Origin of the sequence: Acinetobacter sp. YH01025, from assembly GCF_013420185.1 — a bacterium.
In the GTDB taxonomy this organism is placed as follows: domain Bacteria; phylum Pseudomonadota; class Gammaproteobacteria; order Pseudomonadales; family Moraxellaceae; genus Acinetobacter; species Acinetobacter indicus.
The window spans coordinates 57,672-173,014 of record NZ_VOYR01000005.1; the positions used below are offsets into that span (position 1 = coordinate 57,672).

Annotated in this window: 104 protein-coding genes, 5 tRNA genes, 1 pseudogene and 1 riboswitch (2 of these 111 cut by a window edge); of the genes and pseudogenes, 39 read left to right on the top strand and 71 right to left on the bottom strand. The window is 47.6% G+C overall.

Translation table 11 applies throughout. The features are described 5' to 3' along the window. A protein-coding gene (gene coaE / locus FTT89_RS07015) for a dephospho-CoA kinase (RefSeq protein ID WP_005181773.1) crosses the window boundary here: on the top strand, nt 1–537 show its 3' portion. 72 nt of this gene lie to the left of the window's left edge; the window shows 537 of its 609 coding nt (coding positions 73–609); its start codon lies off the left edge, out of view; it ends in the stop codon at nt 535–537. Here the strand turns inward: coaE and FTT89_RS07020 are convergent. The 3 genes from FTT89_RS07020 to FTT89_RS07030 all read right to left on the bottom strand — a co-directional run bounded on the left by FTT89_RS07020 (nt 534) and on the right by FTT89_RS07030 (nt 2,653). Further along, nucleotides 534–1,454, bottom strand: coding sequence for a DMT family transporter (locus FTT89_RS07020; protein WP_180172772.1), 921 nt, complete (start codon nt 1,452–1,454; stop codon nt 534–536). The two genes, coaE and FTT89_RS07020, sit on opposite strands and share 4 nt — an antisense overlap. A gap of 17 nt (nt 1,455–1,471) precedes the next feature. Beyond that, a complete protein-coding gene (gene rlmB / locus FTT89_RS07025; RefSeq protein ID WP_005181769.1) occupies nt 1,472–2,224 on the bottom strand; it encodes a 23S rRNA (guanosine(2251)-2'-O)-methyltransferase RlmB in 753 nt (250 codons plus the stop codon). Nucleotides 2,225–2,329: 105 nt separating this feature from the next. Continuing rightward, entirely contained in the window at nt 2,330–2,653 is a 324-nt protein-coding gene (locus FTT89_RS07030; protein WP_005181767.1) for a pyrimidine/purine nucleoside phosphorylase, read from the bottom strand. Nucleotides 2,654–3,364: 711 nt separating this feature from the next. Here FTT89_RS07030 and recN point away from each other — a divergent pair. From recN to FTT89_RS07050, 4 genes are all read left to right on the top strand, one after another. Then, nucleotides 3,365–5,029: a DNA repair protein RecN gene (gene recN, locus FTT89_RS07035; RefSeq protein ID WP_168370329.1), complete on the top strand. Its 1,665-nt coding sequence runs from the start codon at nt 3,365–3,367 to the stop codon at nt 5,027–5,029. Between the two features lie 109 nt (nt 5,030–5,138). Then, nucleotides 5,139–5,693 carry a YqgE/AlgH family protein gene (locus FTT89_RS07040; protein ID WP_005181761.1) on the top strand — a complete coding sequence of 185 codons (555 nt, stop codon included), beginning with the start codon at nt 5,139–5,141 and terminating at the stop codon, nt 5,691–5,693. After that, complete coding sequence (gene ruvX, locus FTT89_RS07045) at nt 5,686–6,126, top strand: Holliday junction resolvase RuvX (RefSeq protein WP_016659659.1); 441 nt, start codon at nt 5,686–5,688, stop codon at nt 6,124–6,126. Before FTT89_RS07040 ends, ruvX begins: the two co-directional genes overlap by 8 nt. Before the next feature lie 119 nt (nt 6,127–6,245). Further along, nucleotides 6,246–7,013 carry an IclR family transcriptional regulator gene (locus FTT89_RS07050; protein ID WP_005181757.1) on the top strand — a complete coding sequence of 256 codons (768 nt, stop codon included), beginning with the start codon at nt 6,246–6,248 and terminating at the stop codon, nt 7,011–7,013. A gap of 85 nt (nt 7,014–7,098) precedes the next feature. Here the strand turns inward: FTT89_RS07050 and FTT89_RS07055 are convergent, their stop codons facing one another. Further along, entirely contained in the window at nt 7,099–7,722 is a 624-nt protein-coding gene (locus FTT89_RS07055; protein ID WP_104511472.1) for an alpha-ketoglutarate-dependent dioxygenase AlkB, read from the bottom strand. Nucleotides 7,723–7,859: 137 nt separating this feature from the next. On the opposite strand from FTT89_RS07055, the gene FTT89_RS07060 reads away from it, so the two are divergent. Then, nucleotides 7,860–9,662: an ABC transporter ATP-binding protein gene (locus tag FTT89_RS07060; protein WP_005181751.1), complete on the top strand. Its 1,803-nt coding sequence runs from the start codon at nt 7,860–7,862 to the stop codon at nt 9,660–9,662. A gap of 82 nt (nt 9,663–9,744) precedes the next feature. Here FTT89_RS07060 and pgsA read toward each other — a convergent pair whose 3' ends face one another. From pgsA to uvrC, 3 genes are all read right to left on the bottom strand, one after another. After that, a complete protein-coding gene (gene pgsA, locus FTT89_RS07065) occupies nt 9,745–10,332 on the bottom strand; it encodes a CDP-diacylglycerol--glycerol-3-phosphate 3-phosphatidyltransferase (RefSeq protein WP_034598126.1) in 588 nt (195 codons plus the stop codon). 108 nt (nt 10,333–10,440) lie between these two features. Then, on the bottom strand, nt 10,441–11,235 hold the full coding sequence (locus FTT89_RS07070; RefSeq protein ID WP_104487681.1) for a thioesterase family protein: 795 nt from the start codon (nt 11,233–11,235) through the stop codon (nt 10,441–10,443). A 114-nt stretch (nt 11,236–11,349) separates the two neighbouring features. Next, nucleotides 11,350–13,149, bottom strand: a complete 1,800-nt coding sequence (uvrC, locus tag FTT89_RS07075) for an excinuclease ABC subunit UvrC (protein ID WP_168370328.1) — start codon at nt 13,147–13,149, stop codon at nt 11,350–11,352. 173 nt (nt 13,150–13,322) lie between these two features. Between uvrC and FTT89_RS07080 the strand changes: the two genes are divergently transcribed. Continuing rightward, nucleotides 13,323–14,399, top strand: a complete 1,077-nt coding sequence (locus tag FTT89_RS07080) for an AAA family ATPase (protein ID WP_168370327.1) — start codon at nt 13,323–13,325, stop codon at nt 14,397–14,399. On the opposite strand, the gene FTT89_RS07085 is transcribed toward FTT89_RS07080, so the two are convergent. After that, nucleotides 14,388–14,804 (bottom strand): PH domain-containing protein, encoded by a 417-nt coding sequence (locus FTT89_RS07085; protein ID WP_163143064.1) that lies wholly within the window; start codon nt 14,802–14,804, stop codon nt 14,388–14,390. The genes FTT89_RS07080 and FTT89_RS07085 overlap by 12 nt on opposite strands. A 121-nt stretch (nt 14,805–14,925) precedes the next feature. Continuing rightward, a complete protein-coding gene (lpxO, locus tag FTT89_RS07090) occupies nt 14,926–15,840 on the bottom strand; it encodes a lipid A hydroxylase LpxO (RefSeq protein ID WP_075167599.1) in 915 nt (304 codons plus the stop codon). Between the two features lie 489 nt (nt 15,841–16,329). On the opposite strand from lpxO, the gene fadB reads away from it, so the two are divergent. Then, nucleotides 16,330–18,483: a fatty acid oxidation complex subunit alpha FadB gene (fadB, locus tag FTT89_RS07095; RefSeq protein WP_168370326.1), complete on the top strand. Its 2,154-nt coding sequence runs from the start codon at nt 16,330–16,332 to the stop codon at nt 18,481–18,483. A 12-nt stretch (nt 18,484–18,495) separates the two neighbouring features. Further along, a complete protein-coding gene (gene fadA, locus FTT89_RS07100; RefSeq protein WP_004975824.1) occupies nt 18,496–19,668 on the top strand; it encodes an acetyl-CoA C-acyltransferase FadA in 1,173 nt (390 codons plus the stop codon). Between the two features lie 150 nt (nt 19,669–19,818). Here fadA and FTT89_RS07105 read toward each other — a convergent pair whose 3' ends face one another. After that, nucleotides 19,819–21,180: a nucleobase:cation symporter-2 family protein gene (locus tag FTT89_RS07105; RefSeq protein WP_168370325.1), complete on the bottom strand. Its 1,362-nt coding sequence runs from the start codon at nt 21,178–21,180 to the stop codon at nt 19,819–19,821. Nucleotides 21,181–21,724: 544 nt separating this feature from the next. After that, nucleotides 21,725–22,474 carry a hypothetical protein gene (locus FTT89_RS07110; RefSeq protein WP_168370324.1) on the bottom strand — a complete coding sequence of 250 codons (750 nt, stop codon included), beginning with the start codon at nt 22,472–22,474 and terminating at the stop codon, nt 21,725–21,727. Nucleotides 22,475–22,757: 283 nt separating this feature from the next. On the opposite strand from FTT89_RS07110, the gene FTT89_RS07115 reads away from it, so the two are divergent. Then, nucleotides 22,758–23,441 (top strand): DsbA family oxidoreductase, encoded by a 684-nt coding sequence (locus FTT89_RS07115; protein ID WP_160241685.1) that lies wholly within the window; start codon nt 22,758–22,760, stop codon nt 23,439–23,441. Between the two features lie 65 nt (nt 23,442–23,506). On the opposite strand, the gene FTT89_RS07120 is transcribed toward FTT89_RS07115, so the two are convergent. After that, the gene (locus FTT89_RS07120; RefSeq protein WP_005181715.1) at nt 23,507–23,707 is read right to left on the bottom strand and encodes a dodecin family protein; all 201 of its coding nucleotides are present in this window, start codon (nt 23,705–23,707) and stop codon (nt 23,507–23,509) included. A 405-nt stretch (nt 23,708–24,112) separates the two neighbouring features. Here FTT89_RS07120 and FTT89_RS07125 point away from each other — a divergent pair, with 405 nt between their 5' ends. The 4 genes and pseudogenes from FTT89_RS07125 to FTT89_RS07140 form a co-directional block, all read left to right on the top strand. Next, the gene (locus FTT89_RS07125) at nt 24,113–24,274 is read left to right on the top strand and encodes a hypothetical protein (RefSeq protein WP_168369786.1); all 162 of its coding nucleotides are present in this window, start codon (nt 24,113–24,115) and stop codon (nt 24,272–24,274) included. Between the two features lie 322 nt (nt 24,275–24,596). Further along, a complete protein-coding gene (locus FTT89_RS07130; protein ID WP_005181710.1) occupies nt 24,597–24,776 on the top strand; it encodes a hypothetical protein in 180 nt (59 codons plus the stop codon). Between the two features lie 9 nt (nt 24,777–24,785). Continuing rightward, on the top strand, nt 24,786–26,105 hold the full coding sequence (locus FTT89_RS07135) for a hypothetical protein (RefSeq protein ID WP_168370323.1): 1,320 nt from the start codon (nt 24,786–24,788) through the stop codon (nt 26,103–26,105). 262 nt (nt 26,106–26,367) lie between these two features. Further along, a pseudogene (locus tag FTT89_RS07140) lies at nt 26,368–27,330 on the top strand (hypothetical protein); the annotation flags it as partial. Between the two features lie 60 nt (nt 27,331–27,390). Here FTT89_RS07140 and htpG read toward each other — a convergent pair. From htpG to FTT89_RS07165, 5 genes are all read right to left on the bottom strand, one after another. Continuing rightward, nucleotides 27,391–29,310: a molecular chaperone HtpG gene (gene htpG, locus FTT89_RS07145; RefSeq protein ID WP_005181707.1), complete on the bottom strand. Its 1,920-nt coding sequence runs from the start codon at nt 29,308–29,310 to the stop codon at nt 27,391–27,393. Nucleotides 29,311–29,402: 92 nt separating this feature from the next. Next, nucleotides 29,403–29,747, bottom strand: coding sequence for a lysozyme inhibitor LprI family protein (locus FTT89_RS07150; protein ID WP_016659674.1), 345 nt, complete (start codon nt 29,745–29,747; stop codon nt 29,403–29,405). Between the two features lie 171 nt (nt 29,748–29,918). Continuing rightward, complete coding sequence (locus tag FTT89_RS07155; RefSeq protein WP_163146198.1) at nt 29,919–30,518, bottom strand: OmpW family protein; 600 nt, start codon at nt 30,516–30,518, stop codon at nt 29,919–29,921. A gap of 357 nt (nt 30,519–30,875) precedes the next feature. Beyond that, nucleotides 30,876–32,243: a Na+/H+ antiporter family protein gene (locus FTT89_RS07160; protein WP_005181697.1), complete on the bottom strand. Its 1,368-nt coding sequence runs from the start codon at nt 32,241–32,243 to the stop codon at nt 30,876–30,878. 110 nt (nt 32,244–32,353) lie between these two features. Next, on the bottom strand, nt 32,354–33,229 hold the full coding sequence (locus FTT89_RS07165; protein ID WP_163143093.1) for an alpha/beta fold hydrolase: 876 nt from the start codon (nt 33,227–33,229) through the stop codon (nt 32,354–32,356). Nucleotides 33,230–33,363: 134 nt separating this feature from the next. On the opposite strand from FTT89_RS07165, the gene FTT89_RS07170 reads away from it, so the two are divergent. Further along, nucleotides 33,364–33,846, top strand: a complete 483-nt coding sequence (locus FTT89_RS07170; RefSeq protein WP_168370321.1) for a DUF4442 domain-containing protein — start codon at nt 33,364–33,366, stop codon at nt 33,844–33,846. Between the two features lie 55 nt (nt 33,847–33,901). On the opposite strand, the gene FTT89_RS07175 is transcribed toward FTT89_RS07170, so the two are convergent. The 29 genes from FTT89_RS07175 to FTT89_RS07315 all read right to left on the bottom strand — a co-directional run bounded on the left by FTT89_RS07175 (nt 33,902) and on the right by FTT89_RS07315 (nt 62,613). Then, nucleotides 33,902–34,258: a hypothetical protein gene (locus FTT89_RS07175; protein WP_005181692.1), complete on the bottom strand. Its 357-nt coding sequence runs from the start codon at nt 34,256–34,258 to the stop codon at nt 33,902–33,904. 224 nt (nt 34,259–34,482) lie between these two features. Beyond that, nucleotides 34,483–38,673, bottom strand: coding sequence for a DNA-directed RNA polymerase subunit beta' (rpoC, locus tag FTT89_RS07180; protein WP_005181690.1), 4,191 nt, complete (start codon nt 38,671–38,673; stop codon nt 34,483–34,485). A gap of 152 nt (nt 38,674–38,825) precedes the next feature. Beyond that, nucleotides 38,826–42,914, bottom strand: a complete 4,089-nt coding sequence (gene rpoB, locus FTT89_RS07185; protein WP_160243601.1) for a DNA-directed RNA polymerase subunit beta — start codon at nt 42,912–42,914, stop codon at nt 38,826–38,828. 309 nt (nt 42,915–43,223) lie between these two features. Next, nucleotides 43,224–43,595, bottom strand: a complete 372-nt coding sequence (gene rplL / locus FTT89_RS07190; protein ID WP_004774018.1) for a 50S ribosomal protein L7/L12 — start codon at nt 43,593–43,595, stop codon at nt 43,224–43,226. Between the two features lie 48 nt (nt 43,596–43,643). After that, on the bottom strand, nt 43,644–44,150 hold the full coding sequence (rplJ, locus tag FTT89_RS07195) for a 50S ribosomal protein L10 (RefSeq protein WP_005181686.1): 507 nt from the start codon (nt 44,148–44,150) through the stop codon (nt 43,644–43,646). Between the two features lie 320 nt (nt 44,151–44,470). Further along, entirely contained in the window at nt 44,471–45,166 is a 696-nt protein-coding gene (gene rplA, locus FTT89_RS07200) for a 50S ribosomal protein L1 (protein WP_005181684.1), read from the bottom strand. 3 nt (nt 45,167–45,169) lie between these two features. Further along, nucleotides 45,170–45,598 carry a 50S ribosomal protein L11 gene (gene rplK / locus FTT89_RS07205; protein ID WP_004868049.1) on the bottom strand — a complete coding sequence of 143 codons (429 nt, stop codon included), beginning with the start codon at nt 45,596–45,598 and terminating at the stop codon, nt 45,170–45,172. Nucleotides 45,599–45,716: 118 nt separating this feature from the next. After that, on the bottom strand, nt 45,717–46,250 hold the full coding sequence (gene nusG / locus FTT89_RS07210; RefSeq protein WP_005181681.1) for a transcription termination/antitermination protein NusG: 534 nt from the start codon (nt 46,248–46,250) through the stop codon (nt 45,717–45,719). Nucleotides 46,251–46,257: 7 nt separating this feature from the next. Next, nucleotides 46,258–46,698: a preprotein translocase subunit SecE gene (gene secE / locus FTT89_RS07215; RefSeq protein ID WP_005181678.1), complete on the bottom strand. Its 441-nt coding sequence runs from the start codon at nt 46,696–46,698 to the stop codon at nt 46,258–46,260. Nucleotides 46,699–46,770: 72 nt separating this feature from the next. Continuing rightward, a tRNA-Trp gene (locus FTT89_RS07220) sits at nt 46,771–46,846 on the bottom strand. A 51-nt stretch (nt 46,847–46,897) separates the two neighbouring features. Further along, entirely contained in the window at nt 46,898–48,088 is a 1,191-nt protein-coding gene (gene tuf / locus FTT89_RS07225) for an elongation factor Tu (protein WP_104513317.1), read from the bottom strand. 148 nt (nt 48,089–48,236) lie between these two features. Beyond that, nucleotides 48,237–48,311 (bottom strand) — tRNA-Thr (locus FTT89_RS07230). Nucleotides 48,312–48,326: 15 nt separating this feature from the next. Beyond that, nucleotides 48,327–48,402 (bottom strand) — tRNA-Gly (locus tag FTT89_RS07235). A gap of 36 nt (nt 48,403–48,438) precedes the next feature. Further along, nucleotides 48,439–48,522: transfer RNA gene (locus FTT89_RS07240), tRNA-Tyr, on the bottom strand. A 56-nt stretch (nt 48,523–48,578) separates the two neighbouring features. Then, nucleotides 48,579–48,654: transfer RNA gene (locus FTT89_RS07245), tRNA-Thr, on the bottom strand. A 98-nt stretch (nt 48,655–48,752) separates the two neighbouring features. After that, nucleotides 48,753–50,246: an anthranilate synthase component I gene (trpE, locus tag FTT89_RS07250; RefSeq protein WP_005181673.1), complete on the bottom strand. Its 1,494-nt coding sequence runs from the start codon at nt 50,244–50,246 to the stop codon at nt 48,753–48,755. A 120-nt stretch (nt 50,247–50,366) separates the two neighbouring features. Beyond that, nucleotides 50,367–51,038, bottom strand: coding sequence for a phosphoglycolate phosphatase (gene gph, locus FTT89_RS07255; RefSeq protein WP_005181670.1), 672 nt, complete (start codon nt 51,036–51,038; stop codon nt 50,367–50,369). Between the two features lie 64 nt (nt 51,039–51,102). Then, on the bottom strand, nt 51,103–51,810 hold the full coding sequence (locus FTT89_RS07260) for an FHA domain-containing protein (protein WP_168370320.1): 708 nt from the start codon (nt 51,808–51,810) through the stop codon (nt 51,103–51,105). 66 nt (nt 51,811–51,876) lie between these two features. Next, nucleotides 51,877–54,126 (bottom strand): type II secretion system secretin GspD, encoded by a 2,250-nt coding sequence (gene gspD, locus FTT89_RS07265; RefSeq protein ID WP_016659681.1) that lies wholly within the window; start codon nt 54,124–54,126, stop codon nt 51,877–51,879. Nucleotides 54,127–54,166: 40 nt separating this feature from the next. Continuing rightward, nucleotides 54,167–55,003: a type II secretion system protein N gene (locus FTT89_RS07270; RefSeq protein ID WP_168370319.1), complete on the bottom strand. Its 837-nt coding sequence runs from the start codon at nt 55,001–55,003 to the stop codon at nt 54,167–54,169. Beyond that, nucleotides 55,003–55,743 (bottom strand): type II secretion system protein N, encoded by a 741-nt coding sequence (gene gspN / locus FTT89_RS07275; protein ID WP_104473370.1) that lies wholly within the window; start codon nt 55,741–55,743, stop codon nt 55,003–55,005. Before gspN ends, FTT89_RS07270 begins: the two co-directional genes overlap by 1 nt. A gap of 163 nt (nt 55,744–55,906) precedes the next feature. After that, nucleotides 55,907–56,233 carry an H-NS family nucleoid-associated regulatory protein gene (locus FTT89_RS07280; protein WP_005181647.1) on the bottom strand — a complete coding sequence of 109 codons (327 nt, stop codon included), beginning with the start codon at nt 56,231–56,233 and terminating at the stop codon, nt 55,907–55,909. Between the two features lie 145 nt (nt 56,234–56,378). Next, entirely contained in the window at nt 56,379–56,807 is a 429-nt protein-coding gene (locus FTT89_RS07285; protein WP_005181644.1) for a thioesterase family protein, read from the bottom strand. A 10-nt stretch (nt 56,808–56,817) separates the two neighbouring features. Beyond that, nucleotides 56,818–58,011 carry a heme biosynthesis protein HemY gene (locus FTT89_RS07290; protein WP_168370318.1) on the bottom strand — a complete coding sequence of 398 codons (1,194 nt, stop codon included), beginning with the start codon at nt 58,009–58,011 and terminating at the stop codon, nt 56,818–56,820. Nucleotides 58,012–58,013: 2 nt separating this feature from the next. Then, a complete protein-coding gene (locus FTT89_RS07295; RefSeq protein ID WP_168370317.1) occupies nt 58,014–58,859 on the bottom strand; it encodes a hypothetical protein in 846 nt (281 codons plus the stop codon). Continuing rightward, nucleotides 58,856–59,635, bottom strand: a complete 780-nt coding sequence (locus FTT89_RS07300) for a uroporphyrinogen-III synthase (protein WP_075167812.1) — start codon at nt 59,633–59,635, stop codon at nt 58,856–58,858. The genes FTT89_RS07295 and FTT89_RS07300 overlap by 4 nt, the downstream gene beginning before the upstream one ends. A gap of 1 nt (nt 59,636) precedes the next feature. Then, nucleotides 59,637–60,554: a hydroxymethylbilane synthase gene (gene hemC / locus FTT89_RS07305; protein WP_034598116.1), complete on the bottom strand. Its 918-nt coding sequence runs from the start codon at nt 60,552–60,554 to the stop codon at nt 59,637–59,639. A 108-nt stretch (nt 60,555–60,662) separates the two neighbouring features. Further along, nucleotides 60,663–61,403, bottom strand: coding sequence for a LytTR family DNA-binding domain-containing protein (locus FTT89_RS07310; protein WP_005181633.1), 741 nt, complete (start codon nt 61,401–61,403; stop codon nt 60,663–60,665). A gap of 55 nt (nt 61,404–61,458) precedes the next feature. Beyond that, a complete protein-coding gene (locus FTT89_RS07315) occupies nt 61,459–62,613 on the bottom strand; it encodes a sensor histidine kinase (protein WP_104989206.1) in 1,155 nt (384 codons plus the stop codon). Between FTT89_RS07315 and argH the strand changes: the two genes are divergently transcribed. After that, nucleotides 62,604–64,034, top strand: a complete 1,431-nt coding sequence (gene argH, locus FTT89_RS07320) for an argininosuccinate lyase (protein WP_171065096.1) — start codon at nt 62,604–62,606, stop codon at nt 64,032–64,034. The genes FTT89_RS07315 and argH overlap by 10 nt on opposite strands. Nucleotides 64,035–64,055: 21 nt before the next feature. Then, nucleotides 64,056–64,325, top strand: a complete 270-nt coding sequence (locus FTT89_RS07325) for an oxidative damage protection protein (RefSeq protein ID WP_005181625.1) — start codon at nt 64,056–64,058, stop codon at nt 64,323–64,325. Nucleotides 64,326–65,288: 963 nt separating this feature from the next. Here the strand turns inward: FTT89_RS07325 and phoU are convergent. Beyond that, nucleotides 65,289–66,011 carry a phosphate signaling complex protein PhoU gene (phoU, locus tag FTT89_RS07330; RefSeq protein ID WP_005181619.1) on the bottom strand — a complete coding sequence of 241 codons (723 nt, stop codon included), beginning with the start codon at nt 66,009–66,011 and terminating at the stop codon, nt 65,289–65,291. Between the two features lie 124 nt (nt 66,012–66,135). Then, a complete protein-coding gene (locus tag FTT89_RS07335; protein WP_075174910.1) occupies nt 66,136–67,476 on the bottom strand; it encodes a TolC family outer membrane protein in 1,341 nt (446 codons plus the stop codon). 348 nt (nt 67,477–67,824) lie between these two features. Here FTT89_RS07335 and FTT89_RS07340 point away from each other — a divergent pair, with 348 nt between their 5' ends. From FTT89_RS07340 to FTT89_RS07370, 7 genes are all read left to right on the top strand, one after another. Then, nucleotides 67,825–68,847, top strand: a complete 1,023-nt coding sequence (locus FTT89_RS07340) for a hypothetical protein (protein WP_042119428.1) — start codon at nt 67,825–67,827, stop codon at nt 68,845–68,847. A gap of 60 nt (nt 68,848–68,907) precedes the next feature. Further along, nucleotides 68,908–69,038: riboswitch (TPP riboswitch) on the top strand. An 84-nt stretch (nt 69,039–69,122) separates the two neighbouring features. Continuing rightward, nucleotides 69,123–71,018: a phosphomethylpyrimidine synthase ThiC gene (thiC, locus tag FTT89_RS07345; protein ID WP_005181616.1), complete on the top strand. Its 1,896-nt coding sequence runs from the start codon at nt 69,123–69,125 to the stop codon at nt 71,016–71,018. A 77-nt stretch (nt 71,019–71,095) separates the two neighbouring features. Beyond that, entirely contained in the window at nt 71,096–71,704 is a 609-nt protein-coding gene (locus tag FTT89_RS07350; protein WP_005181612.1) for an NUDIX domain-containing protein, read from the top strand. 21 nt (nt 71,705–71,725) lie between these two features. After that, nucleotides 71,726–72,529, top strand: coding sequence for a metallophosphoesterase (locus FTT89_RS07355; RefSeq protein ID WP_168370316.1), 804 nt, complete (start codon nt 71,726–71,728; stop codon nt 72,527–72,529). A 214-nt stretch (nt 72,530–72,743) separates the two neighbouring features. After that, on the top strand, nt 72,744–73,271 hold the full coding sequence (gene dksA, locus FTT89_RS07360) for an RNA polymerase-binding protein DksA (protein WP_016659695.1): 528 nt from the start codon (nt 72,744–72,746) through the stop codon (nt 73,269–73,271). Between the two features lie 2 nt (nt 73,272–73,273). Beyond that, nucleotides 73,274–74,194 carry a tRNA glutamyl-Q(34) synthetase GluQRS gene (gluQRS, locus tag FTT89_RS07365; RefSeq protein WP_168370315.1) on the top strand — a complete coding sequence of 307 codons (921 nt, stop codon included), beginning with the start codon at nt 73,274–73,276 and terminating at the stop codon, nt 74,192–74,194. Between the two features lie 51 nt (nt 74,195–74,245). Beyond that, nucleotides 74,246–74,506 (top strand): zinc-ribbon domain-containing protein, encoded by a 261-nt coding sequence (locus FTT89_RS07370; RefSeq protein WP_075167819.1) that lies wholly within the window; start codon nt 74,246–74,248, stop codon nt 74,504–74,506. On the opposite strand, the gene ftsW is transcribed toward FTT89_RS07370, so the two are convergent. From ftsW to FTT89_RS07395, 5 genes are all read right to left on the bottom strand, one after another. Further along, nucleotides 74,495–75,691 (bottom strand): putative lipid II flippase FtsW, encoded by a 1,197-nt coding sequence (gene ftsW, locus FTT89_RS07375; protein WP_160241699.1) that lies wholly within the window; start codon nt 75,689–75,691, stop codon nt 74,495–74,497. The genes FTT89_RS07370 and ftsW overlap by 12 nt on opposite strands. Nucleotides 75,692–75,705: 14 nt before the next feature. Further along, nucleotides 75,706–77,058, bottom strand: a complete 1,353-nt coding sequence (gene murD / locus FTT89_RS07380) for a UDP-N-acetylmuramoyl-L-alanine--D-glutamate ligase (RefSeq protein ID WP_160241700.1) — start codon at nt 77,056–77,058, stop codon at nt 75,706–75,708. A 154-nt stretch (nt 77,059–77,212) separates the two neighbouring features. Next, entirely contained in the window at nt 77,213–77,461 is a 249-nt protein-coding gene (locus tag FTT89_RS07385) for a DUF6587 family protein (protein WP_016659699.1), read from the bottom strand. 25 nt (nt 77,462–77,486) lie between these two features. After that, complete coding sequence (locus FTT89_RS07390; RefSeq protein WP_180172773.1) at nt 77,487–79,340, bottom strand: ferrous iron transporter B; 1,854 nt, start codon at nt 79,338–79,340, stop codon at nt 77,487–77,489. Next, nucleotides 79,337–79,597 (bottom strand): FeoA family protein, encoded by a 261-nt coding sequence (locus tag FTT89_RS07395; RefSeq protein ID WP_005181588.1) that lies wholly within the window; start codon nt 79,595–79,597, stop codon nt 79,337–79,339. The genes FTT89_RS07390 and FTT89_RS07395 overlap by 4 nt, the downstream gene beginning before the upstream one ends. A 168-nt stretch (nt 79,598–79,765) precedes the next feature. Between FTT89_RS07395 and xerD the strand changes: the two genes are divergently transcribed. The 4 genes from xerD (at nt 79,766) to thrC (ending at nt 84,223) form a co-directional block, all read left to right on the top strand. After that, nucleotides 79,766–80,683 (top strand): site-specific tyrosine recombinase XerD, encoded by a 918-nt coding sequence (gene xerD, locus FTT89_RS07400; RefSeq protein WP_005181586.1) that lies wholly within the window; start codon nt 79,766–79,768, stop codon nt 80,681–80,683. A gap of 97 nt (nt 80,684–80,780) precedes the next feature. Then, entirely contained in the window at nt 80,781–81,593 is an 813-nt protein-coding gene (locus tag FTT89_RS07405; RefSeq protein WP_104473377.1) for a DsbC family protein, read from the top strand. Nucleotides 81,594–81,715: 122 nt separating this feature from the next. Continuing rightward, nucleotides 81,716–83,020, top strand: coding sequence for a homoserine dehydrogenase (locus FTT89_RS07410; RefSeq protein ID WP_016659702.1), 1,305 nt, complete (start codon nt 81,716–81,718; stop codon nt 83,018–83,020). A 57-nt stretch (nt 83,021–83,077) separates the two neighbouring features. After that, on the top strand, nt 83,078–84,223 hold the full coding sequence (gene thrC, locus FTT89_RS07415; protein ID WP_005181581.1) for a threonine synthase: 1,146 nt from the start codon (nt 83,078–83,080) through the stop codon (nt 84,221–84,223). A 92-nt stretch (nt 84,224–84,315) separates the two neighbouring features. Here the strand turns inward: thrC and FTT89_RS07420 are convergent, their stop codons facing one another. Continuing rightward, complete coding sequence (locus FTT89_RS07420; RefSeq protein ID WP_127799456.1) at nt 84,316–85,398, bottom strand: serine hydrolase; 1,083 nt, start codon at nt 85,396–85,398, stop codon at nt 84,316–84,318. Between the two features lie 217 nt (nt 85,399–85,615). Between FTT89_RS07420 and FTT89_RS07425 the strand changes: the two genes are divergently transcribed. The 3 genes from FTT89_RS07425 (at nt 85,616) to FTT89_RS07435 (ending at nt 89,261) form a co-directional block, all read left to right on the top strand. Then, nucleotides 85,616–86,251 carry a response regulator gene (locus FTT89_RS07425; protein ID WP_005181577.1) on the top strand — a complete coding sequence of 212 codons (636 nt, stop codon included), beginning with the start codon at nt 85,616–85,618 and terminating at the stop codon, nt 86,249–86,251. Between the two features lie 14 nt (nt 86,252–86,265). Then, entirely contained in the window at nt 86,266–87,834 is a 1,569-nt protein-coding gene (locus FTT89_RS07430) for a PAS domain-containing sensor histidine kinase (RefSeq protein WP_180006911.1), read from the top strand. Nucleotides 87,835–87,905: 71 nt separating this feature from the next. Then, a complete protein-coding gene (locus tag FTT89_RS07435; protein WP_171526345.1) occupies nt 87,906–89,261 on the top strand; it encodes a sigma-54 dependent transcriptional regulator in 1,356 nt (451 codons plus the stop codon). 16 nt (nt 89,262–89,277) lie between these two features. On the opposite strand, the gene FTT89_RS07440 is transcribed toward FTT89_RS07435, so the two are convergent. The 4 genes from FTT89_RS07440 to lptF all read right to left on the bottom strand — a co-directional run bounded on the left by FTT89_RS07440 (nt 89,278) and on the right by lptF (nt 94,309). Next, nucleotides 89,278–90,447, bottom strand: a complete 1,170-nt coding sequence (locus FTT89_RS07440; protein ID WP_005181572.1) for a S41 family peptidase — start codon at nt 90,445–90,447, stop codon at nt 89,278–89,280. 23 nt (nt 90,448–90,470) lie between these two features. Further along, entirely contained in the window at nt 90,471–92,018 is a 1,548-nt protein-coding gene (gpmI, locus tag FTT89_RS07445; RefSeq protein WP_005181570.1) for a 2,3-bisphosphoglycerate-independent phosphoglycerate mutase, read from the bottom strand. A gap of 118 nt (nt 92,019–92,136) precedes the next feature. Then, nucleotides 92,137–93,207 (bottom strand): LPS export ABC transporter permease LptG, encoded by a 1,071-nt coding sequence (gene lptG, locus FTT89_RS07450; RefSeq protein WP_127801557.1) that lies wholly within the window; start codon nt 93,205–93,207, stop codon nt 92,137–92,139. 1 nt (nt 93,208) lies between these two features. Next, the gene (gene lptF / locus FTT89_RS07455) at nt 93,209–94,309 is read right to left on the bottom strand and encodes an LPS export ABC transporter permease LptF (RefSeq protein WP_005181567.1); all 1,101 of its coding nucleotides are present in this window, start codon (nt 94,307–94,309) and stop codon (nt 93,209–93,211) included. 158 nt (nt 94,310–94,467) lie between these two features. On the opposite strand from lptF, the gene FTT89_RS07460 reads away from it, so the two are divergent. The 4 genes from FTT89_RS07460 (at nt 94,468) to FTT89_RS07475 (ending at nt 97,387) form a co-directional block, all read left to right on the top strand. Then, nucleotides 94,468–95,916, top strand: a complete 1,449-nt coding sequence (locus tag FTT89_RS07460) for a leucyl aminopeptidase (protein ID WP_168396712.1) — start codon at nt 94,468–94,470, stop codon at nt 95,914–95,916. Then, nucleotides 95,909–96,316 (top strand): DNA polymerase III subunit chi, encoded by a 408-nt coding sequence (locus FTT89_RS07465; protein WP_180108485.1) that lies wholly within the window; start codon nt 95,909–95,911, stop codon nt 96,314–96,316. The genes FTT89_RS07460 and FTT89_RS07465 overlap by 8 nt, the downstream gene beginning before the upstream one ends. A gap of 23 nt (nt 96,317–96,339) precedes the next feature. Further along, on the top strand, nt 96,340–96,960 hold the full coding sequence (locus FTT89_RS07470) for a hypothetical protein (RefSeq protein ID WP_016659708.1): 621 nt from the start codon (nt 96,340–96,342) through the stop codon (nt 96,958–96,960). 208 nt (nt 96,961–97,168) lie between these two features. Beyond that, nucleotides 97,169–97,387, top strand: coding sequence for a hypothetical protein (locus FTT89_RS07475; RefSeq protein ID WP_005181560.1), 219 nt, complete (start codon nt 97,169–97,171; stop codon nt 97,385–97,387). An 82-nt stretch (nt 97,388–97,469) separates the two neighbouring features. Here the strand turns inward: FTT89_RS07475 and FTT89_RS07480 are convergent, their stop codons facing one another. The 7 genes from FTT89_RS07480 to glnK form a co-directional block, all read right to left on the bottom strand. Further along, nucleotides 97,470–98,015 carry a VTT domain-containing protein gene (locus tag FTT89_RS07480; protein WP_180108484.1) on the bottom strand — a complete coding sequence of 182 codons (546 nt, stop codon included), beginning with the start codon at nt 98,013–98,015 and terminating at the stop codon, nt 97,470–97,472. Nucleotides 98,016–98,127: 112 nt separating this feature from the next. After that, nucleotides 98,128–98,787 carry a riboflavin synthase gene (locus FTT89_RS07485; protein WP_005181557.1) on the bottom strand — a complete coding sequence of 220 codons (660 nt, stop codon included), beginning with the start codon at nt 98,785–98,787 and terminating at the stop codon, nt 98,128–98,130. A gap of 27 nt (nt 98,788–98,814) precedes the next feature. Next, nucleotides 98,815–100,104, bottom strand: coding sequence for a DNA adenine methylase (locus FTT89_RS07490; RefSeq protein ID WP_005181555.1), 1,290 nt, complete (start codon nt 100,102–100,104; stop codon nt 98,815–98,817). After that, nucleotides 100,101–101,189, bottom strand: a complete 1,089-nt coding sequence (gene ribD, locus FTT89_RS07495; protein ID WP_168370312.1) for a bifunctional diaminohydroxyphosphoribosylaminopyrimidine deaminase/5-amino-6-(5-phosphoribosylamino)uracil reductase RibD — start codon at nt 101,187–101,189, stop codon at nt 100,101–100,103. The genes FTT89_RS07490 and ribD overlap by 4 nt, the downstream gene beginning before the upstream one ends. A 23-nt stretch (nt 101,190–101,212) precedes the next feature. After that, on the bottom strand, nt 101,213–101,671 hold the full coding sequence (nrdR, locus tag FTT89_RS07500; RefSeq protein WP_005181550.1) for a transcriptional regulator NrdR: 459 nt from the start codon (nt 101,669–101,671) through the stop codon (nt 101,213–101,215). Nucleotides 101,672–101,810: 139 nt separating this feature from the next. Next, a complete protein-coding gene (locus FTT89_RS07505; protein WP_075174920.1) occupies nt 101,811–103,214 on the bottom strand; it encodes an ammonium transporter in 1,404 nt (467 codons plus the stop codon). 62 nt (nt 103,215–103,276) lie between these two features. Beyond that, complete coding sequence (gene glnK / locus FTT89_RS07510; protein ID WP_004650081.1) at nt 103,277–103,615, bottom strand: P-II family nitrogen regulator; 339 nt, start codon at nt 103,613–103,615, stop codon at nt 103,277–103,279. Nucleotides 103,616–103,891: 276 nt separating this feature from the next. On the opposite strand from glnK, the gene FTT89_RS07515 reads away from it, so the two are divergent. Both FTT89_RS07515 and FTT89_RS07520 read left to right on the top strand, forming a co-directional pair. Continuing rightward, nucleotides 103,892–104,119, top strand: coding sequence for an accessory factor UbiK family protein (locus FTT89_RS07515; protein WP_005181545.1), 228 nt, complete (start codon nt 103,892–103,894; stop codon nt 104,117–104,119). A 69-nt stretch (nt 104,120–104,188) separates the two neighbouring features. Next, nucleotides 104,189–105,679 (top strand): YifB family Mg chelatase-like AAA ATPase, encoded by a 1,491-nt coding sequence (locus FTT89_RS07520; protein WP_075167834.1) that lies wholly within the window; start codon nt 104,189–104,191, stop codon nt 105,677–105,679. Nucleotides 105,680–105,752: 73 nt separating this feature from the next. Here the strand turns inward: FTT89_RS07520 and FTT89_RS07525 are convergent, their stop codons facing one another. Further along, nucleotides 105,753–106,517: a TorF family putative porin gene (locus tag FTT89_RS07525; protein ID WP_171526192.1), complete on the bottom strand. Its 765-nt coding sequence runs from the start codon at nt 106,515–106,517 to the stop codon at nt 105,753–105,755. 756 nt (nt 106,518–107,273) lie between these two features. On the opposite strand from FTT89_RS07525, the gene FTT89_RS07530 reads away from it, so the two are divergent. Next, nucleotides 107,274–108,590: an OprD family outer membrane porin gene (locus tag FTT89_RS07530; RefSeq protein ID WP_168398232.1), complete on the top strand. Its 1,317-nt coding sequence runs from the start codon at nt 107,274–107,276 to the stop codon at nt 108,588–108,590. A 101-nt stretch (nt 108,591–108,691) separates the two neighbouring features. Here the strand turns inward: FTT89_RS07530 and ppa are convergent, their stop codons facing one another. Further along, entirely contained in the window at nt 108,692–109,216 is a 525-nt protein-coding gene (gene ppa, locus FTT89_RS07535; protein ID WP_016659718.1) for an inorganic diphosphatase, read from the bottom strand. Between the two features lie 117 nt (nt 109,217–109,333). Continuing rightward, entirely contained in the window at nt 109,334–109,735 is a 402-nt protein-coding gene (locus FTT89_RS07540) for an MAPEG family protein (RefSeq protein WP_005181530.1), read from the bottom strand. A 103-nt stretch (nt 109,736–109,838) separates the two neighbouring features. Between FTT89_RS07540 and FTT89_RS07545 the strand changes: the two genes are divergently transcribed. Beyond that, nucleotides 109,839–110,225, top strand: a complete 387-nt coding sequence (locus FTT89_RS07545; RefSeq protein ID WP_016659719.1) for a hypothetical protein — start codon at nt 109,839–109,841, stop codon at nt 110,223–110,225. A 36-nt stretch (nt 110,226–110,261) separates the two neighbouring features. Here the strand turns inward: FTT89_RS07545 and FTT89_RS07550 are convergent, their stop codons facing one another. The 3 genes from FTT89_RS07550 to FTT89_RS07560 all read right to left on the bottom strand — a co-directional run. Beyond that, complete coding sequence (locus FTT89_RS07550; protein ID WP_168370310.1) at nt 110,262–111,938, bottom strand: AMP-binding protein; 1,677 nt, start codon at nt 111,936–111,938, stop codon at nt 110,262–110,264. A gap of 149 nt (nt 111,939–112,087) precedes the next feature. Then, on the bottom strand, nt 112,088–114,307 hold the full coding sequence (gene parC, locus FTT89_RS07555) for a DNA topoisomerase IV subunit A (RefSeq protein WP_016659721.1): 2,220 nt from the start codon (nt 114,305–114,307) through the stop codon (nt 112,088–112,090). A 257-nt stretch (nt 114,308–114,564) separates the two neighbouring features. Further along, nucleotides 114,565–115,343, bottom strand: partial view of an MFS transporter gene (locus tag FTT89_RS07560; RefSeq protein WP_005181520.1) — the 3' portion only. The gene runs 541 nt beyond the window's last position; only the last 779 of its 1,320 coding nucleotides appear in the window; the start codon falls outside the window, past its right edge; it ends in the stop codon at nt 114,565–114,567.

Genomic DNA, 115,343 nt, shown 5'->3' on the forward strand with positions numbered 1-115,343 from the left:
CAAGGCATTGTGGTGGTCGATGCAGATGTGGTGGCACGTGAAGTGGTTGAGCCAGGCCAGCCGGCCCTGACCCAGATTCATCAGGCCTTTGGCGACTGGGTCCTGCTCAATGGCGAGCTCAACCGCCGTGCCTTACGCGAGCATATTTTTAAAGAACCGGCAGCACGCAAAACCCTGGAAGCAATTACCCATCCGGCCATTCGCCAGTCGATCATCCAGCAGTTACAGGCAGCCCGCAGTGCCTATGTGGTGCTGGTGTCTCCACTGTTATTTGAAAGCAACCAGCATGAACTGACCCAGCGCAACCTGTTAATTGATGCCTCTGAAGAACTGCAGATTCAACGCGCCTCACAACGCGATGGACAAAGTATCGAACAAATTCGCAAGATTATTCAGGTACAGATGTCACGCGCAGACAAACGCCAACGGGCAGATGATATTGTGCTGAATGATGGTCATCTGGAGCATCTCTATGCCCAGCTTCAACCCTTACATCAACACTATCTGACTTTGGCGCAACAGCAGCAGTCGGTTTAAGACGGCTTGTTTTGTCGTTCGATTTGCTGGCTTAAGCTGTCTTTCCGGCCCCACCAGCGCCAAGGCTGTAACGCCCCAATGCCCATACCAAGCAGACCACAGACAATCGCCAGGCTCAATGGCTCATTCAGTAACGGTACCGCCAGAATAGCGGCAATAAACGGTGCCAAGGTCACAATACTGCCAGCCTTAAAAGCACCTAAACGCTTAATCGCTTCGACATAGCTGAGCGTGGCAATAATCACCACAAAAATTCCATGAAACAGGGTCTGGCCGATTAAATGCAGTGGTTCGGGACCACTCAGGTTTTTTGGAAAAAATAGCCAATAAATAGGCACATACACCAAAGCTGACCAGATGGCTACACTGGCCATAGAATGCCAGGCCGACAGCTTCCATTGCCGCAACAGCACCGTAAAGACGCCCCACCATAAGGCACTCAGGAAAAACAGCAGATCGCCAAAACCGAAAGCGACACCGGTTTCCTGATACATCAGCAGACTCATGGCAGCAATCGCCAGCAGCATGATCAATACGCTAATCCAGGTATGCCGGTCAAAGGACTGTCGAAACAGCAACCAGGCCGCCAGTGCAGTACATAAGGGAATACAGCCATTCAAGAAAATCGCCGCATGCGCCGCTGGCACAAAATGAAATGCACTATAAGCCGTCAGGCAGTAACCGACACCGCCAATCATCGCCAGGATAAAGGACTGTCGGGTCCATAAAAATGCCGTATCTTTACGATATAGCAAAACCGGCATCAGCAGGCAAAAGGCCAGCATAAAACGCAAGGCCACCAGATCCCAAGCACTAATGCCCCACAGGGCACTTAAACGGGTACTCAGGGTAAAGCCCCCCCAAATACACATGGTGATGGCCAGTAACAGATAGCCTTGCTGACGCGCGTTGATCATTAAGATGGAAAGAGCGCTTAAGCCGGTTGACGCTGACGGCAGGCTTCATACAGCGCCATGCCGGTGGCCACACTAACATTCAGACTTTGCAGATTGCCCATCATCGGGATATACACGGTTTGATCACACTGCGACTGGGTGATTGGGCGCAAACCGGTATCTTCGGCTCCCATCACCACACACACCGCCGTACCGGTGAAGTCAAACTTCTGGATCGGCAAGGCTTTTTCATCCAGCATGGTGCCGACCACGCGCACATTAAACTGCTCTTTGATTTGCCCCAAAGTACGGGCCAGATTGGTAACCTGAATAAATTTAACTTTCTCGGCGCCACCAGCAGCCACTTTACGCGCCGTTGGGGTCAGGCTGGCTGAACGGTCACGCGGTACAATCACCGCTTCTACACCCATGGCTGCTGCCGTACGGATACAGGCGCCCAGATTATGCGGATCGGTGACCTGATCCAGAGCCAGTAACAGTGGCTGATTGGACTGCTGCAACAGCTGTTCCAAATCTTTTTCATTTAAGGTTGGATGCGGACGCACCGCAGCCACCACGCCCTGATGAAATGGCAAACCGGCCAGTTTTTCCAGGCTGTCACGACTGGCTTTTTGTACGCTAATACCAAACGGCTCTGCCAGTTCCAGAATACGCTGTAAACGCTGGTCATCACGACCTTTGAGGGTAAACAGGGTTAATACACGCTCCGGTTCAAGTTCTAACAATGACTCTACCGAATGAACGCCATAATAATATTCTGGTTTTGCCATGAATGACCTCAACGCTGTGCTGTAAATCCAAAAGAAAAATCCTGCAAAGGAAACTTTACAGGATTTCTGTGTCGGCCTAGTTTAACCGATTTGGGCTAAAAATGCTTAGCCTTCTAAATGACAAACGTAGTCCAGTACATCATCAGTTTCAATCTTAAAACGGCTGTTGCCCGGTACATAAAAAGACTGACCAGCGCGGAAAAGCTCACTTTCTTCGCTATCAGCGATTTGCACACGACATTCACCTGAAATAATTTCCATCCGTTCAGGAACATGCGTTTCGAAAGTTAAGGCTTGTTCAGTCGGTAAAATCACACCCAGCGTCTTTTTGGTGCCATCTTCAAATTGCACCGTATGACTAATGCAGAGCCCGCCAAAATAAACATTGGATTTTTTTACCACTGATACATGATCAAACTGAGCTGACATGCGTATTCTCCAGCTAACGCGTTTTTATATTTTATGATTGAGGTAGTGTAATGCTGCCTACTGAACTAATCAATCAATCTTCATCTAAGGTAAATCACTCTATTTCCTGTCGTTTCAGGCAAGTCATTTTGCCTGGCACGCGAATAAATTCACCTCATTTTTGCGAGAGTCTAAATCAACTTTCAGGCAAGTACAAATACCTTTTAATCGCAGATGAACTAAAGTTCAACGCCCCCATTGCACTCTCCGACCATCTGTATTTTCAGCCTGACAAATCCTGCGCCGAACTGGTTCAATTCGGGTTATGCATCTGACTGATTTTCATCTGAATCTCTAAATATAGTGAGCACTTTTCTGCTCGTTTTCAGCTTGTCTGATAATCATAAAAAATTTGATGATTGGCAGATAAAGTTATGCAACATTCTGCCGACGCTGTATTGCAAGCACATGAAACTGGACACAGTTTTCTGTTTCAGATGAAGATAAGAGTAGATATTCCGATTGCGGCACTAGCGACTTGATCTACATGGTGGATGTAGAACCTCTGCTCACAGCACACCGCTGAATATTCTGTACCGAGAAGTTTTATTTTTCTGCAAAAATTAAGCTAGAATGATCGTGTTTTTTCAGTTGCTTAAAATAAAGGGCGATGCTTTGCACTGCCCAACCTGACACTCTTCAACTCAAACTTTTCGCAGCCTGGATGCGTTTATGCTGACACATTTAACCCTGATCAATTTTGCCTTAGCCGACCGTTTAGCCATTGATATTGAATCTGGTTTTAACGTCCTGACCGGGGAAACAGGTGCCGGAAAATCATTATTGCTGGATGCACTTTCGGCCTGTCTAGGCGAACGCACCGACACCAATTATGTTCGTTATGGCGCAGACAAGGCCGATGTCACTGCCACCTTCAGCTATCATGACGGTAGTCCAGAAGCCGAGTGGCTAAAACAGCAGGAACTGGATGATGAATCGGGCGAAATTCATTTACGCCGGGTAATTTTCGCCACCGGACGCAGCAAGGCCTGGATTAACGGCCGTCCGAGCAGTCTGTCTGAGCTCAAAGAAATTGGCCGTTTGCTGGTGCAGCTGTATAGCCAGCACAGCCAGCAGCAGCTGTTAGAACCGCCTTATCCAAAACACTGGCTGGATCGTTATAGCAATTTTTATGCGCCAGCCCAGGCCGTACGCGATGCCTATAGCCAGTGGCAAAAAGATATTCGCCAGCATCAGGCGGCTTTGGATGCCCAGGCGACGCGTAAACAGCGCATCGACACACTGGAATTGCAGCTGGAAGAATTAGAAGAAGTGGTCCAGGTCGATTATGCCGATATTGAACAGGAATTTGATCGCTTAAGCCATCATGAAGCGATTATGCAGGATTGTGCCTATAGTCTGAACGGGCTGGATGAAGCAGAGCCAAACCTGAGCCAGGAACTGTCCTCGATTTTACGGCGTCTGGAAAGCCATGCCGGCCGCAGTGAACAGCTGTCAGAAATTTATACTTCCCTGCTGAATGCGCAAAGTGAAATTGAAGATGCCACCGCCAGTTTGCGTCATTTTATTGACCGGCAGAGTTTCGATCCGGAGCGGATGGAAGAACTGAATTCCAAACTGGAAATTTTCCATCGTCTGGCCCGTAAATATCGCACCCAGCCAGAATTATTGAAAACCGAATATGACAACTGGCAGGCCGAGCTGGAACAGCTGCATCAGCTGGAAGATCCGGAAACCTTGGCCGAACAGGTCGAAGTGTCCTATCAGGACTTTTTGGCCAAGGCCGAACATTTAGACCAGATTCGACGTGAAGCTGCCGGACCTTTGGCCAAACAGCTGACCGAACAGGTGAAACAGCTGGCCTTACCAGAAGCACATTTTGAATTTAAATTTGAGCCTTTAGAGCAGCCATCGAGTGAAGGCTTAAGCTTTATCCAGCTGCTGTTTACGGCCAATAAAGGCATTCCAGCACAACCACTGGCGCGTGTCGCTTCGGGCGGTGAACTGTCGCGTATTGCGCTGGTGATGCAGGTCATGAATGCTGAAAAAACCGAAGCAGAAGTGCTGGTGTTTGACGAAATTGATGTCGGGATTAGTGGTGGTACTGCAGAAATTGTGGGGCGTTTACTGGCCGGTCTGGGGCAGCACGTACAAATTCTGTGTATTACCCATCAGGCGCAGGTTGCGGCTCAGTCTGACCAGCACCTGCTGGTGAAGAAACAGCAGACTGATCCGGCCAGTAGTACTATTTTAATGCTGCAAGAAGAAGAGCGGATTCTGGAACTGGCACGGATGACTGGTGGCGTCGAAATTAACGAAACCACCTTGCAGCATGCCAAGCAGTTACGTCAGCTCAAGTTTCAATCTGGCGTATAAAATCACTGAAAAACCACAAAAAATGTTTGGTGAAATAGCAATCCTCTTGTAACGTGATGATTAAGACCTATATCTATATCAGAACATACATTTTAGGAGAAAGGCTTAGGTGACCAAACAATATCTGACACATCGCTGTCTTATTGCGCCACCCGAGATAAATGATGACTTTTTTGCGAATACTGTCATTTATTTGGCGCGTCATGATGAAGACGGGGCGCAAGGCATTATTCTCAATCGTCCGGCAGGGATTCAAATTAAAGAGTTACTGAATGATCTGGATATTGAAGCCGATCATGTCCATCCACATGAAGTATTGCAAGGCGGGCCGCTGCGTCCGGAAGCTGGATTTGTGCTGCATACTGGCCAGCCAACCTGGCATTCATCCATTGCAGTTGGTGAAAATGTCTGTATTACCACTTCCAAAGATATTCTGGATGCCATTGCGCATAACGAAGGCGTAGGCCGTTACCAGATTGCCCTCGGCTATGCCAGCTGGAGCAAAAACCAGCTGGAAGAAGAAATTTCGCGTGGTGACTGGCTGATCTGTGATTCAGATATGGACCTGATTTTTAATCTACCCTATAGCGACCGTTGGGATGCTGCCTACCGGAAAATTGGAATTGACCGCACCTGGCTTGCATCAGAGATTGGCCATGCCTGAGTCTACTGCACACCTGATTATGGCCTTCGATTTTGGCACCCAGAAAATGGGCATGGCGGTGGGTCAATCCCTGATTGAAAGCGCCACGCCGCTGGCCCTGTTTCCCATGAAAGATGGTATTCCAAACTGGGACGAACTGCTGAAACTGGTGAAACAGTATCAGCCAAATTTATTTCTGGTTGGCTTGCCACTGAACATGGATGATAGCGAGTCAGAGCTGTCGACCCGGGCGCGCAAGTTTGCCCGACGTTTACGTCATCAGACCAATATCGAAACCCTGATGGTGGACGAGCGTTTGACCACGCGTGAAGCCCGTGATGAACTGGATCATTATCAGGCTCAGGGACGCGGTAAAAAAATTGCCGCCGACAGTATTGCGGCTGCCCTGTTCATTGAAAGCTGGTATCGTTATCCGCAAGGCGTCCAGCCTTAAAATCTCGCTGTTGACGTCCAAATCCCCTTTCTCTTGGTTTTCAGCTCAATCCGGTCTGTTATGATAGTCAGTACCGGATTTTTTCATTGATCTTTTTTCACGTTGTAGAGTAATCACTGATGGCAATATCGAGTTTTGGCAAAATTTTGATGGTTCTGAATTTATTTTCAGTGTCACGTCCGGTGATTAATGTCGATATGATCAGTGAAGAACTGGGCCTGTCCAAACCGACCAGCTACCGCTATTTAAAAGAACTGGTTTCGGCCGAATTATTGCAGCGTTTAAGTGGGACTTCGGGCGATTACACCCTCGGCTCGAAAATTGCAGTGCTGGATTATATTTCCCGCACCACCGATCCACTGGTGCAAATCAGCATTCCGTTTATGCAGGATATTGTGCAGCGTACCGAATTTTGCTGCGTACTGACCTATCTGAATCAGGATGCCTGTATCGACCTGCATGATGAAGTATTCCAGCATATGAATCTGCTGTCCTATGGCCGCGGCTGCCCACGTCCGGTGTATATGGGTTCGTCACCGAAAATCATGCTGGCGCATTTACCAAAACAGAAAATGCTGAATTATTATCAGCGTTTTGCCGTGCAGTTCCGTCAGTCCGGTTTTGCCCAGGATGAAGCCGAGTTCATCAGCAAAATGAAAAAGATCAAAAAACAGGGCTATTACTATTCTAGTGGTGAACTGGAACCGCAACTGGCCGGCTTGTCGGTGCCGATCAGACTCTCCAATAAAACAGCGCCGTTCACCTTGACCTTGCTGGCCTCCAAAAATCGCTTTGAATTTGTCAATGTCGAAAAGCTGATTGCCATTTTGCAGGAAAATGCCGCGCTGATTGAACAGAAAGTTGAAAGTCTGAATCCACACGCTTAACTTGATCTTTATCAAAATACAGCTGTTAAGATCAGCGTGGTGAGATAAATCTCTGCCCTGCCCGGCCTTTGGATCACAACCAGCATTAGAGTGGATAAAAATAGCGAAAGGTTAAATTGATTCGCGGCGTCACCACACGGCTGGATTTGGGCAGGCTGTGCTTCCAGTAGCGCTGGGTCTGCCCACGCATCACAATTAATTGACCACTCTGTAGCAGCAGCTCGACTTTTGCTGCGCTGTGTTTGTGCTTAAAGCTAAATTTACGGGTTGCCCCCAGACTTAAAGAAGCAATCACCGTTTCTGCACCCGGAGATGCGACCAGACTCGGTTCATCATCACTGTGCCAGCCCAGTCCCTGACTGCCATCTGCATATAAATTGGCTAAACAGGAATTAAATGGATGTCCCACGATCTGTTCAATCTGCTGTTTTAACTGCCACAAAGCCGGATGCCAACGCTGCGCCTGCTTCAAACTGCCCGAATAACGATACTGATAATGCTCATCGCCATACCAGGCAATTTTCCGCGCGGTGACATAATGTTTGCCAAATAAGGTGACTTCATCGGCTTGCCAAGCCAGCTGCTGTAAACATTGCTGCAAGTAAGCGTGACTGTCCTCAGCAGAAAGGATCAGCCCATAATCCTGCACGATTCCCTCATAAGGCAACAGATTCTGCCGTGGCTCGGGCGGAAACAGTTCCAGATTCATTGTGGCGTTTTCCTGCGAAACGGAACTTCAGTTTAACCTCAAAACCACTTCACAAATCAAAACATTCTCTGTGCTTGTGAGCCACGCCAAATCGACATAGACTGAAAAACAGGTTTTAGAATAAAAAATAATTGCTTATGAACTTATGGCAGCTCTTTCAGAAGCTCAAGCCCTTTGTGCGGCCGTATCGGCTGCTGGTGATTGCCACGCTGATTCTGACTTTAATTGGTTCTCTGACCGCACAGGTCAATGCCCTGACCCTGCAATATGCCGTCGACAGCATTAACCGGCTGGTAGAAGCCGGTCAGGGGCTGGCTGAAGGCTGGCAGATTCTGATAACCATTAGCGCCATTTTACTGGGCAAGGAAATCATTAATGCCTTTGTCCAATTCGGGCAGAAATTTTATGGTGAAAAACTGCGGATTTTTGTGTCGCAGGATTTGGCTCAAGGCATTATTGAGAAGTTCCTGACTTACCGGCTGGCGTTTTTTAATCAGGATAACAATCAGGCCGGCAAGCTGCAAACCCGGATTGACCGCGGCATTGGCTCCCTCACCCGGCTGGTACAAATCTTTTTTATTGATATTTTACCGTTATTTACCAGCGCGATTATTGCCTTAGGGCTGATGTACTGGGCCAATTTCTATGTCGGACTGGTGGCCTCGGCCATTGTGCCCATTTACTTCTGGCTGACCTATAAACAGGCCCAGAAACTTGGCAGCTGGCGCCGCAATTTACGTGATGGCCGCGAACGGAAAAGCCAGGGTATTCTGAGTATTATCAACTCGATTACCGTGATCAAATCCTTTAACCGGGAACATATCGAATCGGACAAACAGCTAAAACTGCAAAAGGAACTGACCGATAACCAGATGCATACCCGGCAGACCAGCTTCCTGTTTGATGGCCTGAAAACCTTTATTGAACAGATCGGAATTGTGCTGATTATTATCCTGACTGCCTATTTTGTGCTGGATGGCCAGATGAGTATCGGCATGATCATGTATCACGTGTTGCTGTTTAATAACGTGTCGGCACCAATCCGTTCACTGCACCGGATTTATGATGAAGTGAATGATGCCATGATCTACTCGGAAAGCTTTTTCCAGATTCTGGAGGCCGATGATGAAATTGAAGCCAGCGGCGCACAAAAACCGGTAATTCGCGGGCAATTCAATTTAAGCGGGGTCGAGTTTTATTATCCGAACGGGCATCATGCCTTAAAAAATATCGAGATGTGCATTCAGCCCAACAAGATTACCGCACTGGTCGGCCTGTCCGGTGCAGGGAAATCGACCCTGATCAGCCTGCTGGATAAATTCTATGAACCGCAGCAGGGCAGCATTCAGTTAGATGGAGTGGATTTAAAAGACATCGACACCCAATACCTGCGTGATCATATCGGGCTGGTGCTGCAAAAAAACCATATTTTTCAGGGCAGTATTTTTGACAATATCCGCTATGGCAAAACCGATGCTTCTCAGGAAGAAGTGATACAGGCCGCCCAGAAAGCCTCGATTCATGAGCAGATTTTGCAGCTCCCGCAAGGCTATGACAGTGATGCACTGATGCTCTCGGGCGGTCAGCAGCAGCGGATTGCACTGGCGCGGATGTTCCTGAAAAATCCACCGATTATTTTTCTGGATGAACCAACCGCCAGTCTGGATGCCATTGCCACCGAGCAGATCAAGCAGAGTCTGGATGAAATTAAACAGGGCCGTACCGTGGTGATTATCTCACACAGTCTGTCGCAGATTATTGATGCCGATTACACCTATGTCATGAAAGAAGGCGCGATTGCCGAACACGGCGAACATGACACGCTGTACCATCAGGACGGTGTCTATAAAGAAATTTTTGATGCGATGGCCAAAAGCCTGAATATTGAAAAGATTGCCCGAACCTTTGAAGATGACGCAGAAGAAGAAACCCATAGTTAAACCGCAATCCGGTTAAAGATGAAGGAATGATTCTGTATTTTTTAATCCATAAAAAAAGCTCCTGTACAGGAGCTTTTTTGCCTTAAGGCTGTTTTAAATACGGCCAGGCGGCTTTTAAATAAATAAACATCGACCACAAAGTCAGCACCACCGCAGTATAGAGTAAGGCATAACCAAGCAATTCCAGTGGCTCCCAGTTCAGCAAGAACACGGAAATCGCAATCATCTGAAATGCAGTTTTATATTTCCCGACGGTAGAGACCGCCACGCTGGTACGCGCGCCAAGTTCTGCCATCCATTCACGCAAGGCCGACACGGTAATTTCACGTGAAATAATTACAATCGCGGCAAAGGCCATGGAAATGGTCGGCTGCCATTGCACCAAGACAATCAGGGCGGCTGCCACCATCAGTTTATCCGCCACCGGATCCAGGAAACGGCCAAAGGCTGAGGTCTGGTTTAAGGTTCGTGCCAGATAGCCATCAAACCAGTCAGTGACGGCAGCAATCACAAAAATAGCGGTCAGAATCAGATGCCGGGTCATTCCTGCATCATGATCATGGATTCCCATGGCAGGCGGCCAGTAGGCCACCAATAAAAATACGGGAATTAAGGCTATACGCGCTAAAGTTAAAATATTTGGAATGTTCAGGATTCGACCTGTTGTCATAGACACCGCCAATGCTTCCCCGTTATGCACGAGCTAAATGCACATATTTTTTGAGGGTTTATCCATCGTTAATAGGCTTCACTTTATACGAAATGGCAGAAAGTGTCACTAGGCAAAGACCGTTACGGTTTGCCGCGAAATGGCAATCAGCCGGTTTTCAGCATCCCAAAGATGCGCCGTTTCAGTAGAATAGCCATCTGCCGCATGCTCGGTAATCACTTTATATTTAAACCAATCATGCACTTGGTGGCGGATCGGATGCACATAAGTAATATGCCAGGTCAGCGAACTGGCCGGTGACAAGGTTTTAAATAAAGGCAGTACACCCGGTGGCCAAATGTCCATCAGTGTGACCAGATCGGCCACAGTAAAGTCGCGGTTGGCATGTTTTTCTGGCGTATAGCGGCACCAGCCACCAAAATCGGACTGCTGGCTGCCGGTACACGGATAATCGCCTTCGGCCCAGCACACCTCAAACTGCTGATAACATTCCGGCATCAGCTGATGCACCGGTAAATAGTTAAGCTGCGCTGGTGCAGGATAATCCGGCGCCACCGGTTCCTGCTGTACCTGAATAGTGGACTCACGCGCCGCGCCAAAGCTGGCCAGCAAGATGCTTTGTACCGCATCATCCTGCCATAAGCGCACTTCCAGCGTGGTCACCGACTTGCCCTGTCGCAAAATTTCTGCACTGATTCTGGCCCGGTCTTCCCGCACCGGCCCGACAAAGGTCACCGATGCACTGAGCAGACGTTTATCCGGGTCGGCAATCACCGAAAGGGCTTTCTGCATCATCAGTCCGGCCACCAGTCCGCCATAGATGGTTCGGCCCTGTAACCAGCCTGTTGGAATCTGAATCCATTCATCCTGCTCGATTGCGGCAAATACAGAACGCAGCGACATATATTTTCCTTTTTATTGAGTGCGCTTCATCTTGCAGCTTTTCAGTGTGGATGTGAATGGTCAATCGTATACTGGCCAGTGACTATTTTTGCCAATAGGTCAAATATGCCGGACTTATTCGTGCAGAATTTTATAGATGGTCCGCGCCATGACCTGCCCCAGTCCCGGTACCAGCATCAGGTCTTTTTCCGAGGCTTTTAGCACGCCCTGAATCCCGCCAAAATGGGTCAGCAAATCACGGCGGCGTTTTGGTCCCAGGCCGGGAATCACTTCCAGCACCGAACTGCCACGTTTTTTATCACGTTTGGCCCGATGCCGGGTAATGGCAAAACGGTGCGCTTCATCCCGTACCTGCTGAATCAGATGCAGAGCTTTATGATCTTCCGGCAGCTGGATTTTGCTGCCATCGGTAAAATGCAAGGTTTCCAGTCCGGGTTTACGCCCCTCGCCTTTGGACACGCCGACCATAAAGGCTTCCAGTCCCAGTTCCTGCATCACTTCCATCGCCATATGCAGCTGGCCTTTACCGCCATCAATCAGCAGCAAATCCGGCAGCATGGCTTTTTTATAACGTCGGGTCAGGGCCTGACGCATTGCGGCATAGTCATCGCCTTCGGTAATGTCATTGATGGAAAACTGGCGATAATCGCGTTTGCGCGCACCGCCCGAATCAAACACCACACAAGACGCCACGGTCGCTTCGCCCATGGTGTGGGAAATATCAAAACATTCAATCCGGTCAATAGGACGCCCCACCACCTGCTCCAGCTGATGAAAACGCTCATTCAACTCGAAGTGATTGGCCAGCTTGCCTTTAATCGCGTGTTGCACGTTCATTTGTGCCAGTTCTTGCCATTCGGCCCGGGTTTCGCGGACTTTGTGCTTGATCTGGACTTTCTGCTGAAACTGCTGCTGTAGCGCCTGCTCCAGCTCTTTGGCATCTGGCAGTTCTATATTGACAATCAGCTCGGCCGGTACTTCATCGGCGACCTGAAAATAGAAGTTGGCGATAAAATCGGACAGCATCTGGCCCTGATCATCTCCGAGCATATCCGGAAAATAGCTTTTCCCGCCCAGCATCTTGCCATTGCGCACATGCATAATCTGCACACAGGTCACCCCGGCCTGATAGGCAATTGCCAGAATATCGGCTTCGCCTTTGACCTTATAAATCGCCTGCTGTGCCTGTACATCGCGCAGCAAGGCCATCCGGTCCCGATAAAACACTGCTTTTTCAAATTCCAGTGCTTCGGCCGCGGCTTCCATTTTGGCAATCAGTTCCTGATTCAGTTCACGGGTATCGCCCTGTAAAAAGCGGATCGAGTTCTGCACATCTTCCTGGTAGGCTTCCGGTGAAATCAGCCCGACACAGGGCGCCGAACAGCGTTTGATCTGGTATTGCAAGCAGGGACGTTTGCGCTGGGAAAAATAGCTGTTTTCGCACTGGCGCACATTAAACAACTTTTGCAGCACGATTAAAGTATCACGGGCGTTGTAGGCACTTGGATAAGGCCCGAAAAATTTACCGACCTGATGCTTGCCTTTGCCACGGCCACTGGCAATCCGCGGATAAGGCTTGTCACTGGAGACAAAAATATAGACATAAGATTTGTCATCGCGCAGCATGATGTTATACGGCGGCCGATGCAGCTTGATCAGGTTCTGTTCCAGCAGCAAGGCTTCGGTTTCAGAGCGTACCACCAGCGTTTCAATATCATAAATCCGCGCCACCAGCGCCTGGGTTTTCGGATGTTCGATGGTTTTTACGAAATAGCTGGACACGCGATTTTTAAGATTCTTGGCCTTGCCCACATATAACAGTTCCCCATCTTTACCCAGCATGCGGTAAATACCGGGTAAGGTGGTCATATTGGCCAGAATTTTGACAATATGTTCGCGTGCGTTTTCGTTCACATTCAGCCTATTTATCGATCTCGTCTGCTCTAGCATGATGTGATGGTGATTCTGCTATTTTCAAGCATTGCCGCGCAAGCATGCCGGCAGAAATGACATGATTGCTACAAAGTCTTAGTGCCACAGACAAATTTTGCTATGCTGAACTGCTTGTCCCGCTCAGGATTCAGTTTATGCACACCGTCCACTCTGCCATGCATATTATTCAGCCGACCACCTCAACACATGCGACATCGGAAAAAGACCGCCTGATTGGCAAACCGCGCTTTCATTTTGAACCGCGTGAAGTGATGCAGCTGCTCAGAACCCGGATTATTGGACAGGACACAGCCTTAAATGAAATTGAAAAAATGCTGCATGTGGTCAAGGCAGATTTTTCCAGCCCGGAACGTCCGCTGTCGGTGACGCTAATGCTGGGGCCAACTGGCGTCGGTAAAACTGAAACTGTCCGGCTGATCAGTGAAGCGATTTATGGCCGCCCGGATGCTTTTTGCCGGATTGATATGAACACGCTGGCACAGGAACATTATGCAGCAGCACTCACCGGTGCACCGCCGGGCTATGTTGGCTCCAAAGAAGGCCATAGCCTGTTTGATGAAACTGCGATTGCAGGCAGTCACACCCGCCCCGGCATTGTGCTGTTTGATGAACTGGAAAAAGCCTCGACTGAAGTACTGCGCGGGCTAATGAATGTGCTGGACACCGGCAAACTGACCCTGACTTCTGGCACCAAAACCATCGACTTTCGCAATTGCATGATTTTCATGACCAGTAATGTCGGTGCCCAAGCTGCGCAGCAATATCTGGACAAGCTGAATCTGTTCCCGAAAAAAATGCAGGACCTCTGTCTAAAACGTCTGCCGGCCAGACAGATTATTGAAAAGGTGATGCAGCGCCGTTTTGATCCGGAATTTCTCAACCGGATTGACCGGACCCTGCATTATGCGCCGGTCCAGGAAAATGCCCTGCCGCAACTGGTCGAGATTGAACTGGAAAAACTGAACAAACGCCTGCAGCATCAGAAACGTCAGGTGCAGCTGACCGATGCCGCCAAGGCTTATTTTTATCAAGGACATGATATTCGCTATGGCGCCCGGCATTTGGGCCGCCGCATGCGCACCGAACTGGAACCGATTCTGGCGCTGTATTTCCTCAGTCATCCTGAGCAGCTTAGTCTGTGTCTGGACTGTCAGGATCAGCAGCTGTTGATTCAGCCGGACCCAGCGACCAGCACTGAATCAGGACGATAAAGGCTGTTTAATCGCGGCGCAGAATTGCTCCGGATGCCGCGGCGACACCAGCACAAACTTGTTCACGCCATCTTGCTGATAGTCAATCTTTAAGCGTTTTAAGGACATGGCCGGAGATGCCACCGAGTTATTGGTCGATGATACTTTTTGAATCTGCGCCAATGGGATGCGCCAGCTTAAAAACAGGCAGCGGATGGTCAGGCAGTCTTCGCTCACACGATAGCGGGTATTCCACACCGGCCACCAGATCACCACAATGGTCAGCAGATACACCGCAGTATGCACCGGATACGCTTGCATGGTACCTTTGGCCTGCATGGTCAGCAACAATTGCACCAGCAGCCCAGTCATACAGATCAGAAAAGCCAGCACCCACCAGTCAATTTTGGAACGAAATTTCTGCATTATTTTCCCCTTTACTGTCTGTATCTTACACAAAATTTATGGGGGCTGCTGTATTCCGCCGTGCAGAAAAAAACGCCCATGTGGGCGTTTGGGTTGGAGTGCAAAAGATCAGCATGTCATCTTAAAACAGATAAGGCCGGATAAAAATCAGGAAGAATAGCCCCAACATCAGCACCCATTTTAAAATGTAATATAGGGTCCGGTTTCTGGCTTTCAGGGCCTTGGCTTGAATCCGGATCTGATAAACATAGGCAAAGACTTTATTCAGGCCGCCAGTGCGGTCCCCGACTTCATTGGGCGAGCTGGCCGCCGTCATCACCTTTTTACCAAACCAGTGATTAAACTTTTGCATCCAACGGGTAGTTAACGGCCGCTCGACATCGGCAAAGAAAATAATCCGGTTTTGCGTAGTGCCATTTTCAGCATAGTGAATATAGGTTTCATCAAATACCACACTTTCACCATCACGCCATGAATAGCGCTGGCCATCGACATCAATAAAACAGCGCTCATCATTCGGGGTCATTAGGCCCAAATGATAACGCAGCGAACCGGCATAAGGATCGCGATGCCGGACCAGGCGGCTGTCCGGTGCCAGTTCGGTAAACATTGCCGCTTTGATACTTGGCAAGGTTTTTAATAAAGCCGTGGTTTTCGGGCACAGCTCGGCCGCAGAAGGATGCGCGGTGTCATACCATTTCAGGTAAAAGCGTTTCCAGCCGGTTTTAAAGAAAGAGTTAAACCCCAGATCATCATATTTGCTGGAGGCCTTGATGCCGCCTTGTTCATACAGCGCTTTGGCCTCATCGCGAATCATCTCCCAATGTTCATCCAGCACTTTTAAATCCTGAAAATGCTGGGTGTCGATATAGGGCTGATTCGGTACGCGTGAAAAACGGTACATCAGAAAATTAATCGGGGCGAACAGGGTCGAATGGTCAAAGAACTGACGATAAAACGAATGCCGAACTTTGCCGCGTTGCTGGATATAAAACGCTGAAATGACAAAGATGGCCAGAATAATCCACTTAAGCATAGCAACATCCGGGAAATTGCCGCCCTGTACAGGGACGACAGACAAGCCAAAATATCGGCGAGCATAACAAATTTAGCCAGGCCAATCAGCCGGTCGTTTAAGACACAGCGTTGCAAAACTGGCGCTGTTCAGGTACCTGTACTGCCCTGCCCATTCACACGAATTGACTTTTTTGACCAAAACACCACAACTCCGGCATAGGCAGCGCCAGCTTTTTCCGTTATAAACAGAGGGCAACTGCGCCAAAAAAGTAAAACTGAAACAAGTACTTCATTGGCTTTTAAGCGAAATAAGCAGGAGAAGAAAGGGAACAAGACCTTGATTGGGCATAGAAAAATTGATGACCCTAGCGTCACGGCTTGATACAACTTGTTATGTTCTTTTTCGATATAGTTATCGTAAGATTAGCGAGGCATAGAAGTGTGCGGGAAATGCACACTCGCTTCACAACATCAACTTAGAAATCCTCCAAAATAAAGGAGATCAGGCATGATCCACGCTGGCAATGCCATTACCGTCCAAATGCTTTCGGACGGAATTGCAGAATTCCGCTTTGACTTACAAGATGAGTCGGTCAACAAATTTAACCGTGCAACGATTGAAGATTTTAAAGCTGCAATTGACGCTGTCAAAGCCAATAGTGAAATTAAAGGCTTGGTGGTCACTTCAGGTAAATCGACCTTCATCGTGGGTGCAGATATCACTGAGTTTGGTGAAAACTTCGCACAAGGCGAACAAGCAATTGTGGAATGGGCGTTGCCTGTTCACGACATCTTCAATGCTTTTGAAGATCTAGATATTCCTAAAGTCGCTGCCATTAATGGTATGGCGCTGGGTGGAGGTTTTGAAATGTGTCTGGTCTGTGACTACCGTGTCATGTCCGAACAGGCGCAAGTCGGCCTGCCAGAAATCAAGCTGGGAATCTTCCCAGGCTTTGGTGGTACAGTACGTTTAAGTCGTTTAATCGGGATCGACAATGCGGTGGAATGGATGGCAATGGCCAATCCGAAAAAACCAGCCGCAGCATTAAAAGATGGTGCAGTAGATGCCGTTGTTGCCGCAGACAAACTGACTGAAGCCGCAGTTGATCTGGCTAAACAGGCAGCAGCTGGCCGTCTGGACTGGAAAGCCAAGCGTCAGGAAAAACTCGATCCGGTGAAATTGAACCCGCTGGAACAGATGATGGCGTTCAACACGGCGAAAGGTGCGGTATTAGCCAAAGCGAATCCTGCACAATACCCAGCACCAAAACTCATGCTGGATTCTTTACAAGCTGGTGCAAGCTTGCCACGTAATGACGCACTCAAAGCAGAAGCTGAAGGCTTTGCTAAAGCTGCTGTAACGCCTCAAGCAGGTGCGTTGATTGGTTTGTTTATCAACGACCAAGTGGTGAAAAAGACCTCGAAAAAATATGAAAAAGGTGCACATCCTGTGAACCAAGCGGCTGTACTCGGCGCGGGTATCATGGGCGGTGGTATTGCTTACCAAGCGGCAAGCAAAGGCACCCCAATTATCATGAAAGACATCGGCAACCCACAATTAGCATTAGGGATGTCTGAAGCAAACAAATTGCTGACCAAGCAAGTTGAACGTAAAAAAATGACACCTGCCAAAATGGGTGAAACTTTGGCACGTATCCGCCCAACTTTAAGCTATGACGAGTTTAAAGAAGTGGATATCGTGATTGAAGCCGTGACTGAAAATCCGAAAGTCAAAGGCATCGTACTGAAAGAAACTGAAGCCAAAGTTCGTGAAAACACGATCATTGCCTCGAATACGTCTACAATTTCGATCACGCGTCTGGCTGAAAATCTGGAACGTCCAGAAAACTTCGTGGGGATGCACTTCTTTAACCCGGTACATATGATGCCACTGGTAGAAGTGATCCGTGGTGAGAAAACTTCTGCTGAAGCCATTGCGACGACGGTTGTTCTTGCACAGAAAATGGGTAAAACCCCAATCGTGGTCAATGACTGCCCAGGCTTCCTGGTGAACCGCGTCTTGTTCCCTTACTTCGGTGCATTTGATCTGTTACTGAAAGATGGTGCGGACTTCCAGCAAATCGACAAAGTCATGGAAAAATTCGGCTGGCCAATGGGTCCTGCTTACCTGATGGACGTGGTTGGTATCGACACTGGCGTTCACGGTGCAGAAGTTATGGCAGAAGGTTTCCCTGACCGCATGAAGCCAGACTATAAAGGCTCAATCCAAGTCATGTACGAAAACAAACGTCTTGGTCAAAAAAATGACGTAGGTTTCTACAAATATGAATTGGATCGCAAAGGCAAAAAAGCCAAAGTGGTTGATCCAACTGCATACGAGCTTGTGGCATCTGTGGCAACATCTGAAAAACGCGAATTTGATGCACAAGAAATCATTGACCGTATGATGTTGGCGTTCTGTAACGAAACTGTTCGTTGCTTAGAAGACAATATCGTGGCAACACCATCTGAAGCAGACATGGCGATGATTATGGGTGTAGGTTTCCCTCCATTCCGTGGTGGCCCATGCCGTTACATCGACCAAACAGGTGTTGCTGAATACGTTGCGCTTTGCGACAAGTATGCACACTTAGGAAAAGCTTATGAAGCGCCACAAATGTTGCGTGACATGGCTGCTAACAACAAAAAATTCTACGGTTAAGGAGCAACGTGAATGGCTACTTTAAATCCACGTGACGTTGTCATCGTTGATGGCGTACGTTCTGCAATGGGTAAAACCAAAAACGGTATGTTCCGCAATGTACGTGCTGACAGTCTATCGGCTGAATTGGTTCGTGCTTTAGTTGCTCGTAACCAGTTTGATGTCAACGAAGTTGAAGATGTAATCTGGGGCTGTGTGAACCAAACCCTAGAACAAGGCATGAACATTGGTCGTAATATTGCATTACTGGCTGATCTTCCAAAAACAGTAGCGGGTCAAACCGTAAACCGTCTGTGTGGTTCTTCAATGCAAGCAATCCACACGGCTGCAGCACAAATTGCAACCAATCAGGGTGATATTTTCATCATTGGTGGTGTAGAGCACATGGGCCATGTGGGCATGATGCATGGTATCGACATCAACCCTGCTGCATCGAAGCACTATGCTAAAGCATCAAACATGATGGGCTTAACTGCTGAAATGTTGGGTCGCATGAACGGTATTTCGCGTGAAGAGCAAGATGCTTTTGGTGTGGAATCACACCGTCGTGCATGGGCTGCAACACAAGAAGGTCGTTTTAAAAACGAAATCATTGGCATTGAAGGTCATGACGCAAATGGCTTTAAACAGCTATGCGACATCGACGAAGTGATCCGTCCAGATGCCAACCTTGAGGCGTTCCAAGCTTTACGTCCTGTATTTGACCCGAAAGGCGGTACGGTCACTGCGGCAACATCTTCAGCATTGTCTGATGGTGCATCTGCGATGTTGCTTATGTCTGCTGAACGTGCACAAGCTTTAGGTTTAAAACCACGTGCGGTGATTCGCTCTATGGCAGTTGCAGGCTGCGATGCAGCAATCATGGGTTATGGCCCTGTACCTGCAACTCAAAAAGCGCTTAAACGTGCTGGCTTGTCAATTGCAGACATTCAAACCTTTGAATTGAACGAAGCGTTTGCTGCACAAGGTTTGTCTGTTCTTAAAGGCTTAGGCATCTATGATCAGCAAGATCGTGTGAACTTGAACGGTGGTGCAATTGCACTTGGTCACCCATTGGGTTGTTCAGGTGCGCGTATCACCACCACATTGCTGAACGTGATGGAACAACAAGACACGCAAATCGGTCTAGCAACCATGTGTATCGGTCTTGGTCAAGGTATCGCGACAATTATCGAACGCGTTTAATCTTTAAATACTTAGATAAAAAAATCCCCGTTTGATACGGGGATTTTTTATATTCGCGAAAATTATTCAAAACAAAACGCCCCATGTGCTACATCGGGCATTTTTAAATTGCATCTCAATCACGACTGAAGCAAGCTTCAGCTCATCGCCTTAATGTTCGGGCTTGGCCACTGTGGTTAACACTGGCTCAACCGTTGTCCTTTTACCAAAATGAAGATGGTTAAACAGGATATTCAGGAAAATCGCCATCACACAGGTCGAGCTAATGCCCGAATGGAACAGGGTTTTAAACCAGGTTGGAAACTGGGCATAGAAGGAATGATCAATAATTGGAATCATCCCGGCGGCTAAAGACGTTGCCACAATAATCAGGTTTTTCTGATCGCTATAGTCCAGTTTAGATAAAGTACGAATTCCGCTGGCCGCCACTGTACCAAATAGGACCAGACCAGCGCCGCCTAATACCGGCGTAGGAATGGAAGCAATAATACGGCCCATAATCGGTAGCAGGCCCAAGATCACCAGAATCAGGCCACCGGCAGCTACCACAAAGCGGCTTTTCACACCGGTAATCGCCACCAACCCCACATTCTGAGCAAAGGCACTTTGCATAAAGGTGCCAAAGAAGGGCGCTACTGCTGAGGAAATCATATCGGCGCGCAAGCCATTGGCAATACGCTTGTCATCGACTTTGGCACCGACAATATCTCCCACTGCAATAATATCGGCCGTGGTTTCAGTTAACACCACCACCATCACAATGGTCATGGCCAGAATTGCAGACAGATGAAAAGTCGGTGCGCCAAAAGCCAAAAAGTCAGGAAAGGCAAACCAGGCACCCTCACCCACTTTGGAAAAATCGCCAAAACCCAAGACATAGGCCAGAATCGAACCGATCAGAATCGCCAGTAAAATTCCGGTACGGCGAATGGTTTCAGAACCAAAACGGCTTAAAAGCAGCAAAATCCCCAGGGTCATGGCGGCCAGACCAATATTTTGCATAGAACCCCAGTCGGGTGCATTGCTATTGCCGCCCATAATCCAGCGCACAGCCACCGGCAATAAAGACAGGCCGATGATGGTAATCACACAGCCGGTCACCACCGGTGGAAAGAAACGGATAATCTTGGCAAAAAATGGCGCCAGCAATAACCCGATTAAGGAGGAGGCAATCACCGCGCCCAGAATGGCATTAAAACCGCCACCCGTGGTGGCAATACCCACCATGGTGGCTACGCCGGCAAAGGACACGCCTTGTACCAGTGGCAAGCGTGCCCCGAAATATTTCACCCCCAAGGTTTGTAACAGGGTCGCCAGTCCGCCCATAAATAATGAGGCAGTAATCAAAATCCCGATTTGCGCAGCAGTTAAACCGGCCGCTGTGCCGACAATTAATGGCGGTGCCACAATACCGCCATACATGGTTAATACATGCTGTAAGCCATAAGTCAGGCTTTTTCCTGTCCCTAAAAATTCATCTTCGGGCGAAATATTCTGTTTGCTCGTTGTCATATGTAGCCCCACGCCGCAGCTTAGTGATGCTTTTCTCTGAAGCCATCCTTAAAAATATACTGGCCCTTGCCTGCATGTTGCAGACAAGCGCGATTCCTGCGGGATTGGAGCAATTACTATGCCATTTTAAAAAATCTGCCGGATTTTGCTGGTAAATCGGCACCAACATGAGGAGGAGATGAACTAGTTAAAAACAAGAAAGAATAGAAAGATAATTTCTTAAATTTTAGAATTTTATCAATTACTTATACCAATATTTTTTCATTCATAATTTTATTCTTTTCCTCTTTTTAAATGGATCACGCACGATGCTGTCCATGTATATAACTCGTAGCCATCCACACCCTTAAAAAGCGCTAGAGGCTGTACACTCACAGTGCATTTTCACAGCCATCGCGGCCAGCAGCAGCACTAAAATATGTCCTGAGCCTGTGGCCAGGTGATCATTAAGAATGCACCTTGCATCTGCCGATACTGCCCCATGACGGTGTTGGGGCAGTATTAAGCTTTGGCTTAAAACAGGTGCAAGAAGTTGAGCTGTTACTTACAGTTTTTCAGCCAATGCCTGCTGATGCGCCTGGATAATCTCCTGCATTTGCTGATTCAGCTTGAGCATGTCCTGATAGGCCTGATTAAACTGTTTCAGGCCTGCATCTTCATAGAACATAAACAGGTTGTTTTTCATTTCCCAGCGATTATTTTTTAGAATCCCAAGCAGCACATAGGCCTGACTCAGGCTCTGTTTTTCCAGCTCAAACAGCACTGTGCCTTCATCATTCTGGCGGCTTTCCAGCAGAGATTCACTTAACTGACGGCGTAGATGCGATTTAATCGGTAATTCTTCAATTTGGGCCAGCGCCTGAGCTTCATGTTCAGTCAGATGCTCCTGATACAGCTCCATCATGGCTTTGACCTGTGACAGCATCGCTTCAGTTTCAGCATAGTCCTGTTTTTTATCTTCATTCAGGCGTTTAATATCCAGAAACTGATCCCATTGCAGCGCTTTCAGCTCACGTAAATAGCTGTTACGCGCTTCGGCACTTTGCACCAGATGGCTAATCACAAATTCAGCCATCAGGGCATAATCACCGCTTAAACGCGGATCGGACGGATCAACCTGAATCGGGGTCGACCAATCCTGCGCCTGTACATAAATCTGCTCGGCCTTGTCATACAGTACGTTCTGATATTCGTGTAATTGGGTCAGTTCTTTTTGTTGTGCCTGATATTGATAAAACATCAATCCAAACACGGCACAGGTCACGAGGACGATGATCCACACTATACGTCGCATATCCTGTCCTCTTGTTGTATTTCTCGTTATCATAACGCTTTGTTGTTGTATCGCCTGTTTTTTAGACAAAATTATTCAACAAAGCACACAAAAGATCAAACAATAAAAATGACTTAAGTGATTTATTTTATTCAGCTAATTTTTTATTGTTTAGCTTATTTTCAAAAAATATAAAGTGATGAGGATGAAAAATACGGTTTGCTGGCGGCAAAGTACCCATCTCGGCTTTAATTCAGGCAAATCATCCCCATCAATAGTTGAAAACAAGGCAAAGAGAATATTCATGCGTGTAGATATCTGGTCCGATGTGGTCTGCCCTTTCTGTTATATCGGCAAAAAACGTCTTGAAGCCGCGGCAGCACAGGTCGGCGTAGAACTTGAGGTGCACTGGCACAGCTTCCAGCTTGACCCGGAGGCACCGGAACGTCAGGAAATTTCCAACTCTGAACGTCTGGCACAAAAATATGGCCGTACCTTGGCAGAAGTAGAAGACATGCAGCGCAATATTGCCAGCATGGCTGCTGAAGAAGGCATCCAGTTTAACTGGGAACAGGCCAATTCCGGCAATACCTTGAATGCCCACCGTCTGATTCATCTGGCGCAAAGCAAAGGCTTGGGCAATGAAGCCAAAGAGGCTTTTTTCTACAGCTATATGACCCAAGGTCTGGCTATTGGCGAACGCGAAACGCTGGAAGATGTCGCTGCACGTATCGGTTTAAACCCGGTGGAAGTCGATGATGTGCTCGATTCCGATGCCTATGCCGATTTTGTGAAATTTGATCAGGATGTAGCACGTGATCAGCTTAAAGTGACGGGCGTACCCTTTTTTGTATTTGACCAGCGCGTTGCTTTAGCCGGTGCCCAGCCACGGGAAGTGTTTGAACAGGTGCTGAAAAAAGCTTTGGAAACACCTACAGACAACGGCGCGCAATGTCAGGATGACCAGTGCGATGTACCGGAACAATAAGCAGTTACATCCTTAAGCATCGCTGCCATAAAAAATCCCCTTACGGGGATTTTTTTCTATGTACTTTATTCCACCAGGAAACTGATTTTTAAATTAACCCGATACTCGGTAATCTTATTGTCCTTAATCACCACTTTCTGTTCATTAATCCAGGCACCCTGCAGGTTTTTGACTGTTTCACCGACTTTGGCAATGCCGCTTTGAATGGCATCTTCAAAACTTTTATTACTGCTGGCATTCACTTCTACTACTTTTGCAATCGCCATGATTGATCCCTCAGTGTTGGTATAAACGTTCATCTTAGAATAAAAAATAGACAATAAAAGAGCGCTTAACCATACCGCGTCAAAAACTTACATCTCTATACAGATCAAGGGATTTGTACAGAGATGACGCATGGATGGGGCAAAAAATCTGGAGATTTTTTCATCTTAAAACAGGATGATCTCGTTCTTGTAAAAATCATCATTAATTTAAATCTTGTAGCTAAATGATTAGAGCAATTATTCTAATTTATTGTTTTTAAATGTTATTTTTTAACAAAAAGTCTTAAACTTGCCGATATGATCATTTTCTCTCAATCACAACGCGCTATCATAGCTGTTGTTTGAATACACTCTCCCACGATGACTTTTCTCCCAAGTCATCCTTTTTTTGTGAAGGTAAGATTGATGAACGTTTTAAAAGCGCTTGGCCTGTTTATGGTCACCCTGTATGCAGCCAATGTATCAGCAGAAATGGTTTATGTACCAAGCTTCCCGACTGAAAAAGCCCACACTGAAACCGTGAGCAACGATCAGCCTGCAAGCGCTGAACAGAACAAAGAAGCTTAAGCACTTCTTTAAATACAAGCAGACCTCAGGTCTGCTTTTTTTATTGCGGTTTAGAACAATTCTGCGGCTGACACCTGATCCGACCGGACAATTTGAGACTGACATTTTTTGTCAATTCGGCAGCATGATCTGTTTATTCTCTGATTTAACTGAAATTTATCTAAAAAATTTTTTAATATTTCTTATATTGAAATCCCAATTTCTGTCATAAATGCCTAAAAATCCACAAAAGCTGACATTTTTTTTCATGTAATTTTTAGTGAAATACCTATAATCAAAGTGATCCAAAACAATTATTTAAGTACAGGTTGATGAGAGAGCAATGCACGAACTTCAAGCCCTGATTCAGAGAAAAATTTCTCCACAAGAGATTAATGTAGAAAATCTGGTGGCGCTGGCGGAACATTATTCACAGCCGCATTCTGCCGAATACAAATTGGTTGAACTGGCCCTGAATATTGTCCTGGCCAGTTATCTGGAAAAAGCACAACAACTGGTTTAAGTTTCCACCATGAATACTTTAGAAAAATCCCGGCTGATTAAAGAACTGCACGACCTAACGGGCGCGCTGGAGCGCCGTTCCTTGAGTCTGTATGAAACCGCCAAGGCCAAAAGCCGGATTAAAAGTATTTTTGTTGAATGCGACCAGCCTCTGTTTAAAAAGCAGATTCTGGCCTATAAGACACAGGTGCAGCCGGAACGTTCTGCCGAAGAATTTGCGCGTGACACCATTTATGCACGTTCTTTTCGGGGCGTGTTTCAGCAGGTCGAGGCGCTAGAACAAGCTTTATATACCCAGCCCGATTCAGGTTGGGCTATCTTGTATCAGCCCGCCTCCGGCTGGCAAATCTGGCTGATTCCGGCACCCGCACGTACTGCCCTGCTCAGTGACTGGGGCAATCTGGAACAGGTCTATCGCTGGATGTTGCAACAGCAGCATCAGTATCGCAGTCTGCACACCGATCTGGAATTACTTAACCAGCAAAACTATGCCGCAACGCAGGCCTTTCAGCATACCGTCGCAGTACGTACAGCTGTAGCGATAGAACCTGAAGCAGCAGCTCAGCAACTCAAGCCTACCAAAGCCGCACCTGTTCAGCCTGAACAGCAAGCAGAGTCTAGCGCCCGTCATCTGCTGCTCAATCAGCTCAGCTGCCCGATTTCCGAATTACCCCTGGACCATCTGCCGGCGGAAAAACTGTGCCGGGTATTTTTACCAGCCCGGCCTGAAGTGATGCAGTATGCCGATGTGCTGGTTCATGATGCAGAGCAAGCGGCTCTGCTCAAACGCCCCGGTTATGTGGCCGAGCAGATCAATGCCCAAGGTCGTTTTATTAAATATCTGGTCTTGTTTGGCGCCTTGGATGCTATGCAGGCCACCCGTTTTGCCCATGCCTTTAGCCAGCAGCATGAACATGAAATTGCCGCAATCCGTGAAATAGACAGCGCTGTACTGGAAAGCCAGCTGTTTGCGCTGGACAGCCTGTTTCAGTGCTATCAACATGCCGAGCAGATGATCTGGCACAAAGAAGATTATTATCCGTTTATTCCGCTACAACTGATTCATACCCAGAAATTTATCCAGTTTGAGGAAACAGCAGCCACGCTGGCCACCCCGCTGATTTTATTAAAAGAGCGACAAAAAATTCGCCTGATTCATGGCCAGCAGCGTTTACAACTGGCTCGTACCGAACCGGCCTATCCCTATATTCTGCTCGATCGTCAGCAGGGCGTGAGCTGGCAAATTATTCAAAAAGTCTTGAATCACCTGCCTGCGCCGGTCGACCCTTTACGTCTGGTTCAGGCCATTCAACGGCTCACCGCCAGTTAATGTTTATGTTTTTGTAGCTGCATCTTGCTTTTCGCCTGAAGATTTTCAACACTAGCAAAAAGAGCTTAAAGATCAGTAAATAATGCCAAGAAAAGTACATTTTATAGCGCCATCATTATTATTATTTTGCCTGTTAGGCAGTGGATATACGGTTGCAGACAACAATACCAACCTGGAGACAGAACCGCAGACCGCACCACCAGGTTATGAGGTGCCACTGGTGCCCGAAAGTGAGGCGGGTAATGGTTTTTTCTATACCCTGCCGCGGCTGATTGATGCCACCCCGACCATTTTGCCGGAACAGTCGAATGAACCGATTGTGCCGCCCACGCATGAAACCGAAGAACAAAGCTGGGTAGACCGGCGCCAGAAGCAGATTCGCCATTGGGCAGACAATACCGCACATAAAATTGATAACTGGTTTGGAGAAACCAGCCCGGAGGAACCGGCCTCTGCGACCTTGCGTATTCTGGTCGACAGTCGCTGGAACAAATATGATGACTACGATATTAAACCGCGGGTACGTGGCCGGATTAAACTGCCGACGCTGGAACGCAAATTAAGTCTGGTCTTTGGTGATGACTCACTGGATAACGAACTGCAAAACAGTGTTGCCATTACCAATGAAAACCCCAGCAACAGCCCGGACAAAACCCTGGATGGTCGACGGGCACGTGAAGACAACAGCTCGCTGGCCTTACGCTGGTCTGACTTCACTGAACGCTTACCCTTTGAAACTGATGCCGACCTCGGGGTGCGTTCCGGTGATGATATTTATGCCCGTTTAAAAATTGCCAAGGACTGGGAACTGGTCAATGACTTTTCCTTTCATGCCGAGCAGATTTACCGTTACGGCCTCGACAGTGAAAACTATTTAAGAACCAACCTGGAACTCATTCATGCCCGGCCCGATCATCCGTTTTTAAGCAACCAGTTTAGCCTGACCTATGCCGATGAACAGGATGATGACCTCAGATGGGACAACTACAGCTTTAGACAGCACCAGTTCTTCCACGGCAACCGTTTTAACTACGGGCTCTACACCGGCGGTTATTATCATAATGATGATTTACGCCTGAACAGCTGGGGGCCATTTGTGTCCTGGCGTCAGCCGTTCTTGCGCGAATGGTTTTTTGTGCAGGGCGACCTGAATTACTATAATGATGACCGTGAAGACCGCAGCCATTACCCGAGTGTCTTGCTGCGTTTAGAAGCCCTGTTCTAAAGCCGTCAACAATATAATCGTGCATTAAAAAACCTCCCGCAGGAGGTTTTTTTAATAGGCTTATTTTAAGAGCAGACTGTTGATGCGTTTCAGGTACTCTGCCGGATTTTCTGGCAGTCCCCCTTCTGCAATCAGGGCCTGATCAAAAATCACATTGGCCAGATCATCAAACTGAGCCGAACCTTGCAGTTTTTGCACCAGTGGATGCTGCGGGTTAATTTCCAGAATCGGCTTCATTTCTGGCACCGGCTGACCAGCATCTTTCAGCATCCGGATCAGCTGTGGCGACAATTCCCCATCAGCCGTAACCAGACAGGCCGGAGAATCAACCAATCGTGTGGTCACGCGCACTTCTTTGGTTTTATCTTTCAGCGATTCAGACAGCTGCTCCACCACTGGCTTAAACTGCTCTGCCGCCTGTTCCAGTGCCTTCTTCTCTTCAGCATCTTGCAGATCGCCCAAATCGACCGCACCTTTAGACACGTTTTGCAGCGGTGTACCATCAAACTCATGTACGAAGTTCATGGCCCATTCATCAACACGTTCAGTCATCAGCAGGACTTCAATGCCTTTTTTCTTGAACAGCTCCAGCTGCGGCGAGTTCTTGGCCGCGGTCAGGCTATCTGCGGTTACATAGTAAATGGCTTTCTGGCCGTCCTGCATCCGCGCTTTGTAATCTGCCAGTGAGGTACTGACCTCATCCTGGGTGGAGGTCGCATAGCGTAATAATTTCAGGATACGCTCACGGTTACCAAAGTCTTCGCCCAGGCCTTCTTTTAAGACCGAACCAAATTCACGATAGAAAGTCTTGAAGTTGTTCTGGTCTTTTTCATCTTCAGATTTGGCCAGACCATCCAGCATGGTCAGCACACGGCGTGCGTTACCTTCACGTATGGTTTTCACATCGCGGCTTTCCTGTAGCAGTTCACGGCTGACGTTCAGCGGTAAATCGGCGCTATCCACCACACCCTGTACAAAGCGCAAATAGTTTGGAATCAGGTTGTCAGCATCATCCATAATAAACACGCGTTTGACATACAGCTTGATGCCAGCTTTGGCTTCGCGGGTAAAAATATCATGTGGTGCTTTTGGTGGAATATACAGCAACTGGGTATATTCGGTGCTGCCTTCGACACGGTTATGCGACCAGGCCAGCGGCGCTTCAAAATCATGGCTCAGGTTTTTATAAAACTCGATATACTGTTCTTCGCTAATCTCGTTTTTACTGCGGGTCCATAAAGCACTGGCCGAGTTAATCGCTTCCCATTCATCAGTTTTCACATACTGGCCGCCTTTTGGCTGTTCACCTTCCGCTACTTCCTCTTCCTGCCAGACTTCTTTTTGCATTTGAATGGGCAGGCTGATGTGATCAGAATATTTATTGATAATCTGCTTCACTTTATAGCTTTGCAGATAGTCCAACGCATCTTCACGTAAATGCAGGATGATGTCGGTGCCACGACCTTCCTTGTTGATTTGCTCGACTTCAAATTCACCGGTGCCACCGCTGATCCAGCGTACACCTTCCGATGCGTCCAGACCGGCACGGCGTGATTCTACGGTAATTTTATCGGCCACAATAAAGCCAGAGTAGAAACCCACCCCAAACTGGCCAATCAGCTGGGCATCGGCTTTTTGATCACCGGTCAGCTTGGACATAAAGTCTTTGGTGCCGGATTTGGCAATGGTCCCCAGATTATCAATCGCTTCCTGCTGGCTTAAACCAATACCGTTATCGGAAATGGTCAGGGTATTGTTCTCTGCATCCAGACGCACACGCACGCGCAGGTCCGGATCATTTTCATAATATTCAGGATGGTTGATGCCTTCAAAACGCAATTTATCGCAGGCATCAGAGGCGTTAGAAATCAGTTCACGCAGAAAAATTTCAGGGTTGGAATAAAGAGAATGCGTCACCAAATGTAAAAGCTGAGCCACTTCAGCCTGGAAACTGTGTTTTTGTGCGCTTTGTTCGCTCATTCATCACTCCTTAAATTGACAGCATTGTTGTATTGGAATGCCTTATGAATTGGAGTGAGGCGACGATTTTTCAATAGGAAAACAAAAAAATATTAAAATGGGCCCTGCTGATAGACCCGCTGCATATACTGCTCCAGCTTTTGCTGACGCATCTGGTAAACCTGGGTCAGACATTCAACCGACTGGCCACAGCGGTCACGCAGGGCCAGCCAGCGCACCTGTTCATCCCGTATAGCCGAACGTGTCCCCATCGGTACCAGACGGTTAATAATTTTATAGGTGGTGGCCATCTTCACATCGGCATCATTAACATTACGATGTTCACAAATGGCATGTTCGGTTGGGGTTTGAGCACGTTCACAATTAAAGCTGGCTGCAGCGGCAGGCAGGCTGATCAAACTGGCGAAGACCAAGGCAAAGGTTGTATTTCTATTCATATTTGATCTTCTCACTTTTTCATTTCTTTCATTTCATTCACTACAAATTAAATGAAAACGAATACTTAACTCAATATTCTGATTTTGTTCTATTGTTATCATTTTGCAATAAAAAGGCCCCATCACCAGGATGGGGCTACGCTGAATTTTATTATTGGTACTTTTTTATAATTAGAATTTGTAGCTATAACCGATGGTGTACACCATTGGATCGATATCTAAATCGAATTGGGCTGCCACATCACCACTTAAAGTAACTTCAGGGCTAAGTTGCGCATAACGTGCATCAAAGAATACGCCCCAGTTTTTGGCATCTGCTGGCTGGAAGTTAAAACCAATCTGGCCGGCAAAACCAAAATCTTCTTTTACTTTCACATCGGTATCACCCAGACCTTTGGTACGCTCATCCCAAGCCACAAATGCGGTACCACCGACACCAATGTACGGTGTAAAACCGGTATTGTTTTTAAAATGGTATTTTGCCGTCAGCGTTGGTGGTAAATGTTTAATACGTACCACATCTGTACCCGCTAACTGAACATCATGGTTAATTGGTGCAGCTAAAAGCAGTTCTGTCGAAATATTGTCATTAAAGAAATATTCAACTGACGGGGTAAATGCATATTCATGATCTGCCTCAACTGTTGCGCCGCCGAGATTATAATCGCCTGTAGGTGCTACAACCGAACCGCCCAGCTTGACTTGCCATTGGCCTGCCATCGCAGAAGCAGAAAGACCCATTAATGCAACGAGTGTAATTTGCTTTAACATTTTAATACCCCACTGGAAGATTATTTATTCAAAAATTAAACATTAATTAATAATAAACACGTTAGAAATTAATATGCAATACTTATCCGATATAATAATTTTATATTATTTTCAAACTATTGATTATTAAATTAATTTATTTTAACCAACCACACAACTTGGTTTTAAATACCAACCTGATTTATCAAGATTAAATAATAATATTCAGATTAAAATACTCAGGTTTATTTTAAACGCTCTATAATATATATTTTAAATACATCTATTATTAGATTATCAGAATGATTATAAGATTTATTATAAATACATCTATGATTCAAAAAAAATCCCGGGATTTTATTCCCGGGATATTTCAGGTTAAAGCACCATGGCGGCAATCCAGCCAAAAATCATCAGCGGGATATTAAAGTGAATAAAGGTCGGCACTACACTGTCTTTCATATGGTCATGCTGACCATCCATATTCAGGCCTGAGGTTGGCCCCAAGGTCGAATCCGAAGCAGGTGAACCGGCATCGCCCAGTGCAGCCGCAGTCCCAATGATCGCAATAGTTGCTGCAGGACTAAAACCAAATTGAATACAGAGCGGTACATAAATAATCGCCAGAATCGGAATGGTAGAGAATGATGAACCGATACCCAGAGTAATCAGCAAACCAATCAACAACATTAAAAAGGCTGCAAGTGCCTGGCTATTACCAATCCAGTCAACCGACGCTTCAACCAGCGCAGAAACCTGTCCTGTTGCCTCAATCACGGCAGCAAAACCTTGCGCAGCAATCATAATAAAGCCAACCAGTGCCATCATCCGCATACCGGTAATAATAACATCGTCCGCTTCTTTCCACTTAAAGATCCCGGCACAGCTCAGAATCGCTACACCAACCAGACCGGCCAGAATCATCGAATCTGAATACAGCTGCACGCCAAGGGTTACCAGAATCGCAATGACTGCCATCCAGATGGTGAACGTCGCCACTTCAGGTTGACCTGATTTTTGTGCCACACCCATTTCAGCCGAAATGCTTTGCTGCTCTTCAATATGCACGTCTTTATATTCACGTGGCTTACGGTATGAGAAAAACACCGCGATCAGCAAACCGACAAACATCCCGAATACCGGAATGGCCATCGCTGTTGGAATCTGGTCATAGCTGATCTCAAATCCATACGGCTTGCCAAAGGTATTAATATTATGGCCCAGAATATCATTCAGGAAGATAGCGCCAAATCCGACCGGCACCAGCATATAGGTGGCCACCAGACCAAAGGTCAATAAACAGGCCACCAGACGACGGTCCAGTTTCAGGTGGTTAAATACCATCAACAATGGCGGAATCAGCACCGGAATAAAGGCAATATGTACCGGAATCACGTTCTGGGAGAATACCGCGGCAATGGCCACCACCAGGAAAATAAAGTATTTGACCCGGTTTTGCGCTTTCAGATCGGCCTCACCCTTTAAGGTGTGAATCATTTTATAGGCCAATAAATCAGGTAAACCTGAACGCGCCAGAGCCAGTGCAAAAGCACCTAAAATACCGTAGGCCAAAGCAATTTTAGCACCACCACCCAGGCCATTATTAAACGCCTCTAAAGTACCTTGCAGGCCCAAACCAGCCAGCAAACCACCCGTAACGGCACCAATGACCAGTGCAAAAACAACAGGAACACGTGCCAACGACAGCCCGAACATGACTGCGATGGCGGCAAGAATTGCAAACATAAGAAAAGACGGATCGAGAAAAAACGCTATTTTATCAGAGATTGATCGCTATTTAGCTGCTGTTGTTGCGCTGTCCGATATTTGTCTTGACCTTGCCAGTAACAGTCAAATTAACTGCCTGATTTTGAAAATGCAAAATCCCGAAGATGTTGAGCAATCCGCTCCGGCTGGCTTAAAATTGCCCAGTGATTGGCCGCAATCTCCACTCGCTGGAAGTCTGCTGCCCAGTTCGGCACTTCATCAATCAGCTCCGGACTGACAAAGCGGTCTTCGGTCAGTACCACGGCCTGTACCGGACAAATCGCCACACGCTGACGTGGTTTGAGCAAACGTGGGATAAAATTGGCCCGATACAGATTGACGCCATATTGACCGTCTTGCTGGATATTCGGGTTTAAGGCCAGACCCGGGCTTTGCTCCAGCTGCTGTAGCATTTTGCCCCAGCGCTCTGCACTCATGTATTGCCACACCGTCGGTGCCAGTAAGGGCAATTGAAACACAGCGATATACCAGGACTTGCCCAGCTGTTTTAAGAATTTGGCCTTACCCTGCTGTAACTGCGCACGCATCCAGAATGCAGCATGATCCAGACAAGGCCCGGAAATGCTGCTGTAAGAGAGAATCCGCTGGCGAAACCGGGCATCGGTCACCGACTCCCAGGACTGAATTGAACCCCAATCATGCGCGGCCAAATGAAATGGCCGGTTGGGTAGCACCGCATCCACCACGGTCAGTAAATCTTCAGACAGGCGTGCCAGCCGATAATCATGAATATGCTTCGGAATGGAAGACTGACCGGCCCCACGCACATCATAGGTCACAATATAAAAATCCTGAATCAGCTGGGCAATAACAGCTTCCCAGACTTCCTGATTGTCGGGATAACCATGAACCAGTACCAGCGCCGGATTGTCCGGCTTGCCCCAGCTTTTGACATACAGGCGCTGCTGGTCTGAGGTATGAATCCACTGCGTATGAGCGTGCATGATGACATCCTGTTCTGTTTATGGGTGATTTCTTGTATTGGCTGTTTATTGGCAAGCGCAGTCAATCAAATCAATGCCACCTGCCGGTTTCTGTTCTAGTATGCAGATCAGTGCAATAAAAATAATTGACCCTTATGAGCCTTTTAAAAAAACTACAGACAATTCCGACCCTGTCCAAATTCCTGATCAATCGCTATGCCCCCTATCGCGGCGCCGGTATTGCGGTCGAGAAAATGGATCTGGCCAATTACCACATTCGTGTCAAAATGCCACTGACACGTAAAAACCAGAATATTGTCGGGGTACATTTTGGCGGTAGCCTGTATGCCATGGTCGATCCGTTTTATATGCTGCTGTTGATGCATCATCTTGGCTCAAAATATATTGTCTGGGATAAAGCCGCGACCATCCGCTTTTTAGCGCCCGGTCGCAGTATGGTCTATGCCGATATCCGTCTCAATGCCATGGAGGTCGCTACCATTCGGGAACTGGCCGAGAATTATGCACCGGTATATCGCAACTATCACCTGAATATTTTTGATGAAGCCGGCGTACGTATTGCCGAAGTGGAAAAGACGGTCTACATCCGCCGCAAAAAGCCGCATGCGGCCAGCTAAATAAAAAAGCGCTTATCTTTAAGCGCTTTTTTATGTGAGATCGTCTGCACCCGACTTAGCGGTTCTGCTCAATCGCGGCACCTGCACCGCCACCAATCGCACCACCAATCGCTGCACCAGTACTACCACCGAAGATGCTTTTACCTACCGCAGAACCAATTGCACCGCCGACGCCACTATAGGTCGCGTTACGGTTTGAACCATCCTGGGTTTTACTACCCACTGCTGCACCGGCACCACCACCAATGGCTGCACCTGCAGTACCGCCGACATTACCACCGACACCACCACCAATTGCACCACCTAAAGCAGCTGCACCAATACGCTGTTCATTTGGAGACATACTTTCACAGCCGGCCAGCATAAAGGTAGATAAGGTGGCGGCTGCCATAACACCGATAACTTTTTTCATGATCGCTCTTCCCCTGTTTTGGTCATAGCTTTAGCTTATTCGATATTGATGGGTCGAATCTGAGCAATATGTTACCAACTTGGTAACCAATAGAGGATTTATGTAAAAACACCCGCTTTGCAGCAGCAACCCGGCCCATCTAACGCCAAAGTACAGCGCGATACCCTTTTTTCAGGCATAAAAAAAGACGCCCGAAGGCGTCTCTTGGTTGTCATTTCACCAGCTTAGAATTCCTGGTTAAATGCCTGACTTAATGCTTGGTCTACATCAGAGAAGTCATTTTGCAGTTCAAATTCTGCAGCTTCTGCTTCCTGACGACGACGCTCTAAGTGGTAAGCCAAACCTGTACCCGCTGGGATCAGACGACCAACAACGACGTTTTCTTTCAGACCACGTAGATCATCTTCTTTACCGGTTACAGCCGCTTCAGTTAACACACGTGTGGTTTCCTGGAACGATGCAGCAGAGATGAACGAATCCGTCGACAGCGATGCTTTGGTAATACCCATCAACTGGCGATCAAACTTCGCTGGGAACTTGTTCTGTGCAAGTACAGCCTGGTTTTCTTGAACCACGCGGATGTAATCCACCTGTTCGCCTTTGATGAAGCTGGTATCACCACCGTCAGTGATTTCAACTTTACGCAGCATTTGACGTACGATGACTTCAATATGCTTGTCGTTGATTTTTACACCTTGCAGACGGTAAACGTCCTGAACTTCGTTCACGATGTAGTTGGTCAACGCCACTTCACCTTTCAGACGTAAGATGTCATGCGGGTTTTGTGGACCATCAGAAATGGTTTCACCACGGTTCACATGCTCACCTTCGAACACGTTAATAGTACGCCATTTCGGAATCAGCTCTTCGTAGATCTCTGAACCATCATCCGGGGTAATCACCAGACGGTTCTTACCTTTGGTCTCTTTACCGAAGCTCACGATACCTGACACTTCTGCCAAAATCGCATGCTCTTTTGGTTTACGTGCTTCGAACAAGTCAGCAACACGCGGCAGACCACCGGTAATATCACGGGTACGTGAAGATTCTTGTGGTACACGACCAATAACGTCACCGACACCAATGGTTTCGCCATCGCGAACCGAAAGAATAGTGTTTTGTGGCAGGAAGTAGAACTGTTCACCACCGTCCACGGTGTCTAACACAACAGCAGGACGTAAATCTTTACCTGACGCAGGACGTGAAGTCACTGGCAAGATTTCGATTGTGGTCATACCGGTTGCATCATCTGTTTTCGAGGTTACAGTGACACCATCAGCAATCTGGCTGAAACGTACTTTACCTGCAACTTCAGTTACCAGTGGATGGGTATGCGGATCCCAAGTCGCCACGATACCACCTGCTTCTACCGCTTCGCCATCTTTCAGCAAGATTGACGCACCGTAAGGCAGTTTATAGCGCTCGCGCTCACGACCTAAGTCATCTGCAATACCAATTTCACCTGAACGAGAGGTCGATACCAGGTGACCTTTGGCATGTTGTACAGTTTTCACGTTGTGGAAACGTACGGTACCTTTGTTACGCACTTGAACGCTGTTGGCAGCAGAAGTTCGGCTTGCCGCACCACCCACGTGGAAGGTACGCATGGTTAACTGTGTACCTGGCTCACCAATTGATTGAGCAGCCATTACACCCACAGATTCACCCGGGTTCACCAAGTGACCGCGTGCAAGGTCACGACCATAACATTTCGCACACACACCGAAGGTCGATTCACATGATACTACCGAACGTACTTTCACTTCGTCGACACCTTGCTCTTCCAGGAAGTTGGCAAGTTTTTCGTCAATTAAGGTGTTACGTGGCAGGATCACTTCATCTGAACCGGCTTTCTTCACGTCTTCAGCAACCACACGACCCAGTACTCGCGTACCCAGGTTCTCGATCACGTCACCGCCCTGAATGAATGGTGTCATCACCAGACCAGCCATGGTGCCACAATCTGGCTCAGTGATCACCAAGTCTTGCGCAACGTCAACCAGACGACGCGTCAGGTAACCCGAGTTCGCAGTTTTCAGTGCAGTATCGGCCAAACCTTTACGCGCACCGTGCGTTGAAATGAAGTACTGAAGTACCGTCAAACCTTCACGGAAGTTCGCCTTAATTGGTGTTTCAATGATCGAGCCATCCGGCTTCGCCATCAGACCACGCATACCTGCAAGCTGACGAATCTGAGCTGCCGAACCACGGGCACCAGAATCCGACATCATGTAGATCGAGTTGAATGATTTCTGCTTCTCGTCTTCACCCTGTTTGTTTTTCACAGTGGTGAAAGACAAGTTGTCCATCATCGCTTTCGCTACCTGGTCATTGGTACGTGCCCAGATATCGACGACTTTGTTATAACGTTCACCGGCCGTTACGAAACCTTGTTCGAACTGTTGTTCGATTTCACGAACTTCAGCTTCTGCCTTGTCAATGATCGCCTGTTTGCTTGGTGGAATAACCATATCTTCCATACCAACCGATACACCTGAACGCGTCGCTTGACGGAAGCCCAAGTACATTAATTGGTCAGCAAAGATGACCGTGTCTTTCAGACCCAGTTTACGGTAGCAAGAGTTGATTAACTTAGAGATGTTTTTCTTGGTCATCTCAACGTTAATTTGCTCGAAGCTCAAACCTTCTGGCACAACTTCCCACAGCAGGCAGCGACCTGGTGTGGTGTCTACAACAATAGTTTGTTGCTCACGCTCACCGTTGTCATTGATGACAGTTTGGTATACACGCGCTTTTACGCGAGCATGCAAATCAACCTGACCGGTTGCAAGGGCACGGTTAACTTCATGCGTATCTGCGAACACCATGCCTTCACCTTTGGCATTTACCGCATCACGGGTGATGTAGTAAAGACCCAAGACCACGTCCTGAGACGGTACGATGATTGGCTCACCGTTGGCTGGAGACAGAATGTTGTTGGTCGACATCATTAACGCACGCGCTTCTAATTGCGCTTCAAGTGTTAATGGTACGTGTACCGCCATCTGGTCACCGTCGAAGTCGGCGTTGAACGCAGCACAAACGAGCGGGTGCAGACGGATCGCTTTACCTTCAATCAGGATCGGTTCAAACGCTTGCAGACCCAAACGGTGAAGGGTTGGCGCACGGTTCAACATCACTGGATGCTGACGAATCACAGATGCAAGAACGTCCCAAACTTCTGGCGTCTCGCGCTCAACCATTTTCTTCGCAGCTTTAATGGTAGTGGCTTGACCAGACGCTTGCAGTTTCGCAAAGATGAACGGCTTGAACAGTTCCAGCGCCATTTTCTTCGGAAGACCACATTGGTGCAAACGTAAAGTAGGACCTACGGTAATCACCGAACGGCCTGAATAGTCAACACGTTTACCCAACAAGTTCTGACGGAAACGACCTTGCTTACCTTTGATCATATCGGCCAAAGATTTCAGCGGACGTTTGTTCGAACCGGTAATTGCACGACCACGACGACCGTTATCAAGCAATGCATCTACAGACTCTTGTAACATACGTTTTTCGTTACGTACGATGATGTCTGGCGCTGCAAGGTCAAGAAGACGCTTCAAACGGTTGTTACGGTTAATCACACGACGGTAAAGGTCGTTCAGGTCAGACGTTGCGAAACGGCCACCTTCAAGCGGAACCAGCGGACGAAGGTCTGGTGGAAGTACTGGCAGTACATTCATTACCATCCATTCTGGCTTGTTGTTCGACTCTTTGAACGCTTCCATCAATTTCAAACGCTTAGACGCTTTTTTCAGTTTCGTCTCAGAGGTTGTTTGTGGAATTTCTTCACGCAGGCGTGAGATTTCATTTTCAAGATCGATGTCTTTTAACAGGTCCTGAACTGCTTCTGCACCCATTTTCGCTGTGAATTCATCACCGTGCTCTTCCAACGCATTGAAGTATTCTTCATCGTTCAGAAGCTGGTATTTCTCAAATGGAGTCATACCTGGGTCAGTCACTACATAAGATTCGAAATACAGAACACGTTCGATATCACGTAAGGTCATGTCTAATAACAGACCGATACGGCTCGGCAGTGATTTTAAGAACCAGATGTGTGCTACTGGAGAAGCAAGCTCAATGTGACCCATACGTTCACGACGAACTTTTGCAGTTGTTACTTCAACGCCACATTTTTCACAGATGACGCCTTTGTATTTCATACGCTTGTATTTACCACACAAGCATTCGTAATCTTTGACTGGACCAAAGATTTTGGCACAGAACAAACCGTCACGTTCTGGTTTGAAGGTACGGTAGTTAATGGTTTCAGGCTTTTTAACTTCACCATGAGACCACGACTTAATCATTTCTGGTGACGCAAGACCAATACGGATGCGGTCAAACTCTACAGGAGCATGACCGTCTGAGTCCGTCTTTTTGCGCATGATATCGAGCAAGTCTTTCAATTTTTTTCTCCGTGTGCCGGTAAGATTTTCACTTTCCGACTGGGTCACAAATATTGTTTTTTAACTGAATTTTAATCTCCCTCAGTCCCCCTTTGTTAAGGGGGAAGCCCCTCTTTTATAAAGAGGGGTTTGGGGAGATTTAATGGAGATTCTTAGTCACCATTTTTCAGTTCAATGTTGATACCTAAAGAACGGATCTCTTTGGTCAATACGTTGAACGATTCAGGCATGCCCGGATCCATATAATGGTTGCCATCTACAATATTCTTATAGATGCGGGTACGGCCTTCAACGTCATCCGACTTCACAGTGAGCATTTCTTGAAGCGTATAAGCTGCACCGTATGCTTCCAGTGCCCAGACTTCCATCTCACCGAAACGCTGACCACCGAATTGTGCCTTACCACCCAGCGGCTGCTGTGTTACTAATGAGTAAGAACCAGTTGAACGCGCATGCATCTTGTCATCAACCAAGTGGTTCAGTTTCAGCATGTACATGTAACCAACAGTGACAGGACGGTCGAAACGCTCACCCGTACGGCCATCATACAATACGGTTTGACCGGTACGTGACAGACCCGCAAGTTCAAGCAAGTCTTTGATCTGACCTTCTTCAGCACCGTCAAATACAGGTGTTGCCAATGGAACACCAGCACGCAGGTTGCCAGAAAGCGCCAAGATTTCATCATCCGTCAGGCTGTCAAGATCTTCTTGCTCGCCGCCCACCTTGTTGTAAATCTTGTCCAAGAATTCACGCAGTTCAAGAATGGTGCGCTGTTCTTTCAGCATCTTGTCGATCTGATCACCCAGACCTTTGGCTGCCATACCTAAGTGCGTTTCTAGAATCTGACCCACGTTCATACGCGATGGTACACCAAGCGGGTTCAGTACCACGTCTACCGGCACACCGTTGGCATCGTGTGGCATGTCTTCAACCGGCAGAATGTTGGATACAACACCCTTGTTACCGTGACGACCCGCCATCTTATCACCTGGCTGGATACGACGTTTCACCGCAAGGTAAACCTTAACCACTTTCAGTACGCCAGTGGTCAGTTCATCACCTGTAGACAGTTTGCGTTTCTTCTCGGCGAATTTCTCGTCAATTTCAAAGCTCTTCTCTTTCAAGAAGGTTTGAATTTGCGTTAAACGTTCCGCAATCGCTTCGTCACTTGGCTGGATTTCAAGCAGATCAACCAGTTCAAGACCAGACAGCATATCTTCAGACAGTTTGTCGCCACGTTTGGTGCCGCCACCGCCATTTGATTCCTGACCTTTTAACAGACGGACAATACGTTCACGTGCTGCTTCTTCGAAGATTTTGTATTCTTCTTTCAAGTCTTTACGGTATGCATCAAGCTGCGCTTTCTCAATCGCCAGTGCACGTTCGTCTTTTTCCAGACCATCACGGGTAAAGACTTGAACGTCGATGACTGTACCTTTTGTGCCCGATGGAACACGTAAAGAGGAGTCTTTCACATCCGCTGCTTTTTCACCGAAGATGGCACGAAGCAGTTTTTCTTCAGGCGTCAACTGAGTTTCACCTTTTGGTGTTACTTTACCCACCAGGATGTCACCGGCAGTCACTTCTGCACCGATGTAAACGATACCTGATTCGTCCAGTTTAGACAGCGCAGCTTCACCGACGTTTGGAATATCAGCCGTGATTTCTTCAGCACCCAGTTTGGTATCACGTGCAACACATGACAGTTCCTGAATGTGAATCGACGTTAAACGGTCTTCTTGAAGCACACGCTCAGAAAGCAAGATCGAGTCTTCGTAGTTGTAACCATTCCAGGTCATGAACGCCACGCGCATGTTTTGACCCAGGGCCAGTTCACCGCCATCTGTCGATGGACCATCCGCCAGGATGTCACCACGTGCAACTTTATCGCCTAAACGTACCACAACGTTCTGGTTGATACAGGTGTTCTGGTTTGAACGCGTGTATTTGATTAGGTTGTAGATATCTACACCTGCTTCACCCGCGATCATTTCATCTTCATTCACGCGAATTACGATACGTGATGCATCAACAAACTCGATCACACCACCACGGCCTGCAACCACACACACACCTGAGTCACGTGCCACGTTGGCTTCCATACCGGTACCAACCAGCGGTTTGTCCGCGATTAGTGTAGGTACGGCCTGACGTTGCATGTTGGAACCCATCAATGCACGGTTGGCGTCATCGTGTTCAAGGAATGGAATCAGTGATGCTGCAACAGAAACCACCTGCTGAGCAGATACGTCCATATGGGTCACTTTTTCAGGTGACATACGTACGAATTCACCGTGGTGACGTACAGAAACGAATTCTTCAGTCAGGTTACCGTCCTGATCTACAACCGAGTCGGCCTGTGCAATCACGGTACCCACTTCTTCAATCGCAGACAGATATTCAACTTCGTCTGTTACACGACCATCAACCACTTTACGGTATGGCGTTTCCAGGAAACCGAAGCTGTTGGCTTTCGCGTAAACAGATAGCGAGTTGATCAAACCAATGTTTGGACCTTCAGGCGTTTCAATTGGACATACACGACCATAGTGAGTCTGGTGTACGTCACGCACTTCGAAGCCTGCACGTTCACGGGTCAAACCACCAGGACCAAGCGCCGATACACGACGTTTGTGGGTGATTTCAGACAATGGGTTGTTCTGGTCCATAAACTGAGACAACTGGCTCGAACCAAAGAATTCTTTGATTGCAGCCGCCACTGGCTTCGCATTGATCAGATCTTGCGGAGACAGGTTGTCAGTTTCAGCTTGTGATAGACGCTCTTTTACAGCACGCTCAACACGTACCAGACCCACACGGAACTGGTTCTCGGTCATCTCGCCCACTGAACGAACACGACGGTTACCCAAGTGGTCGATATCGTCGACTTCACCTTTACCGTTACGGATTTCAACCAATGTTTTCAGTACATCCGTGATGTCTTCGTTCGACAGGATGCCTTCAACTTCGCGCGACTTCTGGTCAGTACCCACTTCATAAGGACGACCCAGACGACGGTTGAACTTCATACGGCCGACTGGTGACAGGTCATAACGCTCAGAAGAGAAGAACAGGTTGTTAAACAGGTTCTCAGCTGCTTCTTTAGTTGGTGGCTCGCCTGGACGCATGACTTTGTAGATTTCAACCAGTGCTTCTTCACGACCTGTAGTCGTATCGGCACGTAGCGTATCTGCAATGAATGAACCGCGGTCGATGTCGTTGGTGAACAGGGTATTGAACTGCTTCACGCCGCCTTCAGCCAGCTTCACCATCACTTCATGGCTTAACAGTGTGTTGGCCGGAATCACATCGCCATCTTTCAGCACGATGTCTTCGGCAGTAATGCGCTCATACAGGTATTCATCCGGCACTGACAGTTTGGTCAGACCAGAGGCTTCCATTTGACGAACATGACGTGCGTTGATACGCTTACCTTGTTCAACAATGACTTTACCATCGGCATCAGTGATATCGAATTGTGCCATTTCGCCACGCAGACGTTCTGGAATCAAGTCGATCTGATAGCTACCCATATCCAGGTAAACAGGAACTTTTTCGTAGAACAGGTCAAGAATCTGTTCGTTGTTATAGTTCAGGGCACGCAGAACCACAGTCGCCAGTAATTTACGACGACGGTCGATACGTACATAGACTAAATCTTTGGCATCAAATTCAAAGTCTAACCATGAACCACGGTAAGGAATAATACGCGCTGAATACAGCACTTTACCGCTTGAGTGAGTCTTACCTTTGTCATGGTCAAAGAATACGCCTGGTGAACGGTGTAATTGCGATACGATTACACGCTCGGTACCGTTGATCACAAAAGTACCGTTATCCGTCATCAATGGCATTTCGCCCATATAGACTTCTTGTTCACGTACGTCTTTGATTGATTTCGTTTCACGATCTTTCAAGATCAAACGAATTTTAACGCGCATTGGTGCCGCATAAGTTGAGCCGCGAAGAATACATTCGCGCACATCAAACTCTGGTTTACCAAGACTATACTCAACAAATTCTAAAGCAGCATTGCCAGAATAACTTTCTATAGGAAAAACTGAACGAAATGCGGCTTGGAGACCGATATCTTCGCGGTTTTTTGGAGATTTGCCATCTTGCAAGAAAGTACGGTACGAGTCGACTTGAATCGCCAACAGGTACGGTGCTTCCATGACTTGGGGCAATTTACCAAAATTCTTACGGATCCGTTTCTTTTCGGTATATGAGTATGCCATCTGGAGTCCTCGGAAAGTAAACCAAGCCCGCCTGCAGAACGGGCTCAGAAGGAATTACGCAGGCCGATATGGCCACCACTCTTTACAAATGCTGCAATTTTTAGTGGTATTAAAACGCTTAACAATATTTTTTAACATTGAAAAATATTGGTAAGCGTTTGATTGTTATCTTTATTTTTAATTTGTATGAAATTTATATCATGCAAACAAAAATCGAGCCGATTATTGTAACGCAAAAAGGCTGATGACCCAAGAGCCATCAGCCATTTTTTGGAGTCGATTATAAAAAAATCGACTCCGCTTAAGCTATTACTTAAGTGTAACTGTAGCACCAGCTTCTTCAAGTTTCTTCTTAAGCTCTTCGCCTTCTTCTTTAGAAACGCCTTCTTTAAGTACTGCTGGAGCACCTTCAACCATGTCTTTCGCTTCTTTAAGACCAAGGCCAGTCGCTTCACGAACTGCTTTAATTACTGCAACTTTGTTTGCACCGAAAGAAGTCAACTCAACGTTGAATTCAGTTTGCTCTTCAGCAGCAGCAGCGCCAGCGCCTGGAGCAGCAGCAACTGCAACAGCAGCAGCAGATACGTTGAATTTCTCTTCGAAAGCAGAGATCAGTTCAACAAGTTCAAGAACAGTTTTTTCAGCAACTGCGTTTAAAATTTCTTCGTTAGTTAAAGCCATGAGAATAACTCCAAATGGAAATTGAATGGTGTGTAAATTGATTTAAGCTTAAGCTGCTTCTGACTCGTTTTTCTCTTTGAGTGCTGTAATAAGGCGACCCAATTTCGAAATAGGAGCTTGAAGAACGTTTGCAAGCATAGTAAGCGCTTTTTCTTGGTTCGGAAGATTTGCAATCACGCTAACTTCAGCACCTTCATAAACCTTGCCGTCAAATGCAGCAGCTTTAAGTTCAAATGCTTTGTTTGTTTTAGCGAAATCTTCGAACAAGCGTGCAGCTGCACCCATGTCGTCTTCAGAAGTCGAGAAAGCTAAGATTGTTGGACCAACAAGAGTTGCATTCAAGATATCGAATTGAGTACCTTCGAATGCACGCTTAGCCAAAGTATTACGCACGATACGAGTCGTAACACCAAGCTTACGCGCTTCAACACGTAAAGCAGTTAATTGCTCAACGGTTAAACCTTGATAGTCAGCAACAACAGCAGAGAACGCGCGAGAAGCAACTTCGTTTACTTCTGCTACGATCTGTTTTTTGTCTTCGATAAGAAGAGCCATTGTAAAACCTCCTAACGGTGATTTATGTACCCACAAGGGATACACTCCCAATTCGTGAATTCATCACTGAACTCACACGCGGAGGAGGAATAAATCACACCACCGCGTCTACGCAGGCTGGGATTTTAAGAGAAGAGCATAAAACTCCCCTCGCCTGAGGTCTTTGACGCTGATAAATTCTCATTTACCAATTCAAAGTCCGCCTGAATGTCCCCTCTCCTTTCAGGAGAGGGCTAGGGAGAGGTTTAACCCTCATCCCAACCTTCTCCCAGAGGGAGAAGGAGACCTTTCAGGACTTTAAAATTCTGTCTAAGTTAAACTTAGTTAGAAACGTTGTTTACATCAACAGTCAGACCAGGACCCATAGTTGAGCTTAGAGTGATCTTTTTGATGTATACACCTTTAGAAGTCGCAGGTTTTGCTTTCTTCAGGTCAGCTACAAGAGCTTCAACGTTTTGACGAACAGCTTCAGCAGTGAAACCTACTTGACCGATCGCAGCGTGGATGATACCCGCTTTGTCTACACGGTAACGTGCTTGACCAGCTTTTGCATTTTTAACTGCAGTTGCTACGTCAGGAGTAACCGTACCCACTTTAGGGTTTGGCATTAAGCCACGTGGACCAAGGATTGTACCTAATTTACCTACAACGCGCATTGCATCTGGAGCAGCAATTACTACGTCAAAGTCAAGGTTACCCGCTTGGATGCTTTCAGCCAGGTCATCAAAACCAACTACGTCCGCGCCTTCAGCTTTAGCAGCTTCAGCAGCAGCGCCTTGAGCAAACACAGCTACACGTACAGTTTTACCTGTACCTGCAGGAAGTGTAGTCGCGCCACGAACAACCTGGTCAGATTTACGAGGGTCAACACCTAGGTTTACAGATACATCCAAAGATTCTTTGAATTTAGCTGCAGGAAGGCTGTTAAGAACTTGTACTGCTTCTTCCAAAGTATAAACTTTGTTTGCTTCTACAGCAGCAGCAATGGCTTTTTGACGTTTAGTTAACTTTGCCATGTCTTATAGCTCCACTTCCAAGCCCATAGAACGTGCAGAACCAGCGATGGTACGTACACGCGCGTCTAAGTCAGCACCAGTTAAGTCTGGTTCTTTCGTAGTCGCGATCTCTTCTAACTGAGCACGAGTCAACTTACCAACTTTAGTTTTGTTTGGTACAGCTGAACCCTTCTGGATACCAGCAGCTTTCTTAAGCAGAATAGCAGCAGGTGGAGTTTTCATGATGAATGTGAACGACTTGTCGTTGTACACAGTGATCACTACTGGAATTGGAAGACCAGCTTCAACTTTTTGTGTCGCAGCATTGAATTCTTTACAGAATGCCATGATGTTAACACCACGTTGACCCAGTGCAGGACCAATTGGTGGAGATGGATTTGCTTTACCAGCTGGAACTTGCAGCTTGATATAGCCGTCAATCTTCTTAGCCATTTTCAATTACCTCTGGGTACAAACGCCGCTAGGCTCCCCAATGATTTCTAAGTAACGATACCGTTACAACAACAATGCCCGATCCATAACAAATCGGGCGTTTTCAACCAGCAGTGAATTAAACTGATTTTTCGACTTGGCGAAATTCCAGCTCAACCTGTGTTGGTCGATTGAATACATTAATCGTCAACGTTAAACGCGACTTGTCGTAAAGGACTTCTTCCACCACGCCTTTAAAGTCGGTGAATGGACCGTCAATTACCAGTAATTCTTCGCCTGGTTCAAACATCGTCTTCGGACGAGGTGCTTCACCAGTATTGCGTACACGTGCAAGAATCGCATCAGCTTCACGCTGCGTAATTGGCGCAGGTTTTTCCGGTGTACCACCAATAAAACCTAATACTTTTGGACATTCTTTTACAATGTGCCAAGTATCATCATTCATTTCCATTTCGACTAGCACATAGCCCGGAAAGAATTTACGCTCAGATTTACGTTTCTTGCCATCCTTCATTTCTACCACTTCTTCGGTAGGAACCAGGACTTCACCAAAGCTATCGGCAACAGCGCTACGCTGGATTCGATCATTAAGCGAACGCATCACTTGTTTTTCATAACCAGAATAGGCATGAATAATGTACCAACGTTTCATAGCTCTCTTACCCGATAATAAATTTAATTGCCCAACCTAAAACGTAGTCAAAACACCACAATAAAATGGATGCTACAACTACAACTGCAAGTACGTGCCAAGATGTGGTCACTGTCTCTTGCTTGGTTGGCCAAGTCACTCGACGCAGCTCGATTCGTGAATCTTTCAATAAACGAACAAAGCCTTTGCCTTGATGGGTGGCGTATAATAAACCTAAAGCCACTACGATACAAGCCAAAATTACCCCAACGCGCACCCAAATATCATTTGCCGGTGCCCAGTACGCTGGTAGATGCTGATTCACCATGGTTGCCGCAATGAATAAAATCAAGGCGATAATCCACAACACGTAGTCTAATGGAGAACCCGAATTTACAACTTCAGCAGGATTATTTCTTTGAGGAATTGGCGCTTCGCTTAATGCGTCACGCGATTTATCATTCGACATTTTTGTACTCGTCGTAGGATTCGCGACTTATTATATGACCAGTTTTGCCAGCATCAAGCTTTTTTTGAAAAATGGCAGGCCAGGAGGGACTCGAACCCCCAACATTCGGTTTTGGAGACCGACGCTCTACCAATTGAACTACTGGCCTGTAGAACAAGCCGAAATCCGCAAACTTCGGCTTGTGAAACTTATTTTATAATTATGCAGTTACTTTAGCAACTACACCCGCACCTACAGTACGGCCACCTTCACGGATCGCGAAGCGTAAACCAGCGTCCATTGCGATTGGGTGGATTAATTCTACTGACATTTCAACGTTGTCGCCTGGCATAACCATTTCAACGCCTTCTTTCAGCTGGATCGCACCAGTTACGTCCGTAGTACGGAAGTAGAACTGTGGACGGTAACCATTTAAGAATGGAGTGTGACGGCCACCTTCGTCTTTAGAAAGTACGTATACTTCTGCGTCGAATTTAGTGTGCGGCTTGATTGAACCTGGTTTAGCAAGTACTTGACCACGTTGAACTTCTTCACGCTTAGTACCACGTAGAAGAACACCACAGTTCTCGCCAGCACGACCTTCGTCAAGAAGCTTACGGAACATTTCAACGCCAGTAACAGTTGTTTTCGCTGTATCTTTGATACCAACGATTTCAACTTCTTCACCAACTTTAACGATACCAGTTTCTACACGGCCAGTTACAACTGTACCACGACCAGAAATAGAGAATACGTCTTCGATTGGCATCAAGAATGCTTGATCGATTGCACGTACTGGCTCTGGAATGTAAGAGTCAAGTGCTTCAACAAGAGCAACAACAGCGTCTTCGCCATATTGACCTGATTCACCGTTAAGTGCTGCAAGCGCTGAACCACGGATTACTGGAGTGTCATCGCCTGGGAAGTCGTAAGTAGAAAGAAGTTCACGAACTTCCATTTCAACTAATTCGATTAACTCTTCGTCGTCTACGATATCGCATTTGTTTAAGAATACGATGATGTAAGGTACACCTACCTGACGAGAAAGAAGGATGTGTTCACGAGTTTGTGGCATTGGACCATCAGTCGCTGAACAAACAAGGATCGCACCGTCCATCTGAGCAGCACCAGTGATCATGTTTTTAACATAGTCGGCGTGACCTGGGCAGTCAACGTGAGCGTAGTGACGAGTTGGAGAATCGTATTCTACGTGAGAAGTATTAATTGTAATACCACGTGCTTTTTCTTCTGGAGCAGAGTCGATTGCAGCGTAATCTTTCGCTTCACCACCGAATTTCTTCGCACATACAGTTGCAATTGCAGCTGTTAAAGTTGTTTTACCATGGTCAACGTGACCGATTGTGCCCACGTTAACGTGTGGCTTATTACGTTCAAACTTAGCCTTAGCCATGTTTATTTTCCTCGTTTACGTCGAACACAATCTGAGTAATACCCAGCCTCGACATATCGCCTAAAAAACTAGACACCTAATACTTAAAAAGCAGACTAAATAGCCTGCTTTCTTTAAATCTCATGCAACCAAGTTGCTAAACTGTATCTGGAGCTCTTATCGAGATTTGAACTCGAGACCTCTCCCTTACCAAGGGAGTGCTCTACCACTGAGCTATAAGAGCGATCATCTTCGATGATGGAGCGGGAGACGAGGATCGAACTCGCGACATGCAGCTTGGAAGGCTGCCGCTCTACCAACTGAGCTACTCCCGCACATTGTTGGTAATGTACCACTTCATTCGAAGTTAATGGTGGTGGGAGAAGGATTCGAACCTTCGAAGCTTACGCGGCAGAGTTACAGTCTGCTCCCTTTGACCGCTCGGGAATCCCACCAATATCACACTTATTGCAGTGCTCGTTCTTTACTTCACATCTCGAATTCTCTAAGATGGTGCCGGCACACGGATTCGAACTGTGGACCTACTGATTACAAGTCAGTTGCTCTACCAACTGAGCTATGCCGGCGTTTCTTAGTGTTTCGTACGTTTCGTATCGGAACGGTGTGCAGTTTAGCAAAACTTGAAATCCGTGCAAGTGTTTTTTTAAAAAAAACCGTCAAAAACTCACAAAATCAATCCGTTTGACGATAATTCAACCGCTTTGATCACTGCGCGAGCTTTTATTTGGGTTTCATTCCACTCAGATTCAGGATTTGAGTCGGCAACCAGCCCTGCGCCAGCCTGCACATAGACCTTATTTTCACGAATAACACAGGTCCGAATCGCAATCGACATGTCCATTTCGCCATGCCAGCCTAAATAACCAACAGCACCACCAAAAATTCCACGTTTTACTGGCTCAACTTCGTCAATAATTTCCATGGCACGGATTTTTGGTGCCCCAGAAAGTGTGCCTGCCGGGAAAGTTGCCTTAAAAACATCCAATGCATCAACATCATCGCGCACTTCACCTTGCACATTGGACACAATATGCATGACATGCGAATAACGTTCGATCACCATTTGATCAGTCACCTGCACTTTACCAATTTTTGAGACGCGACCAACATCATTACGACCCAAGTCAATCAGCATTAAATGCTCGGCAATCTCTTTTTCATCAGAAAGTAAATCTTTTTCCAGGGCCAGATCTTCTTCTTTGGTTTTACCACGTGGACGTGTGCCAGCGAGTGGACGCACGGTGGCAATACCATTTTCCAGACGCGACAGGATTTCCGGCGATGAACCGACAATATGAAACGGGGTGTTATTGTCCAAGGTTCGCCCTTGCACCAGGAACAGATATGGTGATGGATTAAGGTGACGTAAAGCGCGATAGACCTGTAACGGCTCACCATCAAAGTCAGACACCATACGATGTCCCGGCACCACTTGCATGACATCACCAGCACGGATGTATTCTTTAACCTTCTCAACCGAAGCAATAAAGTTGTCATGCCCAGTTAAAGATTCAAAATGCGGCGCCATATGAGTCTGTGCTTGCAGATTCACCGGTGTCGCCAGCAACTGCTCCAGCGCATCCAGTTGTGCCTGTGCTTTCTGATAGGCATCAGCATCATTACTATCGGCGTGCACAATCAGGAATAAGGTATCTTTTAAGTTGTCAAACACGATCACGGTTTTAGACAGCATCATCCAGATATCTGGCAGGCCCACCGGATCGGCGTCTGGAATATTGTTCAGGCGCGGTTCGATATAACGCACGGCGTCATAGCCAAAGTAACCGACCAGTCCACCAGTAAAGCTTGGCAACGCCGGTAAATCGGCCTGTGTTGGCACTTTAAACTGGGCCTGGAAATCACGGATAAACTGGAAAGGATCACTACACGGCTGCTGTAGCAGTTCGCCATTGGCCTGCTGAATGGTCAACCGCCCTTCATTGCAGGAAAACACGGTTGACTCGCCCAGGCCAATAATCGAATAGCGCGCCCAGTTTTCACCACCTTCAACAGATTCAAACAGATAAGCCTGTTCATGCTCTTTTAAACGCGCAAACACAGACAATGGGGTTTCGGTATCGGCCAGACGCTGACGGTAGACAGGAATCAGGTTATAGCCGGCAGCTTGCAGTTGTTGATATTGGGCTTGAGTGGTCATGTTGAATCTCTTTCATTTTCGCGGGGTCATAGGAAGGTTGCTGGTAGGTGCTGACTTAGTGACGCCATCGAAAAACTACACAATCACTCATTGCGGTGTCCTTTTACATCTATTCTTACATTAGGAAGCTAATAATTCTGTCAGATTATCCACCACTTGCTGCGGCTGACAATCATAAATACTCTCGCCATGATTATAGCCATAGCTGACTACAATACAATCAATACCGGCACGACGTGCGGCTTCCACATCATTGGAAGAGTCGCCAATCATCAACACTTGGGATTTTTCTACCCCAAAGGTCTCAACACAGTGCAATAACTGGCGTGGATGCGGTTTACGTTCGCTAAACCGATCACCACCAATCACATCAACAAAATAATGGCTCATGTCCAGTGCATCTAAAATGGCGCGTGATGGCAGCTCGGGCTTGTTGGTGACACAGATCATTTTTTTCTGCTGCTGTTTGCCCCATTCCAGAAACTCCAGAATTCCGGCAAAAGGCTGGGTATCCAGACAAGGATCGGCATTGTAAATTCCTAGGAAAGTTTCCAGCAGCTGCTGATGCTGATCGGGATGCACCTCTCCGGTTAAATGCAGCAAGGTGCTGTGACAAAATACCGAGGTGCCTTTGCCAATCCAGGTGCGTACCTGTGCTTCGGTGACCATGGGCAGCTGCAAGGCATTCAGGCTCATATTCATGGCACGATACAGATCGGTGGCTGAATCGACCAGCGTACCGTCCAGGTCAAATAAAATCAGCTCACGGGTGTCAAGTTTGGCCACAGACATTTTGGTCCTCTCAAAAAAATAAAGGCATGCCAAAGCATGCCTCGATTGTATGCTGTGTCGCGGTTTATTTAAACAACAGCCAGGCAATAATTGCCAGGATCACCAGCACAATAATGGTCATCAGGCCGACAGAGGCATTTTTCTGCTGCTCTTTTTCCTGCTCAACCCGTGATACAGGCTGCTCAACCGGTACCGGTTGTGGCTCTGGGGTGGCCGCGCTTAAATCGGTCCCTTCAGGAATTGGGGCTGGTTTTGGTACACCGACATTGGTTGGCATGCCATCACGTGTCAATTGTACCGATGCATCACGCTCTTTCAGCTCAGGCATACCCTGATCATTCATCTGCTGTGCCGGCGTTTTCACTGCTACAGTTTCTGTCGGCTCGGCTGCAGTAGCGGTTTCCACCACATCCAGCTCAGGAATCTGTTCTACTTCGGTGCCTGCAGGCGCAAGCGGCTCATCTGCCAACAGTTCCGGTTTGGCTGGTGCCAGGACTGAAAATTTAAAGCTGGCAAACTGGACAATATCACCTTCATGCAACGGAGTTTCCTGATCAATCCGCAGGTCATTCACAAAGGTGCCATTGGATGAATTTAAGTCTTGTACCCACAGGTCTTCAGCTTTCAGTAACAACGCAGCATGTTTGCGTGATACTTCAGCCGACTGCAGCACCACATCAGCTTCCTGATGACGCCCCACCAGCATGTCACGATCAACACTAATTTCCTGCCCGGTAAATTCACCCGTAATTGCTTGTAATTTCCAAGTCATAGCGAACTTCTCTTTAAATTTTTGCCCATCATAACATGCTCAAAACCAGATTCCATGTCCGCTCTGTTAAGAGCGCGGTCTTAAGGTGGTCGTGGTGGTGGTATTGGTGGTTTTGCTGACTTGCGGGCTTAAGGTCTGACGCTGCAGCGCCGGTTCTACCGCAACGGGTGTGGTCACCACAGCCGCCCCCGACTGTGCCGCAGGGGTCGCGGATGGCACCTGCTGATAACGGGTTTGATTTAGTGGAGTTTTAGACACTGGCACCCGCTGCTGATAGATATCTTCCACCCGCTCCGGCAGTTTGGCAAAATTACCATCCTGATCCAGTGCCAGTTGCAAGCTATACAGCTGACTATAACGCTGCTGCGAAATCCGGCGGATATCATTCTGATCTCCAACAATGGTCGGGTGAATAAAGATCAGCAGATTACGCTTCTGATTGGACTTACCATCGGAACGGAATAAACGTCCCAGTCCTGGAATGGCACCCAACCCCGGCACGGCCTGGCGAGAATAGGCAGTGTTATCTGAAATAAGACCACCCAAGACAATAGTCTGACCATGCTCGGCCAGAATTGAGGTTTTAATTGCGCGTTTGCTGGTGACCAAGTCCTGCGCCTGACCTTTGCTGGATTTAACCCCAGAAACTTCCTGTTCCACTTCCAGACGCACTGTGCCATTTTCGCCAATGTGCGGCACCACTTTTAGGGTGACCCCGACGTCCTTACGCTCAATGGTGGTATAGGGATTGACGGTACCATTTCCGGTACTGACCGAACCAGTGACAAACGGCACGTTCTCACCAACCACGATATAGGCTTCTTCATTGTCCATGGTGACAATAGATGGGGTCGACAACAGATTGGATTTGGTGGTTTCTTTTAAAGCTTGAATCAGCGCGCCATACAAACGGCGTGAACCATCACTGCCTTCCTGATAATCCCCCAACACCAGTGAGGTACCCGCGCCAATCGCGCCACCCGCACCCGCTGCACCTCCAGTTAAATAACCGGCGGCAATATTTTTCAGGCTAGACCCCAAGTTATCAAAATTGATCAGGCCAATGCCACTGCTTAAATCACCCAGGGCCCATTGCACGCCAAGCTGATCGGCATCGGTGCCTTCTACTTCAATAATCGCGGCTTCAATGAGAACCTGTTGACGGCGTGTATCCAGCTGCTGAATCGCAGACTCAATTTCGCGCATCAGCTGTGGATCGGCTTTGACCACCAAGGCATTCTGGCTACTATCGGCAATAATACTGACGCCATTGCCATTAAAGCTGGTGATCTGGCTCTGCTGATCAAAACCGTTATTCAGGGTAATACTTGGCGAGGTACTGCCTGTGCTATTGCTGGATGTGCTGTTACTGCTGTTATTGACCAGACTGCTAACGCTATTGTTACTGCTATTTTTCGTATTGGAAGATGAGCTGCTGACCGCCTGCCCCGATACCAGCCCTTGCAGAATTTCCGCCAGGCTTTGCGCACTGGCATATTTTAAGCGGAAGACTTTTAAGCCACCAAGACGGTCGGCCGCCGGCACATCCATCATTTCAATCATCTGACGGATGCGCTTGCGGGTGGCAGTATCGCCTTTAATGATAATGCGATTGGTCCGGTTATCCGCCACAATTCGCACCCGCGAACCTTTGAGATCTTTGGCATTGCCGGTCGAACTCATTGACTCCAATAGCCCGATCACTTCTTCGGCCTGACTGGACTGTAGCGAGATGGCTTCAATATCATTTTGGCCGGTGCCATCCAAATTACGGATAATATTTTCCAGCTGATAGATATTGCTGGCCCGGTCCGAAACAATCAGGGCATTGGTGCCGGCCACCGCAGACAGGTGGGCAAATTGCGGCATTAAAGGCCGTAAAGCCGGAATCATGTCATTGGCATTGGTATTTTCCAGCCAGATGACCCGGGTCACAATCTGGTCGCCGCGCGCATTCTGGCGTGCATCAAACGGAATTCCGGAGCTTTTGACATTGTTATCTGGCACCAGCTTGATGGTATTGCCCGAGGGAATAGCCACTACCCCATTAACATTAAGCACGCCCAGAAACAGGTCATAGACTTCATTGCGGTTCAACGGCTTGTTGGAAATGACCGTAACATTGCCGCGCACCCGCGGATCAACCGCGAAGTTTTTACCGGTAATATCGGCCACTTCATTAATAAATGCAGTCAGGTCAGCATCACGTAAATTAATTTTCCAGGTTTGTGCATAGCTCGCCGTACTTACCATAGCCACCAGAGGTGCACCGACCATCAATGCCCAAAGCGGACGCTCATGATTTAATAAAGCCATAATCTACCGTGTTTCCTAACCCTATAAGGTGACAAATCCGTCACTTAAAATCTTGTTGTACCGTGATGACCTGGTCACCACGCTGAACTTCCAGTCTGACCTGACCCTCCTGTCTTGCCTGTTCCAGCAATTGGGCTTCATTTTGCCCTTGTCCGACAGCCTGACCATTTAAGGATAAAATCCGGTCGCCTGGTTGTAATCCCAATCTGCTTCTGAGTGCCGCCGGTGTCCGTGCGGTAATTTCATAGCCCTGACCATTGCCACTATTCACGCCCATATCCTGTAAATAGCGTTCCCGGTCTTGCTGAATCTTTTGCACTGCCTGACCAATCGCATTTTGCGCAGTTGTTGCCGGTGCCGGATTTCTGTTGGGTGCAGCTGGGCTTTGTGTCGGCACAATCGGCTGATTCAGCCCGTTTTCAATGCCTTTAAACTCTATCTCACGGGTGGCGCCACTGCTATGACGCAAAACCACCCGATCCCAGTACACTTCAGCCAACTGATAACCACTGCCTTCAATCACATCGCCGACGCGATAGCGCTCTGCCACCTCATTGACTTTGAGCACGGCAGAAGAAAACTGGTTGGGATAACCGACCATCACGCCTTGTAATTGAAGGTTCAGATTGTCTTCGGCCTGCGTACGCTGGCTCGCTTCATGAAACAAGGCAAAACTGCTGATATTCGGTACACGCAGCTGCTGCGAACCCAGTTCGACCCGATCCAGTTGCATCGCTTGAGGTGGCGCCAGTAATAGCCAGAACAGACTGGCCAGCTTCCAGCATAAATACAGAATCAGCAGCGCCAGCAATACCGGTGCGACACGATCGGCCTGTTTCAACTGGAGAATCTGCAACTGTTCCCAGATTTTCTGCATCAGAAGCCTCCCTTGAACAGCGGCTGGCGGGTACTGATTACATAGGTATCGGCACCAGCCTTGCCTTCATAAGAAGGAACATGCATCAATAAACGCTGGGTCAGCTGCACATCCAGCATCATCTCCTGATCCAGACTCAGATTTATCATTTTCTGGTCACGTGCATCACGCACATCAATTTTCAGTTTTCCGCTTTCATCCGACAGTGTGCCTTTCAGCGTGGGCACGGTCATGCGCTCTTGACGCTGGGCAAACTGATACACCAGCTCCCCGCCGGCCCAGTTGAGCTGGCCCTGTGCCTGGGCAAACCCTTGCTGCTTGCTATAGTTCAGATCGATATTTTGTAATTGAATCGGATTGGTCGGCCATTGCCAGTCGACCAGGGTTTTTAGAGTTTCTGGCGCAACACGGCCATGTACAGCGTTCAGCATGAAGGTCCCAAAACGGTAACCCATCACGCCTTTTAATTCGGTATGACCACTATGGATTTCAACATCGGCTGCCACTTTCAGCAATAACAGGTCTAAAGGACGCGTATTCCAGCTTAAGCTGCCACGCAACTGTCCCTTGTGCCAATCTGCCTGCCCCTGCCAGATGTTACCACTGACATTATGTAAACTCTGATTGTTTTTATAAAACTTTGAAATTAACCAAGCTGCAGGAATCTGTAATAACACAAAAATTAAAAAAGCAATGATGGCGAAAATCCACCACGTGATGTATCTCGGTTTCTTTATCATTCCACCACGACCAACCTATCTAATGCATTCATGAACAAATTGTTATTTTCATGCACACATTATGCACACTTTTTTTACAACACCAACGGATACACATAAAAAAACCAAGCAGTTCTGCTTGGTTTCGACACTCTAGTGCGCTTAGATGACAATCTGATGAAGTTTAGATCAAGAAGTCTTCAAGCTTGGCACCTTTTTCCAGTTCTGCCACTAACCAGCGCGGTTGCTTACCACGACCTGTCCAGGTTTCATTGGCATTGGCTTTATTACGATAACGCGGCTCTACCGATTTACGTACATTCTTTTTACGTTTAGACGCACCAAACTCAAGAATCTGTTCAATGCTTAAACCCGCATTTTCAGCAATTGCCAAAATCTGATTATATGCATCTTCAACTGCCTGGTCCTTTTTCGATGCAATTAATGCTTCCGCTTCTTCCTGCAAGCGCTTTAATTGTTCTACAGACAAATTACTAATATCGGGCATCATATTTACTCCACAAGTATGCTTTTATATTAATTTACTTCAATTGCATTAATACATCATATTTTTATCTGAATTAAGTTTCAATCATTATTTGAAATGAAAAACAATTATTAACAGAGATAAATAATCTATTTATTCGGGATTAGAATTAATCCAGATAATGCCCCACACTATTTTCCAAAGCCAAAATATGCTGCCGAATCGACTCGGGTAATGGCATTTTCTGCATACTTTCAGAATTCACACAAACCATGATGGCTTCTGCACTCGCGACTACAGCCTGTTGCTGCTCGCTCCATAATATATAATGCATGCGAAAAGCACTATTTCGGATTTCCTCAACCCGTACACCTATTTTTAAGGTATCCGGATAAAATACCGGACGCATATATTTGCACTGATTTGATGCCACTACCGTCGAAAAGGATTGCTGCATCATTCTGATCTGATCCATATAATGAATGCGGGCACTTTCAATATAGCGGTAATACATCACATTATTGACATGACCGAGCGCATCCATATCGCCCCATGCCACCACTTGTTGATGAATTACTGGATAATCGGTTAATTGCATGCGACTTTACCTAGATTTTAATTTTCATGAAATGACTATTATTTTCAAACACCAGATTTAACTGCTGCTGTAAATGCGGTTGATCTTTTAATGCCGATTTAATTCTTAAATAGTTCATTAAAATATGTTCCGGATATAAATCCAGAAGCTGTGCTGCATCGTCATGACGACCGGTAGCTTCCAATATATGCCATTTGGCAAAACTCAATACCGGTAAAGCAGGATATTGCTGTTCCCACTGATTCAGATAATCTTCAATCTTGAGATAATCCGGTACCGGTTTTAACAGCTGCTGCTGGAACCATAAATAGAACACATCCTGATGAAACTGTTCAGACAGTAAATGCACCGCCAGATGCTCCTGCTGCTCTCCCATATCGCTTAAGCGTGCCAGCACTTTTAACCACAGCACTTTAATCGCATACGGCTGGCTAAACATCTGCCCTGACAGATTGCAATAACGCTGTTTTAAATCCTGCAATGCTTCCGGTGTGGCCTGCTCAAAATGCTGCAAGATTTGCTCAAGCCATAACTGCTTGCTGTCCAGCCCTAAATGCCCATATTGGGTCGCACGCAAATATAACCATGGATACTGCAGCGCAAACTCTCCCCACAGTGCGGTTAAGCGCTGTTCATAGGCTTGTTTAACATCTTTGAGCCACGGCGACAGTTGATGGCCATTTAAAAATTCCAGATGGGTCAGGGCTTTTTCCGGTTGCTGCTGCGCCAGATAAATTTCAATACGCTGCAACTCGGCCAGCTCAAAGGCCATGGCCTTGCTCTGGTTTAACATCTGCAAAGCCACCGGATAATCCTGCTGCATCAGCGACAGGCGTGAATGAATCACGGCTTTTAATAAACCAGACTGGTTAAATACCTGACGGATAAAGGCGTCCTGCTCACGCGCGGCATCCAGCAGCCAGATTACTGCCATTTGCTCATAAGGATGTAAATGCTGGAAATCAAACACCGCTGCCTGCTTACGCTGTTCACGGCTTAAATAACGCTTTAGCATCGCCCAGATCAGCTGCACCACCAGACTGATCAGCATCAATAAAATTAAAAGCACCCAGATATTGGTCTGTAGCTGCCAGTCACGCCAATACAGGTAAACATAGCCCGCGCCATAGCCATAACTGAATACACTGAGCAAGGCCACCAGCACTAACGTGACCAAAACATAGGCCAGAACAATCTGCTTCATGATCATTCATCCAATAAGGTGCGGCTGGTCAGCACCGGCACAGGAATCACGGTCAGGCTCTGAATTTCCGCCAATTCAGCGCTTAACTGCTGCGCCCCCCGATCCGGCAGCAGCTGTAACAGATGAAAAATTTCAGTCAGCTCCTGCTGATAATTCAGATATTGGCCTTGTCCTAATAACTGACGTGCCAGTAATAAACGCAACTGCGCTTCTTTTAACAGCAATTGACGCTGACTAAGTACAGTCGCTGGCTGCTCGGCGGCTTCCAGTTTCAACCACTTATGCCAGAAGGCCGGATTGGCCTCTTGCGCCGGCTGCAGTTGTGGCTGCTGGATTTCCTGACGCAACAGCTGATCCAGCTGCTGTAGAGCCTGAGTGACCTGCTGCTGCTGGGCACTGCGCTGTGCCGCAAATTGCTGGATCAGCTGCCGGTCTTTGCTCAGGGTTTGATGCAGGCTTTCGGCCAAGGCCGGTGACAAAGCCCACTGATTCAGCTGAACATCCAGTACTGCCAACTTTTCCAGTGCATACGGATATTGCGCCTGCTTTAAGGCAAATTCGATCAGTTCCAGCTGCTGTTGAAGCATCTGCTGCGGCGTGATCGTGGTCTGGCTGATCTGCACTGTAGTATTAGCTGCAGGCGCACTTGAAGATGCTGACGGTGAAGGATTGCTACTCTGGCGCTGCAAAGCCACTAGCTGGTCATTGAGATTGGCGCGGCTTTTTTCCGCCTGATGCATACTCTGAGACAATTCGGACTGCTGCGCCGTTATTTTAAATACGTCATAGCTCAGCTTTAACATCCAGGCCAAGCCGATGATCAATAATAAAATAAGTAGCTTCTTCATGCGTGTCCTGATTTAAGCTCAATCTGCTGCAGTATTGTTTCTGTTTTTAAATTCGTCAACTTGATCAGTTGAAAACGGGTGTGATGCTGTTGTTGATAATCCATCAACAGCGCTTCCAGGCGGTCACCCAGCACCAGATAACGTCCCCGGTTCAATAATTCTTTTTGCGCTTGACTCAGCCGCAACCAGTTTAACCAGCTGGCCTCACTGCTAATCAGCATCCAATAGTCCCGGTGCTGCTGCAGTTGTGGCAATAGCGCGGGCATCTGCTGAATGGACGCGGCCGGACACTGACGCTGATATAAAATAAAATTCAGAATCTGCATTCCGGCCTGTTGCAGGCTGTCCATCATAAACTGACGACCGCCTTCACCGCGCCAGAAGGCAATACATGAACCGGCCGCCAGGGATTTTAATAAAGGCAGTTCCAGCATGCCTTCCGAGGTTTCAACCTCCGGCACGGCGCTCGAAATTCCGTATTCTGCCAGTACCTGCGCCGTTTTTTCACCAACCGCAATCCACTGTAAATGTTGTAATTGATCGAGATGAATACCGCTTTGCGCCAGATACTCCATCCCGATGTGTACTGCGGTCGGGCTGACCACCACAATCCGCTGCGCCTGCAGTAATTGCTGGTACAGCTGTGCCAATGCATCGGACCAGGGACAGGCCTGTAATTCCAGCAGAGGCAGCTCAATCACCGACCAGGCCTGTTGCCTTAAAGCCTGTGACAAGGTACAGGCACGATCGGCCGGGCGGGTATTAATAAACAGCATCTTAATATAAGGCTTTTAGCAGCTCACCTGCCCCTTGTGCCAACAGGTTCTGTGCCAGTTGTTCACCCAGCTGTTCGGCCTGCTCGGGTGCGGCACTGAGCTGTGCGCTTAACAAGGTCTGGCCATCGACACTGCCCACCCGGCCTTCCATCGACAGCTGGCCATCTTTTAAAGTGGCATAACCGGCAATCGGCACCTGACAGCCACCTTCCAGATAAGCATTAAACGCACGTTCTGCGCGTACACAGACATTGGTTTCATCATCCATCAACGGCAAAATCAGCTCGAGTACGGCCTGATCATTAGTCCGGCATTCCAGCCCCAAAGCGCCCTGACCCACGGCCGGCAAACTCACTTCAGGCGCGAGCGTATGACGAATCCGCTCACTAAGGCCCAAACGCTTCAGGCCGGCACTGGCCAGAATAATCGCATCATATTGACCTGCATCCAGCTTGGACAGACGGGTACCAACGTTACCGCGCAAATCAATAATCTCCAGGTCAGGGCGTGCTTTTAAAATCTGGCATTTACGGCGCAAACTGGACGTTCCGACTTTGGCACCCTGCGGCAAGTCCTGAAAGCTGGCATAAGTATTGGACACAAAGGCATCCAGCGGATCTTCACGCTCGCAAATCACCGCCAGGCTTAAGCCTTCTGGTAGCGCCATTGGCACATCTTTCATGGAATGCACAGCAAGGTCAGCACGACCATCTAGCAAAGCTGCTTCTAATTCTTTGACAAACAGTCCCTTGCCCCCAATTTTGGCTAAGGGGGTATCGAGAATTTTATCACCCTGGGTCACAAAGGTGACCAACTCCACGTTTAGACCGGCATGTAAGGCTTCTAAACGCGCACGAATGTGTTCCGCCTGCCATAATGCCAGCGGGCTTTGTCGAGTTGCAATTTTCAGGGTGTTCATCATGTCAGTGAAAGCAAATAAAAGGATTCCCTTAAACTTAACCTGATCGCTTGAAAATGCAAGTCAATTTGCACCCTGAGATGGCGAAAAAGCCATTTCAACCGGTGCTTACAGTTTCTGAATACGTTCTCTTAAGGTCGGTAAATGACGACGGCTTACTGCCAGACGTTCTTCCAGTTCACGACAACGCACCTGATACTGACCGGTATTAATCACTTCCAGTCCTTCAAGATAATGAATCGAGACCAGCGCATTGCGATGAATCCGAATAAACTGGTCGGCAAATTCATGCTCCAGGTCTTTTAAGGTTTCGTCAATCAGCACGCTGCCATTTTTATGGCGCACGGTGACATATTTTTGATCTGCTAAAAAATAATAAATATTTTCTACAGGCACCAGTTCAACACCACGATAAGTTTTCGCCGTGATCTGGTGGCGTTTTATATTCAATTCTTCCATATTTTCTTTTTGTTTTATGTGACTCAGCTGGGCTTGCGTGAGTTTGGTTAAGTGATCTAAAACCTGCTGCAATTCCTGTTGCATGACCGGTTTTAACAAATACCCTTCTGCCTGCGATTTAAATGCATCAAGTGCATGCTCATCATAGGCGGTACAAAAGACAATTGCCGGCATGGGGTCAAGCTCGCGCAAATGCTGGGCGCAGCTTAGTCCATCCATTTCTGGCATCTGAATATCTAATAACACGACATCTGGCTGATGTTCATCTGCTAGCTCAATGGCCTGCTCACCATGACTGGCGGTTGCCACCACCTGATGTCCAAGTTGAGTCACCAAGCGGGCCAAACGCTCAGTTGCAAGAGGTTCATCATCACAGATCAGAACATCCATTTATCCCTCCTTTACGTTAAATCATTTATTTTTATAGCTTAACGTGAATTTTTTTTTATTTATATGGATACTGTACCACGGTGGTATACATGCCCTCCCCTGCATACGTTTGAAAGACCACCTTTCTTCCATAAAAGGCGCGTAGACGCTGTTGCACATTTTGAATTGCAATACCATGTCCTTGTCGTAAATTCATTTTAGCGTTTACGTAAGGGTTTGTAATGACGATATTGACTTGATTTTCCAAAATTTCTACCAATACGCTAATGGTACTCGGTCTGGATATTTTTTCAACACCATGAAAAATACTATTTTCCAGTAAAGGTTGTAAAGTTAATAAGGGAATTTGTACCTGACTGAGCAGTTGCGGCTGTTCAATTTTCCATTCCACCTGCAAGCGTTCACCCAGACGAATCTGCTCAATCTCCAGATAACGCTGGCATAATTCAACTTCTTCCTGCAGCTTGACCAGCTTGACTTCCTGTAAACTGGCACGAAACAGACGTGACAGATTGAGCAGCATCTGCTCGGCTTTTTCAGGATCAATCGCAATCAGGCTAATGACATTATTTAAACTGTTGAATAAAAAATGCGGATGGATACGCGCTTGCAAGGCATGCACCTTGGCCTTTAGAGCACTTTGCTCGCGCAGATAATTCTGTTCGCGCAAATATAAATAGCGAAAACAGAATGCTCCCAGCAAGATGCCATAACTTAAATGCAAATCCAGCCCGCCCCCCAGCTCGGCTGCAGTCAAGTCACGCAGATGAAAATTCTGGCCAAAATGCGTCAGCAGATTCAGGCTTAAAGTGGTCACCAGTACAATTAGCTGTAGCAATAAAAAACCAAAACCGAGCGAAAAGCCCAGACTCATCCGACCCAAACGTCTTTGAAAATATTCAATAAAGGCAGTAAAGGCCAGTAACACCCAGTTAATGTACAGCACATATTGCAGCAGTCGTGAACCGGTTAATGCCTGCCAGCCTTGCGCTTCAGCCAGTGCCAGCACCATGGCCAATACATTGCTGGCAATAAATAATTCAATTAGATGTTGCCAACGCCCTATTTTCGTAAAAAAATAACTGTAATTTTTTTCATCAGCCGTATCTGCAAAAGATGATCTCACCTGCCCTTCGGCAAGTGATTCCGAATTTGTTATACTCGTTTTCAAATTACTGCTTTTTATTCTATTGAGCCGACATGACCACATCTTCTAATTCCTCAAATCCGTCACAAACCCAGACTTCGGGTATGTGGGGCGGTCGTTTCTCTGAAGCTACTGACGCATTTGTTGCTGAATTTACAGCATCTGTCCAATTTGACCAACGCTTTTATAAACAAGATATTGCCGGTTCAATCGCCCATGCAACCATGTTGGCCAAAGTTGGCGTGCTGACTGCACAAGAACGTGACGACATCATCAACGGCTTAAACACCATTAAAGCCGAAATTGAAGCGGGTCAGTTTGAATGGCGTATTGACCTTGAAGATGTGCACATGAACATCGAATCACGCCTGACCCAGCGTATTGGCATTACCGGTAAAAAACTGCACACCGGCCGTAGCCGTAACGACCAGGTGGCGACTGATATCCGTCTGTATGTGCGTGATGAAATTGATGCCATTTTAGAATTATTGAAAAAACTACAAACTGGTATTCTAAGCCTGGCGGCAAAAAACACTGACACGATTATGCCGGGCTTCACCCATTTACAAACTGCTCAACCTGTGACTTTTGGTCACCACCTTATGGCCTGGTTTGAAATGCTGGTACGTGACTCTGAGCGCTTAATTGACTGCCGTAAACGTGTGAACCGTATGCCACTCGGTTCAGCTGCACTGGCAGGTACAACCTATCCAATCGACCGCGCCTATACCGCAGAATTACTGGGCTTTGATGCCGTTGCTGAAAACTCTTTAGATGCAGTATCTGACCGTGATTTCGGGATTGAATTTAACGCCGCTGCATCGCTGATTATGATGCACCTGTCGCGTATGTCGGAAGAACTGATTCTGTGGACCTCAGCCCAGTTTAAATTTGTGAATATTCCTGACCGTTTCTGTACCGGCTCATCAATCATGCCGCAAAAGAAAAACCCGGATGTCCCTGAACTGGTTCGCGGTAAAACCGGCCGTGTCTATGGCGACTTAATGAGCCTGTTGACCCTGATGAAAGGTCAACCACTGGCCTATAACAAAGACAACCAGGAAGACAAAGAGCCTCTGTTTGATGCAATTGATACTGTACGTGGTTCACTGATGGCGTTTGCTGACATGATTCCGGCATTGGTGCCTAACATTGCAGAAATGCGTGAAGCGGCGCTGCGTGGTTTCTCTACTGCAACCGACCTTGCGGATTACCTGGTGAAAAATGGCGTTGCTTTCCGTGATGCCCATGAAATTGTTGGTAAAGCGGTCGCACTGGGCGTACAGGAAGGCAAAGACCTGTCTGAACTGACCCTGGAACAGCTGCAGCAGTTCTCTGACCTGATTCAGGCCGATGTATTTGAAAAAGCCCTGACTCTGGAAGCTTCAGTGAATGCACGTAACCATATTGGGGGGACTGCTCCGGCACAAGTCGCTGCTGCGATTGAACGCGCCCACGCCCGTTTAGAGCAACTTTACGCTTAATCTTAAATTCGGAGTATGGATATGTCTCGACAAGTATTTTGCCGTAAGTATCAACAAGAAATGGAAGGCTTGGACTTTGCCCCGTTCCCGGGTGCCAAAGGTCAGGAATTATTTGATACCGTGTCTAAACAGGCCTGGAACGAATGGCTGAAACATCAGACCACGCTGATCAATGAAAAGCGTTTAAATGTGTTTGAAGCAGATGCGAAAAAGTTTCTGGAAGAACAACGCGAAAAATTCTTCAATAATGACGAAACTTTAGAAAAAGCCGAAGGGCTAAAGCCTGAGTAAAACTTAAAGCGCTGCTTTAAGTTTTACGCAAGACAAGGACGAAGTCCGCGTAGGCTTTCATGCAAAAAGAATCTCCATTTTTGGGGATTCTTTTTTATGCACGGTTGTAAAAATTACGCAAGACAAGCGAAGCGCGTAGTTTCAAATGTCTCAAAGGAGTCTGAAGAGGCTCCTTTTTTATACTCGATACTGCTCCGCCACGCCGCAAGACGAGAAGCTGTGCTTCGAGTAAAAAAGAAAGCGCTGCTTTAAGTTTTACGCAAGACAAGGACGAAGTCCGCGTAGACTTTCATGCAAAAAGAATCTCCATTTTTTGGGGATTTTTTTATGCACGGTTGTAAAAATTACGTAAGACAAGCGAAGCGCGTAGACTTAAATTTGAAAGGCTCCAGAAATGGAGCTTTTCTTTTACTCTATCCAAACCCAAGATCAACCACTGCACATAGGGTTTTATCTCGGAAGATGCTTTTAGCCTTTAATCCAAAAAAATTTCATCGATAAAAAATGAATTCCTCTTCATTCACCCATTTCAGGCTTGGCACAGAAAAAGTAGATGAACTTTGTTGTTTTCCAGCCGCAAGCTCCCTGTTTATAGTGAGCGTTGAGGTGATCTGTTTTTGTTGAATTGATAGGTGTATCTGGACAACTATAAAGTTTTACTTCACCAAAATCAGGGGTTTATAATTTAGATTAAAATTACCCTATTTAACCGATTGGTATTGTAACTGGCCGATACATTTGTTCATAAAACTCAACATTAGACTACAATAAGCTTAAAGATTTCCGCGCATCATCTTCCTATAATAACAATCAAGGAGATGGAAGCATCTCTTATAATAGATATAAATATCCCCGATTTCGATCTCAGATTTCCCCCAAAATCTGGGATTTTTTTTATCCATTTTATGCGTAATCCATAAAAAAAAGCCTGAAATTATTTCAGGCTGTTTCTGGTATTCAAACTTAGCGTTCTTGAACTTTCTGTTCAATTTCTTCCATGCTGGTATGACGCACATCCAGACCTTTGACCATATAAATCACTTGCTCGGAAATATTACGCGCATGGTCACCAATCCGCTCTAGGGAACGCAGTACCCACATTACATTGATGACGCGGGAAATATGACGTGGATCTTCAATCATATAGGTCATTAAAGTCCGGGTGGCCGACTGGTATTCACGGTCGATATCGGCATCGGCCAGCAGTACGCGTAAAGCCTGATCGACATCTAAACGGGCAAAAGCATCCAGCGCATCATGAATCATGACTCGCACCTGGTTGCCAATATGACGGGTTTCCATATAACCGCGCGGCGAGCCACCTTCTTCACACAAGCTTTGTGCAATCCGGGCAATTTTGGCCGCTTCATCGCCAATACGTTCCAGGTCGGTATTGGCCTTGCTCATGGCAATCACCATGCGCAGGTCAATTGCTGCAGGATGACGGCGCGCCAAAATCAGGGTTAATGCTTCATCAATTTCAGTTTCCAGACGGTTCACCGCATTGTCCTGAAATTGCACCTCTATTGCCATCGCGGCATCTGTGTCCAGCAATGCATGAATCGCATTGGCCACCTGCTGCTCTACCAAGCCACCCATGGTCATGAATTTTGTATTGACATCCTGTAGATCTTCATTAAATTGAGAAGAAATATGGTGATTTAACACAGGATTATTTGGACTCAAGAGATGTACTCCAATGCAATAATAACGGACTTATTTGATCATTGATTATTAAATCACATTAAACATTAAGCTTTTATGACAATTTAAACAAGTGCCCGATTGCATCATTTTATTTTATTGAAATTTAAGGTTTTTCTATTAACCACAAGTTCATCTCAGCCAGATCTTTTTCACTGAGTTGCCCCACCGATGCCCGGAGGCGCAGCACATTAATCAGATAATCATATTTGGCATTCAAATAGTCCTGCTTGGCCGAAAAAGCATTACGCTGGGCCAGCAGGACATCGACCATGGTTTTTAGGCCTTCATGATATTGGGCACGGGAGGCGCGCGATACCAGTTGCGCCGATTGCATGGCCGCCTGTCGTGCCTGTAATTTGGACTGATCGGTTTCCACCTGCAAATAGGCACTTTTTACATCGGTATTGGCTTTACGGATGGCCGCATCCAGCTCGGCTTCGGCTTTATCGACATTCACTGCTGCTTTCTGGATATTGCGCTGGGTACGGCCGCCGGTAAACACATTCCAGTTCATTTCAATGCCGACCTGATCAAACTGACCATCCTGAGAAATCAGGCTTTGTGGCGTCTGCTTGTTATAGCCATAAGTACCGACCGCTTCAATTTGCGGATAACGCGCGGCCTGCTCGACCCGTTTCTGGTCTTCGGCATAACGCTGCTGCAAGCGGGCCTGTAAAATGGACAGGTTCTGACTTTGTGCCAGCTCGGTCCATGCCTCTAAACTGGCCGGATAAGGCTTTTGGAACTGAAAGTCATCTCGCAATACCGCCAGATTTTCACGATATGGCCCGATCAGCTGCGCCAGTTGTTCCTGTGCCAGCACCAGCTGCACATGGGTAGCAATCCGGTTGGCCTTGGCATTTTGATATTGCGCCTCGGCTTCGCTGACATCACTGCGCGCAACCAGTCCTTCACGCAGCTTGGCATTCATCATGTTCAGCTGTTCCAGCAGCGCCTGCTCTTCCTGTAAATAGGCGGTGGTTAAAGACTGCTGACGTAGCACATTAAAATAGGCTTCGGCCACATTTAAGATATGCTCCTGCTTTTGCAGTCTTAAGGTGACTTCACTGAGACTGAGTGAGGTTTTGACCTGTTTTAGGCCTTCCCAGGCATCCCAGCGGAATAAAGGCTGGCGTGCAGTGACACTCACCTGACGGGTGGTGGTTGCTGAAGGCGACAGGCTTTCAGAGCTGACTGGAAAACCTGGAATTGTCGCAGCATTGGCGTCCTGACTGCGCCGGGTGATATTGCCAGACACAGTCACGGTCGGCAGCAAATTGCCTTTGGCAATGCCTAAATTCAGTTGATCGGCTTCATATTGCAACAGATTGGCCTGCCAGTTCGGGTCGGTGGCTTTGGCACGCTCATAGGCCTCGACCAGATCCAAGGCTTGCGCCCAAGGGCTAAACAACAGCAGGCCCAATACACATATTTTTTTCTTCATTTTATTCGTTTAACTCATCTCGCCAAAATGGCCATGTCTCAGTCAAGCATTGACTCAATTTGCTCCATAGTAGCGATTTATCGCATTTTTTTCGTATGTTTTTGATTATTTTTTTATATTTTACCGCTTTAACTCAAGCAGCAAGCTGTCCAGTTGAGTTGAGTCAGGAGCGCACTCACAGCCACGTAACCAAACTTCAGCACAACGCTACAATTCACCGGCCCGAAGCTGGTTACAATAGCGCCATACATTCCGCACTTGTTGTTTTTTGCTGCTTTTTTTAATTGGGTTATCGTGAAGCTTATTTCTCCCCGCTGGCGTACTTTACTGCTCAGTTTATGTTCTGCAATGGTTTTGACCGCGTGTCAAAGGCCAGAACCTCCTGTGGTCATTGAACAGAAGCCGAAGCAGGCTGTGGCTGAACAGGCGGTCGATTTAAAGTCGATCTGCCGCGGTATTGAACAGGAAATGCGCGAGATTAACCAGCAGCGCACCACCTTTGCCCTGGAACAGATTAACCAGGATTTAAAAGTCTGTTTGCCACTAATGGATTTCCCCGACCAGCAGCATCTGCTGGAACTGTCTGCCCAGATGTACCAGAATTTTCTGAAAGTCGAACGTACCGCCCAGCAGCAGACCGCTTTTGATCAGTATGCCTTTGATCTGGCCCAGCATCCCACCATTCAGCAAAGCCATTTCGAACAGTTTGCCTTACGCGACCAGTATCTGCTGAAACACAAAGGTCAGGCCTATGTCGACCTGTATGATGCCGGTGAAGGGCAACTGGTCTATCGGCGTAATCCGCAGTACCTGGCTCGTATTTTTGCGCCTTATCTGCCCGATGCCGAACGGATTTTTATTGAAAATCTGGCCGAACAGAATATGCAGCGTCCGATTCGTGATGGCGGCCTGACCATTGATGCCCAGGAAGTGGTGCGTCGTGCCCTGTTCTGGGAAGATTATGTCAAAAACTATCCTGACAGCAGCTATATCCGCGATGCGCGTTATCTGGATCAGGTCTATCGTATGTTCCTGTTCAAAGGCACCTTAAATACCCCGGTTTCAGACAGCTATGAAGCAGAATATGCGATTCAGCCCAGTGTCTGGTATGAAATTGAAAAGCTGGCCAAGCTGGAGCAGTCGCGACTGGCAGATCAGGCGCGTAAATTCCGCAGCTTTGTACAGATGTCGCCACAGGAACGGCGTAACCGTATTCCAGTCAGCCTGACTGCACAGGAACAAAACAATGAACGTGCCAATACCCTGGCGCTAAAGCAGCTGTCCCATTATCTGGATTTACCGCTAAACGGCTTAAGCCCGACCCGTGACTGTTTTAGCGATGCGGTCTGTATGCCCTATCAGAATAACTAAGCCATCCACCAATTTGGCAGTTTTATCACTGGCCTTTTTAAGCCAACCTGTTAAGATTTAAGCAGCTTGACGGAGCGCGAGTAAATCCTCGCTGAGATTGTGTAATTGTCTAACCGTATAGATGATTAAGCACAAGTACCGTTGAACCTGATCAGGTTAACACCTGCGTAGGAATCAAGCGCAACTAAACCTTAAGTTTCGATTTATTGTTCAGGATAAATCCGTTTCGTTTTGGTCGTGCTTGATTCGTTGATGCTCTTCATAAGGATCATGGTATGAACCAATTAACGAATCTTTCTTCTGAGGCCATTTCTGCTCAACACGAGCAAGATGCCAAAGACCTCACCCGTATTTTACCCGCTTCGAGCAAAGTCTATATTCAGGGCTCACGTGAGGATATCCGTGTCCCGATGCGCCAGATTGAACTGACTGAAACCCCAACCAGTTTAGGCGGTGAACACAATCCGCCGGTAATGGTCTATGACACCTCTGGCGTTTACACCGACCCGGAAGTCAATATTGATCTGAACCAGGGTTTACCGAATGTGCGTGAACGCTGGATTGAAGAGCGTAACGATACTGAAATTCTGGATCAGCTCAGTTCTAAATTCGGTCAGGAACGCCTGCGTGACATCCGCACTGCCGACATCCGTTTTGCCCATATCCAGAAACCGCGCCGGGCCAAACGCGGGCATAACGTGACCCAAATGCACTATGCCAAACAGGGCATTATTACCCCGGAAATGGAATACATCGCCATCCGTGAAAACCTGCGCCAGCAGCAAGGCGTCGATATGCGCCAGCATCCGGGACAAAACTTTGGCGCACAAAACCTGCGTGAAATTACCCCGGAATTTGTACGTCAGGAAGTCGCTGCCGGCCGCGCCATTATTCCCGCCAACATTAACCACCCTGAAATTGAGCCAATGATTATTGGCCGTAATTTCCTGGTGAAAATTAATGCCAATATTGGTAACTCGGCACTGGGTTCCGACATTGCCGAAGAAGTGGCAAAAATGACCTGGGCCACCCGCTGGGGCGCCGACACCATCATGGATTTATCGACCGGGAAAAATATTCATGAAACCCGCGAATGGATTATCCGTAACTCACCCGTGCCAATTGGTACCGTGCCCATTTATCAGGCCCTGGAAAAAGTCAACGGCGTGGCAGAAGACCTGACCTGGGAAATCTTTAAAGACACCCTGATTGAACAGGCCGAACAAGGTGTGGATTACTTCACCATTCATGCCGGGGTACTGCTGCGTTATGTACCGCTGACCGCCAACCGTCTCACCGGTATTGTGTCACGTGGCGGTTCAATCATGGCGCAGTGGTGTCTGGCGCATCATGAAGAAAACTTCCTGTACACCCACTTCGATGAAATCTGTGAAATCATGAAAGCCTATGACGTGTCATTCAGTCTGGGCGATGGCCTGCGTCCGGGCTGTATTCAGGATGCCAATGATGAAGCACAATTCAGCGAACTTCGTACCCTGGGCGAGTTAACGCATCGCGCATGGGAACATGATGTACAGGTGATGATTGAAGGCCCGGGTCATGTGCCAATGCATATGATCAAGGAAAATATGGATCTGCAACTGGAAGTCTGCAAAGAGGCGCCGTTCTATACCCTTGGTCCGCTAACCACCGATATTGCACCGGGCTATGACCATATTACCTCGGCCATTGGGGCCGCCATGATTGGCTGGTATGGCACGGCCATGCTGTGCTATGTGACGCCAAAAGAGCATTTAGGTCTGCCGAACAAGAAAGATGTTAAAGACGGTATTATCACCTACAAGATTGCTGCACATGCCGCCGATCTGGCCAAAGGTCATCCGGGTGCGCAGGCGCGTGACAATGCCCTGTCCAAAGCCCGCTTTGAATTCCGCTGGGAAGATCAGTTTAACCTGAGTCTGGACCCGGATACGGCGCGCAGTATGCATGATGAAACCTTGCCGAAAGAAGCACACAAATCAGCGCACTTCTGTTCGATGTGTGGACCGAAATTCTGCTCCATGAAAATCACCCAAAATGTGAGAGATTATGCGCAAAATCAGAATCTTGCTAAAGAAGCCATGCAAAGTGATACAGAGGTTGCGGAAGGTCTCAAAGCCATGAAGGAGACCTATCAGCAGACTGGTCAAAAATTGTACCACGACGTCTAAACTATCGAAAAAGAGTTTGTGTTCCATTTAATCTCAGTTAGGATGAAAACTGATGTTCTTCATCCGTATGATGTTTTATGGAAATACTTAAACAGGCGACCTATGGTCGAAATGAACTGCGCATTCAACAGCGTGAATTCTTGTTTCGTGGCTTTATTCAGGTTGAAAAAGTCAGTCTGAGCCATCGCCTGTTTAATCAAAACCACTATACACCGGTCATTCATCGGGAGTTGATTCAACGCCCGGAGGCAGCCGGTGTATTGTTATATGATGAAAAAAAACATAAATTTGCATTAATAGAACAATTTCGTATTGGGGCAATGGATGATCAGGATTCTCCCTGGCAACTCGAAGTCATTGCGGGCGTACTCGATGGTGATGAGTCACCGGAAAGCTGCATTCGCCGTGAAACCCTAGAAGAATCAGGCTGCGAAGTTGAAGAACTGCAGCATCTGTTTACCTTCTATCCTTCTGCAGGAGCTTGTGCGGAAATCTTTCATTTATATAGTGCGAAAGTAAATTTGCCTGAACAAGGCGGTGTGTTTGGTCTTAGTGAGGAAGGCGAAAATATTCAATTGCATATTTTTGAATATGAGCACTTACCCATCTTATTGGCCAATGGTCGGCTCAGGAATGCGCCGCTGATCATCGCCCTGCAATGGTTACAACAACAAATTAAACCATAAGGAATGTCTAAGGGGTCAGGCATGACTTTTATAAGCAAAAATACACAAAGCTGGACCATCGTCCAGATTTCAGACACACATTTAATGGATCAGGAAGAGCTTAAATTTGTGCAGATGAATCCGGAACACAGCTTTCATGGCATCATGCGTGATATTCAGCAACGTTATCCTGAGCTGGATGCCATTTTTCATACCGGGGATCTGGCACAGGTGCCAGTGCCGGCGACCTATGCGCGCTATCTGGCATTTATGCACCGCCTGAATATTCCGTTTTATCAGATTCCGGGCAATCATGATGAGGTGGAGTATTTTCCGTTTCACCAGCAGCAAAACCGGGTACATGCCATTCATTTGGGTCGCTGGACCATCATGCTGCTGAACAGTGCGGTCAAGAATCAGATTGATGGCCGGATTGAACCCTCCCAGCTCGCGCAACTGGACCAGCTGTTAACCGAACATGCCGGCCAGCATGTGATTCTGGCCTGTCATCATCATCCTTTTGCCATGCAGTCGCATTGGGTCGATCAGCATAAACTGAAAAATACCGCCGATCTGACTGAAGTGATGGTCAAGCACCAGAATATTAAAGCGGTTTTATTTGGCCACGTGCATCAGGATTCACTGAACATCTGGAACAATATTCCTTTTTATTCAACGCCTTCGACTTCAGTACAATTTAAACCGCATAGTGATGATTTTGCCCTGGGACAGGAAGCACCGGGCTATCGGGTCTTACATTTAAAGGATAACGGCGAGTTCGACACACAGGTGCATCGTGTTGAAAATTTAGTCGGTCAAATAAATAATGAAATTTCAGGTTATTAACTTTTCATTTTAATCTTTTTGCTTTAAGTTATGGCTGCGAAGGAAAACGTGATACGACGAAATCCAAACATCAAAGACTATCAATATACATAAAAAGTCTATATGATGACGACCCCCGAAGGGATAATCTTCTCCTTGGGAGTGGATAAAAACACTTGCATATCACCATATTTTTTGCGTATAGATAATACGTATATGATGAGGAATGCCCTACATGGCGAATGACAACCAAAATCAAGTCTTGGACGAACAAACAGATGTTGTAGAGGAAAAATCTACAAAGCGCGTGCGTAAGACAAAGCCAAAGGCGTCAGAAGGTGGTTCTACTGCTAGCTTATTTGGTATTGAGCCTTATCAGCCGAAAAAAAATGAAGAATATATGTCTGAGGGCCAGCTTGAGCACTTCCGTCAGATTCTCTTGGCCTGGAAAGCCGAGCTGATGTCTGAAGTTGATCGTACGCTAAACACAATGCAAGATGAAAATACTGCATTGCCTGACGTAAACGACCGCGCCACTCAGGAAGAAGAGTTTGCTATCGAGTTACGTACCCGTGACCGTGAACGCAAACTGATCCGTAAAATTGAACAATCCATTGAAGCCATTAAAAACGATGACTACGGTTTCTGTGAAACCTGCGGAATCGAAATTGGTTTACGCCGTTTAGAAGCGCGTCCAACTGCGACTTTATGTATTGACTGCAAAACTTTGGCAGAAATCAAAGAGAAGCAAAATAACGGTTAAGCATGTCTATTCGTAATCCCTCCCTGCCCCTCCCTTTAATAAAGGGAGGGAAAGCTGAAGAGAATTACGTGGGCCGGTTTGCGCCATCGCCAACCGGCCCTTTGCATTTTGGTTCCCTCATTACCGCGGTGGCCAGTTATTGTGACGCCAAGGCCCAGCATGGGCGCTGGCTGGTCCGTATTGAAGACACTGACATTCCCCGTATTTATCCCGGCAGTGAAGCGCATATCCTACGTTCTTTAGATGCCTTTCAGTTCGAGCCGGATGGCGAGATTCTGTTTCAAAAAGACCGTTTGGCCATTTACGAAGACGTTCTTGAGCAACTCGCCGAGCAAGGCTGGGTCTATGCCTGTCAGTGCACGCGTAAAATGCTCGGTTCCAATCATATTTATGCTGGCACCTGCCGCAATCTGCAACTCCCCTTTGCACAGCAGGCCATCCGCCTGAAAGTGACCGATACAGACATCTGCTTTGAAGACCGCTTGCAGGGCCGGCATTGCTCCAACCTGCAGCAGGATCTGGGTGATTTTGTCTTAAAACGCCGTGACGGGATTATTAACTATCAACTGGCCGTGGTGGTCGATGACTATCTGCAAGGCATTACCGATGTGGTCCGCGGCGCAGACCTCTTGGACAATACCGAACGGCAAATCTGGCTTGGGCAGGTGCTGGGCTATCCGGAACTGCGCTATCTGCATTTGCCGCTGGCCATGAATGATCAGGGGCAAAAACTCTCCAAGCAGAACCTGGCTCAGCCACTGGATTTGAATCAGGCTCCTCTGCTGTTACAACAGGCGCTCACGGCTTTGCACCAACCCCCGGTAGTTTTAGATACCCCGGCACGTATGCTGCAGCAAGCCATTGCCCAGTGGTCAATTGACGCCATTCCACATACAACTCAGCTACAGGGCAGCTACGCATAACTACACAATTTGCGCTAATCTAGAAAAAAATAACTGCAAGATGGGATTACTATGTTTTTTATTTTCGGGATTGGTCCAAAAACCAAAGTGCTAGAGAAAAACCAGTTTGTCTGTCCGGTCTGTCGCAGCCGCACCAGCTATGAACTGAAGCAGCAGCGCAATTATTTTTCCTTATTTTTTATTCCTTTAATTCCGCTATCCAAAGCCAAAGGCAGCTTTGTCAAATGTCTTAACTGTAAAACGGAAATGCCAAGCACAGTGTTGCACCATGCTCAGCCAGATCCATTTCAGCAGAGCAATCTAGAAGCTTGATTCCTCACGGCTTGGATTGGTCTGCTGGGTAGTACTTTCAATTTTCAGAATCAGACTGACCATCACCGCACACATAATTAGCGATGAACCACCATAACTGATAAATGGCAGGGTCAGCCCTTTAGTCGGCAACATGCCCATATTCATGCCGGCATTCACCAGAATCTGTAACAGGAAGATGATGCTGATGCCATAGGCCAGATAACCAGCACGTAAATACTGATGTCGCAAGGCACGATGACCAATGCGAATACAGCAGACCAGCATGGTGAAAGACAGGCTCAGCACCACCAGGATACCAAAAAAGCCAAATTCTTCGCCTAAAACGGCCAGCATAAAGTCAGTATGTGCTTCCGGCAGATAGGACATTTTCTGGATACTATGCCCCAACCCCACCCCGGCCCATTCACCCCGGCCAAAAGCCATTAAGGCATTTGACAGCTGATAACCGGCCCCGAGCGGATCATTCCACGGGTTAGAGAAAGACATTAAACGTTCAAAACGGTAGGGCTCAAACACCACCAGGAAGGTAAACGCACCCAGCATCGCACCCAAGGCAATCCCGAACTGAATCAGTGGTGCACCGGCCAGGAAGAACACCCCGAGCATGGTCAACGCAATCACCACAGTCGCACCCAAATCCGGTTCTGCCGTAATCAGGCCCACAGTCGCCGCCATAATCACTGCCAGCCGTACCAGACCTTTAATATTATTACGCACTTCTTCGGCACGACGTACCACGTAGTCGGCGGTAAAAATCGCCATCATCACCTTGGCCACTTCTGAAGCCTGCAAGGTAAACCCGGCCACCCGAATCCAGCGTTTGGAACCATTGACTTCGGTACCGACCACCAGTACCGCAATCAGCAAGGCAATGGTAATAATCCATAAAAAGAAGGTGTTATTGAACCAGAGGTTTAAGGGAACTTTATACACGGTATAGGCGGCAATTAGCGCTACCGCAATTGAAATACCATGCCGCAGTACATAATGGAAGGCATTTTCATGCATACGCTCGGCATAGGGCATTGAGGCAGACGCCACCATAATCGAGCCGATACAGAGCAAGGCCAATACGCTAAAAATGAGCACATTGCGTACATTCACTTCGGCCGGTAACCGCGGTAACCAGCGCTCATAGACCTGATTGATTTTATTGATCGTTGTCTGAGCAAAGCCAGCCATATCCCAAATCCTTATTATTCTTGACCAAGTTCGTTGACATAAGCCACGAACTGACGACCACGTTCCGGATAGCCCGAGAACATATCAAAACTTGCACATGCAGGTGACAATAACACGACATCCTGCGGCTGGGTATGCTGCTGGCACAGTGTGACCGCCTGTTGCAGACTGTCGGCATGGAGCAGCGTGGTAGTGCCCTGTACCGCCGCTTCAATCAGCGCGGCATCTTCACCAATCAACACTGCCAGTTTGGCGTATTGACTGAGCGCCTGACGCAGTGCCTTAAAGTCCTGGCCTTTGCCCTGCCCGCCTAAAATAATGGCCACCTGACCACCATACGGCTGAATTGCTGCACCCAAGCCTTCCAGTGCCGCAAGGGTGGCACCAATATTGGTGCCTTTGGAGTCGTTATAATAACGCACGCCTGCGACCTCTTTGACGAATTCACAGCGATGCTCCAGACCTTTAAAGCTTTTTAAGGTGTTCAGCATGCTGTCCATCGGCAGGCCAATCGCTTCACCCAGCGCCAGACAGGCCAAGGCATTGGCAATATTATGCGTACCCTGAATATACATGTCGCTGCTTTTCAGCAGACGTTCACGGCCACGCGCCAGCCAAATGGTGCCATCTGTTTCTTTTAAAATACCAAACTGGTTGATATCTGGTGCGTTCAGGCCAAAGCTCTGCATAGGGGTGGTATCTGGCACCAGTGGACGGGTCAGTGCATCATCACGGTTATACACCACCTGTTTCACGCCCTGAAAAATACGGTGTTTGGCGGTGTGATAACCGAGCATGTCACCATGACGGTCCAGATGGTCTTCACTCATGTTCAGCACCACCGCCACTTCAGCATTCAGGTTTGAGGTGGTTTCTAACTGAAAGCTGGAAAGTTCCAGAATATACAGCTCCGGATCATCTTTGGTTAAATCCAGCGCCGGACGGCCCAGATTACCCCCAACCGCGACCTTCTTGCCAGCATCGGCAGCCATCAGGCCAATTAGTGTGGTTACGGTACTTTTGGCATTGGAACCGGTAATGGCCACAATTGGCTTGTCAGTGGCACGGCGCAAAATCTGGATTTCACTGACCACCGGAATGCCCTGCGCTATTGCCGTCTGAATTTCTGGCAGTTTTGGATCAAGCCCCGGACTGATGATAATTTCTTCAGCAGACAACAGCAGTTCCTGGTCAAACTGGCCAAAACTGGTCTGAACCTCGGCCGGAATCTGGTCATAACCGGGGGGTGTCGCTCGAGAGTCTGTTACGGCAACGCGGTAGCCCTGATCATGCAAGAAGTTGACTGCTGCAACACCTGAAATGCCAAGACCTGCCACAACTTTTAATCCACCGCGTTGTATTAACATTTGAGCTCCATCAATGATTTGGATTTTAAACTGCGGAAATGTTAGCACTTTGGGGTTTTGAATGCTTTTTCTGTTTGCAGTTTCTGGAAAAAATTTTGTGTCAGTGCGTAAAAAAGCCGTCATAGAGATGACGGCTTTTTTGATGCTCAAGGGCTTACTTCCACTTGACCCCTTGTACTTCAGTTTTCTTGCTGGCCTGCTCCGACACCGGACAATCACAGCCACCGCCACAACCGGCAGCCATTTTCGGTCTGAACCATTTGCCCAGCGTGTGCCAGCCTTTTGCCGTACAGGCATCCGACAACTTCAGAAAGACTGAATTTGAAGTCTTCGGGAATACCTTTTTGAAGACCACCAGCGTGCTCCACATCACCAATACCGCCACAATCAATACTTCAATCATTTCAGTCTCCTTTTTTTGTTTCGGCTTAAGCCAACAGGTTGGATGCAATCTGATAGGTCAGGAATGACATCAAATAGGCCAGACCAAACAGATACACGGTCATAAAGCCCACTATTTTCCACGATGCCGTTTCACGGCGTACCGTGGCCAGCGTCGCCAGACAGTGCGGTGCATAAATAAACCAGACCAGTAGCGATAAACCGGTCGCCAATGACCAGCCCAAGTCACCACCGCTGCTGATGATGCTGGCCAGACCATCGGCCATGGCATCTTCGTCCCCTGACAGGGCGTAAATGGTACCCAGTGCAGCCACCACCACTTCACGGGCTGCCATTGCTGGAATCAAGGCAATACAGATCTGCCAGTTAAAGCCCAGTGGGGCAAAAATTGGCTGCATGATATGGCCCAGCATCCCGGCAAAGGTATAATCAATCGCCGGCATGGTCGCGCCTTCTGGCGGCTGCGGGAAGGTACACAGGAACCAGAGCAGAATCGACAGGGCAAAGATGATGCCACCGACCCGTTTCAGGAAGATTCGGGCGCGATCCAGCAAACCAATCCAGACGTTTTTGATGTCCGGGAAACGGTAACTTGGCAGTTCCATCAACAGCATGTGATCGGACTTGTCTTTCTGGAAAAACTTCAGCACAAAAGACACGCCCAGCGCACTTAAAATACCAGCCATATACAGCGCAAACAGCACCAGACCCTGCAGGTTAAACAGGCCCCATACCGTTTGTTCCGGAATAAAGGCGGCAATTAACAGCGCATACACCGGTAAACGCGCGGAACAGGTCATCAGCGGTGCCACAAAAATAGTGGTTAAACGGTCACGCGGGTCGCTGATACTGCGCGTTGCCATAATCCCCGGAATCGCGCAGGCAAAGCTGGACAGTAACGGAATAAAGGCACGGCCACTTAAACCGGCTTTAAACATCAGTTTATCCAGCAAGAATGCGGCACGCGGTAAATAACCCGATTCTTCCAGAACCAGAATAAAGAAGAACAGAATCAGAATTTGCGGCAGGAACACCACCACACCACCGGCACCGGCAATAATCCCGTCCACAACCAGACTGTTCAGTAAAGGATGAGCAATACTGCCACCAATCACTTCACCCAGCCAGCCAAAGAAGGTTTCAATCCCGTCCATAAACGGGGCTGCCCAGGCAAAGACCGCCTGGAAAATGATAAACATCATGACTGCCAGACTGACCAGACCCAGCACCGGATGCAGGAACACCTTATCGAGGAAATCGGAACGTTTATCTTCCTGATCAACGTATTGCACCACATCATTCAGCAGGGTTTCGACCTTCTGATGGGCATCGCCTTTCAGACCGGTCAATTCGGTATGTGGCAGCGCATATTTACCCTGATCCAGCGCATTCATCAGGTTTTCAATCCCGGAACGGCGCACGGCCACGGTTTCTACCATCGGCACACCGAGGCGCTCAGACAGTTTCTGGGTGTTGATCTGCATGCCACGACGACGCGCTTCGTCCATCATGTTCAGCACCAGCAACATTGGACGACCCAGTTCAATCATTTCCAGTACCAGACTCAGATGCAGCTTCAGATTGGTGGCATCAACCACGCACAGGAAAGCATCCTGCTGGCCTTCTTCTGCCAGTTTGCCCTGTACCACATCACGGGTAATGGCTTCATCCGGACTGGCAGCATTTAAACTATAGGTACCAGGTAAATCCAGCACCCGTACCGGCTTGCCTGAAGGTAAATTAAAATGACCGACTTTACGTTCGACCGTTACGCCGGCATAGTTGGCAACTTTCTGACGTGTACCGGTTAAATGGTTGAATAATGAGGTTTTACCGCAGTTAGGATTCCCTACAAGGGCAATACGTAAGGCATCACTCATGTAGTGACTCCATCTTCAATTTCAATTTTCTCTGCTTCATTTTTGCGTAAGGCAAAACGGGTAAAACCGACCTGAATCAGAATCGGATCCCCGCCAAAAACACCTTTGGTAATGACCTGAACGCGCGTGCCCGGCACAAACCCCAATGTTTCCAGACGGCTGGCCACCAAGTCATTGTGTGACTCGCCCCCCTCATCCTGCCGGATAATCTGGCGGATAATAGCCGTCTGCTTTACCTTTAACTCTGATAAACGCACTGTGAAATTCCTAAGCTCTTTTAAATAGTATACAAACAAATGAGAATAATTAACAAATAAGGATTGATTACGTTTCCGTTCTTATATCACATCGACAGCCCGGAAAAATTACTCTACATTGGAGAATTCCAATGATCTTGATCGAATTCTTAAATTAAAGTGATCCACATGCTCAATAAAAAGCCCCGCATTCCTGCACCTGTCACCATTCCGGAACATTTAAGCTATTTGCAGGGCTTTCGCGATCATCTAGTAGCACAAACCGTCAGTCCACATACCCGCAATGCCTATCTGTCCGACTTAATGTTATGCAGTGCCTGCGTGCCCAGTTCGATGCTGGACTGGAGTCATGATGATATTTCCGATGTCCTGATTGAATTGACCAAACAGCAAAAAAGCCCACGTTCGATTGCCCGCTGCCTATCGGCCTTAAGGGCCTTTTATAAATTTCTGCGTGAACAGAAACTGCGCGCCGACAATCCGGTCGCCGCACATAAAACCCCAAAACTGGGCCGGGCCTTGCCCAAAGATCTGTCCGAAGCCGATGTTGAAGCGCTAATTCAGGCACCGGATGTCAATACAGCGCTGGGCCTGCGTGACCGGGCCATGTTTGAAGTGCTGTATGCCTGTGGGTTACGGGTGTCTGAATTGCTGAATTTACGTCTGGAGCTGATTAACCTGAAACAGGGTTATTTGCGCATTGTCGGCAAAGGCAATAAAGAACGTCTGGTGCCTTTAGGCCAGGTCGCCTGTGAATGGGTAGAACACTATCTGCAAGAGGCGCGGCCGCAGCTATATAAAACCAGCACCGATTATTTATTTCTGACCCAGCATGGCGGCATCATGAGCCGGCAGAACTTCTGGTATGCGATTAAACGCTATGCACTACAGGCCGGGATTCAGGCCGAATTATCGCCGCATACCTTACGCCATGCCTTTGCCACGCATCTGCTCAATCATGGCGCGGACCTGCGCGTGGTGCAAATGCTGCTGGGGCATAGCGACCTGTCGACCACACAAATTTATACCCATGTCGCGCAGATTCGCATGCAGCAGCTGCACGCGACCCATCATCCTCGCGCTTAACCGCACTGCCGAAATACGACCAAGAAGTTTTCGATCGGTCATTTTTTTTTGTTATGCTAGCCTCCTTGTTTTTATATCGATAAGAAAAGGGTTAGCAATGACATTTACCCGCGCGAAAATTGTAATGGCCATGACACTTGCTGCAGGCCTGGGCCTGACGGCATGCTCGAGCAATAATGATGAGAAAAAACAAACCACGCTTACGGCCAGTGCACCGGCAACCGGGGAAGCCTCTACCCTTTCTGAACGTAATGCCCAGCAGCGTCTGGTCAAAACCCTGGAACAGCATTTTAAAACTGCTGGCATTCAGGCCAAAATCACGGAAGTTAAAACCACGGAAGTTCCCAATCTGTACTGGGTCAGCCTGGAAGGCATGTCTGCGGTCTATGCCACCAGCGATGGCAAATACATTTTCCAGGGCGATGTGATCCGTTTAGGCGACAAACAGCTACATAACGTCGGTGAGAGCCTGCAAGCCGGCACCAATAAACAGATTTTTGCCAGCCTGAAAGAGCAGGATCTGCTGATCTATAAAGCCAAGGGCGAAACCAAACACGTCATTTATGTGTTTACCGATGTCAGCTGTCCATACTGCCACAAGCTGCATGAACATATGGATGAGCTGAACAGCAAAGGCATTGAAGTGCGCTATATTGCCTGGCCACGTGGTGAACAGTTTATTCCGGCCATGGAAAGCGTCTGGTGTAGCCAAGACCGCCATGCGGCTTTTGATCAGGCCATTGCCGGTGCTGAACTGCCTGCCGCCAGCTGCAAAACGCCAGTACGTGAACACTATCAGCTGGGTCTGAATATTGGGGTGAACGGTACACCGGCAATCTATAGTGCAGATGGGGTTTACCTTGGTGGTTATCTGTCGCCAAGCGAATTGCTGAAGCGTTTAAATAACTAATTTTAATGGGTTAAATTACTGTTTTTTATAGATCAAGAGAAAGTGATTTCTACGCTAGAGTCTTCAGCTTTTTTTAGCTATGATCTAAGCTCGCTTAAAATTGATTAAATATGGAGTGTGACGTGAAACCAGTTCGTCTGGCAATCCTCGGTCTTGGTACTGTGGGTGGTGGTGCCCTTAAACTATTAAAAGAAAATGCTGCTGAGATTAAACGTCGCACCGGTCGTGAAATTGAAATTACCTATGTCGGCACCCGTCGTCCGCGTCCAGACCTGAACCTGCCAGAAACGGTCAAACAAAGCTCGGATCTGCTGGATATCGTGCGTCAACCGGATGTAGATGTCGTGGTTGAAGTCATGGGCGGGATTCATCCTGCATATGAAGTCATTATGGAAGCGATGAAACACGGCAAACATATTGTCACCGCAAACAAGGCCTTGCTGGCTGAACACGGCAACGAACTGTTTAAAGCCGCGGATGATCATGCCGTTCAGATCGCTTATGAAGCTGCGGTAGCTGGTGGTATTCCAATCATCAAGGTGATTCGTGAAGGTCTGGCCGCGAACAAGATTGAATGGCTGGCGGGTATCATTAACGGTACCGGTAACTTCATCTTAAGCGAAATGCGTGAAAAAGGCCGTGCCTTTGCCGATGTGCTGAAAGAAGCGCAAGAGCTGGGTTATGCCGAAGCCGATCCAACCTTCGACGTTGAAGGCATTGATGCAGCGCACAAGCTGACCATTCTGGCCTCATGTGCATTTGGTATTCCGCTGCAATTTGACAAGGTGTATACCGAAGGCATTAGCAAAATTACCGCGCAAGATGTCAAATATGCCGAAGATTTAGGTTTCCGTATCAAGCATTTAGGAATTGCACGCCGTACCGATGCCGGCATTGAACTACGTGTGCATCCAACCCTGATTCCTGAAGAAGAACTGATTGCCAATGTGAATGGCGTGAAAAATGCGGTGCTGGTGCAGGCCAATGCAGTCGGTCCAACCCTGTATTATGGCGCCGGTGCCGGTGCAGGCCCAACCGCTTCAGCAGTGGTTGCTGACGTGGTCGATATTGTCCGTGACATCTCCTATACCGAAGATGGCGCAGGTACAATTCCGCAACTGGCCTTCGAAGCCTTAACTGACCTGCCAATTTTAAGCCGTGAACAGATGACCACGGGTTACTATATTCGCATTAATGCCGAAGACCAGACCGGTGTACTGGCCGATGTCACCACTATTTTAAGCCGTGCCGGTATCAGTATTGATGCCATCATGCAGCAATCTCGCTTAAAAGACCTTATCCCTATCGTGATTCTAACTGACCCAGTTCAGGAATCAAAAATGGATGAAGCGTTACAACAAATTCAAGCTTTGCCTGTGATTCATGGCGAAATTGTACGAATTCGTTTAGAATCGCTTGATAATTAATCGGGTCAAGGGGAATATTTCCCCTTGCCAAGCTCTACACACAATTGGAACATCATCATGTCGAATGCCAATCGTTATACTGGTTTAGTTGACCGTTATCGTGACCGTTTACCAGTGTCTGCAACTACACGTGCAATCTCTCTCGGTGAAGGGAATACCCCGCTAATCAAGCTTGAGAACATTCCACGTATTATTGGCAAGAACGTTGAAATTTATGTGAAGTATGAAGGCTTAAACCCGACAGGTTCATTTAAAGACCGTGGTATGACCATGGCCGTAACCAAAGCGGTTGAAGAAGGTTCAAAAGCCATTATCTGCGCCTCTACCGGTAACACTTCTGCAGCGGCAGCAGCCTATGCAGCGCGTGCTGGTATCAAAGCGTTTGTCTTGATTCCTGAAGGCAAAATTGCCATGGGTAAAATGGCACAGGCCATGATGTACGGTGCCATCACCATGCAGATTCGCGGTAACTTTGACGATGGTATGCGTCTGGTGAAAGAAGTGGCCGATCAGGCTCCTGTAACCATCGTAAACTCGATCAACCCGTACCGTCTGCAAGGTCAAAAGACCATTGCCTACGAAATCGTGGATGAACTCGGCCGTGCCCCAGACTACCACTGCCTGCCAGTTGGTAACGCGGGCAATATTACTGCACACTGGATGGGTTATACCGAAGCTGTGGCTAACCAGCCTGCAGACCAGTTTGAACAAGTGGTGTATGATGCGGCAACGGATGCCTTTACTGGTCCAAAACCGGAAGGTTTACCAGTTATGGTCGGTTATCAAGCCTCTGGCGCTGCGCCATTCTTACGTGGTGCGCCAGTTGAAAACCCGGAAACTGTAGCCACTGCAATCCGTATTGGTAACCCGCAAAGCTGGAACCATGCCAAAGCTGTAGTTCGTGATTCACAAGGCTGGTTCGATGAACTGACCGATGCAGAAATTCTGGAAGCTCAGCGCATGCTGTCCATGTACGAAGGCGTGTTTGTTGAGCCTGCATCTGCAGCATCCATTGGCGGCGCGATGCGTGACATTAAAGCCGGTAAAATTGCAGAAGGTTCAGTAATTGTATGTACTGTTACTGGTAACGGTCTGAAAGACCCAGACACTGCAATGAAACAGTGCCAGGATGCGGTGATGCTGTCGATTGACGCTACCATGGATCAGGTTCGTGATTCTATCCTTTCAAACATGGATCAATAATTCCGGTTTGAAACAAAAATCCCTGCTCATGCAGGGATTTTTTTATGGCTGAGGTTTGAAGTTCTGCACGATTTCGCACAGAACAGTTCAGCTTAAATCCGTTTTGGTAACTGGCTGGTCCAGGACATTAAACGGGTGGCATCGTTATTACGCGCCTGGGTATTGCTGGCCCCTAAAATAATCACCACCGCCGGACGTGAATTTAAAGTGGTGTGCATCACCAGACAACGCCCTGCTTCATTAATAAAGCCGGTTTTAGACAGGTTAATATTCCAGCCACCATTACGCACCAGCGAATTGGTATTGTTCGATTTCAGCACCCGATAACCCAGGTTAAAGTCATAGCTTGGCGTGGTCGAAAACTGGCGAATCAGGCCATATTGTGACGCGGTACTGACCAGAATACCTAAATCACGCGCCGATGATACATTGCGTGGGTCCAAACCGGTCGATTCGGTAAAGCGGGTCGAATGCATGCCCAGCTCACGCGCTTTGTTGTTCATGGCGGCCACGAACGCGCTGCGTCCACCTGGATAGGTACGCGCCAGCGCTGCTGCGGCCGGGTTTTCTGATTTCATTAAGGCAAATAATAAGGCTTCAGCACGGTTCATCTTGTCGCCCACACGCAGGGTCGAACTCGAGTTCTTGCCTGCTGCACCGGCAAAATCAATCTGCTGCAAGGTAATTTGCTCAGACATATTTAAACGCGCATCCGCCGTCACTACCGCAGTCATCACTTTGGTAATTGAAGCAATCGGCAACGCGGTATTGGTATTTTTACTGTACAGCACTTCACCGGTATTGGCATCCATCACCAGTGCGGCACGTGCGTTCACAGTGGGCTGGTTGCTATAGGATGCAGTATCCAGAATCGGGCTGGTTCTACTGACCGTGCTGGCGGGCGCCGGTGTGCTGGAACTGCGTACCGTGGTGGTAATTTTGGTTGAGCCTTGTGGTGACGGTTCCACCACCTGCTCGGTCACAGAAGTCGTGGCGGTGGTCATCACATCGCCATTCAGCAGCTGATTGGCCTCTTCAGATGACCAGCTTAGCGTTGCCTGGGCGTTACTCCCCGAGGAAGGGTTCATGACGATTTCAGCAGTACTGACTGAACTCATGCCGAGCAAAACCGATGCTCCCAGCACATGCATTAATAACTTCTTAGAATTTTTCACTATTGCTTACTCAACTCAGGGAGGTAAGATACATTTGCGTATTACCTCAAATATGCCTTACATTTACAACACAGCACGGAACCAATTTTAGCCTCCGACATTGTGCAGAATTTTTCACTTTAGGTTAAGAATAGGATGGCCAATTTTGTCGGTTGATTGCAAGCTAATTTTGCTATATGTAACAAAAAAGATGATTTTAGTGAGAGGGAGAGTCTAGGTGATCACAGTTTTAGTGGTAGATGATCATGAATTGGTTCGTACCGGCATCTGCCGTATGCTCGAAGACCACACCGATGTTCAGGTCATTGGACAAGCTGAATCTGGGGAAGAAGCCATTAATCTGGTGCGCCAGCATCATCCCAATGTGGTCCTGCTTGACGTGAACATGCCGGGCATTGGCGGGGTGGAAACCACGCGCCGTTTATTACAGACTGCCCCGGAAACCAAGGTATTGGCGGTCAGTGGTCTGGCCGAAGAACCCTATCCTTCTTTATTACTCAAAGCCGGTGCCAAAGGCTATATCACCAAAGGTGCACCTGTCTCGGAAATGGTGCGTGCCATTAAAAAAGTCATGCAGGGCGGTAAATATTTTAGTGCCGATATTGCCGAGCAACTGGCCAGTTCCTACCTGTCAGACACCCAGCAATCACCGTTCGACAGCCTGTCGGAACGTGAAATGCAGGTGGCAATGATGGTGGTGAACTGTATTAGCGCGCAGGAAATTGCTGACAAGCTGTTCGTCAGCGTGAAAACCGTAAACACCTATCGCTACCGTATTTTTGAAAAACTGAATATCGACAGTGATGTCAAACTGACCCATCTGGCCATTCGCTACGGATTAATTAAACCTTAAGCGGTTTAAGCCTCATGGATATCCGCCGTACGCAAGCTGAACTGAACCAGTACCATCTCGGGCTATGGTACGGGGCGTATCGGCTGATAATTGCCTTCTGTTTGCTGCTGATTTATTTACTCACCACTCAAACTCTCAATCATGATTATCAGCATCCACGGCTGTATGCCGCCAGTCTGGTGCTGTATTTTATTTTTAGCTGTGCCCAGCTGCTGTATTTTCGCTATGTCCGGCACAGGATTCCGCTACAACTCACGCTGATTTTCAGTGTTGATGTACTGGTGCTCAGCAGCCTGACCTTTGCGCTGGATGGACCGAGCCTGCATTTAAGCCTGCTGTTTGTGATTGCGATTTTCGCCGCGACGTTATTGCTGGAAAAAAGCAAGGCGCTGTTCATTACTCTGGTGGCAATGATTTGTGTCACCTATCAGCATTTTGTTGGCACATTACTGGATTTTTCCTCTCTGGATCGCATCGGGCAAAGTGCCCTGCTCTCGTTCCTGTTTTTTATTATTTACCGTTTTGGCCAGATTGCCGTCCGCCGTTTCCAGATTCTGGAGCACCTGAACTTTTCCCAATCACTGGAACTGAACCGGCTAAAGAATATTAACCGCTATATTCTGGAACAGACCGATATGGGCTATCTGGTGCTGGATGAAAACTGCCATATTATGGTCAGTAATCCGGCCGCCTGCCATTTGCTGGGTATTAATCCGCTGTATGCTTTCGACAAATATCCACTGTATAAAGTACAGCCCGACCTGTTTCAATTATTGCAGTTTGACCAGCTCTCTAACGGCGAAAAATTCCAGTTTGAATCGCAGCTCAGTCATTTCCTGATCCAGATTCAGGTACAAAAGCTGGTGGTGCCGCAGCAGACCTTAACCTTGCTGGTGCTGCAGGATGCACGGCAAATCAACCAGCGTGTGCAGCAACTGAAACTGGCAGCACTGGGCCAGCTTTCAGCCAGTATTGCCCATGAAATCCGTAATCCGCTGGCGGCCATTGTCCAGGCCAATCGCTTGCTGGCCGGCAGCGATCCCGATCAGCAGCAGATGCTGAGCCAGATGATCGACAAGCAGTCGCAGCGCATTGACAAGATCATTGATGACACCCTGAGCATGGTGAAAAATAAGGAAACCACACCGGTGCAGATTGATCTGGTGCGTTTTATTCCGCAGCTGATCCAGGATGATCTGGCCGATCTGGCCAGCCAGATTCAGGTCAGCCAGCCCGAACCTCTGCAAATTCTGTTTGATGAATCCCAGCTGCGTCAGGTGCTGATTAACCTGATCCGTAATGCCCAGCGCCACAATGCGCCGGATCATCCGATTGAACTGCAACTTTATCGCCAGCAGGACACGATCTATATGGATGTCAAAGATTATGGCAGCGGCGTGGCTTCACATGATATTCGCTACCTGTTTCAACCATTTTTTAGTACCGAAATTAGTGGAACTGGTTTAGGATTATACTTATCACATAGTTTCTGCGAGGCCAATCGGGCCAAGTTGCGCTATGTAGAACAAAAACAAGGAGCATGTTTCAGGATTGAATGCTCACCTGTTGACGTAAATAAATAGTTTTTTGGGGAAGTTTAGTGGAACAACCACTCGTTCTCTTCGTCGATGACGAGGAAGATTTATGCACGCTCATGCAAATGACATTGGCGCGCATGGGGATTCAAACACACGTGGCACACCGGCTGGAGCAAGCACGTCAGCTGCTGTCCAGTCATCACTATGACGCCTGCATCACCGATCTGAATTTACCTGATGGCAATGGCCTGCAACTGGTCGAGCTGATTGCCCAGCATTTTCCGCAGCTGCCGGTTGCGGTGCTGACGGCCTATGGCAATATGGAAATTGCCATTGCCGCACTCAAAGCCGGGGCCTTTGATTTTGTCAGCAAACCGATTAACCAGAAACACCTCGAACAATTACTGGAAAAAGCACTGAATCAGCCGCTGTTTAAAGCACATAGTCAGGAAGCAGACCAGCTGGAACAGCGGATGCTGATCGGGCAATCTCTACCGATTCAGCAACTGCGCACCACCCTGAAAAAAATTGCCCGCTCGCAGGCACCGGTGTTTATTAGCGGTGAATCAGGCACCGGGAAAGAAGTAGTGGCCAATCTGGTGCATCGCCTCAGCAACCGCAGTGACGGGCCTTTTATTGCCATCAACTGTGGCGCGATTCCGGGCGATTTGATGGAAAGCGAATTCTTCGGCCATAAAAAAGGCAGCTTTACCGGTGCAGCGCAGGACAAACAGGGCCTGATTCAGTCAGCACACGGCGGTAGCCTGTTTCTGGATGAAATTGCCGAACTGCCGCTCAATATGCAGGTAAAACTGCTGCGCGCGGTGCAGGAAAAACGGATTCGTCCGGTCGGTTCCGATACGGAAATTGATGTTGATTTCCGGATTATTAGTGCCAGCCATCAGGACCTGGAAGCGTTAGTCCAGCAAGGCCGGTTCCGTCAGGATCTGTTCTTCCGGATTCATGTAATGGATATTGTGCTGCCACCGCTACGTGAGCGCGGTCAGGATATTTTATTGCTGGCCCAGCATTTTATTCAGAAAATTGCCCAGGAATGGGATATACACAGCAAAACCCTGTCAGAACGTGCCCAGCAGTTTTTGCTGGAACAGTATTATCCGGGTAATGTGCGTGAGCTACGCAATATCATTGAACGCGCCATGACCTTGAGTGATGATGATGTGATTGATCTGCCACATCTGCAGACCGCACCCTTACGCAAAATGGCACCGCTGGCCGAGCCAGAAGCTGACCCGGCAACACCGGTTACAGCTGATGCCCTGCCCGCTGCTCCGCGTAAACTGCCGGAAGAAGGACTGGAGCTGTTTCTGGAGAAAATCGAAAAAGAGATTTTGCTGAATGCACTGAATCTGACCCATTGGAACCGGACCCTGGCTGCGAAAAAACTGGGGATGTCGTTTCGTTCCCTGCGTTATCGACTAAAGAAATTCGGACTGGATACCGATGAATAAGGTGCGAACCCTGCGCCTATTTATGACTTAACAGTAGCTCTGCAACATGGTCCAGATAATTGTCTTCTTTCATATCCTGTTGCAGTGCATAGCGCTGGTTCGGTTCAATCCCGACCCCTTCAATCATTTTGCCTTGCGGGGTGTAATAGTGAGAAACCGTCATTTGTAAGGCGGTGCCATCTGACAGCGGAAACAGCTTCTGTACCACCCCTTTGCCATAACTTTTTTCACCAATCACCCAGGCACGGCCATGATCTTTTAAGGCGGCAGTAAACACTTCTGCAGCCGAGGCCGAACGCTGGTTAATCAGCACACCGACCTTTAGATTCTGGAATTCAAAACTCGGTAAAGCCTGAAATTGCTGGTCGCCTTCAGCGCGGCTTTTGGTAGAAACAATTACGCCCTGATTCAAGAACAGATCGGCTGATTCAACCGCCGAGGACAGTAAACCACCCGGATTATTGCGCAGGTCAAACAGTACCGCCTTTAGCCGTGGTGTGCTGTACTGTTCGATCAGTTCCTTGATTTCATTGGCAGTATCTTGCTGGAAGACTTTGACTTTAATCAGTAGTACCTGATTACTCAGCATCTGCGCCTGAATATCGGTTTCGACTTTTCTGTTGCGTACCAGACGAATCGGCTGCGCGCTTGCGGTCAGTTGCAAGGTGATATTGGAGCCAACCGCGCCCATCAACAAGGCATTGACCTGATCCTGATTGAGCTTTTGCAGTTCCTGATTGTCGATTTTAAAGACCGAAATACCATTACGCAGGCCTTGTTTGGCCGAGTCGGCATCGGGTCTTAAATTGTGGATCTGCCATTGATGCTGCTGGGCATCGTAACGTAAATTAAAATCGACCGAGGCCAGATCACCTTCGGTATATTGCACCAAGGCACGGTAATCTTCGGCATTCAGATAACGCGAATACTGGTCCAGTCCGGAAACCAGACCTTGAATGGCTTGAGCAAACAAAGCTTCGTCACTTTTTTCCGTGACATAATTGGCTTTGACCAGCCCATAAATTTTGACAAACTGCTGGATCGATTCGACCGGCACTTCCACATAGTCCTGCTCAGTGGTTTCTTCTAGTGCCAGCGGATCTTGATCTTCTGCCGCCCAGACAGGCAGGTTCACACACATCATCAATGTTGTTGCAACAAGCATGCGTTTCCAGTGTGGAACCATCCTTTCACCTATCTGTTGGCAGTTTATGGAGTCAGGGTAATTAAATTACGCCCTTGCATTTCTGCAGGAATTGGCAGTTGCATCAGACTCAGTAAAGTCGGTGCCACATCGGCCAGAACACCACCCTCTGCAATCACCGCCTGGGTCGGGCCGGCATAAATAAACGGCACCAGCTCGGTAGTATGCTGGGTATGGACCTGACCACTGTCATAGTCCTGCATCTGCTCGACATTACCATGGTCGGCAGTAATCAGCATATGACCCTGCTTGGCCATTACAGCTTCATACACACGGCCCAGACAGGTATCCACTGCTTCTACCGCTTTCACCGCTGCATCAAACACACCGGTATGACCCACCATATCGCCATTGGCATAGTTGACCACCAACAAGTCATATTCACCTGAATTGATCGCTGCCACCAGCTCATCTGTCACTTCATACGCGCTCATTTCTGGCTTGAGATCATAAGTTGCTACATTTGGTGATGGAATCAGAATGCGCTTTTCGCCCGGATATTCATCTTCACGGCCGCCACTAAAGAAGAAGGTCACGTGTGCATATTTTTCGGTTTCGGCAATACGCAGCTGGGTTTTACCCAGGTCTGACAGGTATTCACCGAGCGAGTTTTTTAATGCTTCTGGCATATAAGCCACAGGTGCATCAATGGTGGCCTGGTAACGGGTCAGCATCACAAACTTGGCCAGCTGCGGCACCACTTTACGCTCAAAACCGGCAAAGTCGGTTTCCACAAAGGCTTTGGTCAGTTCACGGGCACGGTCTGCACGGAAGTTCATGAACACCACGCTGTCGCCATCCTGAATTGCCGCAACCTCACCAATACGGGTAGCTTTAACAAATTCATCGCTTTCATCGGCTGCATAAGCTGCGTCCAGACCAGCTACGGCGGTTGCTGCAGTACGGACTGCTTCACCTTCTGTTAACAGACGATAAGCCTGTTCTACACGATCCCAACGATTGTCGCGGTCCATGGCAAAATAACGGCCGATCATGCTGGCAATCCGGCCTTGGCCTGGATATTGGGCAAACAGGGCATCCAGTTTTTGCAAAGAGGGCTGCGCACTTTTTGGCGGAGTATCACGGCCATCCAGAAATGCGTGTAAATAAACAGTTGCACCACGTTTCAGCGCCAGCTCCGCCATTGCCACAATATGGTCTTCATGTGAGTGCACGCCACCTTCCGACAGCAGGCCCATTAAGTGCACGGCACCGCCCGCAGCTTTGGCTTTCTCGACTGCATCGACCAGCACTTCATGTTCAAAGAAAGCACCGGTACGGATATCTTTGGTAATGCGGGTAAAGTCCTGATATAGCACACGGCCGGCACCCAGGTTCATATGGCCCACTTCGGAGTTACCCATCTGACCATCTGGCAGGCCCACATCTTCACCTGAACCTGAAATCAACCCATGCGGATGCTTTTCCTGCATAGCGGTCAAATTTGGACGTTGTGCCGCCAGGAACGCATTGTCCTCAACAGCTTCACGATGCCCAATACCATCCATAATGACCAGTACGTGAGGGATTTTGCCTGCAGTTGCATCCGTCATAGTTCACACTCTTTTAGTCTACAAATTAATCGCATATCTTACCGAATTTTCAGTTCGGACACCATGCACGGCTGATGGTTTCAACCGTGCCACACTATCGTTTTGTTCAATTGCCGGCTTATCGGGCGCGTTGCAGCAGATAACCACCCACCACAAACATCAGAATAATCGGGATAAACACAAACCAGGCCGGAGATGGCGCATAAATCAGGCTGGCATAACCGAGGAAATCCTGTAAATAGAAGAAGCCCAGGCCGACAAACAAGGCAATCACCAGACGGAAACCCATCGACTGCTGGCGCAGCGGTCCAAAAATAAAGGAACAGGCAATCAGCACCAGCGCAATCAGGGCAAATGGAGAACCAACTTTTTGCCAGAAAGCCAGCTGATAGCTTTTCGGCACCTGACTGTACTCATGCATATAGCTCATGAAACTGACCAGCTGACTGGGTGATAAATCTTCCGGGTCGATGGTGACCATGTGTACATATTTTGGTTGCAAGGCCAGCGATAAAGGCTGCGTGGCCTGCTGATCAGCAATAGCATTGCCCTCTGGCAGAATATCCATTTGGCGGCTGTTTTGCAGTGACCAGGCGCCATCTTCGACAAACTGGCCCTGTTCGGCATTTAAGGTACCGCGTAAGCGGAAGTTATCATCGAAGTCGATGACCTGAATATTCTTCAGTGTGCCCTGCGAGTTGGCATAGTCAATATAAATAAAGCGCTGCCCTTCGCGGGTCCAGTAGCCTTTGACTTCACCGAGTTCAGCCACGCTGCGATATTTCTTGACGCTTTCTGCGCGCTCGTTGGTATAGGGAATCACCCATTCACTTAAGGCAAAAGACAGCACCACCAGAATAAGCGCCGAACGCACCACCCAGCCGACAATCCGCCACAGGCTGATACCAGCGGCACGCATCACAATCAACTCACTGTTTGAAGCCAGCGTGCCCAGGCCCAGCACCGCGCCAATTAATGCGGCAATCGGGAGAATTTCATACAGATAACCGGGCGCACCCCAGAGCACATGCCATAAGGCATCCAGCGCGCCATAGCCTTCTTTTAGGGAACCGAGTTCACCCAGATAGGTAAATAATACCTGTAAGCCGGACAACACCGCGGTTGCCCCCAACATCGCCAGTGCGGTCGTTTTGGTCACATGCTTGGCCACTATACGACGTGCGAACATATTAAGACCTCACTCGCTGAATCTGTTTCTTGATTTTGGGTGCCAGTTTCTGTTTACGCGAGAACAGCGCCGCCGCAATGGCATAGACCATCAGCACCAGCGGATAGGCCCAGATACCCATTTCTTCTTTACTGATCCGGGTTTTGACCGCCATTAGCGCCACAATCAGGCTGGCAAAAATCAGCAGGGCCGGAAATAGTTTTAAATAACGTCCCTGACGCGGACTGACTTCTGATAAAGCCACCGCCAGCAGCAGCGCCACCAGAATTGAAAACGGTACGAAGATGCGCCAGCCCAGCTCACTGGCCACCACCGGGTCCTGACGGTTATCCCACAATTGCCCGATTGGCAGGGCTTCCACTTCGGTGCTCTGGAATTTGGCTTCCTGATCACTTTCCAGACGCAAACGATAGCTGGCAAATTCAGCCTGAGAATACTGCGGACGATCCGGATAAATTTCATAACGGCGCCCTTCGACCAGATCGACCACATTGGCCGGATCATTGGACAGTTCAATCCGGGTCGCCTCTTTGGCCAGAATCATGATATCCGGTTTGCCCGGACGGTCAGCACGCTGGTAGAAGAAAATATCTTTCAGATTACGCCGGTCTTCTGACAGGTCGCCGGCATAAATGGTATAGGGCCCCGAAGAAATAAACTCTTTTGGCCGCACCAGATCGAAACCGGTACGGACCGCCTGATTGGTGGTCAATTCTTCAAACTGGCGAATCCCCCACGGTGCTGCCCAAACCATCAGCATGGCCTGCACCGCCAGAAATACCACCGTCATCGGGACTAATAAACGTGCCAGTTGGTTACGACTGACACCGCTGCCATTTAACACTGCCATTTCATGATCGACATAAAGCCGGCCAAACACCAGCATCAGGCCAATAAAAAAGCCCAGTGGCAAAATCAGGGTTAAAAATTCCGGCAGACGGTAGCCAATAATGCTAAACAGAATCCCCGCATCCAGACGCCCCTGCGCGGCGACGCCAAAATACTTGATCAGCCGGCCACCCATCATGATCAAGGTCAATAAGGCAATCACAACCAAGGATGTCGACACAACTTGCTTGACCAGATAACGCCGAATAATCAAATTAATGCTTCCAGAAAACGAGGGAATAAAACTAGCGATAGTTTACCCGAATGTTGAAAATATAAAACCTATACTGTTGTTTCACATTGAAACTCTATTCATGAAAATGTTTCAATGGTTTAATGGTTTTAAAATTTTAAAAGGCCTATATAACGCATATGAAACTGACGATTCATCCGACATACCAAGACAATGTCACCGCAGCTGCTTTATTTATTCTGGTCGATGCCAATACCCTTCGCACAACCGCAGATCACTATAAAATCAAAAATTTAGATAGCATCACCCAGGCCGTACAATTTAAATCCGGCTTTAATGAAAGCTTAAGCCTGACAGCACAGGACAACTTGCCGGCATTCAGCCAGCTGATTGGCCTTGGTTCAAGCAGCGAATTACAGCCGGCTAAACTGGCCAAACTGGCGCAAACCATTGTAAAAACCGCACAGAAGAAATTTAGCAGTATTGCGGTAGATCTATCAGTCCTGCCACAAGAACTGCATTATATTTTTGCCTTGAGCCTGACCCAGGCCGCCTACGGTTTTGATGAATTTAAAACCAAAAAGAATGAATTTGTATTAGCGCAGATTCAATTGATTGCCACACAAAGCCCGTTAACTGCCCATCAGCTGAAATTTATTGAAGCGGTACATACTGGTCAGAATTTTGCCCGCGATTTAGGCAACCGTCCGGGGAACATCTGCTTCCCGGAATATCTGGCTGATCAGGCACTGGCACTGGCAGAAGAATTCCCGGATTTACTCAAAGTAACCGTGCTGAATGAACAGCATATGGCTGACCTGGGCATGGGTGCGTTCCTTGCGGTCAGCAAGGGTTCCGAGCGTCCGGGCCGCATGATTACCCTGGAATACAAGGCCAATCTTGAGCAGGCACCTATTGTACTGGTCGGTAAGGGTATTACCTTTGATACCGGCGGTATTTCCCTGAAACCGGGTGCTGGCATGGACGAAATGAAATTCGATATGTGCGGTGCAGCCTCAGTCTTGGGGACCGTACGTGCGCTGTGTGAATCACGCTTGCCGATTCATGTGGTGGCAGCCATTGCCGCAGCGGAAAATATGCCATCGGGCAAAGCCACCCGTCCGGGCGATATTGTCACCACCATGAGCGGTCAGACTGTCGAAATCCTGAACACCGATGCTGAAGGCCGTCTGGTGCTGTGTGATGCGCTGACCTATATCCAGCGTTTTAACCCGGCACTGGTCATTGACGTGGCGACCTTAACCGGTGCCTGTGTGATTGCGCTCGGTTCGGTGTTAACCGGTCTGTTCACACCAGATGATGAACTGGCACAGGAACTGACCCAGGCCGGCCAGCAGAGTTTTGACCGCGTATGGCGTATGCCGGTGATTGATGACTATCAGGAACAATTAGATTCACCTTTTGCCGATATTGGCAATATTGGTGGTCCAAAAGCCGGTTCTGTGACTGCAGCCTGCTTCCTGCAACGCTTTACTCGTGACTATCGCTGGGCGCATCTGGATATTGCCGGCACTGCCTGGAATTCAGGAACCCATAAAGGTGCAACAGGCCGTCCGGTACCGCTACTGATGCAATTCCTGGCCAACCGTGCAGAGCAGCATGGCTAAAGTCAGCTTTTATCTGTTTGAAAAAAGTCCTGAACGGCAAGTGGACAGCACTTGCCGTTTATGCCGGAAAATCCTGCGTGGACCACAGCGCATCTGGCTGTATAGCGCAGACCCGGCATTGCAACGGGCGCTGGATGAACGGCTGTGGAGCTTTGATGCCAGCAGTTTTATTCCACATGGTATTGATGAGCCTACGGCCCAGGTCTGTATTTCAGCGCAGTTACCAACTGAAAATGATTGGATTGTGTTTAATTTTAACGAACAGGCTCTTGAACAGTTCGCCAAATTTAGTCACATTATCGAAATCATTGAAAATCATGAAACCGCCAAACAGCTTGGTCGGGAAAAATATAAACAATATCGTCGTTTAGGTATTGAGCCGCAAACCCACAAATTATAGAACCACCCCAAAGGAGATGCAGCGTGGCATTAAATGTTGGTCCAGATTTTAAACAGCGCTGGTTAACTGCGCCTGAAGCTGTGCGTCAGACCTTTATTGATGACCTGCATCGGATTAGCGAGGTGCTGCAACCGGACAGCGACCTCAAACGCTGGGTAGAGTACGATCAGCAGCAACAGCAACAGTCCTTTCAGAAAATTGATCAGGCCTATGCCGAACTGAAAATCCAGTTAATTGAAGAAGCGCGTATTCGCCGCCAGCAGATGCTGGAGCAACGTCTGGCCCAACAACGCGCCGATCAGGCCGCGTATGCGCAGGCTCTGTATCAGGATGAACTGCAACAGTTTGCCGCGCAGACCGAAACCCTGGCCAGTTTACGCACCCAGCTGGATCAGGAGATTCTGGACTACACTGCGCGTTATCAAAAAAATCCGGAAAATGGCAGTTTCAATTTTGCCAAAGGCGTGCGTATTGCCGATGAACAGATTCTGTCGGAACTCGACAGTGTCCGGGTACGTCTGGAACTGGAAGCCGAAACCCGGATTGAAGAAGCAGTACAACAGTTCCGCAGCCAGCTACAAGCCGCTGCCCAGGAAGAAATTGAATATATTTTAAAACATTCCCAATTTTCCAAAGAGGCCTAAATGTCGGCCTTCTGGCGTGAAAAACCCGGTACGGTGTCAGTAAATGCAGATTTAAACCGGCCCATCTGAAAGATCAATCGGGTGTGAGGCAGAATTTCTCGCCCAAGCGTCATGAAAGTGAAATATTTTTGTCACAAGATAGTCATACTTTGAATAGCAGTACTGCTGCCTTTTAAAGTAAAAATTATTTTTATAATTAGGGTTTAAAATGGGTATCTTGACACAAATATCGAGCAAAATTGACCATCTGCATAGTGGTGAACAATGGCATATTACTGCTCAGGATTTATTAATCAGCCGTGCAGATTTCCAGTCGCTTTATATTTACCTGACCAAAGAAGCTGAAAAAGGTACATTTTCTTTAGCACCGGTTGCAGAAGCCAGTCCACGTTTAGGCGGTACCTCTGTCACAGTGATCAAGCACTAAGGTCAGCGAATTTCTCCCCGCAAGATAAAAGTCCACCCCGCGTGGGCTTTTTTGTGCATGCGGTTTCTCTGCACTGTTGCTATTAAAAAATATGCCCCAGCCACGACAGGATATTACCCAGCCCGTAACCGATGACCAATAAAGACACAATCCAGATAATACCACCGGCAATGTTATAGGCCGTAAAGCTGGCGATGGGCATATGTCCGGAACCGGCGGCAAACGGCGCGAAAGAACGGACAAAAGGAATAAATCGGGCAATAAGAATAGTTTTACCGCCATGCTTCATAAAATAGCGGTTGGTTTTGACGATATATTCCGGTTTGAAATAGCGCGAATGGTCATTAAAAAACTTCAGCCCCAAGACCTTGCCGGTATAGTAATTCACGCTATAGCCAACAATGGAGGCCAGGCACAGCAAAATCGCCATATAGTGTAAATGCACCACATCGGTGGTTGAACATAAGGCGCCAATGGCAATCAGCAGACTGTCTCCCGGCAGGAAAAACATAAATACCGAACCGGTTTCCGCAAAGATAATTAAAAATAAAATTGCATAAATCCAGACCCCATAGTTGTTGAGCAACACAGGCAGCCACTGTTCAAAATTTAGCAAAAAATCAATCATCTACACTTAACCAACGTAAGTTACTCTGTTTCGCGCAGCCTGAATTATCGCTAAAAATAAAAAAACAGTCTAATTTTTTCAATCAGACTGTTCTGTACAGCAGCGTCAGGACTTATTTTAAGAAACCATTTTCGGCCAGAAAGTCCATGCTGATTTTTGACTGTGCCGTGGTTTCTGCGGCTTTTTCACCGAGCAGTAAACGCTCGATATAACGCGCCAAAACATCCACTTCCAGATTGACTTTGCTGCCAGTTTTCCAGGTACCAATATTGGTACGCTCTGCGGTATGCGGAATCAGGTTCAGGCTGATTACACTGCCACGTAAATGGTTAATGGTCAGGCTGATGCCATCTACAGTCACCGAACCTTTTTCGGCCAGATATTTGGCAATTTCAGCCGGTGCAGTCACTTCGAAATATAAAGAACGCGCATCTTCACGCACCAAGGTAATTTCACCGACCGCATCGACATGGCCACTAACAATATGCCCGCCAAAACGGGTGGTCGGTAACATGGCTTTTTCCACATTCACCGGCTGGCCAACTTTCCAGTTACCTAAGGTAGTCCGGTTTAAACTTTCCCGTGACACATCGGCCGCGTACCAGTTATCGCCCCACTCAATCACGGTCAGGCAGATGCCGTTGGTGGCAATCGAATCCCCCAGATGCACATCGGACATATCCAGATCGGTTTGAATACGCAGGCGGACATCACCACCGACACTTTGCAGGCTGTCCACTTTGCCCACGCTTTCAATAATTCCTGTAAACATAGTCTTTTCTCTTATTGTCTCTAGTGCTTACCACAAGGCCAGTTGGGTGCTAACACCGCTGGTATCGACCCCGCCCAGCTCGGCAAAGTGATGCAACTGCCCCAGCAACTGCCGGATTGGCGGGCCAGACTTGGCATGGGTATCGGTAATCACAATAAATTCCAGTACCCGTGCGCGTTCAGACTGACGCTGCTTGCTGACCCGGTAACGCGGTACATCCTGGGTTAACAGGCTGACCCGGCCACGTTTTAAATTGGCCTGCAACAAATCCACTGCACTGATATTGCCATCGGTGGAGTAACTGGTCAGGATATAACGTGCATTAATGGTTTCTAACAGTTTCTCATACGCTTCTTTGGCGTGCTTGGACGAGTTATACGGACTCGGACGCTCTTTGCGCCAAGCACGGTCAATGCCGCTCTTAAAGCCTTTGGTATCCGGGGTTGGTAAATCGACCTGATCCCATAAGGTTAAGGCATTTAACACATGATAGTTACTGCTATAGGCATGCTGGTTATACGGCGGATCTAAATACGCCACATCCACTTCAAAACCGCTCATCTGGTTGGCCAGATGCTGGGCATCAACACACCACATTTCGGCAGCCGGACGTTTCGGATCACCAATTTCACAGAAGCGGCTTGGAGTTAACCACAGTAAAGATTCAATCCGTTCCAGTGCAGTCTGGGTTTTACCGCCCCAGCCATGATGGAAACTTTTAAAGACCCCGGAGGTGTTGCTGACAAAACTGGCCGAATACAGCAAAGGCGCCAGCAGCGCACTCATCTCGACATCATCAATCGCGCCTTGCGCCTGCCAGGTGGCAATCTGCTGGCGGATGGCATCAATACGCATCCCGTTACGGCGTTTAAAGAATAAACGGTCGCGGGTCGGATCATAAATTTCATCATTGCGTGGGCACAGGTTATGCGTGACCCAGCCTTTGACTTCTGGCAAACGGTTTAAATAATCAATCGCTTTCTGATAACCGCCCAGCTCTTTAAACGCCGGTGCTTCCACACAAGCCAAAATCGCATGATTCAGCGCATGGCTATACGGTTCCCAGTCATTGGCAATTACCCGATAGCCATTTTGTCGGGCCAGACGTGAAACCACGCCTGAACCGGCAAAAAAGTCAGCGAAGATCGGGGCGCGGCCGCCTTTGTTCAGGGTGCCGGTCTGCTCCAGCGCTTCCAGAATCAGATGTAACAGACGACGTTTATTCCCCAGATAAGGAACCAGCTGATGGAAAAGATATTCATCTGTCGTACGTGCGGCGTGACGACGTTTGTGATAAACCGTAGACTCTGAATTCATAACGTCTCTTGAGAAGGGGTTAACCTTAAGCGCACATCATCACCGAATTGAGTGACGTCGCAAAGTTTAAATCGAAGTTGTTGTGCCATACGCTCAAATTCTGCCTGAAACATGGCACGTGCAGACCGGCCTAACAGGGTCGGAGCCACATAACTGATCACTTCGTCGACCAATTGCTGCTGTAAAAAGGCGGTCGATAATGTTGCACCGGCTTCAATCAGCACATCATACAGCTGATACTGCTGCACCAAAGTTCGAAGTAGTTGATCCAAAGGCTGAACCTCGAGCTGGATCACGCCCAGCGCTTCCAGCTCGGCCCGATACGGACCCATCACCATCACACTGTCCGGCTGCTCGAGCATTTTGGCGGTTAAGGGCAAGCGTCCCTGACGATCCAGCACCAGCCGTTTCGGCTGGACAATGCTGCTGATGTCCTGATGTATCGCCAGCTGGCGGACATTGAGCTGACAGTCATCGGCCAGTACGGTTTCAATCCCGGTAATCACCACTGCTGAAATTGCGCGCCAGTGCTGCACATCCAGACGGGCCGGATTGCCGGTAATCCATTTCGATTCACCGGAGGCCATGGCAGTACGGCCATCCAGACTTGACGCCACTTTTAAGCGGACATAAGGCTGACCCGTGGCCATGGCTTTTAAAAAGCCCAGATTCAGCTGATGCGCCTGCTGTTCCAGCACGCCTACCTCCACCTGAATTCCGGCATCGCGCAGAATCTGCACGCCTTTACCAGCCACCAGCGGATTCGGATCAGGACAGGCCACTACCACTCTGGCCACACCGGCTTCGACCAGACCTTTGGCACAAGGCGGGGTACGTCCATAATGCGCACAAGGTTCCAGAGTCACGTAAGCGGTTGCACCGCGGGCGGCATCGCCGGCATCACGTAAGGCAAATACTTCGGCATGTGGCTGTCCGGCACGCGGATGATAGCCCTCACCCACCAGCTGTCCATCTTTAACCAGCACACAGCCCACATTCGGATTCGGTTTGGTCGAGTACTGTCCGAGTCGTGCCAGTTCAATGGCACGCTGCATCCAGATTTGGTCTTGAGTTAACTCGGACATGTCACCACTCTTGCGCGTTGAGCTTAGTATTCACGTTGCTGCATTTGTTCAATTTGACGGCGGAAGGCTTCCACATCCTGAAAGTCCTGATACACCGAAGCAAAACGCACATAGGCCACATGATCCAGCGAGAATAAAGACTGCATGACAATTTCCCCGATGGTGCGTGATTTAACATCACGTTCGCCCAGACGGCGGATTTGCAGCTGGATATCACTGAGTACCGTTTCAATCTGTTCCTGAGTCACGGGACGTTTTTGCAAGGCATGCATCAATGAACGGCGCAGTTTGGCTTCATCAAAGGGCTCATTTTTACCGTCCGATTTAATGACGCGTGGCATCACCACTTCATAACTTTCAAAGGTGGTAAAACGTTCACCACAGCTAATACATTCACGACGTCGGCGAATTTGACAGCCTTCAGCTGCCAGCCGTGAATCAATCACTTTACTGTCTGCGGCGTTGCAAAATGGACAATGCATAGTGGTTTAATTGAACAAATCCAGTTGATTTGAGAGTGTAGCAAAAAAACAGGATTTTGTAGAGTTTTACGCAATATATAGAAAAAAAACAGCCCTTTTGGGCTGTTTTACACAATATATTGATTATGCTGCTGAAAGATTATTCAACCCGTTCACCATGCTGGCTTAAATCCAGACCCATGCGTTCATCATCAGATTCAACACGGATACCAATTACCAGATCAATCACTTTCAGGATGATGAAGGTTAATACTGCAGAGTACACAATGGTGGCAATCACACCTTCCACTTGCACCCACAGCTGACCCATCAGGCTGGCAGGTGCCGCATCGCCCATAATGAATTCGCTGGCAAAGAAGGCGGTTAAAATTGCACCTACAATACCACCCACGCCATGCAGGCCAAAGGCATCTAAAGAGTCATCGGCTTTCAGGGCACGTTTCAGTGCAGTAATCCCCCAGAAGCAGACCACGCCACCAATCAGACCCATGGCTAAGGCACCACCGACGGTGACAAAACCTGCTGCCGGGGTAATGACCACCAGACCAGCCACGGCACCTGAAGCACCGCCTAATACAGAGGCTTTACCACGGACCACTTTTTCAGTCACTAACCAGGCCAGTGCGGCTGCAGCTGCGGCAACTTGAGTCACCACTAAAGCATAACCTGCTGAACCATTGGCGCCCAGCGCAGAACCACCATTGAAACCAAACCAGCCTACCCACAGCAAGCTTGCACCCACCACAGTTAAGGTCAGGTTGTGCGGTGCCATCGATTCACGGCCCAAGCCCATACGTTTGCCCAGCATATAGGCAGCCACCAGACCAGCCACACCAGAGTTAATGTGTACCACGGTACCACCAGCGAAATCCAGCGCGCCATCATTGCCTAACCAGCCGCCACCCCAGACCCAGTGGGTAATAGGTGCATAGACCACCACCACCCAGATGGCAATGAACGCAACAAAGGCCCCAAATTTCATCCTCTCTGCAATCGAACCGCTAATAATGGCCACGGTAATAATCGCAAAGGTCATCTGGAAGATCACAAACAGAATTTCAGGAATGGTGCCACTCAAGGCATCGGTGGTAATACCGGCCAGCATGAACTTGTCCAAGCTGCCAATAAAGGCATTGCCTTCGCCAAAGGCCAAGGTATAGCCAATAATTACCCAGACCAGACTGACCACTGCGGCCGCAACAAAACTGTGCGCCATGGTGCTGAGGACGTTTTTCTTGCGCACCATACCGCCATAGAACAGGGCCAAGCCCGGAATGGTCATGAGTAGGACAAGTGCTGTTGAGACCAGAATCCAAGCGGTATCACCAGTGTCTAACACGGCTTCTTCTTCAGCCGCTGCCACTTCAGGTAAAGCAGTTTCTGTAGTGATGATATCGCTTGATTCAATAAGCGCAGGTTCCACAGTATCATTTACTGTGATTTGTTCTGAAGGAGTTGGCGCTGTTACGGCTTCTTCAGCCCAAGTAACAGAACCACCCAAAAGCGCGCCGGACAGGCCGAGCGCAAGTAGCATTTTTTTCATTCGTATCCCCCAACCTAGTTTTTGTGAGTTATTAGGTACTCAGCAAACTTCGTGCCAATTACTTAAACAGCATCTGCACCTGTTTCACCTGTACGAATACGGATGACCTGTTCCAGATTCGTCACAAAAATTTTACCGTCACCGATTTTGCCGGTGCTTGCTACACGGGTGATTGATTCAATCACTGAATCCACCATCTCATCACTAATGGCGATTTCGATTTTCACTTTTGGTAGAAAATCAACAACATATTCTGCGCCACGATACAGTTCAGTGTGACCTTTCTGACGACCGAAGCCTTTGACTTCAGTGACAGTGATCCCTTGAACACCAATTTCTGACAGTGCTTCACGCACGTCATCTAATTTAAAGGGTTTTACAATTGCAGTTACGAGCTTCATGTGTGTTTTCCTTCGGCTTATTTCACCAGTAAGGTTTTATGTTCAAATTTCATGCCAAAACTCCTAAGGTCGGGGGAAATTAGAAGTTACGGCATGTGATTTATTTATATCTTATTTTATACCTTTCTCATGCACCAATCTTCAAAAAATAAACATTTTTCTGTAGAGATTTACGATCTCCGGCATCGAATAAAACCATATTTCATCTGAAACACTATAGTCTGGGCCAGAGCAATGCTACACTGCGCTTTTCAGTCCACTGGAATGGAATTTATTATGATAGAAACCTTATTACAGGCCATCTTAGAACAGGTCGATCAACCGAAAAAAGACTTAGAACATAACCTGCGTGCCCTGCTAAGCGAAGCCGTCAGCAAAATGGATCTGGTGTCCAAAGAAGAGCTGGACCGTCAGCGCACTGCACTGAATAATGCCAATCTTCGTTTAAATGAACTGCTGCAGCAGGTAGAAGCACTCGAACAAAAGATTTTGAACAAAGAATAAGCACCTTCTTAGTGCAACAAAAGACGCATAACGACCAAAAATAACGCACCAAAACGGAACATAACAACAATGTCTTTTGCCAAAATTTATACGCGGGGTCTGCTTGGACTGAATGCCCCATCTATTGAAGTTGAAGTCCATTTAAGTCAGGGTCTGCCCTCCTTAACCATTGTCGGTCTGGCCGAAGCCGCGGTCCGTGAAAGTAAAGACCGGGTCCGCTCGGCCATTATTAACAGTGGTTTTCAGTTTCCCACCAAACGTTTGACCATTAATCTGGCTCCGGCCGATTTGCCCAAAGATGGTTCGCGTCTGGATTTACCGATTGCCTTAGGCATTCTGATTGCTTCCGGACAATTGCCCGAACAGGCCGCAGAAAACCTGGAATTTATTGGTGAACTGGCGCTGGATGGCCAGTTACGCCCGGTCACCGGCACTTTAAGTATTGCCATTGCCTGTCAGGCGGCCGGCCATCAACTGGTATTACCGGAACCCAATGCACAGGAAGCCGCACAATTGCCCGACTTTCAGGTGTTTGCGGCCAGTCATCTGAAACAGGTCTGTGAGCATCTGGCGCAGGCTGCGCCCCTACAGCCTTTTGCAGCAAGCTCGGAAACCCGCTTGGAACGCTATGCTTTTGACCTGGCGGATGTCAAAGGACAGCTGCGACCTCGGCGTGCCCTGGAAATTGCCGCTGCCGGTGGCCATTCCTTGCTCTTTAAAGGTCCACCCGGTACAGGCAAGACTCTCTTGGCCTCACGTCTGGCCAGTATTTTGCCGCCCCTGAATATGCAGGAAAATCTTGAAGTTGCCAGTATTTATTCAATTGCCAATACCCCGCATCGCTTTGGACAGCGGCCATTTCGCGCCCCGCATCATACCGCTTCAGCGATTGCGCTGGTCGGTGGTGGCTCACATCCAAAACCGGGCGAAATTACCCTGGCCCATTTAGGTGTGCTGTTTTTAGATGAACTGCCGGAGTTTGACCGTAAAGTGCTGGAAGTATTGCGGCAGCCCTTGGAATCCAAGGAAATTGTAATTTCCCGGGCATCGCGGCAGATTACCTTTCCGGCCAGTTTCCAGCTGATTGCCGCGATGAACCCCTGCCCGTGTGGCTATGCATTTAATCAGGATATTCGCTGCCAATGTTCCGCAGAAAGTATTAAACGCTACCAGAACCGGATTTCTGGCCCACTCCTGGACCGGATTGATTTGCATATTGATGTACCACCATTACAGGCCCATGAGTTACATGATAAAACTGCGGTGGAAAACTCAGATACGGTTCGCCAGCGGGTGATTCAGGCCTATGAACGGCAAATGCAACGCCAAGGTATGCTGAATATGAACTTAAGTCCAAAACAGCTGGAACAGTTTGCTGCCTTAGCCACACCAGCACAGAACATGATGGATCTGGCCCAGCAGCGCTTAAACCTGTCGGCTCGCGCCTATCATCGGGTCTTAAGAGTGGCGCGCAGTATTGCCGATTTGGCCGAAAGTAGCGAGATTCAAACTGCTCATTTATCGGAAGCGCTGTCTTATCGGGCGCAGTCCAGCCCATAAAACGCATCATTAAAAACAAGCTAAAAAAATAGCCCATTTCAAATGGGCTATTTTTTCAATGTGAAGCCTTAAATTAGAATGCCTTGGTCAATGTCACGACTGCGCCTGTTTCTACGCCACGTTCAACCGCATCGGGTGTGCCTGGACCATAGTCAATATCTGAACCCACCGCAGCCAGTTCTGCAGTTAAGCCTTCAACACCGGCAAAGGCATAAGTTACGCCCAATTTCCAGTCCACATAGCTGTCATCATCACCAAAAATCTCTTCATCTGCCACGGTATAGCCTAAAGCCGCCACTCCACCAAAACCGGTCGCACCAAAAGGCACGCTATAGGTAGCATTGAAATACCAGGCATCTAAATCTGCGCCTAAAAAGTCATTGCTGTAGTTCACTGCGGTGAGCAAGCTGGCATCTTTGACCAGCACATCATTAAAGCCAAGTTTTGCATAGGCTTCTAACCAGTTTAAATCACTTTCACTTGGATAAGCGTAGTACCATAAGCCCACATCCAGTAATGGCTTGCTCGCAAATCCATCTAAGGTTGTGGCATAACCGATATATGGGTCCAGCTCTAAATGGGCCGTACCGCCGAAATCGACATTCGAGCCCCACACCCCGGCATATACACCAGATGCATGTGACAGTGCGAAACCGGCCTGTACTGCAGGATCATTAAAGGTTTGGGTCAGACCACGAAAACGGTAATCTGAAGTCAGCGCTGCAGTACCGCTAAACGATAAAGCAGATGCCGAAGAGTCTTCTGCTGCAGCCACGCTGAAGCTGGCAGTTACGGCAACAAGCGCCAGTGAAAGTGTTTTGATAGAAAATTTCATTATTTGATCCCCTGCTGCATATTTCAATGCTTTTGTGTACTTGTTTCACTCACACAGGAGATAGCAATCCCCATGCCAACACGGGCATTTGCTCACGAAAAATGATTTTGATTTTCTCTAAATTAATATCAAATATTTGTTTTATCTATAATTTAATTATGAGATTAAAATTTAAAAATAGAATAATACTTTTTCAATCCTACTGATGTGCGGATCATTTCACTGCGTTGGGAGATAAACCAGATCATTTATATTTGCTTACATCATGCGCTATTTTGAGTCGCTTAATCATGCAAAAGCCTTTTTACTGCTTAAAAAAAGTGCAATCTTGTATTCTACTAGAATGCACTGATTCACGAGGATGTTCTGATCATAGCTTCAACGAAATGCATAAAAAATTCAGCGAGATAAATCTTGTATGTACGTTTTAATCCCTGTAAAGTGCCAAATTTCCCACATCTTCACACTGTCTAAAACCGCATAATCACAAATTATTTTTTGAATAAAAAGTATAAACACAGTACATTAAAGCGCGAAAATTGCCTTCCTGTTTTGAGAAGCAAATTTTCTGCAATATGACCCAGGAAGGGTGTTTTACAAGAGCAAGGATTGAAACTGTATACGCTAGCGTTTGCATTTTTCTCAAAGAAAAATGGATAAAACGGTATCTTTTTTACAAATTCCCTATAAAATTCTTCCGATTTCTGGGTTCTTTTTAAACAAATTGAAACATAACATTCTGGATGAGGCTCTCTCCCAATGCTAAACGCGAAAAAATTAACATTAGCAGTCCTGGTACAAGCTGCTTTAATTTCTACAGCTGTTGCCAGCGAGCAAAGCGAAGCTAAAGGTTTTGTTGAAGGTGCAGAAGGTTCGGTATTATTCCGTACTGGTTTTATTCACCGTGACAAAACTAACGGTGTAAAAGATCAAAGCTCTTATGCACAAACCGCAATTGTTCAACTTGAATCTGGTTATACCCAAGGCACTGTAGGCGTGGGTGTCGGTGCCGTAGGCGACTGGTCATTTAAACTGGGCAGCAATAACAACGCTGGCAATAACATGATTCCACATGACAACAATGGCGAACCATATGACCAATGGGCTCGTGGTGGTGTCAATGTCAAAGCACGTATTTCCAATACTGAAGTACGTTATGGTACCCAGGTTCTAGACCTGCCGGTATTGGCCAGCAACACGGCACGTTTAGTTCCAGAATATTTCACTGGTGTTTTAGCCACTAGCCGTGAAATTGATGGCCTGGAATTAACTGCCGGTAAATTTACCAAAAACCAGTTCTCTGACCAGATTGCCACCGATCAAAATGATTTAGATCGTGCCATTGTGTGGGGTGCACGTTATCAGGTGAATGATCAGCTGAATACAGCGTATTTTGGTGTAGACAATAAAGACCGTTTAGAGCGTCACTATGCCAATGTTAACTATAAGCTTCCATTGGCAAACCAAAGCAGCCTGACCTTTGACTTTAGCGGTTATCATACTGATTGGGATGCAAAGGCAGACGGCACTGCTCGCACTTACTCGCATACTTCAAATGACTTTAATAACTTAAGCAACAGTATTTGGGCACTTTCAACCACCTATAATACTGGTCCACACAACATTATGGTGGCATACCAGCAAAATACAGGTAATACAGGTTATGACTATAACCTAGGTGTAGGTGTTGCAGATGGTGGCCAAACCATTTATATGCCAAACTCCTACCTGTCTGATTTCGTTGGTAACGATGAGAAATCTGTACAACTCCAATACACTTATGACTTTGCTGCAATGAATGTTCCTGGTTTAACTTGGACATCAGCCTTTGTATATGGTTGGGATATTGATGTACCAACAGCTACCGACCGTTCAATGTTATTAACTGATGATGCACAAGAACGTGAATTCTTTAACCAGGTGAAATACACCGTTCAATCTGGCTTTGCTAAAGATGCCAGCTTACGTGTACGTCATTCTTACTACCGTGCAAGCGATGAATACCAAGTAGACAGATACATTGGTGACACCAATGAATGGCGTTTATTCCTAGACATCCCGGTGAAATTATTCTAATTTCCTGACGATGGTCTAAATCAAAAAAACCTGCACAGTGTGCAGGTTTTTTTATGGCGTCCTCACTAAACAAGACAGATCAGTGAGGGGGAAAAGCCGTATTATTTTGCAGCTTCAATCGCTTTTAATACTTCAGCTTTGGCAACCTCTGCGCCTTCCCAACCGGTCAATTTCACCCATTTGCCTGGCTCTAAATCTTTATAGTGGGCAAAGAAGTGTTCAACCTGTTGAATCAGTAACGGTGGAAGATCGGTATATTCTTTCACATCTTTGTAAATTGGAGTCAATTTGTCGTGCGGTACCGCGATCAGTTTCGCATCAATACCACCGTCATCTTCCATGTTCAATTTACCGACCGGGCGGCAACGAATTACTGAACCTGGTTCAACCGGATGTGGCGTTACCACCAATACGTCTAATGGGTCACCATCTTCAGACAAGGTATTTGGCACATAACCGTAGTTTGCTGGGTAGAACATTGCAGTACCCATGAAACGGTCGACAAATAACGCATCAGAATCTTTATCAATTTCGTATTTGATTGGCGCTGCATTGGCAGGAATTTCAATGATTACATAGATATCATTTGGCGCATCTTTACCCGCTGGGATATTGCTGTAGCTCATGGCATCACTCTTTCACAAATTAAATTTTTTAAACCGCGTCAATTATAACGGGTTTCGGCTATTAATGACTTCGCGATTATACATTCATGACATAAAAATAGATATTTTGCTGTGCAATCACGCGGTCAGTTTAATCACCAGCAGCAATAAACAGATCGGGCAAAGTAACGATAATAACCAGATAATCGAGCGCAACGTCGCCCAGTTGGCCAGATAACACAGCCCGTACAGCAGACGAAACACCAGATAGGCAATGCCAAAGGTCATAATAATAAACTGCGGAATCACCATATATTCGGCCAGTAAAATGGCGGCAATAAACAGCGGCAGACTTTCAAAGCTGTTTTGCTGGGCAGCATTGGCACGCGCCGCCAGACCGGTAGTATTGGCTAAAAAAGAACGTGGATTTTGATTATCTTCAGATTTAAAGCCGCCAGCCATTTTTGCAATTACTGCAAATAAATAAGGCAACAGGCAGGCGATTAGAATCAGATAGACGATTCCACTAATACTTTGCATCTATTTTTTCTCGTCGGAATTCTTCAAAACTTTATCATAGCATGGTGTTTTAAGCATAAATTTTGTTAAATAGGGTGTTTTTATTCATTGTGTAGGATTCATGATGGTCAATCCTGATCAAAAAGAAATGTTCGATGTACTTGAAAAACAGCGCCAGCATCAGCTGCAAGTCGATCGGGCCTTAAAAATTGTGATTCCCATTGTGGCCTTTTTATTAACGGTCATCTGTTCCAACCTGAATATCTGGTCGACCCTGTTTACCTTTGTGGTGCTGTGGGTGGCCCTGTATGCTGTGGGAATTAAACGTCTACCTTTATGGCACTGGGTGACCGTAATTCTGGTGTATTGCCTGATTGATAATATTTTAAGTTATGGCAGCTTCCATTCCTCCGGTTTTAGCCGTCAGTTTGGCTCGATGTTTATTTTCCTCGGGGTGATGGGGGTTGGACGTCCTTACTTCGACCGCTGGCTAATGAAAAAAGAGAATTAAAAAAAGCGCCCTTAGGCGCTTTTTTTATTGCAGAATTTATGCAGTCTTACGTAGGTCTTTACGCAGGATTTTACCTACGTTAGATTTCGGTAATTCATCCATAAATTCAACATAACGTGGGCGTTTATAACCGGTCAGGTTTTCTTTGGCAAAGGCCAGAACTTCTTCAGTCGTCAATGAAGGATCTTTCTTCACAACGAACAGTTTTGGCACTTCACCTGATTTTTCATCTGGTACACCAATTGCAGCCACTTCCAGTACTTTTGGATGTTTCGCCACGACTTCTTCAATTTCAGAAGGATAAACGTTAAAGCCAGATACCAAAATCATGTCTTTCTTACGGTCAACAATCTTCACATAGCCTCGTGAATCCATAACACCAATGTCACCTGTACGGAAGAAACCATTAATCATCACTTTGTCGGTTTCATCTGGACGGTTCCAATAGCCTTTCATGACTTGTGGACCACGGATTGAAATTTCACCCTGCTCGCCCAATGCTACTTCATTGCCGGCATCATCCAGAATTGCCACTTCAGTTAATGGCAATGGAATACCAATCGTACCGCTGAATTCTTCAGACGCTGGCGGGTTCGCGGTAGCCACCGGTGAAGTTTCAGATAAACCGTAACCCTCAATGATGTTGGTGCCAGTCACTTTTTTCCAGGCTTCCGCTGTAGATGGTAATACAGCCATACCGCCGCCCATCGCCATTTTCAATCGGCTGTGATCAAGCTGTTTAAACTCTTCATTGTTCACAAGTGCATTGAATAAGGTGTTCACCGCAGGGAAGAAAGTTGGTTGATATTTGCGTAATTCTTTCATTACCGCAGGTAAGTCACGCGGGTTTGGAATCAATACGTTTGCCTGACCTTTATACATCCCGTAAAGCGCGCACACCATAAATGCAAAAATGTGATACAGCGGCAATGCACAGAAAATACGGTCATCTGGCGCGCCATCTTGCGCACCAAATTTACTTTGGAAAATACCATCGCATTGCAGCATGTTTGCCACTAGGTTACGGTGGGTCAGTTCTGCACCTTTAGATACCCCTGTCGTACCACCGGTATATTGCAGTACTGCCGTATCGCTTAGAGTCAGGCTTGGACGCTTGTAGTTGCTGACATTGGCTTTCGACATGGCCGCATTAAACTTGACATGACCCGGAAGGTCCCACGCCGGAATCTGTTTACGCACTGAACGTAAGACAAAGTTCACCAACGTACCTTTTAAGGTGCCTAGCATGTCACCCACAGAGGCAACCACGACGTGCTTGACTGGGGTTTTACCCAGAATCGCCTGATATACAGAAGCGAAGTTTTCAATAATCACCAGCACTTCTGCGCCAGAGTCATTTAACTGATGCTCAAGTTCACGTGAGGTATACAGCGGGTTTACATTCACCAGCACCAGACCGGCACGGAATACACCCAATGCCACCACTGGATATTGAAGAACGTTTGGCATCATCACTGCAACACGTGTGCCTTTGGCCAAGCCCAGACCTTGCAAATAGCTTGCAAATTTACGGCTTGCTTCTTCCAGTTCAGCAAAGGTCAGCACTTTATCCATAAAGATAAAGGCATCACGTGAACCAAACTTCTGGAAATTACGTTCAAAGATATCAACCAGTGACGTATTCTCCGGTGGCAACTCTACAGTTTCTGGAATCCCTGTCTTTCGGTATTCTTCAAACCAAATTTTTTCCATAATGCCAATCTCTCCAATCAGTAATCCTTAGTATTCAACTGTTTTATACACTGCCGCACTTCATTTTTTGGCTTGTTTATGTACAGCAGTGGATCCATTTTCACGAATTCGATTCATATATAACGTATTTTATGTAAACAACGCTAGTCTTATCTCTGAATCAACAGTTTATTTGCTTTTTGATATCCCCGTGGTAAAAGCTGTCCCTTAGTTCCTCTCTTACCGATATACTTCTGCAAGTCATCACCTTTTAATTTTAACTGCTGTTGTCCTGCAAACACTTGAATTATTTCATCTAAATTTAGCATTGTCATGGATACAATCTGATCTTTCGGTTCAAGTTGTATCAATTTATTACCTTTACCTTTGTTCAGCACCGGTAATTCTGCCAGATCAACAATCAGTAAACGGCCGGCAGAACTGAGTAGCGCAACATGACTGAACTGCTCAATAGTTTGCAGATTCATCACGCTGGCGCCTTCAGACAGGCTCAGGAAAGCCTTACCGGCTTTGGCATTGGTATCCAGCTGTTTGGCTTGGGTTTTAAAGCCATAACCTTTGCTGCTCATGACCAGAATTTCAGCCTGATCTTCTGCCACAAACACCTGTTTAAAGCCGACCCCGCTGGCCGGTGATAAACGTGAACTGAGCGGTTCACCCAAACCACGCGCCGATGGCAGGCTGTTAATGGCCACACCATAACTGCGTCCAGTGTCATCCAGCACATAGGCACGCTGGTTGGATTTGCCTTGGGCGTGACTTAAATACTGGTCACCAGCGCGGAAATTCAGGTTTTCGGCATCGACATCATGGCCTTTGGCACAGCGAATCCAGCCAGCTTCAGACAGCACCACGGTTACCGGATCAGCCGGCAGCATGTCCTGTTCATTAATGGCAGTGGCTTCAGCGCGCTGCACGATTGGTGAACGGCGGTCATCACCAAACTTTTTGGCGTCGTCTTTTAACTCCGTAATAATCAGGTTTTTTAATGATTCCGGATTGGCCAACTGTTCACGAATTGTGGCAGCTTTGGCCTCGAGTTCTTCCTGTTCGCGACGGATTTCCATTTCTTCCAGTCGGGCCAGATGGCGCAACTTGAGTTCCAAAATGGCTTCAGCCTGAATCTCATCAATACCAAAGTGCGCCATCAGCTCTGCTTTGGGATGATCTTCTTCGCGGATAATGCGGATCACGGTATCAATGTCTAAATAGGCAATCAGCAAGCCGGCCAGAATATGCAGGCGTTTTTCAATCTTGTTCAGATGATATTGCAGGCGGCGTGTGACGGTATGTTTACGAATCTCGATCCATTCCAATAAAATCTGGCGAATCGATTTCACCTGTGGACGACCATCGGCACCAATCATGTTCATGTTGACCCGATAGCTCGATTCCAGATCGGTGGTTGCAAACAGATGGCTCATCACTGCATCGGCATCAATCCGGTTGGAACGCAGCACAATCACCAGACGGGTCGGATTTTTATGGTCCGACTCATCCCGTACATCGGTCACCAGTGGTAGCTTTTTGGCCTGCATCTGGTCAGCAATCTGGGTAATGACTTTTGAGCCAGAGACCTGATACGGTAAATCACTGATAACAATTTCATTTTTTTCAATGGTATACACCGCACGCATGCGATAACTGCCGCGTCCAGTGGTCTGAATCTTTAACAGTTCATCTGGCGGGGTAATTACTTCAGCCCGGGTCGGTAAATCCGGGCCAGGAATATATTCTGCAACCTTGCTATCGCTTAAATTCGGATTACGGATCAGGGCGATGGTGCCTTTAATGATTTCACGCAAGTTGTGCGGCGGAATATCGGTGGCCATACCCACGGCAATGCCGGTGGTGCCATTGAGCAGGATATTTGGAACCCGTGCCGGCAAGGTCACTGGCTCTTTTAGGGAACCATCAAAGTTGTCCTGCCAGTCGCAGGTGCCCTGACCGAGTTCAGACAGTAACAGGTCACTATATGCGGATAATTTGGCTTCGGTATAACGCATTGCGGCAAAGGATTTTGGATCATCCGGTGAACCCCAGTTGCCCTGCCCTTCAATAAATGGATAACGATAGCTAAACGGCTGCGCCATTAACACCATCGCTTCATAACAGGCCGAGTCACCATGCGGATGGTACTTACCCAGCACATCACCGACCGTACGTGCAGATTTCTTTGGTTTACTGCTTGGCTTGAGACCCAGCTCGCTCATGGCATAGACGATACGGCGCTGTACCGGTTTCAGGCCATCGCTGATATGAGGCAATGCACGGTCCATAATCACGTACATGGCATAGCTGAGATATGCTTGTTCAGTAAATTCTGCTACGGAACGGTTTTCTGTCGCATGATGCGCGAGGCTTGTCATAACAACCTGTAATCCTAAATTAATGCGTTATAGTTTTGACGTTCTTATGCTATGCCGCAGCCGCGGCCAGCACAAGGGTAGCCGATCACACTCTGCGACAATTTATGTCTTATGGCGTAAAAATATCCATTTTAGGCGCGTCAATCAACTGAAAAATACACAAGTCTGACTGCACGTTGAAAAACATATTCCAGAAATAAAAAAGATGCGCCGGCACAATAGCCAGCGCATCTTGCATTGTCTGTATGAGCGGCTGCTTATAAACCAATCGACTCCAGGGTCTTGCCGCGGGTTTCCTCACCCAGCAGCACAATCACCAGTGCCACGGCCAGCAGCACCGCGGTAAACATCATAAATACATAGCTAAAGCCGTTGTGCATCACCATCATCTGGGTCACCACCAAAGGCGCAACAATACCGCCCATACGGCCCACCGCCGAAGCCCAGCCGGAACCAAAGGCACGGATATTGGTTGGATACTGTTCCGGCGTATAGGTATACAGCACACCCCAGGCGCCTAGGTTAAAGAAGGACATCAGGCAACCCCAGAACACGATCATGCCGACGCTGCTGGCCTGTCCAAAGAAGTAGGCTGATACCGCACACAGCCCAATAAAGCCGGCCAGTGTGGCTTTGCGGCCAAGTTTTTCTACCAGCCAGGCCGCCGCAATATAACCCGGCAACTGCGCCAGAATCATGATCAGCACATATTCAAAGGACTGCACAATAGTATAGCCTTCCTTGACCAGCAGACTTGGCAGCCAGGTAAAAATGCCATAATAGGAATAGACAATGCCGAACCAGATCAGCCACAGCATGAGGGTACGACGCGCAAATGGCCCCGACCACAGCTGGGCAAAAGAAATATTCTGTTTGGCGGCCACCGGCTTCACTTCCAGCTGTTCAATCACCTCGACACCGCAGCGGCGTTCCAGACTTTGTACTAGTTTGTGCGCTTCTTCGACCCGGCCGCGGTTAATCAAATACGGCACCGATTCCGGTACTTTTTTCCAGATGACCCAGGCATAGAGCGCCG

What these genes read in the sequence shown, in the direction of transcription:
- FTT89_RS07020 (WP_180172772.1), bottom strand. Translation starts at nt 1,454, where the DNA reads ATGATCAACGCGCGTCAGCAAGGCTATCTGTTACTGGCCATCACCATG.
- rlmB (WP_005181769.1), bottom strand. Translation starts at nt 2,224, where the DNA reads ATGGCAAAACCAGAATATTATTATGGCGTTCATTCGGTAGAGTCATTG.
- FTT89_RS07030 (WP_005181767.1), bottom strand. Translation starts at nt 2,653, where the DNA reads ATGTCAGCTCAGTTTGATCATGTATCAGTGGTAAAAAAATCCAATGTT.
- recN (WP_168370329.1), top strand. Translation starts at nt 3,365, where the DNA reads ATGCTGACACATTTAACCCTGATCAATTTTGCCTTAGCCGACCGTTTA.
- ruvX (WP_016659659.1), top strand. Translation starts at nt 5,686, where the DNA reads ATGCCTGAGTCTACTGCACACCTGATTATGGCCTTCGATTTTGGCACC.
- FTT89_RS07050 (WP_005181757.1), top strand. Translation starts at nt 6,246, where the DNA reads ATGGCAATATCGAGTTTTGGCAAAATTTTGATGGTTCTGAATTTATTT.
- FTT89_RS07055 (WP_104511472.1), bottom strand. Translation starts at nt 7,722, where the DNA reads ATGAATCTGGAACTGTTTCCGCCCGAGCCACGGCAGAATCTGTTGCCT.
- FTT89_RS07060 (WP_005181751.1), top strand. Translation starts at nt 7,860, where the DNA reads ATGAACTTATGGCAGCTCTTTCAGAAGCTCAAGCCCTTTGTGCGGCCG.
- pgsA (WP_034598126.1), bottom strand. Translation starts at nt 10,332, where the DNA reads ATGACAACAGGTCGAATCCTGAACATTCCAAATATTTTAACTTTAGCG.
- FTT89_RS07070 (WP_104487681.1), bottom strand. Translation starts at nt 11,235, where the DNA reads ATGTCGCTGCGTTCTGTATTTGCCGCAATCGAGCAGGATGAATGGATT.
- FTT89_RS07080 (WP_168370327.1), top strand. Translation starts at nt 13,323, where the DNA reads ATGCACACCGTCCACTCTGCCATGCATATTATTCAGCCGACCACCTCA.
- FTT89_RS07085 (WP_163143064.1), bottom strand. Translation starts at nt 14,804, where the DNA reads ATGCAGAAATTTCGTTCCAAAATTGACTGGTGGGTGCTGGCTTTTCTG.
- lpxO (WP_075167599.1), bottom strand. Translation starts at nt 15,840, where the DNA reads ATGCTTAAGTGGATTATTCTGGCCATCTTTGTCATTTCAGCGTTTTAT.
- fadB (WP_168370326.1), top strand. Translation starts at nt 16,330, where the DNA reads ATGATCCACGCTGGCAATGCCATTACCGTCCAAATGCTTTCGGACGGA.
- fadA (WP_004975824.1), top strand. Translation starts at nt 18,496, where the DNA reads ATGGCTACTTTAAATCCACGTGACGTTGTCATCGTTGATGGCGTACGT.
- FTT89_RS07105 (WP_168370325.1), bottom strand. Translation starts at nt 21,180, where the DNA reads ATGACAACGAGCAAACAGAATATTTCGCCCGAAGATGAATTTTTAGGG.
- FTT89_RS07110 (WP_168370324.1), bottom strand. Translation starts at nt 22,474, where the DNA reads ATGCGACGTATAGTGTGGATCATCGTCCTCGTGACCTGTGCCGTGTTT.
- FTT89_RS07115 (WP_160241685.1), top strand. Translation starts at nt 22,758, where the DNA reads ATGCGTGTAGATATCTGGTCCGATGTGGTCTGCCCTTTCTGTTATATC.
- FTT89_RS07120 (WP_005181715.1), bottom strand. Translation starts at nt 23,707, where the DNA reads ATGGCGATTGCAAAAGTAGTAGAAGTGAATGCCAGCAGTAATAAAAGT.
- FTT89_RS07125 (WP_168369786.1), top strand. Translation starts at nt 24,113, where the DNA reads ATGAACGTTTTAAAAGCGCTTGGCCTGTTTATGGTCACCCTGTATGCA.
- FTT89_RS07130 (WP_005181710.1), top strand. Translation starts at nt 24,597, where the DNA reads ATGCACGAACTTCAAGCCCTGATTCAGAGAAAAATTTCTCCACAAGAG.
- FTT89_RS07135 (WP_168370323.1), top strand. Translation starts at nt 24,786, where the DNA reads ATGAATACTTTAGAAAAATCCCGGCTGATTAAAGAACTGCACGACCTA.
- htpG (WP_005181707.1), bottom strand. Translation starts at nt 29,310, where the DNA reads ATGAGCGAACAAAGCGCACAAAAACACAGTTTCCAGGCTGAAGTGGCT.
- FTT89_RS07150 (WP_016659674.1), bottom strand. Translation starts at nt 29,747, where the DNA reads ATGAATAGAAATACAACCTTTGCCTTGGTCTTCGCCAGTTTGATCAGC.
- FTT89_RS07155 (WP_163146198.1), bottom strand. Translation starts at nt 30,518, where the DNA reads ATGTTAAAGCAAATTACACTCGTTGCATTAATGGGTCTTTCTGCTTCT.
- FTT89_RS07160 (WP_005181697.1), bottom strand. Translation starts at nt 32,243, where the DNA reads ATGTTTGCAATTCTTGCCGCCATCGCAGTCATGTTCGGGCTGTCGTTG.
- FTT89_RS07165 (WP_163143093.1), bottom strand. Translation starts at nt 33,229, where the DNA reads ATGCACGCTCATACGCAGTGGATTCATACCTCAGACCAGCAGCGCCTG.
- FTT89_RS07170 (WP_168370321.1), top strand. Translation starts at nt 33,364, where the DNA reads ATGAGCCTTTTAAAAAAACTACAGACAATTCCGACCCTGTCCAAATTC.
- FTT89_RS07175 (WP_005181692.1), bottom strand. Translation starts at nt 34,258, where the DNA reads ATGAAAAAAGTTATCGGTGTTATGGCAGCCGCCACCTTATCTACCTTT.
- rpoB (WP_160243601.1), bottom strand. Translation starts at nt 42,914, where the DNA reads ATGGCATACTCATATACCGAAAAGAAACGGATCCGTAAGAATTTTGGT.
- rplL (WP_004774018.1), bottom strand. Translation starts at nt 43,595, where the DNA reads ATGGCTTTAACTAACGAAGAAATTTTAAACGCAGTTGCTGAAAAAACT.
- rplJ (WP_005181686.1), bottom strand. Translation starts at nt 44,150, where the DNA reads ATGGCTCTTCTTATCGAAGACAAAAAACAGATCGTAGCAGAAGTAAAC.
- rplA (WP_005181684.1), bottom strand. Translation starts at nt 45,166, where the DNA reads ATGGCAAAGTTAACTAAACGTCAAAAAGCCATTGCTGCTGCTGTAGAA.
- rplK (WP_004868049.1), bottom strand. Translation starts at nt 45,598, where the DNA reads ATGGCTAAGAAGATTGACGGCTATATCAAGCTGCAAGTTCCAGCTGGT.
- nusG (WP_005181681.1), bottom strand. Translation starts at nt 46,250, where the DNA reads ATGAAACGTTGGTACATTATTCATGCCTATTCTGGTTATGAAAAACAA.
- secE (WP_005181678.1), bottom strand. Translation starts at nt 46,698, where the DNA reads ATGTCGAATGATAAATCGCGTGACGCATTAAGCGAAGCGCCAATTCCT.
- tuf (WP_104513317.1), bottom strand. Translation starts at nt 48,088, where the DNA reads ATGGCTAAGGCTAAGTTTGAACGTAATAAGCCACACGTTAACGTGGGC.
- trpE (WP_005181673.1), bottom strand. Translation starts at nt 50,246, where the DNA reads ATGACCACTCAAGCCCAATATCAACAACTGCAAGCTGCCGGCTATAAC.
- gph (WP_005181670.1), bottom strand. Translation starts at nt 51,038, where the DNA reads ATGTCTGTGGCCAAACTTGACACCCGTGAGCTGATTTTATTTGACCTG.
- FTT89_RS07260 (WP_168370320.1), bottom strand. Translation starts at nt 51,810, where the DNA reads ATGACTTGGAAATTACAAGCAATTACGGGTGAATTTACCGGGCAGGAA.
- gspD (WP_016659681.1), bottom strand. Translation starts at nt 54,126, where the DNA reads ATGGCTTTATTAAATCATGAGCGTCCGCTTTGGGCATTGATGGTCGGT.
- FTT89_RS07270 (WP_168370319.1), bottom strand. Translation starts at nt 55,003, where the DNA reads ATGCAGAAAATCTGGGAACAGTTGCAGATTCTCCAGTTGAAACAGGCC.
- gspN (WP_104473370.1), bottom strand. Translation starts at nt 55,743, where the DNA reads ATGATAAAGAAACCGAGATACATCACGTGGTGGATTTTCGCCATCATT.
- FTT89_RS07280 (WP_005181647.1), bottom strand. Translation starts at nt 56,233, where the DNA reads ATGATGCCCGATATTAGTAATTTGTCTGTAGAACAATTAAAGCGCTTG.
- FTT89_RS07285 (WP_005181644.1), bottom strand. Translation starts at nt 56,807, where the DNA reads ATGCAATTAACCGATTATCCAGTAATTCATCAACAAGTGGTGGCATGG.
- FTT89_RS07290 (WP_168370318.1), bottom strand. Translation starts at nt 58,011, where the DNA reads ATGAAGCAGATTGTTCTGGCCTATGTTTTGGTCACGTTAGTGCTGGTG.
- FTT89_RS07295 (WP_168370317.1), bottom strand. Translation starts at nt 58,859, where the DNA reads ATGAAGAAGCTACTTATTTTATTATTGATCATCGGCTTGGCCTGGATG.
- FTT89_RS07300 (WP_075167812.1), bottom strand. Translation starts at nt 59,635, where the DNA reads ATGCTGTTTATTAATACCCGCCCGGCCGATCGTGCCTGTACCTTGTCA.
- hemC (WP_034598116.1), bottom strand. Translation starts at nt 60,554, where the DNA reads ATGAACACCCTGAAAATTGCAACTCGACAAAGCCCGCTGGCATTATGG.
- FTT89_RS07310 (WP_005181633.1), bottom strand. Translation starts at nt 61,403, where the DNA reads ATGGATGTTCTGATCTGTGATGATGAACCTCTTGCAACTGAGCGTTTG.
- argH (WP_171065096.1), top strand. Translation starts at nt 62,604, where the DNA reads ATGACCACATCTTCTAATTCCTCAAATCCGTCACAAACCCAGACTTCG.
- FTT89_RS07315 (WP_104989206.1), bottom strand. Translation starts at nt 62,613, where the DNA reads ATGTGGTCATGTCGGCTCAATAGAATAAAAAGCAGTAATTTGAAAACG.
- FTT89_RS07325 (WP_005181625.1), top strand. Translation starts at nt 64,056, where the DNA reads ATGTCTCGACAAGTATTTTGCCGTAAGTATCAACAAGAAATGGAAGGC.
- FTT89_RS07335 (WP_075174910.1), bottom strand. Translation starts at nt 67,476, where the DNA reads ATGAAGAAAAAAATATGTGTATTGGGCCTGCTGTTGTTTAGCCCTTGG.
- FTT89_RS07340 (WP_042119428.1), top strand. Translation starts at nt 67,825, where the DNA reads ATGGTTTTGACCGCGTGTCAAAGGCCAGAACCTCCTGTGGTCATTGAA.
- thiC (WP_005181616.1), top strand. Translation starts at nt 69,123, where the DNA reads ATGAACCAATTAACGAATCTTTCTTCTGAGGCCATTTCTGCTCAACAC.
- FTT89_RS07350 (WP_005181612.1), top strand. Translation starts at nt 71,096, where the DNA reads ATGGAAATACTTAAACAGGCGACCTATGGTCGAAATGAACTGCGCATT.
- FTT89_RS07355 (WP_168370316.1), top strand. Translation starts at nt 71,726, where the DNA reads ATGACTTTTATAAGCAAAAATACACAAAGCTGGACCATCGTCCAGATT.
- dksA (WP_016659695.1), top strand. Translation starts at nt 72,744, where the DNA reads ATGGCGAATGACAACCAAAATCAAGTCTTGGACGAACAAACAGATGTT.
- gluQRS (WP_168370315.1), top strand. Translation starts at nt 73,274, where the DNA reads ATGTCTATTCGTAATCCCTCCCTGCCCCTCCCTTTAATAAAGGGAGGG.
- FTT89_RS07370 (WP_075167819.1), top strand. Translation starts at nt 74,246, where the DNA reads ATGTTTTTTATTTTCGGGATTGGTCCAAAAACCAAAGTGCTAGAGAAA.
- ftsW (WP_160241699.1), bottom strand. Translation starts at nt 75,691, where the DNA reads ATGGCTGGCTTTGCTCAGACAACGATCAATAAAATCAATCAGGTCTAT.
- murD (WP_160241700.1), bottom strand. Translation starts at nt 77,058, where the DNA reads ATGTTAATACAACGCGGTGGATTAAAAGTTGTGGCAGGTCTTGGCATT.
- FTT89_RS07385 (WP_016659699.1), bottom strand. Translation starts at nt 77,461, where the DNA reads ATGATTGAAGTATTGATTGTGGCGGTATTGGTGATGTGGAGCACGCTG.
- FTT89_RS07390 (WP_180172773.1), bottom strand. Translation starts at nt 79,340, where the DNA reads ATGAGTGATGCCTTACGTATTGCCCTTGTAGGGAATCCTAACTGCGGT.
- xerD (WP_005181586.1), top strand. Translation starts at nt 79,766, where the DNA reads ATGCTCAATAAAAAGCCCCGCATTCCTGCACCTGTCACCATTCCGGAA.
- FTT89_RS07405 (WP_104473377.1), top strand. Translation starts at nt 80,781, where the DNA reads ATGACATTTACCCGCGCGAAAATTGTAATGGCCATGACACTTGCTGCA.
- thrC (WP_005181581.1), top strand. Translation starts at nt 83,078, where the DNA reads ATGTCGAATGCCAATCGTTATACTGGTTTAGTTGACCGTTATCGTGAC.
- FTT89_RS07430 (WP_180006911.1), top strand. Translation starts at nt 86,266, where the DNA reads ATGGATATCCGCCGTACGCAAGCTGAACTGAACCAGTACCATCTCGGG.
- FTT89_RS07435 (WP_171526345.1), top strand. Translation starts at nt 87,906, where the DNA reads ATGCAAATGACATTGGCGCGCATGGGGATTCAAACACACGTGGCACAC.
- FTT89_RS07440 (WP_005181572.1), bottom strand. Translation starts at nt 90,447, where the DNA reads ATGGTTCCACACTGGAAACGCATGCTTGTTGCAACAACATTGATGATG.
- gpmI (WP_005181570.1), bottom strand. Translation starts at nt 92,018, where the DNA reads ATGACGGATGCAACTGCAGGCAAAATCCCTCACGTACTGGTCATTATG.
- lptG (WP_127801557.1), bottom strand. Translation starts at nt 93,207, where the DNA reads ATGTTCGCACGTCGTATAGTGGCCAAGCATGTGACCAAAACGACCGCA.
- FTT89_RS07460 (WP_168396712.1), top strand. Translation starts at nt 94,468, where the DNA reads ATGAAACTGACGATTCATCCGACATACCAAGACAATGTCACCGCAGCT.
- FTT89_RS07465 (WP_180108485.1), top strand. Translation starts at nt 95,909, where the DNA reads ATGGCTAAAGTCAGCTTTTATCTGTTTGAAAAAAGTCCTGAACGGCAA.
- FTT89_RS07475 (WP_005181560.1), top strand. Translation starts at nt 97,169, where the DNA reads ATGGGTATCTTGACACAAATATCGAGCAAAATTGACCATCTGCATAGT.
- FTT89_RS07480 (WP_180108484.1), bottom strand. Translation starts at nt 98,015, where the DNA reads ATGATTGATTTTTTGCTAAATTTTGAACAGTGGCTGCCTGTGTTGCTC.
- FTT89_RS07485 (WP_005181557.1), bottom strand. Translation starts at nt 98,787, where the DNA reads ATGTTTACAGGAATTATTGAAAGCGTGGGCAAAGTGGACAGCCTGCAA.
- FTT89_RS07490 (WP_005181555.1), bottom strand. Translation starts at nt 100,104, where the DNA reads ATGAATTCAGAGTCTACGGTTTATCACAAACGTCGTCACGCCGCACGT.
- ribD (WP_168370312.1), bottom strand. Translation starts at nt 101,189, where the DNA reads ATGTCCGAGTTAACTCAAGACCAAATCTGGATGCAGCGTGCCATTGAA.
- nrdR (WP_005181550.1), bottom strand. Translation starts at nt 101,671, where the DNA reads ATGCATTGTCCATTTTGCAACGCCGCAGACAGTAAAGTGATTGATTCA.
- FTT89_RS07505 (WP_075174920.1), bottom strand. Translation starts at nt 103,214, where the DNA reads ATGAAAAAAATGCTACTTGCGCTCGGCCTGTCCGGCGCGCTTTTGGGT.
- glnK (WP_004650081.1), bottom strand. Translation starts at nt 103,615, where the DNA reads ATGAAGCTCGTAACTGCAATTGTAAAACCCTTTAAATTAGATGACGTG.
- FTT89_RS07515 (WP_005181545.1), top strand. Translation starts at nt 103,892, where the DNA reads ATGATAGAAACCTTATTACAGGCCATCTTAGAACAGGTCGATCAACCG.
- FTT89_RS07520 (WP_075167834.1), top strand. Translation starts at nt 104,189, where the DNA reads ATGTCTTTTGCCAAAATTTATACGCGGGGTCTGCTTGGACTGAATGCC.
- FTT89_RS07530 (WP_168398232.1), top strand. Translation starts at nt 107,274, where the DNA reads ATGCTAAACGCGAAAAAATTAACATTAGCAGTCCTGGTACAAGCTGCT.
- ppa (WP_016659718.1), bottom strand. Translation starts at nt 109,216, where the DNA reads ATGAGCTACAGCAATATCCCAGCGGGTAAAGATGCGCCAAATGATATC.
- FTT89_RS07540 (WP_005181530.1), bottom strand. Translation starts at nt 109,735, where the DNA reads ATGCAAAGTATTAGTGGAATCGTCTATCTGATTCTAATCGCCTGCCTG.
- FTT89_RS07545 (WP_016659719.1), top strand. Translation starts at nt 109,839, where the DNA reads ATGGTCAATCCTGATCAAAAAGAAATGTTCGATGTACTTGAAAAACAG.
- FTT89_RS07550 (WP_168370310.1), bottom strand. Translation starts at nt 111,938, where the DNA reads ATGGAAAAAATTTGGTTTGAAGAATACCGAAAGACAGGGATTCCAGAA.
- parC (WP_016659721.1), bottom strand. Translation starts at nt 114,307, where the DNA reads ATGACAAGCCTCGCGCATCATGCGACAGAAAACCGTTCCGTAGCAGAA.